Annotated in this window: 96 protein-coding genes, 9 tRNA genes and 1 other RNA gene (1 of these 106 running past the window's edge); 50 read left to right on the top strand and 56 right to left on the bottom strand. The window is 42.2% G+C overall.

Annotated elements, in window-relative coordinates; genetic code table 11:
- Positions 1–8, top strand: partial view of a DUF4374 domain-containing protein gene (locus ABEB05_RS11630; protein WP_265790330.1) — the 3' portion only. It extends 1,216 nt beyond the left edge of the window; 8 of the gene's 1,224 nt are visible here — the last part of the coding sequence; the start codon falls outside the window, past its left edge; it ends in the stop codon at positions 6–8.
- A gap of 6 nt (positions 9–14) precedes the next feature.
- On the top strand, positions 15–1,199 hold the full coding sequence (locus tag ABEB05_RS11625) for a PepSY-associated TM helix domain-containing protein (protein WP_265790328.1): 1,185 nt from the start codon (positions 15–17) through the stop codon (positions 1,197–1,199).
- Positions 1,200–1,838: 639 nt separating this feature from the next.
- Here the strand turns inward: ABEB05_RS11625 and ABEB05_RS11620 are convergent.
- A complete protein-coding gene (locus tag ABEB05_RS11620; protein ID WP_265790326.1) occupies positions 1,839–3,110 on the bottom strand; it encodes a collagen-like domain-containing protein in 1,272 nt (423 codons plus the stop codon).
- 90 nt (positions 3,111–3,200) lie between these two features.
- Between ABEB05_RS11620 and ABEB05_RS11615 the strand changes: the two genes are divergently transcribed.
- The 5 genes from ABEB05_RS11615 (at position 3,201) to ABEB05_RS11595 (ending at position 10,642) form a co-directional block, all read left to right on the top strand.
- Positions 3,201–3,326 (top strand): hypothetical protein, encoded by a 126-nt coding sequence (locus tag ABEB05_RS11615; RefSeq protein ID WP_265790324.1) that lies wholly within the window; start codon positions 3,201–3,203, stop codon positions 3,324–3,326.
- Between the two features lie 301 nt (positions 3,327–3,627).
- Positions 3,628–6,288: a PQQ-dependent sugar dehydrogenase gene (locus tag ABEB05_RS11610; RefSeq protein WP_265790323.1), complete on the top strand. Its 2,661-nt coding sequence runs from the start codon at positions 3,628–3,630 to the stop codon at positions 6,286–6,288.
- A gap of 422 nt (positions 6,289–6,710) precedes the next feature.
- Complete coding sequence (locus ABEB05_RS11605) at positions 6,711–7,283, top strand: CHRD domain-containing protein (RefSeq protein ID WP_265790321.1); 573 nt, start codon at positions 6,711–6,713, stop codon at positions 7,281–7,283.
- Between the two features lie 354 nt (positions 7,284–7,637).
- Positions 7,638–8,993: a M28 family metallopeptidase gene (locus tag ABEB05_RS11600; RefSeq protein ID WP_265790318.1), complete on the top strand. Its 1,356-nt coding sequence runs from the start codon at positions 7,638–7,640 to the stop codon at positions 8,991–8,993.
- 188 nt (positions 8,994–9,181) lie between these two features.
- Positions 9,182–10,642: a M20 family peptidase gene (locus ABEB05_RS11595; RefSeq protein WP_345694286.1), complete on the top strand. Its 1,461-nt coding sequence runs from the start codon at positions 9,182–9,184 to the stop codon at positions 10,640–10,642.
- Between the two features lie 67 nt (positions 10,643–10,709).
- On the opposite strand, the gene ABEB05_RS11590 is transcribed toward ABEB05_RS11595, so the two are convergent.
- Positions 10,710–11,909 (bottom strand): GAF domain-containing sensor histidine kinase, encoded by a 1,200-nt coding sequence (locus ABEB05_RS11590; protein WP_265790314.1) that lies wholly within the window; start codon positions 11,907–11,909, stop codon positions 10,710–10,712.
- 252 nt (positions 11,910–12,161) lie between these two features.
- Here ABEB05_RS11590 and ABEB05_RS11585 point away from each other — a divergent pair, with 252 nt between their 5' ends.
- Positions 12,162–14,153: a TonB-dependent receptor plug domain-containing protein gene (locus ABEB05_RS11585; protein WP_265790312.1), complete on the top strand. Its 1,992-nt coding sequence runs from the start codon at positions 12,162–12,164 to the stop codon at positions 14,151–14,153.
- Between the two features lie 240 nt (positions 14,154–14,393).
- On the opposite strand, the gene ABEB05_RS11580 is transcribed toward ABEB05_RS11585, so the two are convergent.
- Positions 14,394–14,936: a TlpA family protein disulfide reductase gene (locus ABEB05_RS11580; RefSeq protein ID WP_265790309.1), complete on the bottom strand. Its 543-nt coding sequence runs from the start codon at positions 14,934–14,936 to the stop codon at positions 14,394–14,396.
- Between the two features lie 101 nt (positions 14,937–15,037).
- Positions 15,038–15,931: an OmpA family protein gene (locus ABEB05_RS11575; protein WP_265790307.1), complete on the bottom strand. Its 894-nt coding sequence runs from the start codon at positions 15,929–15,931 to the stop codon at positions 15,038–15,040.
- A gap of 180 nt (positions 15,932–16,111) precedes the next feature.
- On the opposite strand from ABEB05_RS11575, the gene ABEB05_RS11570 reads away from it, so the two are divergent.
- Positions 16,112–16,185, top strand: a tRNA-Ala gene (locus ABEB05_RS11570).
- A 7-nt stretch (positions 16,186–16,192) separates the two neighbouring features.
- Positions 16,193–16,292, top strand: an RNA gene (ffs, locus tag ABEB05_RS11565) — signal recognition particle sRNA small type.
- A 24-nt stretch (positions 16,293–16,316) separates the two neighbouring features.
- Here ffs and ABEB05_RS11560 read toward each other — a convergent pair.
- Complete coding sequence (locus ABEB05_RS11560; RefSeq protein WP_265790305.1) at positions 16,317–17,276, bottom strand: YpdA family putative bacillithiol disulfide reductase; 960 nt, start codon at positions 17,274–17,276, stop codon at positions 16,317–16,319.
- Between the two features lie 271 nt (positions 17,277–17,547).
- Here ABEB05_RS11560 and ABEB05_RS11555 point away from each other — a divergent pair, with 271 nt between their 5' ends.
- A complete protein-coding gene (locus ABEB05_RS11555) occupies positions 17,548–18,090 on the top strand; it encodes an acyl-CoA thioesterase (protein WP_265790303.1) in 543 nt (180 codons plus the stop codon).
- Here ABEB05_RS11555 and ABEB05_RS11550 read toward each other — a convergent pair.
- The 4 genes from ABEB05_RS11550 to ABEB05_RS11535 form a co-directional block, all read right to left on the bottom strand.
- Positions 18,083–21,205 carry an efflux RND transporter permease subunit gene (locus tag ABEB05_RS11550; protein WP_265790301.1) on the bottom strand — a complete coding sequence of 1,041 codons (3,123 nt, stop codon included), beginning with the start codon at positions 21,203–21,205 and terminating at the stop codon, positions 18,083–18,085. The genes ABEB05_RS11555 and ABEB05_RS11550 overlap by 8 nt on opposite strands.
- A 46-nt stretch (positions 21,206–21,251) precedes the next feature.
- A complete protein-coding gene (locus tag ABEB05_RS11545) occupies positions 21,252–22,433 on the bottom strand; it encodes an efflux RND transporter periplasmic adaptor subunit (protein ID WP_265790300.1) in 1,182 nt (393 codons plus the stop codon).
- A 412-nt stretch (positions 22,434–22,845) separates the two neighbouring features.
- On the bottom strand, positions 22,846–23,334 hold the full coding sequence (locus ABEB05_RS11540; protein WP_265790297.1) for an OsmC family protein: 489 nt from the start codon (positions 23,332–23,334) through the stop codon (positions 22,846–22,848).
- A gap of 224 nt (positions 23,335–23,558) precedes the next feature.
- Complete coding sequence (locus ABEB05_RS11535) at positions 23,559–26,561, bottom strand: S8/S53 family peptidase (protein ID WP_265790295.1); 3,003 nt, start codon at positions 26,559–26,561, stop codon at positions 23,559–23,561.
- A 371-nt stretch (positions 26,562–26,932) separates the two neighbouring features.
- Between ABEB05_RS11535 and ABEB05_RS11530 the strand changes: the two genes are divergently transcribed.
- Positions 26,933–27,466: a hypothetical protein gene (locus ABEB05_RS11530; RefSeq protein WP_265790293.1), complete on the top strand. Its 534-nt coding sequence runs from the start codon at positions 26,933–26,935 to the stop codon at positions 27,464–27,466.
- Between the two features lie 3 nt (positions 27,467–27,469).
- Here the strand turns inward: ABEB05_RS11530 and ABEB05_RS11525 are convergent, their stop codons facing one another.
- The 4 genes from ABEB05_RS11525 to ABEB05_RS11510 all read right to left on the bottom strand — a co-directional run bounded on the left by ABEB05_RS11525 (position 27,470) and on the right by ABEB05_RS11510 (position 31,085).
- Entirely contained in the window at positions 27,470–27,907 is a 438-nt protein-coding gene (locus ABEB05_RS11525) for a hypothetical protein (RefSeq protein WP_265790290.1), read from the bottom strand.
- Positions 27,908–27,995: 88 nt separating this feature from the next.
- Positions 27,996–29,336, bottom strand: coding sequence for a murein hydrolase activator EnvC family protein (locus ABEB05_RS11520; protein ID WP_265790288.1), 1,341 nt, complete (start codon positions 29,334–29,336; stop codon positions 27,996–27,998).
- Positions 29,333–30,106 carry a hypothetical protein gene (locus ABEB05_RS11515; RefSeq protein ID WP_265790286.1) on the bottom strand — a complete coding sequence of 258 codons (774 nt, stop codon included), beginning with the start codon at positions 30,104–30,106 and terminating at the stop codon, positions 29,333–29,335. Before ABEB05_RS11515 ends, ABEB05_RS11520 begins: the two co-directional genes overlap by 4 nt.
- A gap of 235 nt (positions 30,107–30,341) precedes the next feature.
- On the bottom strand, positions 30,342–31,085 hold the full coding sequence (locus tag ABEB05_RS11510) for a helical backbone metal receptor (protein ID WP_265790283.1): 744 nt from the start codon (positions 31,083–31,085) through the stop codon (positions 30,342–30,344).
- 293 nt (positions 31,086–31,378) lie between these two features.
- Between ABEB05_RS11510 and ABEB05_RS11505 the strand changes: the two genes are divergently transcribed.
- Entirely contained in the window at positions 31,379–34,756 is a 3,378-nt protein-coding gene (locus tag ABEB05_RS11505; RefSeq protein WP_265790281.1) for a ThuA domain-containing protein, read from the top strand.
- Positions 34,757–34,976: 220 nt separating this feature from the next.
- Positions 34,977–36,179, top strand: coding sequence for an MFS transporter (locus ABEB05_RS11500; RefSeq protein WP_265790279.1), 1,203 nt, complete (start codon positions 34,977–34,979; stop codon positions 36,177–36,179).
- Positions 36,180–36,232: 53 nt separating this feature from the next.
- Here ABEB05_RS11500 and ABEB05_RS11495 read toward each other — a convergent pair whose 3' ends face one another.
- Positions 36,233–37,099 carry a fructosamine kinase family protein gene (locus ABEB05_RS11495; protein WP_265790278.1) on the bottom strand — a complete coding sequence of 289 codons (867 nt, stop codon included), beginning with the start codon at positions 37,097–37,099 and terminating at the stop codon, positions 36,233–36,235.
- Positions 37,096–37,626 carry a low molecular weight protein-tyrosine-phosphatase gene (locus tag ABEB05_RS11490; RefSeq protein ID WP_265790275.1) on the bottom strand — a complete coding sequence of 177 codons (531 nt, stop codon included), beginning with the start codon at positions 37,624–37,626 and terminating at the stop codon, positions 37,096–37,098. The genes ABEB05_RS11495 and ABEB05_RS11490 overlap by 4 nt, the downstream gene beginning before the upstream one ends.
- Before the next feature lie 297 nt (positions 37,627–37,923).
- Here ABEB05_RS11490 and ileS point away from each other — a divergent pair, with 297 nt between their 5' ends.
- The 4 genes from ileS to ABEB05_RS11470 all read left to right on the top strand — a co-directional run bounded on the left by ileS (position 37,924) and on the right by ABEB05_RS11470 (position 45,768).
- Positions 37,924–41,094, top strand: a complete 3,171-nt coding sequence (ileS, locus tag ABEB05_RS11485; protein ID WP_265790272.1) for an isoleucine--tRNA ligase — start codon at positions 37,924–37,926, stop codon at positions 41,092–41,094.
- A gap of 15 nt (positions 41,095–41,109) precedes the next feature.
- Positions 41,110–41,520: a TraR/DksA family transcriptional regulator gene (locus ABEB05_RS11480; protein ID WP_265790270.1), complete on the top strand. Its 411-nt coding sequence runs from the start codon at positions 41,110–41,112 to the stop codon at positions 41,518–41,520.
- Between the two features lie 26 nt (positions 41,521–41,546).
- On the top strand, positions 41,547–42,134 hold the full coding sequence (locus tag ABEB05_RS11475) for a signal peptidase II (protein ID WP_265790267.1): 588 nt from the start codon (positions 41,547–41,549) through the stop codon (positions 42,132–42,134).
- Positions 42,135–42,585: 451 nt separating this feature from the next.
- The gene (locus tag ABEB05_RS11470; protein WP_265790265.1) at positions 42,586–45,768 is read left to right on the top strand and encodes a PAS domain S-box protein; all 3,183 of its coding nucleotides are present in this window, start codon (positions 42,586–42,588) and stop codon (positions 45,766–45,768) included.
- Positions 45,769–45,847: 79 nt separating this feature from the next.
- Here the strand turns inward: ABEB05_RS11470 and msrA are convergent, their stop codons facing one another.
- Positions 45,848–46,414 (bottom strand): peptide-methionine (S)-S-oxide reductase MsrA, encoded by a 567-nt coding sequence (msrA, locus tag ABEB05_RS11465; RefSeq protein ID WP_265790263.1) that lies wholly within the window; start codon positions 46,412–46,414, stop codon positions 45,848–45,850.
- A 326-nt stretch (positions 46,415–46,740) separates the two neighbouring features.
- Between msrA and ABEB05_RS11460 the strand changes: the two genes are divergently transcribed.
- Together ABEB05_RS11460 and ABEB05_RS11455 are read left to right on the top strand one after the other, a co-directional pair.
- Complete coding sequence (locus tag ABEB05_RS11460) at positions 46,741–47,157, top strand: response regulator (RefSeq protein WP_265790261.1); 417 nt, start codon at positions 46,741–46,743, stop codon at positions 47,155–47,157.
- A 172-nt stretch (positions 47,158–47,329) separates the two neighbouring features.
- On the top strand, positions 47,330–48,331 hold the full coding sequence (locus ABEB05_RS11455; RefSeq protein WP_265790259.1) for a potassium channel beta subunit family protein: 1,002 nt from the start codon (positions 47,330–47,332) through the stop codon (positions 48,329–48,331).
- Positions 48,332–48,424: 93 nt separating this feature from the next.
- Here ABEB05_RS11455 and ABEB05_RS11450 read toward each other — a convergent pair whose 3' ends face one another.
- The gene (locus ABEB05_RS11450; protein ID WP_265790257.1) at positions 48,425–48,769 is read right to left on the bottom strand and encodes a tRNA-binding protein; all 345 of its coding nucleotides are present in this window, start codon (positions 48,767–48,769) and stop codon (positions 48,425–48,427) included.
- A 186-nt stretch (positions 48,770–48,955) separates the two neighbouring features.
- Here ABEB05_RS11450 and ABEB05_RS11445 point away from each other — a divergent pair, with 186 nt between their 5' ends.
- The gene (locus ABEB05_RS11445) at positions 48,956–49,456 is read left to right on the top strand and encodes a hypothetical protein (protein WP_265790255.1); all 501 of its coding nucleotides are present in this window, start codon (positions 48,956–48,958) and stop codon (positions 49,454–49,456) included.
- 163 nt (positions 49,457–49,619) lie between these two features.
- Here the strand turns inward: ABEB05_RS11445 and ABEB05_RS11440 are convergent, their stop codons facing one another.
- Together ABEB05_RS11440 and ABEB05_RS11435 are read right to left on the bottom strand one after the other, a co-directional pair.
- Positions 49,620–49,835 (bottom strand): cold-shock protein, encoded by a 216-nt coding sequence (locus ABEB05_RS11440; protein WP_265790253.1) that lies wholly within the window; start codon positions 49,833–49,835, stop codon positions 49,620–49,622.
- A gap of 153 nt (positions 49,836–49,988) precedes the next feature.
- Positions 49,989–51,068, bottom strand: a complete 1,080-nt coding sequence (locus tag ABEB05_RS11435) for a 3-oxoacyl-ACP synthase III family protein (RefSeq protein ID WP_265790251.1) — start codon at positions 51,066–51,068, stop codon at positions 49,989–49,991.
- Between the two features lie 173 nt (positions 51,069–51,241).
- Between ABEB05_RS11435 and ABEB05_RS11430 the strand changes: the two genes are divergently transcribed.
- From ABEB05_RS11430 to ABEB05_RS11395, 8 genes are all read left to right on the top strand, one after another.
- Positions 51,242–51,314, top strand: a tRNA-Ile gene (locus ABEB05_RS11430).
- 205 nt (positions 51,315–51,519) lie between these two features.
- Positions 51,520–52,575 carry a glycoside hydrolase family 43 protein gene (locus ABEB05_RS11425; RefSeq protein ID WP_265790248.1) on the top strand — a complete coding sequence of 352 codons (1,056 nt, stop codon included), beginning with the start codon at positions 51,520–51,522 and terminating at the stop codon, positions 52,573–52,575.
- Positions 52,576–52,648: 73 nt separating this feature from the next.
- On the top strand, positions 52,649–53,251 hold the full coding sequence (locus ABEB05_RS11420; RefSeq protein WP_265790245.1) for a CPBP family intramembrane glutamic endopeptidase: 603 nt from the start codon (positions 52,649–52,651) through the stop codon (positions 53,249–53,251).
- 163 nt (positions 53,252–53,414) lie between these two features.
- On the top strand, positions 53,415–55,388 hold the full coding sequence (locus ABEB05_RS11415; RefSeq protein WP_265790242.1) for a sodium-translocating pyrophosphatase: 1,974 nt from the start codon (positions 53,415–53,417) through the stop codon (positions 55,386–55,388).
- A 218-nt stretch (positions 55,389–55,606) separates the two neighbouring features.
- Positions 55,607–56,176, top strand: coding sequence for an RNA polymerase sigma-70 factor (locus ABEB05_RS11410; protein WP_265790239.1), 570 nt, complete (start codon positions 55,607–55,609; stop codon positions 56,174–56,176).
- Entirely contained in the window at positions 56,173–57,108 is a 936-nt protein-coding gene (locus ABEB05_RS11405; protein ID WP_265790237.1) for a FecR family protein, read from the top strand. Before ABEB05_RS11410 ends, ABEB05_RS11405 begins: the two co-directional genes overlap by 4 nt.
- A gap of 21 nt (positions 57,109–57,129) precedes the next feature.
- The gene (locus ABEB05_RS11400) at positions 57,130–59,925 is read left to right on the top strand and encodes a TonB-dependent receptor (RefSeq protein ID WP_265790235.1); all 2,796 of its coding nucleotides are present in this window, start codon (positions 57,130–57,132) and stop codon (positions 59,923–59,925) included.
- Between the two features lie 183 nt (positions 59,926–60,108).
- Positions 60,109–61,635, top strand: coding sequence for a hypothetical protein (locus tag ABEB05_RS11395; RefSeq protein ID WP_265790233.1), 1,527 nt, complete (start codon positions 60,109–60,111; stop codon positions 61,633–61,635).
- A 220-nt stretch (positions 61,636–61,855) separates the two neighbouring features.
- On the opposite strand, the gene ABEB05_RS11390 is transcribed toward ABEB05_RS11395, so the two are convergent.
- Together ABEB05_RS11390 and ABEB05_RS11385 are read right to left on the bottom strand one after the other, a co-directional pair.
- A complete protein-coding gene (locus ABEB05_RS11390) occupies positions 61,856–62,884 on the bottom strand; it encodes a hypothetical protein (RefSeq protein WP_265790231.1) in 1,029 nt (342 codons plus the stop codon).
- 138 nt (positions 62,885–63,022) lie between these two features.
- Entirely contained in the window at positions 63,023–63,895 is an 873-nt protein-coding gene (locus tag ABEB05_RS11385) for an alpha/beta hydrolase (protein ID WP_265790229.1), read from the bottom strand.
- A gap of 186 nt (positions 63,896–64,081) precedes the next feature.
- On the opposite strand from ABEB05_RS11385, the gene ABEB05_RS11380 reads away from it, so the two are divergent.
- Complete coding sequence (locus ABEB05_RS11380; protein WP_265790227.1) at positions 64,082–64,876, top strand: 3-keto-disaccharide hydrolase; 795 nt, start codon at positions 64,082–64,084, stop codon at positions 64,874–64,876.
- 98 nt (positions 64,877–64,974) lie between these two features.
- Here the strand turns inward: ABEB05_RS11380 and ABEB05_RS11375 are convergent.
- The 3 genes from ABEB05_RS11375 to ABEB05_RS11365 all read right to left on the bottom strand — a co-directional run bounded on the left by ABEB05_RS11375 (position 64,975) and on the right by ABEB05_RS11365 (position 66,824).
- Positions 64,975–65,044: transfer RNA gene (locus ABEB05_RS11375), tRNA-Cys, on the bottom strand.
- 188 nt (positions 65,045–65,232) lie between these two features.
- Positions 65,233–65,673, bottom strand: a complete 441-nt coding sequence (locus ABEB05_RS11370; protein ID WP_265790225.1) for an MgtC/SapB family protein — start codon at positions 65,671–65,673, stop codon at positions 65,233–65,235.
- Positions 65,674–65,741: 68 nt separating this feature from the next.
- A complete protein-coding gene (locus tag ABEB05_RS11365) occupies positions 65,742–66,824 on the bottom strand; it encodes a calcium/sodium antiporter (protein ID WP_265790222.1) in 1,083 nt (360 codons plus the stop codon).
- A 334-nt stretch (positions 66,825–67,158) separates the two neighbouring features.
- Here ABEB05_RS11365 and ABEB05_RS11360 point away from each other — a divergent pair, with 334 nt between their 5' ends.
- The 4 genes from ABEB05_RS11360 to ABEB05_RS11345 all read left to right on the top strand — a co-directional run bounded on the left by ABEB05_RS11360 (position 67,159) and on the right by ABEB05_RS11345 (position 71,182).
- On the top strand, positions 67,159–68,391 hold the full coding sequence (locus tag ABEB05_RS11360) for a site-specific integrase (RefSeq protein WP_265790219.1): 1,233 nt from the start codon (positions 67,159–67,161) through the stop codon (positions 68,389–68,391).
- 645 nt (positions 68,392–69,036) lie between these two features.
- A complete protein-coding gene (locus tag ABEB05_RS11355; RefSeq protein ID WP_265790217.1) occupies positions 69,037–69,885 on the top strand; it encodes a hypothetical protein in 849 nt (282 codons plus the stop codon).
- A 112-nt stretch (positions 69,886–69,997) separates the two neighbouring features.
- Complete coding sequence (locus ABEB05_RS11350) at positions 69,998–70,282, top strand: helix-turn-helix domain-containing protein (protein ID WP_265790215.1); 285 nt, start codon at positions 69,998–70,000, stop codon at positions 70,280–70,282.
- A gap of 15 nt (positions 70,283–70,297) precedes the next feature.
- Positions 70,298–71,182, top strand: coding sequence for a rolling circle replication-associated protein (locus tag ABEB05_RS11345; RefSeq protein WP_265790213.1), 885 nt, complete (start codon positions 70,298–70,300; stop codon positions 71,180–71,182).
- 256 nt (positions 71,183–71,438) lie between these two features.
- Here the strand turns inward: ABEB05_RS11345 and ABEB05_RS11340 are convergent, their stop codons facing one another.
- The 12 genes from ABEB05_RS11340 to ABEB05_RS11285 all read right to left on the bottom strand — a co-directional run bounded on the left by ABEB05_RS11340 (position 71,439) and on the right by ABEB05_RS11285 (position 79,562).
- The gene (locus ABEB05_RS11340) at positions 71,439–72,443 is read right to left on the bottom strand and encodes a ComEC/Rec2 family competence protein (protein WP_265790211.1); all 1,005 of its coding nucleotides are present in this window, start codon (positions 72,441–72,443) and stop codon (positions 71,439–71,441) included.
- A 3-nt stretch (positions 72,444–72,446) separates the two neighbouring features.
- Positions 72,447–72,926, bottom strand: a complete 480-nt coding sequence (locus tag ABEB05_RS11335) for a hypothetical protein (protein ID WP_265790209.1) — start codon at positions 72,924–72,926, stop codon at positions 72,447–72,449.
- Positions 72,923–73,642 carry a hypothetical protein gene (locus ABEB05_RS11330; RefSeq protein ID WP_265790207.1) on the bottom strand — a complete coding sequence of 240 codons (720 nt, stop codon included), beginning with the start codon at positions 73,640–73,642 and terminating at the stop codon, positions 72,923–72,925. Before ABEB05_RS11330 ends, ABEB05_RS11335 begins: the two co-directional genes overlap by 4 nt.
- 245 nt (positions 73,643–73,887) lie before the next feature.
- Positions 73,888–73,972 (bottom strand) — tRNA-Leu (locus ABEB05_RS11325).
- Between the two features lie 89 nt (positions 73,973–74,061).
- Positions 74,062–74,607 carry a tetratricopeptide repeat protein gene (locus ABEB05_RS11320; protein WP_265790206.1) on the bottom strand — a complete coding sequence of 182 codons (546 nt, stop codon included), beginning with the start codon at positions 74,605–74,607 and terminating at the stop codon, positions 74,062–74,064.
- A gap of 65 nt (positions 74,608–74,672) precedes the next feature.
- Positions 74,673–74,936: a hypothetical protein gene (locus ABEB05_RS11315; RefSeq protein ID WP_265790205.1), complete on the bottom strand. Its 264-nt coding sequence runs from the start codon at positions 74,934–74,936 to the stop codon at positions 74,673–74,675.
- A gap of 5 nt (positions 74,937–74,941) precedes the next feature.
- Positions 74,942–75,586 (bottom strand): deoxynucleoside kinase, encoded by a 645-nt coding sequence (locus tag ABEB05_RS11310; RefSeq protein ID WP_265790204.1) that lies wholly within the window; start codon positions 75,584–75,586, stop codon positions 74,942–74,944.
- Positions 75,587–75,588: 2 nt separating this feature from the next.
- Entirely contained in the window at positions 75,589–76,077 is a 489-nt protein-coding gene (gene folK, locus ABEB05_RS11305) for a 2-amino-4-hydroxy-6-hydroxymethyldihydropteridine diphosphokinase (RefSeq protein ID WP_265790202.1), read from the bottom strand.
- Positions 76,065–76,424, bottom strand: coding sequence for a dihydroneopterin aldolase (folB, locus tag ABEB05_RS11300; protein WP_265790200.1), 360 nt, complete (start codon positions 76,422–76,424; stop codon positions 76,065–76,067). The genes folK and folB overlap by 13 nt, the downstream gene beginning before the upstream one ends.
- A gap of 5 nt (positions 76,425–76,429) precedes the next feature.
- On the bottom strand, positions 76,430–77,881 hold the full coding sequence (gene dnaA, locus ABEB05_RS11295; RefSeq protein WP_265790198.1) for a chromosomal replication initiator protein DnaA: 1,452 nt from the start codon (positions 77,879–77,881) through the stop codon (positions 76,430–76,432).
- Positions 77,882–78,275: 394 nt separating this feature from the next.
- Positions 78,276–79,151 carry a peptide chain release factor N(5)-glutamine methyltransferase gene (prmC, locus tag ABEB05_RS11290; protein ID WP_265790196.1) on the bottom strand — a complete coding sequence of 292 codons (876 nt, stop codon included), beginning with the start codon at positions 79,149–79,151 and terminating at the stop codon, positions 78,276–78,278.
- Between the two features lie 18 nt (positions 79,152–79,169).
- Positions 79,170–79,562, bottom strand: coding sequence for a hypothetical protein (locus ABEB05_RS11285; RefSeq protein ID WP_265790195.1), 393 nt, complete (start codon positions 79,560–79,562; stop codon positions 79,170–79,172).
- A gap of 192 nt (positions 79,563–79,754) precedes the next feature.
- On the opposite strand from ABEB05_RS11285, the gene ABEB05_RS11280 reads away from it, so the two are divergent.
- From ABEB05_RS11280 to ABEB05_RS11260, 5 genes are all read left to right on the top strand, one after another.
- The gene (locus tag ABEB05_RS11280) at positions 79,755–80,588 is read left to right on the top strand and encodes a hypothetical protein (protein WP_265790193.1); all 834 of its coding nucleotides are present in this window, start codon (positions 79,755–79,757) and stop codon (positions 80,586–80,588) included.
- A 133-nt stretch (positions 80,589–80,721) separates the two neighbouring features.
- Positions 80,722–82,008, top strand: coding sequence for a phosphopyruvate hydratase (gene eno, locus ABEB05_RS11275; RefSeq protein ID WP_265790190.1), 1,287 nt, complete (start codon positions 80,722–80,724; stop codon positions 82,006–82,008).
- Between the two features lie 113 nt (positions 82,009–82,121).
- Positions 82,122–83,252 (top strand): DNA replication/repair protein RecF, encoded by a 1,131-nt coding sequence (recF, locus tag ABEB05_RS11270; RefSeq protein WP_265790189.1) that lies wholly within the window; start codon positions 82,122–82,124, stop codon positions 83,250–83,252.
- 16 nt (positions 83,253–83,268) lie between these two features.
- Positions 83,269–83,571 carry a DciA family protein gene (locus tag ABEB05_RS11265; RefSeq protein WP_265790188.1) on the top strand — a complete coding sequence of 101 codons (303 nt, stop codon included), beginning with the start codon at positions 83,269–83,271 and terminating at the stop codon, positions 83,569–83,571.
- Between the two features lie 46 nt (positions 83,572–83,617).
- Positions 83,618–84,619, top strand: a complete 1,002-nt coding sequence (locus ABEB05_RS11260; RefSeq protein ID WP_265790185.1) for a CdaR family protein — start codon at positions 83,618–83,620, stop codon at positions 84,617–84,619.
- A 64-nt stretch (positions 84,620–84,683) separates the two neighbouring features.
- Here the strand turns inward: ABEB05_RS11260 and ABEB05_RS11255 are convergent, their stop codons facing one another.
- The 9 genes from ABEB05_RS11255 to rplM all read right to left on the bottom strand — a co-directional run bounded on the left by ABEB05_RS11255 (position 84,684) and on the right by rplM (position 95,522).
- Entirely contained in the window at positions 84,684–85,937 is a 1,254-nt protein-coding gene (locus tag ABEB05_RS11255; protein ID WP_265790184.1) for a 4-hydroxy-3-methylbut-2-enyl diphosphate reductase, read from the bottom strand.
- 379 nt (positions 85,938–86,316) lie between these two features.
- Positions 86,317–87,507, bottom strand: coding sequence for a BspA family leucine-rich repeat surface protein (locus ABEB05_RS11250; protein WP_265790181.1), 1,191 nt, complete (start codon positions 87,505–87,507; stop codon positions 86,317–86,319).
- Positions 87,508–87,609: 102 nt separating this feature from the next.
- Complete coding sequence (gene smc, locus ABEB05_RS11245) at positions 87,610–91,131, bottom strand: chromosome segregation protein SMC (protein WP_265790179.1); 3,522 nt, start codon at positions 91,129–91,131, stop codon at positions 87,610–87,612.
- Positions 91,132–91,308: 177 nt separating this feature from the next.
- Complete coding sequence (gene frr, locus ABEB05_RS11240) at positions 91,309–91,878, bottom strand: ribosome recycling factor (protein ID WP_265790177.1); 570 nt, start codon at positions 91,876–91,878, stop codon at positions 91,309–91,311.
- Between the two features lie 64 nt (positions 91,879–91,942).
- Positions 91,943–92,668 carry a UMP kinase gene (gene pyrH / locus ABEB05_RS11235; RefSeq protein ID WP_265790175.1) on the bottom strand — a complete coding sequence of 242 codons (726 nt, stop codon included), beginning with the start codon at positions 92,666–92,668 and terminating at the stop codon, positions 91,943–91,945.
- A 130-nt stretch (positions 92,669–92,798) separates the two neighbouring features.
- Positions 92,799–93,632, bottom strand: coding sequence for a translation elongation factor Ts (tsf, locus tag ABEB05_RS11230; RefSeq protein ID WP_265790173.1), 834 nt, complete (start codon positions 93,630–93,632; stop codon positions 92,799–92,801).
- Between the two features lie 55 nt (positions 93,633–93,687).
- Positions 93,688–94,527 carry a 30S ribosomal protein S2 gene (gene rpsB, locus ABEB05_RS11225; protein ID WP_265790171.1) on the bottom strand — a complete coding sequence of 280 codons (840 nt, stop codon included), beginning with the start codon at positions 94,525–94,527 and terminating at the stop codon, positions 93,688–93,690.
- A gap of 158 nt (positions 94,528–94,685) precedes the next feature.
- On the bottom strand, positions 94,686–95,072 hold the full coding sequence (rpsI, locus tag ABEB05_RS11220; RefSeq protein WP_265790169.1) for a 30S ribosomal protein S9: 387 nt from the start codon (positions 95,070–95,072) through the stop codon (positions 94,686–94,688).
- A gap of 6 nt (positions 95,073–95,078) precedes the next feature.
- Positions 95,079–95,522 (bottom strand): 50S ribosomal protein L13, encoded by a 444-nt coding sequence (rplM, locus tag ABEB05_RS11215; RefSeq protein ID WP_265790168.1) that lies wholly within the window; start codon positions 95,520–95,522, stop codon positions 95,079–95,081.
- 360 nt (positions 95,523–95,882) lie between these two features.
- On the opposite strand from rplM, the gene acnA reads away from it, so the two are divergent.
- Together acnA and ABEB05_RS11205 are read left to right on the top strand one after the other, a co-directional pair.
- The gene (gene acnA, locus ABEB05_RS11210; protein WP_265790167.1) at positions 95,883–98,600 is read left to right on the top strand and encodes an aconitate hydratase AcnA; all 2,718 of its coding nucleotides are present in this window, start codon (positions 95,883–95,885) and stop codon (positions 98,598–98,600) included.
- A 197-nt stretch (positions 98,601–98,797) separates the two neighbouring features.
- Positions 98,798–99,961, top strand: coding sequence for a histidine kinase dimerization/phosphoacceptor domain -containing protein (locus tag ABEB05_RS11205; RefSeq protein WP_265790166.1), 1,164 nt, complete (start codon positions 98,798–98,800; stop codon positions 99,959–99,961).
- Positions 99,962–99,969: 8 nt separating this feature from the next.
- On the opposite strand, the gene ABEB05_RS11200 is transcribed toward ABEB05_RS11205, so the two are convergent.
- From ABEB05_RS11200 to ABEB05_RS11150, 11 genes are all read right to left on the bottom strand, one after another.
- Complete coding sequence (locus tag ABEB05_RS11200; RefSeq protein ID WP_265790165.1) at positions 99,970–101,136, bottom strand: FAD-dependent oxidoreductase; 1,167 nt, start codon at positions 101,134–101,136, stop codon at positions 99,970–99,972.
- Positions 101,129–101,824, bottom strand: coding sequence for a methyltransferase domain-containing protein (locus tag ABEB05_RS11195; protein ID WP_265790164.1), 696 nt, complete (start codon positions 101,822–101,824; stop codon positions 101,129–101,131). The genes ABEB05_RS11200 and ABEB05_RS11195 overlap by 8 nt, the downstream gene beginning before the upstream one ends.
- Before the next feature lie 6 nt (positions 101,825–101,830).
- Complete coding sequence (locus ABEB05_RS11190) at positions 101,831–102,934, bottom strand: type III polyketide synthase (RefSeq protein WP_265790163.1); 1,104 nt, start codon at positions 102,932–102,934, stop codon at positions 101,831–101,833.
- A 133-nt stretch (positions 102,935–103,067) separates the two neighbouring features.
- Entirely contained in the window at positions 103,068–104,420 is a 1,353-nt protein-coding gene (locus tag ABEB05_RS11185) for an MATE family efflux transporter (protein ID WP_265790161.1), read from the bottom strand.
- 93 nt (positions 104,421–104,513) lie between these two features.
- Positions 104,514–108,401, bottom strand: a complete 3,888-nt coding sequence (locus tag ABEB05_RS11180; protein ID WP_265790160.1) for a sensor histidine kinase — start codon at positions 108,399–108,401, stop codon at positions 104,514–104,516.
- A gap of 43 nt (positions 108,402–108,444) precedes the next feature.
- A complete protein-coding gene (locus ABEB05_RS11175) occupies positions 108,445–109,419 on the bottom strand; it encodes a 2-hydroxyacid dehydrogenase (RefSeq protein ID WP_265790158.1) in 975 nt (324 codons plus the stop codon).
- 2 nt (positions 109,420–109,421) lie between these two features.
- Positions 109,422–109,799, bottom strand: coding sequence for a hypothetical protein (locus tag ABEB05_RS11170; RefSeq protein ID WP_345694285.1), 378 nt, complete (start codon positions 109,797–109,799; stop codon positions 109,422–109,424).
- A gap of 46 nt (positions 109,800–109,845) precedes the next feature.
- Positions 109,846–110,253 (bottom strand): ribosome silencing factor, encoded by a 408-nt coding sequence (gene rsfS, locus ABEB05_RS11165; RefSeq protein WP_265790155.1) that lies wholly within the window; start codon positions 110,251–110,253, stop codon positions 109,846–109,848.
- Positions 110,254–110,259: 6 nt separating this feature from the next.
- The gene (locus ABEB05_RS11160) at positions 110,260–110,712 is read right to left on the bottom strand and encodes a LytR C-terminal domain-containing protein (RefSeq protein WP_265790154.1); all 453 of its coding nucleotides are present in this window, start codon (positions 110,710–110,712) and stop codon (positions 110,260–110,262) included.
- A 13-nt stretch (positions 110,713–110,725) separates the two neighbouring features.
- Entirely contained in the window at positions 110,726–111,250 is a 525-nt protein-coding gene (locus tag ABEB05_RS11155; RefSeq protein ID WP_265790152.1) for a hypothetical protein, read from the bottom strand.
- A gap of 252 nt (positions 111,251–111,502) precedes the next feature.
- Positions 111,503–111,590, bottom strand: a tRNA-Ser gene (locus ABEB05_RS11150).
- A gap of 108 nt (positions 111,591–111,698) precedes the next feature.
- Between ABEB05_RS11150 and queA the strand changes: the two genes are divergently transcribed.
- The 9 genes from queA to ABEB05_RS11105 form a co-directional block, all read left to right on the top strand.
- The gene (queA, locus tag ABEB05_RS11145) at positions 111,699–112,745 is read left to right on the top strand and encodes a tRNA preQ1(34) S-adenosylmethionine ribosyltransferase-isomerase QueA (RefSeq protein WP_265790150.1); all 1,047 of its coding nucleotides are present in this window, start codon (positions 111,699–111,701) and stop codon (positions 112,743–112,745) included.
- A 9-nt stretch (positions 112,746–112,754) separates the two neighbouring features.
- A complete protein-coding gene (ispD, locus tag ABEB05_RS11140; RefSeq protein WP_265790148.1) occupies positions 112,755–113,435 on the top strand; it encodes a 2-C-methyl-D-erythritol 4-phosphate cytidylyltransferase in 681 nt (226 codons plus the stop codon).
- 14 nt (positions 113,436–113,449) lie between these two features.
- Positions 113,450–113,935, top strand: a complete 486-nt coding sequence (ispF, locus tag ABEB05_RS11135) for a 2-C-methyl-D-erythritol 2,4-cyclodiphosphate synthase (protein ID WP_265790146.1) — start codon at positions 113,450–113,452, stop codon at positions 113,933–113,935.
- On the top strand, positions 113,928–114,548 hold the full coding sequence (locus tag ABEB05_RS11130) for a DedA family protein (protein WP_265790143.1): 621 nt from the start codon (positions 113,928–113,930) through the stop codon (positions 114,546–114,548). The genes ispF and ABEB05_RS11130 overlap by 8 nt, the downstream gene beginning before the upstream one ends.
- A gap of 160 nt (positions 114,549–114,708) precedes the next feature.
- Positions 114,709–114,780, top strand: a tRNA-Thr gene (locus ABEB05_RS11125).
- Positions 114,781–114,841: 61 nt separating this feature from the next.
- Positions 114,842–114,924 (top strand) — tRNA-Tyr (locus tag ABEB05_RS11120).
- 60 nt (positions 114,925–114,984) lie between these two features.
- Positions 114,985–115,057, top strand: a tRNA-Gly gene (locus ABEB05_RS11115).
- Positions 115,058–115,083: 26 nt separating this feature from the next.
- A tRNA-Thr gene (locus ABEB05_RS11110) sits at positions 115,084–115,155 on the top strand.
- A 61-nt stretch (positions 115,156–115,216) separates the two neighbouring features.
- The coding region (locus tag ABEB05_RS11105) for a GTP-binding protein (RefSeq protein WP_265790948.1) at positions 115,217–115,343 on the top strand (127 nt) is incomplete at its 3' end.

The following is a 115,343-nucleotide window of genomic DNA, read 5'->3' as shown; positions in this document are numbered from 1 at the left end:
TTAACTAGTAATTCATGTTCAGCTTAGGTAAACGACCTTTTAAGAAAATAGCTGGTAAGATTCACCTCTGGCTCGGTCTGCCGACTGGGCTGGTGGTGTTTATTGTGGCTCTTACGGGATGCCTGTATTGTTTTCAGGAGGAAATTAAGTCGCTGTATGATGATTACCAATATGTGCAAGCCCGGGAAGCATCTTTTATTCCACCCTCCGAGGCCCATGAAATCGCGGGCGAAGTGCTACCCGGCCGTCATGTACACAGCGTAATCTATGGAGATAAAAATGAAGCCCTTGAAGTCGTTTACTACGAAGCTGAACCTGAATTTTATCAAAAGGCCTACTTGAATCCTTTTACCGGGGGTTTAATTAAAGTTGTAGATCTGGAATCAGGTTTCTTTCACTTTATTCTGGAGGGACACATTCATCTTTGGATGGGAGAATTTGGTCGGCAACTCATTGGGTACAGCACGCTCATATTTTTAGTGATCCTTGTTACAGGACTCATTCTCTGGTGGCCGCGCAATAAAAAAGTTGCCCGAAAAAAAGTACGTTTCTCTTGGTCTGACCGAACACGGTGGAAACGAAAAAATTATGACTTACATAACATCCTGGGATTTTATGCTTCTCTCATTGCCCTGGTTGTTGCTATCACTGGACTTAGTATCGCTTTCAACTGGTTTTCTGAAGGGGTTCATACATTGACAGGAGGGGAAAAGCAGACTCAGTTTTCCTTGCCTCAGAACGTCAGTGATCAAGAAGAAAGGATTCAATCTGGCAAGCCCATTGATGTGATCTGGCAGCAAATGATGCAGGAATATCCGCAGGCACCAAGTGTGGAAATGCACTATCCGCCGACAGAGGACCATACGATTTATGCCTATGTGAAGTTTTCGGAGGGCACTTACTGGGATTCCGATTTTCGCTACTTTGATGCAAGGACTCTGGAAGAGATTGAGCCGGATCATATCTATGGCAAACTGGAGCAGGCCTCAATTGCTGATAATATACAGCGCATGAATTACGATATTCATGTTGGTGCTATTGGGGGTATCGCTGGCAAAATTATTGTGTTCTTAAGCAGTCTAATTGTGGGTAGTCTGCCAGTGACCGGTTTTATCATATGGTGGGGACGGCGTAAGAAGTCATCTGTACAACTAAAACGTAAGAACGTAAGAAATCCAGAGATGGATGCGGCTGCCTGAATTTAGCTTCTTCTTTTTTTAAGGCAGTATTAGGGTACCTTGAGCTTTTTGTTTTGATCGATAATAACAATAGGAGAAATATATCGACATTCTGAGGCAACCTTTTAGCATAAATCCCTGTATAGTCTAATAAGTATATGCTAGCTCTACTTTCTTGCTATGGTTCATATCCGATATGCAATGTGCAGTAGAAGGGTAACAGTGGATATAATAATACTAACTAACATTGTATTAAATCCACTTCTTAAGAGAAGGGAGTAATGGGCATGCTGGGACAGAGTATCATGCCGGCAATCGTAATTATCCCGCTGTTCAACCTCATTGCCGTTGCCGGTTCTGTTCTAATTCTGAAGAATATAGAGGAGCCCGCTCATATCGACTCCTAAATACCCATCCACAAATTATGGGCTTTCTCCTTTATTGATAAACAAACCGAAATAGATAAGTAAGTTTCACTACGGGGAGTTCTAATAGTTATATCCCGCTGTAAAGTTTAATAAGATGAGTATCGTTATAAAAAATGGGCTTTGCATTCTGGCAAAGCCCATTTTATCTCAATTACAGACCCGGATTGCTCACAGTCTAAAGAAATAATCAATCGGGATACAATTTATCGGTCCCGACATTTATACTATTTATCTACTTATTGTTAAAACCGTAATATTCGGCCACTTCATTATAATCCGAGATATCCAGATGCTCAGGAATGATATTATCTCCTTTCTGTTTGGGATTGTTCACGGTGTCATTGGCTTCAATGCGAACGATTTCGATGTTATCGTATTTTTCTCCAGTTCCGCTTTGTAAACGGATTCTAATGCTTATGCTAAAATAATGAAATGTACTGTATTGACTAGCTCCACCGTAGCCCCATCCCGGCAGATGATAGTAAATGTCAATATCATTAGGATCAACGTATTTTAAATACACTATCCAAGCACTTTCCTCTGGATTATTAACTTGCATACTAATGCTAAGGTCAGAATCAACCGAAAAATCATGCTCGGGGTGGATATATCGCGTTACGTTTGCATTGCCGTCAGCCCCTTTGATGTTAATAGGAGATCCCCAGCCGCTATCCGTTTTAGGACCGTACAACTCATAGTTAGCTTTATCCAGATAATAATCGCCTGTGGTTCCGAGGGAACTGCTCGGAGCGCCGCTGCCTGAATAGATCTGGCTGCCATCTTCCCCATCTTGGCCGTCTGCGCCCATCAGGTTGGTGGGACTGCCCCAGCCACTATCGGTTTTGGGCCCGTAGAAGTCGCCATTGGTATTATCAAAATAGAAGTCTCCGGTAGCCCCGACATCAGCTGAAGGAGCGCCGTTGCCCGCATGAATTACGCTACCGTCTTTGCCATCTTCACCATCCTGTCCGTCAGCCCCGTCGTGGCCATCTTCACCCATTAAATTAGTGGGATTTCCCCAGCCGTTCTCTGCTTTTGGACCATAGAAGTCGCCGGTATTCTTATCAAAATAAAAATCTCCGATGACTCCCATATCTGTTGAAGGGGCTCCTGTTCCTGAATGAATCTGGCTGCCGTCGTTACCATCCTGTCCATCAGCACCGTCTCGGCCGTCTTCACCCATAAGAACAATAGCTGGATTGCCCCAGCCGTCGGAGTCTTTGGGACCGTACAGCTCGCCGGTGTTAGAGTTAAGGTAGTAGTCACCGATATCTCCAATATTTTCATCAGGAGCTCCTTTGTCAGAATACATTTCGCTGCCGTCATCCCCGGCGGGGCCAACAGGACCTTGTGGACCCTGCTGTCCTTGCTCTCCCATGGGGCCCTGCGGACCTTCACAGCCCATGAGACCTAAACCAAAGATCAATAAGGCTAATAGCAGCATTAGTGAAAGGCGGCGAATTAGGTTTGGAGAATTGGTTTCTCTGTATGTGAACAAATTCATAGTATCTGTGTTTAATCCGGATTTTAATTTCAAGATGAATGAGATAACTAACCCCTTATCCTACACAGATATACGAAAGAGCAGGCAAAAATGGCTCAAAATTTCTCAACCGTTGGTGTGTTTTGGCTTATAGCAGGAAAAAACTGGGCATGGTGGGGAGCTGAGATAGTAAATACAATAGAATTTCAGAGAGAAAATGACGGTAAAAACCAGTAGAATCCGTTATTGGAAGTCTCTTATTAAATAGGCAGAAAAAGTTGCTGAGCGTTAAATTCAGCAGCCGATAATAAGGCTCCGATATTCAAAAACTCGACGACCGATACCGTCATTTGATCCCAAGGGTTAGGATTGTTAGTCCGAAGTTAAAAGAGCTTTCTTTCATTAACTATTCTTTATACTTTGTACGAAATTTTGAAGCTTTTTGAAAATAAAAGTAGTTCAAAAAATACGTTTGGTTATGACTAATTGTATTTCTTGTTATCCCAATCTTTTTAATAAATAACATTAAGCGATCATTATGCGCCGGATCCTTTTCCTAATATTTGCAGTAATATTTTTACAAAACTGTCAGCAAGATGCCTCTCTTTCCTGTACTCCAAAGCAAACAGCTGACACTTCGCTCGTTGCTCTTTCAGATTCACTGTCCAAACAGATGGAATGGCCCAATGACCTGGATATCATGGCCTTCTCAGGTCCGGAGATAACGCCAAGTCCCGCTGCCTTGGCAGTAAAAACGACCGGTGAGGTCTTCGTCGGGGTCGATATGCAAGGCTCGCTGGGCAAGGACCCCGGCAAGGGATCCATTCAGCGGCTGGTTGACTGCAATCAGGATGGCATCATGGATACGCATACAGAATTCACCAAGGTGAACAACCCTCGCGGTATTATTGCGATGGGGGATCGGGTATTTGTGCTGCATACTATTTTTTCGGAGGAGACCGGCAAGGCCTCGGGAATGGACCTGGTTGTATTTGAAGACAAGAATCAGGATGGGATCGCTGACGGCCCTGCCCAGCCGTTGATCGAAGATATCAGCAATCCTAACTACCTACGCAGCCGGGGCACCGATCATGCCACGAATGGGATCCGTATGGGAATTGACGGTTGGATCTATATTGCAGTGGGTGATTTCGGTTTTCATGAGGCTACCGATCGTGATGGCACTAAATTGACCATGCTGGGAGGCGGTGTTCTGAGGGTGCGCCCTGACGGCACCGAAATGGAAGTGTATACCCATGGGTTGCGCAATATCTATGATGTAGCTATTGACCCTTATATGAATATCTTTACACGGGGCAATACGAACGACGGCGGCGGTTGGAACGTTCGGTTCGCGCACCATGTGCAGAGTGGAGAGTATGGCTATCCCATGTTGTTCAAGCATTTCACGGAAGAGACGATTCCTGCTTTAGTTGATGTGGGGGGAGGATCCGGGACTGGTGCGCTGTATATGGATGACGACCGTTGGCCGGCCAAATACAACCACGTTCCTATGATGGCTGACTGGGGCCGCAGTTACCTGTATATGCATCACGTGAGCGCCGACCAGGGAAGCTTTACACAGGAGGCCGAAAAATTTATTGAACTTCCTCAGATTACCGACCTGGATGTTGATGGATCTGGAATTATGTACCTGTCAGCGTGGGACGGGGCGGGTTATTCGGGCGATTCCACCAAAGGTTTTACCGTGCGTGCAGTTCCGGAAGGGTTGAACCCCAAGCCATTTCCCAACTTGCAGGAAGCCTCCATCAGGGAGCTGGTCGAGCACCTGAAGTCCGGTAGTGCTAAAGTACGGTTGAATGCTCAGTATGAACTTTTGCAGCGGCCGGAAGATGAAGCGAGTGGGGCGGTATGGCAAATAGCGAAAGATAAGGGGCTTTCCACCGATGTTCGCGTGGCGGGAATTTTCACCTATGCACAGATTGCCGGCAAAGAGGGTATCGATAACTTGGTACAGTTGACGGGAAATGATGAAGTGAAAGAATTTGCATTGAGGGCACTGGCAGACCGAAAGCCATTGGTAGATGAGGTGCCCATTGAGCCCTTTTTGTCGGCTCTTGAAAGCTCTTCGGATCGTGTAAAGATAGCGGCTATTGTGGGGTTGGGCAGACTCGGACGTGAAGAGGCCGTTGATGAGCTGTTAAATATAGAGATTCCGTCCTCTTTTGAGGCTCCTGAGACCGGAACTGAAGGACCACATGCGACCCCTAATTCTGATATTATTCCACCCCATGTGGCCGTGAAAGCCTTGGTAGAGATTGGTGATACCGAAGGACTGTTGAATGCAGTCGAGCAGGAGCAAAACGAGCTGGCCCTATGGGCACTTCGATATGTTCATGAGCCAGTGGTCCCACAGACACTCATTGAGATATATAACAATAGTGAGGATCCGGGCTTTAAGAACCAGCTATTACATAACCTGGCACGTATTTATCACAAAGAAGCCCCTTATGACGGGTCTTGGTGGTGGAGTACACGTCCCGATACCCATGGCCCCTATTATAAAGCCGTGGATTGGCAATCGACGCCATTGATTCGCGATTTTTTAGTGAAGGAATGGCGAATACGTTCGGAAAATGAGAAACAACTTTTTGCCGAGATCAACAGTAAATATCGGTTGGGGATAGACCAATTTGGAGGTACCGAGGCCGATGCACCCAAAGAAGAAGCGCCGCGGGTAGATCTGGAAGAGATCAAGAATAAGGAAGGTCAGGTTGGCGAGGCATCAATTGAAGATGTAATGTTAGCTCTGGAGAAGCTCGACGGCGATATTGAACAGGGCAAGAAGTTATTTATTCAACAGGGATGCCAGGCGTGCCACACGATTAGCCAGGAAGGAGTACAAAAAGGCCCTTTCCTGGGGCAGATTGGTGGTATCATGAATCGCCAGCAGATTGCTGAATCAATCTTGAAGCCCAACGCTTCTATATCTCAGGGGTTTGCAACGGTACAAATTAGTACGGATGACAATAAAAGTTATACTGGTTTTGTGACTCGGGAAACAGCGGAGGAACTGGAGATTCGGGATATCGCCGGGCAGTCCACAACTATTAAAAAATCCAATATTGAAAGTCGCCGGGAGCTGGAGACCTCTATGATGCCTAGCGGGCTCGCCAATGCCTTGTCGTACGAGGAATTTACATCGCTGGTGGAATTTCTGTCGCAGCAGGTAGAATAGTGGTATAGTTTTTCATTTGATCTTTGGATAAGAAGTCTGGCTAACTCGGAAAAATGAGAGATACCCTTTATTGTACTGCTATAAGTTGGATAGAAAATGCTATTATCTTGTGAAAGCTCCCGGAGGCTAGCTGTTCGTAGTGTTTGAACATTCCGCCCACCCTCCCTCATCGCAGTAAATATAAACTAGGTCTTTTAACCGATATAAATAAAGAGAGTTTCTCTAAAAATAATTTCCCGAGGCAACCCTGCAGTACAAATCCCTGTATAGGCTAATGAATGACTGTGCTCATGTAACTTCCGGAGGTTAGTTTGCATCAGTAATAAGTAAATACCTCTATTCAAAATGATGCCAAAAGGGAAGGAGGTTAGGAGGTTGATGGGTGCATTTTATAACCTAAATTAAAAAATAAGAGGGATATTATGAAGAAAAAAAGAGGATGGTTTATAGGACTGTTTGCGATAGTATTTGTTGTTGGATACGCTTGTGCAGATCAGCCGCTTGATTCACCTAGCTCAGGACCTGAGCAAACGGCCAACCTGCAACAGATAGAGGGGAAGGCCCATGCATCGGCTAATCATGATCAACTGAATTTCCGCACTCATCTTCAAGGTAATAACGAAGTTCCTGCCGTTGAAACGAATGCCCAGGGACAGGCAACATTCAAGATGAGTAAGGATGGCAGCTCTATTAGCTATAAGCTGATAGTATCCAACATTGAAAATGTTCTGATGGCTCATATCCACAATGCTCCGGCCGGAGAGAATGGCGGAGTAGTAGTTTGGCTCTATCCCGCTTCGCCTCCGCCGGCACTGATCGAAGGACAATTCCAGGGCGTACTGGCAGAAGGGACTATCACGGCGGATAACCTTGTTGGATCACTGGCAGGTCAAACATTAGACGACTTGATAGAGGAAATAAAAGCTGGAAATACGTATGTCAACGTTCATACCACTCAAGTTCCATCCGGAGAAATCCGCGGACAGATTCATTAAGGTCAGAACCCCTTCAGTATACCTACTAGCTAAGGTTTAATAGTAAAAACAGGTGTTGTAACTTTGAAGATACCAGTCCGCTTTGCTGAGTAAGGAAGCGGACTGGTATTTATCAATTCAAATTAATTATTACCTTCTTCTGGTTATCCCGGTTGACCTCGGTTCAAACCTATACCATACTATTCAATTTATCTTTATTTCAGATAGATGGGATGGTTCCTATTTCCCGTATTTATAAATTTAATACGCATAATAAATCCTAATGCTTAAGTTATGGCGTATTAACATGTACCTGTGGAAGTGAGAATTTATTTATTGAAACAAGTTTTCTTTTAAATATAACTCGGTCATCCTATGAAACGTTTTTTACTGGTTCTTCTGATGCTTTTTGTTTTTGTCCATACTTCAGAAGCACAAGATCTTACTATTGATCCCCAAATGTATGAGATCATTGATTCCGTAAGTGCCGACCGATTGGAGTCAGATATTAAAACGCTGGCTAATTTTGGTACTCGTCATACGATGTCGGATACGACCTCCTCAACGCGTGGCATCGGTGCAGCACGTCGGTGGATTAAGCAGGAGTTCGAAGCAATTAGCGATGCTTGCGGAGGCTGCCTGGAGGTTCATGAACAGCGCACCCTGGTCGAAGCCGATCCGGACAGCCGCATTAATGAAGATACCTGGGTGGTTAACGTTTATGCTGTATTGAAAGGTAACACGCATCCCAATCGGTATGTGATTATGAGTGGCGATATCGACAGCCGCGCTTCCGATGTGATGAATGATACCATTGATGCTCCCGGAGCCAATGACAACGCTACCGGAATGGCTGGCGCAATTGAAGCAGCGCGCGTGCTCTCCGATTATGAGTTTGAGAATACTATAATTTTCGCCGGACTGTCGGGCGAAGAGCAGGGGCTCTACGGCGGACGTCATATGGCGGGGATGGCCAAAGAAGAAGGCTGGGAGATCATTGGCGTACTTAATAACGATATGATCGGAAATATACAGGGCATTGACGGAGTCATCGATAACCGGGAATTCCGTATTTTTTCTGAGCCATATTCTGCAAATGCCACTGAGCGCGAGCTACAACTGAAGCGCTTTTATGGGGGGGAGAATGATGGGAAATCTCGTCAGCTGGCCCGCTATATTTACGAAACCACCGAACTTTATATGCCACAGATGGATCCCATGCTGATTTATCGTCTGGATCGTTTTGGCCGGGGTGGCCACCATCGACCGTTTAACGAAGCTGGTTTTGCAGGCGTTCGCATCATGGAAGCCCATGAAAACTATACTCAGCAGCACCAGGATATTAGAACCGAGGATGGGATCGAATATGGTGATGTTATCGAGCACGTCAATTTTAATTATGCAAAAAAATTAACAGCCGTGAATGCAGTTGTCATGTCCTCGCTAGCGAAGGCACCACCCAAGCCCGAAAATGTAGAGATTGGTGGCGCGGTAGAGCCCTCAACCACGTTGCGCTGGGAAAAACCGGATAGTGATTTGATTAAGGGATACAAAATTTACTGGCGGCCAACCTCGGAACCACTTTGGGAAAGTCAGAGATATGTGGGTGACGTCAGTGAATTTACGCTCGAAAACATCGTTATTGACAACTACCTGTTTGGAGTTTCTGCAATCGGCAAAGACGGCCATGAAAGTGTAGTAGCCTATCCCTCGGGATTAATCCGGGATTAGTCCAATATTAATAAATCGACTGATTAAGTTTTGTACTTGGAAAAGGTAGATTTTAAATAACCAGATAAAAACTTATATACTAGACTAATTCTCAGATAATTCTTTAGGCCGTTTGTCCCGTTTGAACCAGGTATTTTAGGAAAAGTATATAGTTCCTTTTGAATAACTATAGATCAAAGTTGAATTCGATGAATCTGTATCACCAGTGTGTTTTTATTGCGTTTAGCTTGGTGGTATTTGCATGTGGACCCACTCAATCAATAAACCCACAACAAGACCAAACGACTTCTTTATATGAAATTGATGAAGAAAACGCAGTCCACCGGCTAAGCCGGGGAATAAAGCATCAAACAGTTTCCCTGGAAGACACGGCGGAAATTAACTTTGAGCCTTATGAAGAGTTCATTTCTTTTTTGGAGGAAAATTATCCGAATTTCCATCAAAAGACAGAACGCAAGCGTATTGGGGAATTCAGCTTGTTATTTAAGTGGGAGGGGAGTAATCCGAATCTTCAGCCGGCCCTGTTGATGGGGCATTATGATGTGGTTCCTTCGAGTGCAGATACCGATTCACTCTGGAGTTATGCTCCATTTGGAGGAGAGATCAGGGAAGGTTTTGTTTGGGGTCGGGGAGCACTGGATGACAAAAGCGGTATAATGTCCATCCTGGAAGCAGTAGAATATTTATCGGAACGCGATTTTCAGCCAGAGCGAACGTTTTACATAGCGCTTCACCACGATGAAGAAGTGGGCGGAGTACAAGGAGCACAACAAGTAGCTGCCTACTTGGAGGAGGAGGGAGTAGAGCTGAAATTTCTGGTGGATGAAGGCTTGCCTATAGCAGAAGAAATTCTTGAGGGAGTGGAGGTCCCGCTGGCTATGATCGGGGTTGCCGAAAAAGGGTCGGTTAACATTGAGCTTACCTACCGTCAGGATGGCGGCCATTCTTCGATGCCTCCCCGGTCTACCGTTATCGGGACGTTGAGCCGGGCCGTTAATCGTATTGAACGCCGGCCAATGAAAGCCCATTACAGCGGACTTATTCTAGAAACACTAGAACCGCTGATTCCCTACATGAGTTTTACGCAGCGACTGGCCTTTAATAATACTTGGCTATTCAGGGGACTGATAAAACGCAAGTTAAGCCGGAATATAGCTACCAATGCCGCCCTGCGTACGACTGCTGCCAAAACGATTTTTGAAGCGGGATTCAAAGAGAATGTGCTTCCAATCGAGGGACGTGTGATTATTAATTTCAGGGTGCATCCCAACGACACTATTGAAGATGTAAGGCGATATGTTCGTAATCGTATTGATAACGAGGATATCAATATTCGCGTGTTAGAGCGGGCCCGTAATCCGTCTCCGGTATCCAACACGCATGCGGCCCCATATCAAATGCTGAAACGTACCATTGAAGAGTCATTTGACCAGGCGCTGATTTCTCCCTCGTTGTTTGTAGCTGCCAGTGATTCGCGCCACTTTCATAATTTAACTTCTAATATCTATCGTTTTCGGCCCATTCGTGCTACACACGACGATCGTCCTCGCGTACATGGTATTGATGAACGAATCAGTATTGATAACTATATGGAGATGATTCAGTTCCAGATTCGCTTGATTAAAAATAGTGCAGGTAAAATGGAATAGGAAGTATGATATTTGTGTAATTTCAGATTCCAGTTAGGCTGGCTTTATTTTTTTCCGGTTATGTCGGTTACACAGGAAGCTGAACGACAAATATTGTCCCTTTACCTTCTTCCGAGTTTACCTGCATCTGTCCATTTGCTTTCTGGACCAGATGATGAACCAGCGATAGTCCAAAACCATATCCTTTTTCTCCCCCGGTACCTCCTTCAGAGGTTGCCGTTCCTTGCATAATTTCTTTTACTTTTTCCGGCGGCATCCCGATACCGGTATCTTCTACCTTGATATTCAGGTTATTCTTTTTATGTGCTTCCTTGGTTTCTTCAACCTTTATCTCCACATCAACGATATCGTCCTCTTCAGTGAATTTAATCGCGTTACTGATGAGATTTCCAACGATTTGAAGAAGCTCTTTTTTAGAAAAAAAAACGCTGTCGGTGTTTTTTGACGGTTTAATAGTTAAATTCACCCCTTTTGATTTTGCCTGGGGCTGATATAATTCCTTTAGTTTTTGGCAAAAGCCATCACAGTCGAATTTGTTTTCCCCGAGTTGACCTTTCTCATCTTCTTTCTCCATAATTTCTTCAACAAGTTCCAGCAGACTATGTCCCCCTTTTTTAATCATCTCAACGAGTTCTAGGATTTCATCAATCTGCTCGTTCTTAACCTCATCTTCAATAATTTCAGCAACACCGATGATGCCGGAAATCGGATTCCGGATGTCGTGGCTTACCTTCTTATTGGTTTTGTTGAGTTCCCCTATTTTATTTTCCAGGTCTTTAATCTTTTGTATAGCTTCAAGTCGCCTGACCACTTGTTTGCTGATCATTTCCAGCAGTTCCTTTTTTTCAGGTGAAAGATCTTTGGGATCTGAATCGAGTACGCATAAACTACCTATATTGGCTCCGTTAGAGGTTTTAAGGGGTACACCATAATAATAGCGCAGGAAGGGATCCTCAATTACATACGGTTGCTCTTTGAAACGTTCATCTTCACGTAAATCTTTGATTTCGAGAGGCTCCTCATCTAAGATCGTATATTGGCATACGGATTGTTCCCGAGGCTTTTGCTGCATGCCCGATTCACCCCCTGCTACGGTCCACTGAGTATAACTATCTATGAGATTTACCTCCGATGCTTCGGTACCTACAATTCGAGTAGCCAGTTCTGTCAGATCTTCAAGATTTTCTTCGAGGTTGCTGTAATCCAGATCCAGTTCTGCAAGTTCTATAAGACGCTCAAATTCATTCGATGGTTTAGGGGCTTCCATAGATAGAAGAATATCTGCAAATGAGTTTATTTATATAAGCCAACAAACAAGATAACTATAAAGAGAAGGGAATATTAATTTTAAATTATGATAGCTTTTTCAAATGAAGCTGTCTTACGTTCTCTTTTCTCTTAATGGAAACAATAATGATGGCAAAAACAGACTTTTGTAGAGGAATAAATTCCAATATCTTAATGCGGAATTAAATCATCCGTTATTCTACAGACTTGAAATTTATAATCATTATTTTCCATGGTTTTTCTTAAAGATTTTATCCTCCAAAACGGAACGATTACTAAAAAGAAATACTGGTCCACTTTATTGCTATTTCTCTTTTCTTTCTTTTTAGCAATGCCTGCGACCGCACAGGAGACCGAAACGCTCGACACGCTGGTGGTTTCAAAAGAGGTGGTAATTTCCTCAAGCAGGGTGCCTCAGACAGCAGCAGGATCGGGACGAAATATAACGATTGTGCCGGCTGAAATGATTGAAGATATGCCCGCCCATACGACCGATGAAGTTCTTCGTTATGTCTCAGGTATAGAAGTGCAGTCAAGGGGTGCATTTGGGACTCAATCAGATTTTAGCCTTCGCGGCAGTACTTTTTCACAGGTTTTGGTATTAATCGACGGCATGCGAATCAACGATCCTCTTACCGCACACTTTAATGCAAATATTCCTGTAGCACCGGCAGAAATAAAACGAATTGAGGTACTGCACGGTCCGGCAGCCGCCCAGTATGGCGCCGATGCCGTTGGTGGAGTGATCAATATTATTACGCATACATTTGGTGAGCGAGGTGGAGAGGAAACCACTGATGCCCATCTGAAAGCGGGTTATGGACAGAACGATTTGAAATTAGGTCGTGCCGGTTTTTTCCATCGGGATGAGGACTATCGTATAAGTGGGGGCGGCATGTGGCACAAAAGTCCGGGCCAGCAATTGACAGATGACTATAAGAATCGATTCAATATCGGAAATGCCTCGGTTTCCGGAGGTTTTAAACTGAGTGAAAACTGGGATTTAGCCATTCGAACCGGGTATGATTACCGGGATTTTAACGCCCGATATTTTTATACGGCTAGTCCTCTTGATGAGGCTACGGAAAGGGTAACGGCCTGGTGGAACCAAATGCGTCTTCAGCGGACATCAGAAAATAGCCTGACTACTCTAAAAGGGTCATTTAAGCGTAATACCGATCGTTTTGTTTTTAATCCTGATTTTCCGGCAAACGAGCATACCACAACACTTGGATCATTGCAGTTGAATCAGTATCGACAGTTATCTTCTCAATGGGATTGGACGTATGGCGTTCAATTCGACAATCGATTCATCAGGAGTACTGACCGGGGAGATCATAATAATTGGCATTATGCCGGGTTTTCAATGCTACAGTGGAAACCGACCAATCCTTTGACTTTCTCCGGAAGCCTCCGGCTGGATCATGATGAAAGTTATGGTACCGAAATAATGCCGCAGCTAAGCATGTCTTATCAGCGGGAACAATGGATTTTGCGGGCTTCCGGCGGGAGAAGCATGCGTGCCCCAAGCTTTACAGAGCGATTTATATCTACAAATTTAGAAGGGCCACTGACCGAAGGGCGAAATGTTGGCAATCCCTGGCTGAAGGCTGAGCGCTCGTGGTCAGGAGAAGCGGGTATTGATCTTTTTCCCATTCAAAATATGCGGATCTCTGCTACCGGATTTCTTCGGGAGTCATCAAAGCTTATTGACTATGTAATGAGGAGTTATAATGAGATTCGAAATAATGATAACCTCACGCCCGACGCAAGCTATCTGTATGCGGAAAATATCAACAGTGTACAAACCGGCGGCATAGAGACGGAAATGTCTGTAAGCAGTAAGCTCGGAAAGAGTTGGGTTTTAAACAGTACAGTAGGCTATTCCTTTACGGATTTCTTGAATGATCCAAATGTAGCCTCTAAGTATATATCAAACTACGCCCGTCATTTAGTGAATGGTGTTGTGGCCCTTAGACGGGGAAATTTTGAGGGGGCCATAACGGGACTTTGGAAGCAGCGCCAATCAGATAGTGCGGAAAGTATTAGCGCGTTTAAAAGTGCTGATTACAGCTTGTGGAATGCAAAGATTAGTTACCGGATTACAGAAAATTTTACGGTTGGAATTCAGGTTGATAATCTTTTTGATGCAGAATATCAGGATATTTTAGGAGCCCGAATGCCCGGGCGCTGGGCTTTGGCCAGCATAAGTTGGAATCTTTAATAACTATAAGGAGAGGTAGTGATTTATAGTTAAATAGAAGGAAGGCAATCGCTTAGTTAACATGAGCGTTATATAACATAACTTTTGTGTGTTTTAATCGCGCCATGTAGGGCGCGGCAGAGAGAAGAGATATTTGTTGAAAAGAGCATCCTTTAGAACAAAGTTCTCTCATTTTATCCAACATTGTCGGAATCCTGTCGAGACGGAACCGTTGGTTTAGGATTTGTTTAATTACAATAGTTAACGGTTTATAAGCTCTTGGAGGATTGGCTTAAGCTTGTATTTGGGAATCCTCCCGGGGGCTACATATTCAAGATTGCCTTTTTTATTAACGATAAAGGACATCGGGATCAGCCGAAAAGGTCCATAACCGTCGAACACAGAACCGTCGTCTACTACGATGGGATAGTTAATATCAAATTTTTCTTCAAACGGACGGACAGCCTCCCAGCCTTCTTCATCTACTGAAACTCCTACAAACTGTACCTCACCCTCCATTTCTTTTTGCAGTTCCATAAATTCCGGGATCTCTTTACGGCAGGGTCCACACCATGTGGCCCAAATATTGATGACAATAACTTTTCCTGCATATTCGGATAGCCTGAAGGTGGTTCCATCGGCTTGCTCCAAGGAGAAATCAGGAGCTTCCCGGTATTCGGTTGTCGTTGTATCAGAAGCAGGCTGAGCAAATGAAGGGCAGGTAAGTATAAGGCAAAAGATAATGGATAGGAACGATATTAAATAGCCTTTGTCGGGAACAGCTAATGTCAGACTGTTGAACATAATTATCACCTTAATTACTGGATTCCAGAAGATAATATTTAAAAAAAGAAAAGGCGATCCCGAAAAAGGATCGCCTTTTAAAATGTTTCACTTAAAATTAATCAGTTCGCTGGCTTGACGTCAAAAGGACTTTGGGGAATGGACTCTACCCTTCGGTTTTTACGGCATCCCTGACCCGGATCCTGATCCATGCAGGGGACCGGTGCTTTTCCAAGTCCGCGTATGGTAAGACGGCTTTCTGCCACTCCATTTTTGATGTAAAAGCGGGCAACTTCTTCAGCTCGCCGCTGACTCAGTCGAAGGTTATACTGGTCACCACCTACATGATCGGTGTAACCTACAATACGTATATGAAATTTACCGGCACTCATAATTGCCTTCACATTATCTCGGAGTATGCGTGCAGCAGCCTGGTCAATATTTGAGCGATCAAAATCAAAGTTCACAACACCAAGGTCGTCTTCACGAAGATAGGGTGGGTCTTTTGGATTATTAGGATCAGTTCCTAACTCGAGTTCCTGAGCGTCCGTAAAGCCATCGCCATCCGTATCCGCGTTGTTGGGATCGGTATTGTGTTCATGAATTTCATCGTAGTCACTGAGCCCGTCACCATCACTGTCTGTAGCGTTGGGATCAGTCCGGTACTCATTGACTTCTTCACCGTCGCTCAACCCGTCTCCATCGCTGTCTGCATTATTGGGATCCGTATTGTAGGAATTGACTTCTTCTCCATCGGAAAGCCCGTCTTCATCACTGTCGGCTACCAGCGGATCGGTATTATATTCATTGACTTCTTCGCCATCGGTCAGCCCGTCACCGTCCGTATCGGCATTTTCCGGATCAGTTCCCAGAGATTTTTCCCGGACGTCAGTCAATCCATCACCATCGGTATCGACGTTTTGTGTTGTCTGTTCACTTGTACTACAGCCGTATTGAACAGCAGAGCCGGCTACAAGCATAAATGAAATTAAAAATATATTGAGAGCTCTTTTCATAATAGTATCAGTAAAAATTTATAGTAATTAACAGGCAATAAATATGAGGTTGTAAAACTTTAAAGGCAAAAAATATTTTGTTTAAAAATATAAAAATTTTGGCAGTACGGGAAGCAAGGAAAACTGGTGATAAAGATTAGCATTAGTCCTTTAAACAGCTTATATTTGCAAACTCTTAATGGGGCTATAGCTCAGTTGGCTAGAGCGCTTGCATGGCATGCAAGAGGTCCGGGGTTCAAGTCCCCGTAGCTCCACATCCGGGGGTAGGCCCTGCGCAGCCAGCTCCCTCTGAACTCCGTCAGGACCGGAAGGTAGCAGCGGTAGGAGGTCGTAGCGGCGTGATGCAGGTTGCTTGCCCCCTCTTTTTTTTGTGCATATATTCGGTTTAGCCGGATGTTTTATCTTCGATATCACCGGCAATATGTTCAGCATGAACTCGCGTGTTTTCAATGAACAAGCTGCTGGTATCCATTCCGCCGCAAACAACTCCCGCTACATAAATGCCTTTTCGATTGGTCTCCAGTGTTTGTTCATTATATACTGGCATGCGTTTTTCATTATTGGTTAGCTCAATTCCAAAAGTCTTCATCATTTCAAAGTTGGGCTGATAACCGGTCATGGCTAAAACAAAGTCGTTGGAAATAGTTTTGGTTCCTTCTGGCGTTTCAAGTACAATCTCTTTGGGTCTGATCTCTTTGACTTCCGTATTGAAATAGCCGGTTATCTCATTGTTTTTAAGACGATTTTCAATGTCCGGTTTAACCCAGTATTTAACGGTTTCCTTGATTTGAGAGTCACGAACGGCCAGCGTAACGTTAGCATTGGCCCGGTAGGTTTCCAGCGCCACATCCACAGCCGAATTACCAGCCCCGATGACCAGTACATCCTGCCAGGCATAGGCATGGGCTTCATCGTAATAGTGCTTGACCTTGTCAAGCTCTTCACCGGGGATGTTCATCATCTTTGCAATATCATAGAATCCGGTGGCTACAACAACTTTAGAAGCATCGTATTCTCCCTGGTCGGTTTGAACGATAAACTCCTGATCTTCTCCGTCAACCGCTTTTACCTCTTCATAGAGGTGGATATCGAGATCATAGCTTTCGGCGGCGCGGCGGTAATATTCCAATGCTTCGCGCCGGGTGGGCTTGGGATTGTGTGAGATAAAGGGCACCCCGCCGATCTCCAGCCGTTCGGAGGTGGAGAAAAAAGTCATGTCCTTCGGATAATTATAAATACTGTTGACCAGACATCCGCGCTCAATAATTTTTGCCGAGATATCTCTTCGTTTAAGTTCAATGGCGGTTGCCAGTCCAATGGGACCCGCTCCAACAATAATAACCATAGTTACAGTGCTTCTAATTGTTTGCAGTTTAAATGATCGCTAAAAATATATGAATCAGGTGAATATTACATGAAGTGTAGATATACAAGTATTTTGTGGGATAAATAATTTCCGTTAATGTTTTTTATGGAAGCTTTTGAACCGAAGGTAGACGTTGTTGCATACAGTTCATCAACTCTTCCCGCCTGGAGAAGAACTTTACCGCCATAATTGATATTTTAACGATTCATAGCTCATAGCTTTTAATTTTTGATATATCCATATATAAATAATGACCAATCGATTTGAACAAACACCCCGTGTTGATACTGATTCTTCTAAAAAGACCGTTTCTGCCTCCCGGGCACGGATGAATGAGATGGTGATGCCTAACGATACAAATCCACTGGGTAACCTGATGGGTGGACGTCTGATGCAGTGGATGGATGTGTGTTCAGCCATATCTGCCCAGCGTCATTGCAATCGCAATGTTGTTACAGTGGCAGCTGACAGTATAGAGTTCAAGAATGCCATTAAGCTGGGAGAGTTGGTCGTTATTGAAGGAGAGGTTACACGAACCTTTAATTCTTCTATGGAGATAGCGATGGAAGCGTGGTCTGAAAACTTGCGTACCGGAGAGCGGAAGCTCTGTACTACCTCGTTTTATACATTTGTAGCAGTAGATGCTGACGGACAAACCGTGCCGGTGCCGGAAATTATTCCCGAGACAGATTTTGAGAAAGAACGGTATGAGCAGGCCCAAAAGCGTCGGGAGTTACGCCTTGAGATTTCACGTCAGAATAAGGATGCCCATCAGAAAGATAAATCTAAGTAGTAGGGGAAGTGGTAGAAACTTTCGACATGATATCTTCCAGTATCATGTAGAGACAGGGGACGATTACAAGAATGATAGATGTGGCGAAGATAATACCAAAGCCAAGGGATATAGCCATCGGAATCAGGTGATAAGCCTGGCTGGATGTTTCTAGAATGATAGGGGTAAGTCCGCCAAAAGTGGTTAAGGTGGTTAAGGCTATGGGTCTGAAGCGCCGTAGTCCTGCTTCGTGAATGGCGTCAAACGCGGATTGCTCCTTTCTTTTTTTATTGGCAAGATCGATCATAATCAGAGAATCATTCAATACTACTCCAGAAAGAGCAATAACCCCCATCAGGCTGACCAATGAGAGGTCATAGCCCAGCAGGATATGACCAATAACGGCACCGACAATGCCAAAAGGAATAGCGCCCATTACAATGAGAGGTTGAATATAGCTACTGAATGCAATGGCAAGAAGCGCATAAATCACAATCATAGCCAATGCAAAACTGCCCCATAAGGCTTGAGTAGATTCGCGCATTTCAGCCTGGCTTCCCTCAAAGCTCCAGGTAATTCCGGGAAAATCTTCTCTGAGTTGAGGCAATGTTTCCGTTTGTATGGATTCCAGCACGCGCCCTACGGCATTGGATGGTTCCGCATCCATGCTGACCGATACTACTCTTCGGCCATCCCTTCGGTTAATGCTGCTAAACGCTTCGCCCTCCTCAATGGTCACGACATCAAGTAAAGGGACCTCCATACCTGTTGGAGTTTGAATAACGAGTTCCTCGAGATGATAGAGATCTTTGCGCTGTTCCCTTGGCAGTTTGACACGCACCTCAATTTCATTAGTACCCCGAAGCTGGCGCATAGCAAGCGCTCCATAAAAAGCATTACGAATCTGTTGCCCCACCATGGATGGGGTCAGTCCGAGCTTTCGGCCTTCCGGAAGGAGTTTAAAATCAAACTGTGTTTTTCCGCGGTTGTAGTTGTCATTTACATCGCGGGTTGCATCGTAAGACTCGACTTCATTTAAAAACGACTGGCTTGCTTCCTCCAGCACGGCAATATTAGAATGACTTAGATCTACACTGATATCCGGAAGGTAGCCTGCAGGTCCCCGTTCAGCTTCAAACGTAATTTGGTCTACTCCTTCAATATTTCCGATTTCGTCTCGCCAGAGTTCTATGACCTCTTGGGCTGTCTTGTCCCGTTCGTTGGGAGGTTTCATTACAATTTCGACATCGATAAAACTCTGACCCCGTACGTTGGTTTTTATCCCGTCGGCTACGCGGTGCAGGTTGTGTTCGTCAAACATGCGATGGGTGGCGTCCGAAATTTCCCGGGCAACCTTAGCGGCTTGGTCAGGGGTGGTGCCTACAGGAAGGGATACTCCCGACTCAATTTCATCGGCTGCAACCTCAGGCATCATAACCATTCCCATGTGGTCGCTGTATCCATATCCTCCAACAACAATAAGCAGTGCAATAGCAGTGGTGAGCGTGATATATCGATAGCGAAGACAGAGGTCAAGAAAAGAACGGTAGTAGGTGTCAATAAAATGATTGAACCGCTGAGCAAACGCTTGTTGCCAGCGATGCACCCGCTGGCCAATTTTAAACTTGCTTTCTTCTTTAGAGCTATGAGCAAGGTGTGCCGGGAGAATAAAAAGAGCCTCCACCAAAGAAACGGCAAGGACTAATATGACGACAGCGGGCAGCGGCCACCAATATTTTCCGGTAGTACCAGGGATGAAAAGAAGAGGTACAAAGGCAATGATATTGGTCAGAATGGCAAATGTTACCGGTTTGCTCATATCCCGGGCGCCTTTTATGGCGGCCTCAATGAAGTTCAGACCTTGTTGCCGATACTCAAAGACATTTTCACCAACTACAATCGCATCATCAACTACAATACCAAGCACAACGAGAAAACCGAACATCGAAATCATATTAATACTCAGCCCAATCATAGGCAGGAAGAGCACTCCTCCCACGAAAGAGATTGTCATTCCCATCATGACCCAGAAAGCCAGCCGATACTCAAGGAAAAGTGCAAGAATAATGAGGACGATAAGAATGGCAATAACTCCGTTTTCGGTGAGCAGTGATAATCGATCCTCATAATCCTGGGCACTACTGCTGTCAATACGGTATTGCACGCCCGGGGGGAATCCACTTTTTGCTTCCTCCAGAATTGTCTGAACAGCAGAGGCTATATCAAGAGGAGATTGGTTGCCGATTCTATAAATCTGAAGATCAACAGTCGGTTGTTGATTAAATTCCCCGTGAAAACCCGTCTCTTCGAAGCCGTCGGTAATTTCTGCGAAATCAGCTAGTCGGACCGCCCCTCCTGAATCAGAAGAAAGAACTTCAATATTTCCGAATTCCTCGGCCCATTGTTTGCGTTCCTGCATCCGTAAAAGGATTTCGCCGGCATTGGTTTCTACGGCACCCGCAGGTACATCTTCACTCGACTGGGCAATCAGATCAGCAACGCCACCTAAAGTGAGACCATATTCCCGGAGCCTATTTCGGGGAATCTCTACATGAGTTACGTAATCTGGGACATTGCCAATTTCAACCTGGGTAATCTCCGGGTGGTTTAACAGCTGGTCGCGCATATTTTCCGCCAACTTTCGCAGCGTCCAGATATCAGTATCGCCATATAAACCGATAGTCATGACTTCCTGCTGGTTTGATTGCAGGCGTACTTCTGGTTCTTCGATATCGTCGGGAAAGGTCCGGATTCGGTTAACGGCCTGATCTATATCCTGAAATGTTTGCATACGGTCTGTGCCGGCAACCAGCTCAATCGTAACATCGCCCGACCCTTCATTGGCGGTGGAAGTTACCTCTTTGATTCCATCTACGCCTCTGATTGCTTCTTCAACCGGCCTTAATATTCCTTGTTCAACTTCGGCCGGCGCTGCACCGGGATAGGTAACACTTACTTCTACCACGTCCAGTTGATACTGGGGAAAAACCTCTTTTTGTATATTGAACATCGTCCAAATACCACCGGCCAAGAGAATAATCATCAAAAGATTGGCTGCGATGGGATTGCGAGCCATATAGGCAATGGCTCCGGTACGATCATTTTCGATATTGTTATCTTTTTCAGCGTTGCTCATTTAATTAGAGCTTCTAAATGTTTTGTTTCTATTCTGACATAGCTATCTATTCGGAAGAGGTAGAATCGGTGGCTTCCAGTCGTAGAGGAGCTCCCTCTGCTACAGTTGTGAGGTTGGTTGTCACCACTTGATCCTGTTTATTTAATCCGTTGGCAATATAGGCGTACTGTTCATCCCGGAATACAATATCCACATTTTTGATATGCAGCTGCTGATCCTCCATAATCCAGACTGTATCGTCTGTACGTATGAAATCTCTATTTAGCCGGATGACATTTGTCAGTTCTTCGCCTTGTAATGTGGCTTCTACAAAAGAACCGATCATTAGCTTGGGTAAATCAGCATTTTCAGTATGATAAGCTAATGGGTCAGGCACCGAGATAAGTACGCGGGCCAGCCGGGTTTGTTCTGCCAGGGCTCCCATCATTTTATCCAGGTGGCCCTCCCGGAATTCTCCTTCTTCCCAGGCTGTACGATTTCTTATCTTGACCTCTGATCCTTCTGACTCACTGGTTTCGGCAAAATTGAGCCAGCGAAGTTCGGAAACCGGAACAGTTGCTTCAACCCAATATTCATCCAGGCCTACCAAACGGCCCAGTTGTTCCCCGGCAGCAACCTGGGAGCCAACATTTACATTTCTACTAAGGATATGAGCATCAAAAGGAGCTCTGATTGTTGTTCGTTGCAACTCTGCTTCTGCCTGATCTACCGCAGCCTGGGCAGATTCCACGCTTGCCTTAACTGCATTAAGCTGTGGTTGCCGGAGAATACGGGCCTCATTTTCCTCAGTAAGAGTGTCACCAAATATTCGGTATTCACTTTGGGCGGCTTCCTGACGCCCCATTTCAAGGTTTAGGTCAGATTGGGCCTGACGCAACTCGCTTTTTCGTTGTTGCAAGGTATTTCTGTAATCAGTTGAATCGATTTGAAGCAGCACCTCTCCTTTTTCTACATATCCGCCGGGGGTAAAAGAAGGAGAGCGCTCAATAACTTCGCCATTTACACGGGGACTTAACATGATATCCTGAGCCGCTTCTACCGTACCCATGGCCTTGATTGTGGGACGAAAATTTCCCTGTTGAACAGAAGTAACATCCACAAGCATCGCCGTTTCCTGGGTGGCGCCCGTTTGGGTTGCGGTAGGCTCCGTAGAAAAAATAAGAGTAGTAAGAGCTAAACCAGCAATGAGAATGATAAAACAGATTAAAAGCGTTTTTTTCCAGTCCATGCGGTCGTGATCTTATTTAGCTGGATATTCTAATAAATTAAAGCTCTATGGCTTTTCTATTTCATATGTGAAAGAGAAAATGTTGACCTTTCCAATAAGAAATAGGTTTAATAACGTAAATAGTAAATCTATAGGAATTTTGAAGTTCCAGATTTATGATATGTTATCAAATGGTTCCCTTCATATTGATCTTGGAGCAAGAAATTAAAAGGTAATTGTAGATAAAATCGTTCAGTAAAGCCTATTATGTCCAAATGGTATATCTTGATTTATAAGACAAATCTGAATCCATAAATTGGTAATGGATTGTATTTTTAAACAGCTAAAGGAGTAATTAGTGTACAACTTAGATGGTTCACTTATTGCAACTCCTGCCACATCACGCTGTAGACAGGGAAATACATATTGCAAATTATTTCTCTGCTGTTACTTCCATTTTTGATTCTATCTTGACTTCCGTTTTAACAGAGTTTGCAATAAAACATTTTTTATGGGCCTGATGGTGCATGTCGTCGGTTTCTTTTTTAGTAGGAGCAGAATCAGGATCAGGATGATATGTCACATGTGGATACAGTTTTACTTCCGTGATGGCAAGTTTACCAATATCATTTTTCTCCATCCTTCCTGTGGCCTGATCTTCATATTTTTCGACTATAAATCCTCTTTTGGCTGCAATGGAGAGAAACCAAAGCATATGACAGCTGGATAGGGCAGCTACATAAGCCTCCTCAGGATCTACAGCAGAGGAATCGGACAAGGGTGTAGGAACAACCTGTGGGGAAGAAGATGCGCGTATGGTTTCTCCTCCATCAAAATGCCAGGTATGTGCTCTTTTATAGCGGTTATCGGTAAATTTTTGCCCCTCTCGTGACCAGGATATGGTAGCGGTATATTGTGACATGGAAATAGATTTAGGTATTTGTTGGATGTGATATTACAGTTTTGGTTATAAACGGAACTTATTTTTTAGAATGATGATATTTTAGCTATTAAATATTGGGATAGTAATCAGGTCGGCAAGGGTTATTGAGCGCAAGAATATTATCATTTCTTTATCTACAAAGAAGTTAGACTAACTGCGAGAATGGAAGCTCGTATTTATCCGGATCGTTAAACTATGTGAATTTATTTAATCAGGGTCATTGGGATAGTTTGAATACTGTTTTGTGTGTGTAGGCGTGCAAAGTAAACTCCACTGCTCAGGTTTTCTGCATCAAAGGTAATAAAGTGTGTGCCGGTTTCCAGCTCTGTATCGGTTAGCACCCGGACTTTGCGGCCAAGTACATCATAAATGGTAAGAGTAACTCTGGTTGTGTTTTCGAGATCAAAACGGATATTGGTCTCCGATTTGAATGGATTGGGATAATTCTGAAACAGGTTGATCGAAGTAGGAGTACTCTCCGCAACAGCCTCACCCGGGGGAGAGATCTCAAAAGGTTTTTGTTGTCGCCCTGCATTTATTTGGCTGCGCAGCTCCTCTGGGTTCTCACCAAAAGCATAAAGGAAACCTATTGTTACTTCCGCATTTGGACCAAGGGTATATGGTCCAGAAGCTACGACTGCGGAAGCATCCGTATTTTCAACACTCGTTTTGACTTTCTGCGCTTTGAGTGACCTGCTCTTTTCCTGGTCCGTGAAGCCATCGTAAAGACCGAAAGTTAAACTATCCTGTTCCCCTTCTATTGTATTGTCAATAGCGAGGATGCTGGAGATAGGTCCCAGGCTGGCTACAGAAGCCATCGGTTCATCACTATTTGGCGTTTCGTCAGAAAGATATAAAAGGCTGTCTGATGCCAGATATGTGGTGCTATTATTAGAGGATGTCCCTATATCCCAGTCGTTAAAAAGTCCCACATAAGTGTTCTTAAGGGGATGAAAAGAAGAGTTATTTTGGAGAGTGTATTTTAAAAATACCATATTGTGGAGTTGTGGATTGTCGTAGGCAAAAGTTTCCAGACGGATGGTGGCATCATGGGTAGTATCCGAGTTAATTTTAAAAGTAGTATGTCCATCTAGGTCAGAAATGGCATCCGTTCGCCTAGTAGTAAACAGGTCTATGGGATCAAAATCGCGGGAAAGCTGACCGTCTTCGGTGCGAACAGCATCATAGATTTTGTCATCAATTTCAATCATAAGTCCTCCCTCAAACAGCATATTATTGCCTTCTGTAAAACCATTGTCACTGGCTTTCAGGGGGATAAAACCAACACCTCCTGATCCGTTAATGGGTTGGGTAAATCCGATGGTCCCGTCTGCGGCCATTGATGTTTTAATCCGGTTAGTCGCAATAACTTCATACAGAAATTCATCGTACCGGATAATTCCAAAGTCCTCATAATTTCCACTTGCACTGCTAAAGTCCAGTCGCAGGGTAGGTGTCTCTCGAAGATCAAAGCTTTCTGTTATTGTTAGATCAAAGGTAACTTCCGTAGTATCGCCCGTGGAGAGGGAAGACAAGCTGAGGTTGGTCCCGGCAATTTCAATCCCCTGATTGGAGAGTGCCTGTAACTGGAGGTTTAAATTTGAGGCTGACCGGCCGTTATTAACCATTTGAATTTCTACTCTGCCCGGCTGATTGATCTGAAGTTTTTGATTCTCATTATTTAAGAAACGGGAAGATACAATTCGAAGACCCGGGTTATCAGTATTAAGTGCCTCGAAAGCCTCGATTTTACCCCGGCCTAGTTTATGGTTATAGTCGGTGCCATTGGCATTATCAACCGGAGTGGCAGAAGTTCGAATCTGTTGCCCGATGCGCTCGGCCGACCAGTCCGGATGAATGTGCTTAATAAGCGCTGCCAGTCCGCTAACCACCGGAGCGGCCATCGATGTCCCGCTTTTATTGACAAAGGCCCCATTGTTTCCGGTACTCCGGATACCGGAGCCGGTTGCAAATACATCCAGGTTATAGCCATAGTTGGAGTATTCGGCTGCCGAATTATTAGTGGTTATAGAACCCACGCCAACGACCTTGGAATATCCGGCAGGAAATCCTACTTGATCAAGACCGTCATTCCCCGAGGATGAGATAACTACCGATCCTAATTCAGTGACGTAGTCAATTAAATCCTGTTCCGCTTGCGAAGCCCCATCTCCGCCCCAGCTACAGTTAATAACATCGGCCCCTTGTTCTGCCGCATAAAGAATTCCCTGAAATCCAAAAGCTACTGAATTGGGATCTTCTGAGGTGCCCCCGGCCTTGACGGCCATGTAACTGCTTTGAAAGCTCGCTGCCGCTATGCCGAAGTCGTTGTCGGTTTCAGCGGCCGCAATACCTGCCACATGGGTACCGTGATCCGTCCCGTCAAAAATAGGATTATTATCGGGAGTTGCCTGGTTGATAGAACCGGAATCCCAGAAATCCCAGCCGAAAAGATCATCGATATAACCGTTATCATCGTTATCTGTGTTATCCATCAGGGGAGAATCTGGATGCAGAGCATCATCCAGCAGAATATCACCGTCATTGTTGTAATCATTTCCTTCCTCTCTCAGGTACTGCTTGATTTCAGATGAGGTAATAGTGCCGTCAGAATTTTGGTCAACTTGGGATTGCAGAGTGGAAGGAATTTCCTCCTGATTAACCCATAATTTGTCGTCAAGTTCCGGATGAGTATAATCCACGCCTCCATCAACAATGGCTATAACTATATTCGGATCACTGGTAGAGAGATCCCATGCCTCCTCGAACCGGTGGAACTCGATAAATTTTTCGAGTGTTGGGTCGTTTGGGGTAAAATGCAGGCGCCGAAGATACCGTGGTTCGGCATATTCCACACCCGGCATACGTTCTACCTTTGCGGCCATCTGGGCGGGATCGATGGAGCGGTTAAAGGTTATCTCATGGATGTTCAGCAAAGCCTCAGCCTTTTGGGTATTTTTTTTGTGTAGTTGCTGTCGTTGACCAGAAGTAAAAAGAGGTTCGAAATTTTGTGCCCCTGACAGGCGGAGAAATTGTTCCACTGCGTTTTTAGGATTGGTAGAAAGCTTGGCTTTGAGTTGAGCTATGCGTTGATCAGACTCGTATTTAATGATGAGTCGATCGGGGATCACTTCTGCTGATTGCCCAAGGACCATCAGCGGAAAGCAAAGTAAAATGGTGAATATGATTAATATCTTAAGACGCATAAAGAATATAGTATCAAAAAAACGATCCAATTAGAAAAGCAAGGACATTCAATGTTGTCAATAACTATAGGCAAATTAAATAAATTGTATAATTATGGAGTGTTTAAACCATATACTGAAAATAGTTTGTCAAATCCTTTCTCAACCTTACCTTACGGCTTAAAATTCATTGGCAAGATCTCTTTGTTCTGCACGTTGCAGATTATTGTGATCAAAAATATTTAAAATTAACGTATTTCTGTCCTCCTAATATGAAGAATATGAATGTGTTTTTTTCTCAGAAAAATTTAACAGGAATTCTTGTCCTAATCATCGTCCTCCTTGCTTCTACACCCGTATCTTTACTGGCTCAAACAGAAGGGGATTCTGGTATGAAATCTCTGCGTTCGGATGTGGGAATTAATGGTTTGACTGCAAATTTTCACGGTCTCAGTGATTTCGAATATTTAGGTAATGATACGCTTAACTATGATGGTAGCTCTGAACTCGAATTTGTATTTCGGGATGTCCGGATGATGACTCCCCAGTTAGGAGTGGGCTTTCAACTATTGACCAGTTTCTTTATCGATAACTCTGGTGATGAAACCAATTATGGCGTTGGCAGTTGGGGAATTGGCCCGGTTGTCAGGTATTATCCTTTTGAAAGCGATCGTTTCCAGCCATATGCTCAGGCTAACAGCATGTTCGGTAATAACCTGGCCGTAGGCAAACTGGCTAATACTGAGAGCGGTGGAAATGGATTTCGTGTACGGTTGGGTCTGCGTGGAGGTGTCGCTTATCGTCTTACAAATAATATCGGGCTGTTTATCGAAGGAGGACCTGATTGGGGAAGCGGCAGGCTTTTTAAAGCCGATGCGCGAACATACCAGCTTAACATCGGGATTGACCTATACCGCTTTAATTAGAGATTAATATGAGCGTAGTGAGTCGGGGACTTCTTCTCCCTCTTCGCGCAATTGTTGCAAATACTGTTCTCTTTTGACGGTTCCGCGCCTTATGCCAAAATAAGTACCCAGGAAAGCTGAAAATACAGCCGCAATTACAAATTCAAGTTGTGACTCACCGAGTCCGGTGTCTTTAGTAAAGACCCAGAACAACGTAGGAGCAATCGTTAAGATAGTTATCAGGTAACAGACCCAATCCAAACGTATTGCTTTTATCACAAAGCGCCGGCTAATACCGAAGTTGATGTTAAGGTAAACTAAGCCAAAACCCATTAGAAAGAGATATCCGGTGGTACCTTCGTTGCTTATATACTGAAGAAAGCTATTTGTAAGGAGGATAAGAGCCATCCCCAGCACCAAACTTGCGGAGATATATGCAAAAATACGCTGCCAATTGTTCATAAGAGTTCATCGTGTTGGAATTGAATACTAAGACTGAAAATATCAACAAAAGAAGGGGAACCCAATTGAAATATTGATATTAAGCTAACTATTTATCTCTGAGCCAATTTTCCGGATTGAGGTTATCATTATTCTCGCGTACTAAAAAGAAGAGTGATTCTCCATTTGTAGAGTCTTGGTCACCAGACAGGCCGATTTGATCTCCTTTCTGAAGAATAGCTCCGTCCCGGACCGATATTTCACTGAGATTGCCATAAGCCGTAATAAAGCGTCCATGTTTAACCAGTACCACATCACCGTATCCCGGAAAGGGCTGGATAGCTATGACATAGCCGGGATGGACTGCTTTTACCGGCTCTTGGGGATCGGTCACAATTTCAATACCGAGGTTGGGAGTAACGGTCCCGTAGACCGGATGCCGGCGGTTCCCAAAATGTTCGGAGATCGTACTGCTTTCCACAGGCCAGGGCAGGTTTCCTTTATTTTGTGCAAATTTTTGTTCTATTTCCCGGAGTTCTTCGTCATCCAGAAATTCCTCGCGTTCAACAGGGGCAGAATATCGGGCTACTTCCCGTGCACGCTCCAAGTCATCGTCGATATCTTCTGCTTCTGCAAGCTTTTCTTCACGTTCTGCCTCTTGCTGTCGAAGTCGTTCTACCTGGGCCTGCCGAATTTTTTCCTCTTCCTCAATAAGCGAGGTGAGTGTGTTATTTAAGCTTTCCTTTTGATCCTGTATTTCATTGAGTTCTTCCTGCAGTCGTTTTTTATCCTGCTGTAAAAGAGAGATGTTGCTTTCTTGTTGCTGCTTTTTTTGATCGAGCTGTTCTTTTTCTTCTTCTATTTCAGCAAGAAGCTGTTCATTTCTAGATTGAGCCTCTTTCAACCGTTCCCTTTCCTGTTTTAGTTGTTCTTCGGTTTCCCGTATTTCGTCTGCCTGGTTCTCACGAAAAGCGTTAAACTTCTGCAAGTAAAAAGCTCTGATGAGCATCTGGTTAATGGATGAAGAAGAAAATAAAAGAGCCAATTCCGAAGTTTGTCCATGTTTATAAATGTAGCTAAGCGTTCCCTTATAATCTTCAATTAGCTGGTCAAGCCTTTGCTGGGTGTCCTCAATAGATTTGTTAGTAATATTAATTTCTTCCTGAATTTGCGATTGCTCACGCTCCAAACGGTTTATCTTTTCATCCTGAAGGGCAATGAGTCGCTGTAAATTTTCAAATTGTTCGTAGAGCGAAGAATATTTCTCATTCGTTCTTTGCAGCCGCTGCTCATAAGTACTTATTTGTTCATTAAGTTCATTTATTTCTGCACGGGTATTCTTTTGCTTCTGGAGAATTTCCTCCCTTCGCTCTTGATAATCCTGTCCAGATGCAGTATTCCATGCCAAAAAGAAAGAACTAAATAATACTATGAGTCCTATTTTTTTCATTGATGATAGATACGGATATCGTCAGGTAGCTGAATGGTTAAAGAATCAATTCTGGAGTTAAGTTCCAGGTTGTTTAATTGCAAGGCTATTTTGGATTTCTGTTCTGCCCCAAAGATAGTAATTCTTCGGGGTAGCATATAGTCATTTATTTCTGTGTATCCCTCGTACTGTATTTTGGAGTATGGGAGCTCGGAGTCTTCCGGCTGGATTATCTCATTGATGTAATGTGATTCTTTATTTATAAAAACTTTTGTTCCGGTGGAAAGAAGAAGCTGAAAAGACTGGTCATTTTCCAAAACGTTTTGTACATCTTCTAGGTTTACAGTATAGTTGAGGATATCCAGAATATTTAGAGAAGCAAGTCTGTTGATATGATCCAGGTTTCCTCCCCGAACTGGAATCTTGCGAGCGTACTTATCCACTTTGTTATATACCAGAAGCGTATCCCCGTCGGTTAGAAGCTGTCCGCCTTGAATGCCAATACTATTGCGGACTGTAACAAGACTCTTGGCACGATTGCTGGCAAAAATAAGTGTGACTCGTTCTGTATTCCCGGGTTCGCTTACAATAGCACGTCCTTTGCCTTCCGCAGTTTTAAGTGTTTCGCTGTAACTAGGAAGTTGGTTTACAACTTGTTTGGCATCTTTTGTGGACGAATGATAGTCGGTTTCTGATAATTTTTGGGTACCTGTACAGCTAGCCAGAAATAAAAGTCCGCAACAAATAAAAATAAATAGACTCTTTTCTACCATGTGGGAATAAAAATTCATTCTGTAAATAACTTGCGAAAGTCTCTTTTGTAGCTTTTAAAGCATCTTTTTTGCTCAAAGCAAAGATAAGGATATAAATAATCTTGTATAAACTCGTTATCGTACCCCATCCTGTTATTTGTTCAACGTTTTATTCAATACAATTAGTGCACAGAAAAGATAATCCCCTTGAGAAAATTGTTATAAAAAACTTGTTTTTCGGAGTATGACAATAATTTTTTCCGGTATTATAGATTTAACTGATCGCTTTTCGCCATACATTTAGGCGTTCAAAGGCATGCTTCATATGCGAACCGTACCAGCTAAACCATTCCCCCTCTACTAGTAATACCCGGGCAGCGGGGCATGCCTCTTCTACTTGGCTGATATGCTTTTCTTTGAATGGGAAGGGTTCGCTACTCAGTAGAATTAAGTCGGGATTGTAGCTTTTTAGCTCTTGAAGGTCGAATTTGGGGTAACGGCTTTGATCATCGAAAACGTTTGGTAACTTCCAGTGTTCCAGCACGTCGTGGATGTAGGTATCGCCTCCTACGCTCATCCAGGGTTCTTTCCAAATAATATAGGCAGTACTGAGTTCAGGTTCATCCAGACATTCTGTCAATAATTCCTGGATATCACTGATTAAAGCTTTTGCCTTCTCTGCTACATCTAGTTTTTGTCCCAGTTCGTGGATCGTAATGAGCGCATCTTCAATAGTAGAAATATTCGTGACCTTTACTTCAAAATCATCCATAAGAGACTTCACATCCTGGGGACGGTTCTCCTCCTTGTTGGCGATGATCAGATCTGGGTTAGCCTCATGAATTTTATCCAGACGGGGATTTTTCGTGCCGCCGATTATTGGAATACTTTTAACCTTGTCTGCAGGATGAACGCAGAATCGGGTGCGGCCTACTATATGTTGTTTTAATCCCAAGTCAATGAGTAATTCGGTAAGGCTTGGTACCAAACTGACAATGCGCTGGTAGGGTGATGCCATAGAAATAGATAAATGGGAGCAATGATTACAATTATATATTGACCTTCCCCAATATATGGAATTACTACATTGATTTAGAATTAGCTTTGTTGACCATATAGAAAGCGGTATAATTAACTTATGCTTTGTGAAGCAAAAAAGTTTGCAAAAAACTTTCTAAAGAAGAAAAAATTTTGTAATAAGTGGGATTGTATAATCTAAGGTATTGATCAAAAAAAGACGAAATCATATAAATGAAACATTCCTTTTCTTTACTTCCGTGCTTTGTTCTATTGGTTACTTCATTCCTTATAATGTCTTGTTCACAGCGTTCAGGCCCGCCAAAAGTATTGGTTTTTAGTAAAACGGCCGGCTTTTACCATAATTCTATACCTGATGGAGTAGAAGCTATTCAAAAACTGGGAGAAGAAAACGGCTTTGAAGTCGATACAACAACCAGCGCTTCTATGTTTACCGAAGATACCTTAAAGCAGTACTCGTCCGTAGTATTTTTGAGTACTACCGGTGATGTTCTTAATAAATATCAGGAGGCTGATTTTGAACGCTATATCCAGGCCGGCGGAGGCTATGTGGGTATCCATGCCGCTGCTGATACAGAATATGAGTGGGGATGGTACGGACGAATGGTTGGCGGATACTTTTTGGATCATCCCGGTATAAATGATCCGCATCCGAATGTACAGGAGGGCACGCTGCACGTGGAAGACTCTACCCATGCATCAACGGAGTTTTTGCCGAACCCCTGGCAGCGAACGGACGAATGGTACAGCTACAAGGAATTCAATGATAAGGTTAATGTTCTTTTAACCATTGATGAAGACAGTTATGACGGCGGAGCTGATATGGGATACCATCCGATGGCATGGTATCACGAATATGACGGGGGTCGAGCATTTTATACGGGACTGGGTCATACCAAAGAGTCATTCACGGAAGATCTTTATTTGGATCATATTTTGGCAGGAATCGAATATGCGATTGGAGAAAATAATATGCTGGATTATGATGAGGTAACAACACACCGGGTTCCTGAAGCAAATCGGTTTTCTAAAACCCAGCTGGTTGGAGGGGAATTTTTTGAGCCGGTGGAAATGACTATTCTTCCAAATCTGGATGTATTGATTGCCCAGCGGCGTGGCGAAATACTATTGTACAGCAATCAGGATTCAACGCTGAGCGAAGTGGGCTATCTCGATGTGTACTGGAAAACTGATGAACCCAATGTAAATGCAGAAGAAGGATTACTCGGCATCAAGGCCGATCCCAACTTCGAAGAAAATAATTATGTATACGCTTTCTACAGTCCGGCCGATACGTCGGTGAATCGCCTGTCGCGCTTTGTATTTGATGGAGATACGCTTACCTCCGAAACAACTATATTAGAGTTTTATTCTCAAAGGGATATCTGTTGCCATACCGGTGGTTCCATCGCTTTTGACAGCGATGGGTTGCTTTATCTTTCGACCGGCGATAACTCTACTCCCTTTGACCAGCCTGATCAGCCATATACGCTGGATGGTTATGCGCCGCTAGATGAGCGGGAAGGATTTAAGCAATATAATGCCCTCCGTTCGTCTGGAAATGCAAATGATTTGCGCGGGAAAATTTTACGTATTCGAGTGAATGAGGATGGCAGCTATGATATTCCAGAAGGGAATTTATATCCCCCGGAAAAAGAAGGTACCCGTCCCGAAATCTATGTGCAGGGGAACCGAAATCCTTACCGAATATCCGTCGATCAGAAAACAGGTTACCTCTATTGGGGCGAAGTAGGTCCGGACGCCAGAAACGACAGTCTGGATACGAGAGGGCCTAAGGGCTATGATGAGATCAATCAGGCCAGAGAATCCGGATTTTTTGGCTGGCCGATGTTTATCGCTGATAACCAACCCTATCGACGATACGATTATGGAACCGGTGAATCTGGGGAAGCCTTTGATCCGGATAACCCCCGCAATTTATCTCGGTATAACACGGGTATAGAAGAGTTGCCTTCGCCCGAGCCGGCGTTTATCTGGTATCCTTATGATGAATCCGAGGAATTTCCTCAAGTAGGTACTGGTGGACGGAATGCAATGGCAGGACCCGTTTACTACACGGATATGTATCCGGAGGAAACTCGACTGCCTGAATATTTCGACGGTAAGCTGTTTATTTATGAATGGGTCCGTGGTTGGATTAAAGTAGTAACTATGCAGCCTAACGGAGATTATGATAAGATGGAATCTTTCATGGCAGAAACAGATTTTAGTGCTCCCATTGATATGGAAGTTGGTCCAGATGGCCGAATCTATATACTTGAATATGGCAGCGGCTGGTTTGCACAGAATGAAGATTCAGGCCTTTCACGAATCGATTTCAATGCCGGAAACCGTGTCCCGGTCATACAAAATATTTCCGTGAATAAAACTTCCGGCACATTACCGCTTGATGTTGTAGCTACTGTGGATGCCAGCGATCCCGAAGGGGATCCATTGAGTTATACCTGGAATTTCGGGGATGGGACAACCAGCGAAACGGACGAGCCCACAGTAGAACATACATACGAGGAAATAGGAGAGTATGATATCACGGTAGAAGTCAACGACGGGCAGGGTCATATGGAAACAAGCAGTCCCGTTTCGGTATATGCAGGTAATGAGGCACCTGAAGTTCATATAGAAGTTGAAGGAAACAGCACTTTTTACTTCCCCGGGCAGCCGGTTTCATATTCAATTCGCGTAGTGGATGAAGGCGACACATTGTCTTCGGATGCACTCTCAAATTTATTTGTGTCTGCAAATTATGTTGAAAGTGATGAGCTTACCGAAGCTTCTGAGGGCCATCAGGAAGCTACCGAAACGATGAGCGGCCGTAGCCTTATCGATTCCTATAACTGTCAGGCATGCCACTCGGTGGACTCAGAATCCATTGGTCCTTCTTATACAAGTGTTGCTGAGAGATACCAGGATTCAACAGATGTTGATTCTTATTTGATCGATAAGATCATTAATGGAAGTTCTGGTGTATGGGGAGACCGGGCAATGCCAGCTCACGGCAATCTCAGTGAAGCGGATGCTCAGCGAATTGTTTCCTGGATTATGTCATTGGCCGGTGAAGGGGAAGCTCAGGAGTCGCTACCCGCAGAAGGAGAGATCCAATCGACACTGGGTGAAGAACCTATCCTCAACGGCGTGTTGGTGCTTTCTGCCAGCTATACGGATGAAGGAAGTGCTGATACCAAGCCATTAACAGGCAATGCCAGTGTTTCATTGAGGAATAATAGCGTTGATTTAGGCACAGCTTCAGAATTGGAAGGTTACTCTTCTATGACTTTTGGAGGTAATTATTTATTAATAGCTCCTCAGGATGAAGGTTCCTTTAGCTTGGGAAATATTGATCTGAGTGGAATATCTTCTGTTCAGATGATGACAGTTACCCAGCAGGAAGTAGAAGAGGAATATCAATTTGAACTTCGACTGGGTGGTCCTGATGGTAAAAAAGTGGGTGAAGGCATTAGAAATAATGTTGGACAACAAACCGAGCAGGGTGTGTTTGTAAGTCCTTTAACCATTGTATTAGATGAAGAGGCGATAGGTGGATCCGGGGAGCTATATATCGTGAGTCGTCCCGTTGAAGAAGAAGCCTCCAGCCAAATTATTTTATCCGGAATTACTTTTCAAAACGAATAAAGGTAGTTTTTTCATGAATAACTGGCTGTACTGAGTTTTTAAAAATTTGGTACAGCCGGTTTATATCCGGATTGGTTTGTGTTACGGTTACTGCCGGTGAAAAGTAGTTAGGGAGCTGGCTTTTTTATTGCTAAAAGTTATGGCTCGATACCCTTATATTCAGTAATGATTTTTAAAGAATATATCTTTTCCTGGATTTACCTGACTGCTGTCCCAGCTAATGATCGACTCTAAAAAAGAGACGTTTTTTATTATTTTTTCACTTTGGCTCTTGGTATTTGCCGCCAGTAGCCAAATAATGATCATTGCCCCCATTCTACCCCGCATTAGCGAGCAGTTGGCCGTTTCCGAAGCTTTGTTAGGTACATTGGTAACTGCTTATGCTGTTATGGTCGGCCTGTGTGCTCTAATAACGGGACCCATATCCGATAAAATAGGTCGCCGCAAAATACTGCTTATTGGAACGGGCATGATGGCTGCGGCACTTTTGTTGCACGGCCTGATTACAAATTACCTGAGTTTCCTGATTGTACGAGGGCTGGCAGGTGCTGCTGGCGGTATCCTGAGTGGATCGTCGGTATCGTATGTGGGTGATTATTTCCCTTACCACCGGCGCGGTTGGGCAAATGGATGGATAATGAGCGGTATTGCTATGGGACAAATCCTGGGGATCCCCATAGGAACGGTACTTGCCGAATATATGGGATTTCGCGCTCCGTTTCTAGCTTTCGCGGGGCTCATGATTGTAACCTTTTTGCTAATTTGGCTAACGGTTCCCCAACCCGATGTGAAGCTGCAGAGAGCCAGAATTACGGCCTTGGGCGCAATACGAAAATATTTACTGATGCTGCAAAAACCTGCAATCCTAGCGGCAGCGGGCAGTTACTTTTTAATGTTTCTGAGTATTTCCGTTTATGTAATTTTTCTTCCGACCTGGCTGGAAACCACTTTCGCAGTATCCGGCAATGAGATTGCCACGCTCTTTTTTGCGGGAGGTATTGCCAATGTAATGACAGGCCCACAGGCCGGCAAGTTATCGGATAAATGGGGCCGAAAAAGTATTATAATATTTTCTTGTTTGGGGCTGGCTCTGGTCATGATATTTACTACGTTTTTGGTGCAGTCATTTTGGCTGGCCTATCCCCTGTTTTTTGTTACGATGATGCTGGTTGCAATGCGAATAAGTCCATTTCAAGCTCTAACAACTGAGTTAGTTTCAGCGGGTAAGCGGGGAACGTTGATGAGCTTACTGGTAGCGATTGGACAGGTTGGATATGGCCTTGGTGGTTCTATCGCCGGTCCGGCTTATGTATGGAAGGGATATTTCAGTAATACGTTAATCGGTGCCGTTATGATTTTTGGTATGGCTTTCCTGGTTTGGAGATACCTGCCCGAACCGGAATTAGAGGAAACAGGTAGTTAAACATTCATTTCATTTGTTGTATAGGATTGGCCCGGATAAATAGATCAAAATGTTTAAAAACGGCTGACAATTGTTTGGACCTGCCGGGCATAACTTCCTCCGAATAGATTGGTATGCACCAGCAGGGGATAAAGATTGTAGATATCCTTGCGATGTTTTAAACCCGACTGTAGGGGATATGCTTCCTTGTAGGCACGGTAGAAACACCTCGAAAACCCTCCAAAAAGATGCGTAAATGCCAGCTCTATTTCCCTATGACCGTAATAGACTGCTGGATCAAATATTGTAGCCCGACCTTGGTTATCATAAAAATAGTTGCCTCCCCACAGATCTCCATGCAGCAGGCTGGCCGGCTCCTCTGGAAATATATCAGGCAGCTGTTTGTACATAGCTTTGAAGTGGGCGATTGTTTCGGAACCGAGTTTATGAGCATCAGAAGCCATGCGTAGCTGTGGCTCCATGCGTTCGTTGATAAAAAAGTCGATCCACTCTTTGTGTTGTTGGTTTGATTGGGGTAATTTTCCAATATAGTTATTGTGGTTGAGCCCGTATTTTTTGGCCTGATGCTTATGTAGTGCGGCCAGCTGGCGACCAAAATCTTCCGCTGAATGGTCAATGGAACGCCCCTCTGAAATATATTCCATGGCCAGGTAGCCGGTATCATCCGTTGTCTTTCCCACGGCCAGGGTAGAAGGAATCCGTAACTTAGTGTCAGCTCCCGCCAGCAACTTAAGTCCCCGTTTTTCTTTAACAAACATATCGGGATCAGCCGAGGTATTCCATTTTAGGAAGCAGCTTGTACCGTCAGAGAGGGTGAGTTTGGCCGCTCGGTTGATACTTCCACCGGAAACTGAGTGAATATTATCAATTTGTGCGCCCAATTTTTGCCGTAATTGTTGTCTGATGGCGTCGGGAATCATGATTGCTGTATGTGTTCCTCCAGTTCATTCAAAAGTTCTTCACAACTTCTTTTAACGATCTGGAAAACGTTTTCAAAGCCGTCTATACCGCCCGCGTAGGGATCGGGGACCTGTCCGTCGCCGGGTTTAGAATCATAGTCACGCATGCGGCCAACCTTATCCTCATGCTTGTCGGAAGCTAAGCGCATAATATTTGCGTAATTGCTATCATCCATGGCAAGAATCAGATCGAAAGAATCGAGATCAGATGCACGAAACTGGCGTGCTTTGGAGTGCAAGGCAACCCCATGTTTTTTAGCTGTACGCTGACTATTACTGTTTGCGGATTCTCCTACATGGTAAGCTGAGGTCCCCGCCGAGTCAATTTCAAAAAAGTCAGAAAGACCTCGTTCATCCACCAGATACTGAAAAATGCCTTCAGCCGTGGGACTTCGGCAAATATTCCCCAAGCAAACAAAACATACTTTGTAGGGATTGTCTTTTGTTATTAGCTTTTCTATGGTTAAATCCATGGTATTTTCAGACATCAAGAGTTATTAAATATTCATACTTCGCAAAGAATAACGGAAAGCCCGTACATATTAAAGTTTTTAGCTCATAGATTTCATTTTCTAACTTGCAAATGGGTCAGTCAATGCTTTTAATAGTTCGCTACCGGAGAAAAAATGTTTTTCAGATATGAATTGATGGACTAAGACTTGTATCTTTGAGGCTAATTTAAAGTGATGAATATTTTATTTCTATATCAATAGCTGCGGGAAAGTGGGCAAAAAATGATATATTGTCTGCTTTCAAAATAGAAACTGAGCACGAACAATGTTTTTATGAGTAAACAGTTCGAAGAAGTTAAAAAGCTAAATTTTTCAAAATTAGAAGTAGAAACCCTCAAGTGGTGGAAAGAGCAGAATATTTTTGAGAAAAGTCTTTCTACCCGAAGCGAGGGTATCCCTTTTACTTTTTATGAAGGTCCGCCTACGGCTAATGGTAAGCCGGGCATCCATCACGTGATGGCCCGTACGGTCAAAGATATGTTTTGCCGCTATAAGACATTGAAAGGCTTCCGTGTAGAGCGAAAGGCCGGCTGGGATACTCATGGATTGCCCGTGGAAATTGAGGTAGAAAAGGAGTTGGATCTTGAAGGGCGTGCTCAGGTTGAAGAGTATGGAGTAGCCGAGTACAATGAGAAGTGCCGTAAGAGTGTTCTTAAATACAAGGATCTGTGGGACCGGTTAACGGAACGCATGGCCTACTGGGTAGATCTCGATGATCCTTATATAACTTTCGATAATGATTATATCGAATCGGTTTGGTGGGCTTTTAAGACCCTGTATGAAAAGGATCTCGTCTACCAGGGGTATAAAATTCAGTGGTATTCTCCTGGGAGCGGTACGGTTTTGTCCTCGCACGAAGTGAGTCTGGGATATGAGGAAACGCAGGATCCTTCTATCTTTGTGAAGTTTCAAGTGGGCATGGCACAAGATGTGTACTTTCTGGCTTGGACCACGACCCCATGGACAATTATTTCCAACATGGCGCTGGCGGTCAATCCCGTTTTGGATTATGCCAAGATTAAGTTATCCGAGGGAGACCGAACCGAGTATTATATTTTGGCCAAAGATTGTATTGAAGAGGTTATTGACCATGATTACGAGATTATAGAAGAATATAAAGGTAAAGAGCTTATTGGATGGACCTACGACCCGGTTTTTGACTATGCGCTGGAAGAGTTTGACCGTTCGGAGGCTTGGCGCGTAGTTCCTGCAGACTATGTAACGACTGAAGAAGGAACCGGAGTGGTTCACACCGCACCTGCTTTTGGTGCAGATGACTTTGAGACGGGAAAAAAGAATGATATCCCCATGTTTAATCCTATTGATGAGGATGGCCGGTTTACCGATCAGGTACCCCAGTTCGAAGGAGAGTGGTTTAAGGATGCCGATAAGGAAATTTCCAGGACTATTAAAGATAAGCATCTGATGTACAAGCACGAGACTTATGTACACAACTATCCCTTTGATTGGCGTAAAGGCACGCCCCTGATGTCTTATCCAGTAGAGTCGTGGTTTGTGGAAACCACTGAAGTCAAGGATAAGATGGTGAGCTCAAATAAAACCATTAACTGGAAACCCAAAAGTACGGGCGAAGGACGATTTGGAACATGGCTGGAAAATAATGTGGATTGGGCCGTTTCGCGGCAGCGTTACTGGGGATCACCTATCCCGATCTGGGTTAGCGATAAAAATCCTGATCATGTTGAGGTGATCGGCAGTATTGAGGAACTAAAAAAGAAAGCCGGTCTTTCAGACAGTAAGGTAATTGATCTGCATCGCCCGTATATTGATGAAATAACATGGGAAGGTCCTGATGGGGGTACGATGCGTCGAATTCCGGATCTGTTGGATGTTTGGTTTGATTCCGGATCCATGCCTTTTGCCCAATGGCACTATCCGTTTGAAAATAAAGACAAATTTGATAAGAACTTCCCCGCCGACTTTATTGCCGAGGGTGTTGATCAAACCCGCGGATGGTTCTATACGCTCCATGCCCTGGGAACGATGCTGTTTGATCAGCCTGCCTATAAGAATGTGGTAGCTAATGGCTTGGTACTCGATGAAGACGGCAATAAAATGAGTAAGTCCAAAGGCAATGCTGTTGAGCCTTTTGATGTGATTCAGCGCTATGGCGCCGATACGGTTCGCTGGTATATGATGAGTAATTCTTCTCCTTGGGAGAATTTGAAGTTTAGTGAAGATGGCTTGCAGGAAACACAGCGAAAATTCTTTAATACGATCGTCAATACGTATTCCTTTTTTGCGATGTATGCCAATATTGATGGGTTTACGTATTCTGGTACGCCTATTCCGGTCGGCGATCGTCTGGAAATGGATCGTTGGGTCATATCTCGTCTTAATACGACGGTAAAGCTGGTAGATGAATATCTTGATGAATATGAGCCAACAAAGGCGGCGCGGACAGTCGAAGACTTTGTGGAAGAGCTCAGTAATTGGTATGTACGGCGCAATCGGCGTCGTTTTTGGAAAAAAGGTAAAAGCCTGGACAAGACGGCCGCCTATCAGACGTTATATGAATGTTTGGTAGATTTGGCGAAACTGATCAGTCCCATTGCACCCTATTTAGGGGAATGGCTGTACCAGCGGCTAAATGAAGTTACCGGATATGATGAAGAATCAGTTCATATTTCTTTTTATCCGACCGTCGAAGAAACAGCTATTGATAAGCAGCTGGAACATCGCATGGATCTGGCGCGTCAAATATCATCGATGGTACTGAGTTTACGTAATAAAATTGAAATTAACGTACGACAGCCGCTGGAACGCATTATTCTTCCTATCGACGATGAAGATGAACGTCAGGCAGTGGAATCTGTCAAGGAGATAATATTGGATGAAGTTAACGTTAAAGGTATAGAATTTGTTGATGATGATTCCGGTATTGTGCATAAATCAGCGAAGCCCAACTATCCGAAATTGGGCAGCAAGCTGGGAAGTAAGATGAAGCCTGTTGCTGCTAAAGTTGATGCATTATCGGATGAGCAAATTACTGAATATGAAGAAACCGGATCTATAGAGCTGGATCTTGGTGATGATGGAATTGTTCAGTTGGGCAGTGATGCATTAATTATAAATCGAACGGGCTTAGAGGGCTGGTCTGTTGAGACCGAGAAAGGCCTAAGTGTAGCACTTGATACTGAGCTAAGCCCGGAACTTGTTCAGGAAGGACTGGCCCGGGAGTTTGTGAATCGTATTCAGAATATGCGTAAAGAAGCCGATTTTGATGTAGTCGATCGTATTGTCATTGGCTTTGAAGGCTCCGATCAGCTTGAAGATGCGGTTCAATCAATGAAAGATTATATCAAAAGTGAAACATTAGCTGAAGATATTGCATCCGAAGAACTTGATGTTTCCGATTTTGTAAAGACTTGGGAAATCGGTGAAGAGGAGTCCACTATTTCCATCCGGAGAAACCCTAAATAAGAAAGTGAGTCAATTATGGCATCTGAAAAAAAAGACACCAACGAAAATACAGAACGCGTATCTCCTTATTCTGATGAAGAGTTAGAATATTTCAGGGAGATTATTGAGAAAAAACGCCAAGAAGCAAAAAAGGAGCTAGAATCTCTGCAAAGTACCCTGCGCGACAGCATGGAAAATGCCAGCGACGAGTCGGCTTATTCATTCCATATGGCTGATGCAGGAACAGATGCTCAGGAGCGGGAAAAAACATATATGCTGTTTAACAGAACGAAAAAGTTCTTGCGTTATCTGGACAGGGCCCTGGAGCGTATCGATAACAAAACTTATGGAGTTTGCAAGGTTACCGGCGAGAAAATTGCTAAAGGACGTTTAGAAGCTGTTCCACATACTCAGTTAAGTATTGAAGCAAAGCTGAAGCGTAAATAAGTTACAAAGGTCTAAGTTTTTTCCGTTTGAATAATAAAAAAATAACAGCACTTGCTATCCCCGCTTTGTTGGTGGTGGTTTTGGACCAGCTGAGTAAGCATTGGATACGTCTTTCGCCGGAATGGCAAAACTGGGAACTTATACCGGGTTGGCTGGCCTTCCACTATACTCAAAATCCGGGTATGGCCCTTGGAATGCAATGGGCCTCCACTGAGGTTATAAGTGTTGTAGCTATTATCGCTACACTAAGTATCTTAGGTTATGTAATATATAATCGACATAATGCCAACAGGGGCTACCTCTTTTGTATGGGATTAATTTTAGGAGGGGCCTTCGGTAATATTATCGATCGACTGGTGATGGCTAAAATAGGTCAATACGGGGGCGTTTTAGAGGGGCACGTAGTGGACTTTATTCATTTCAATCTGGAGATCGGCGGATTTGCTGTTTTCCCCTATATATTTAATGTAGCTGATATTGCTATTAGTACGGCAATTATTTCAATGTTGGTTTTTCACCAAAAAGTTATGCCGGTAGAAGAAAGCAATAAAAAACTGGAAGGGGATGAATTTGAAGATGAAGCCTCATCGATCCAAGCCCCTTCAGATCTATAACTAGCTATCTCATTTTTCATACATCCAGAGATGGATGGAGTAATAGTTTGCTTTCTTACTGGTTCTTGATCCGGTTATGATAGCCTTCCTTTATTTATTAACCCCAAGAGTGAAGAATAACTTTTACATCATCCTAATGCTCGACCTCGTACCTGGGTTAACAAATTGTTATGCTACATCTGTGAAGTAGAATATGCGTTGCTGTCTGGCTTTAGCTTCTTGTGATTCTACTTCTATGCGCAGTATCTCCTCGCTTTCGTAATGAATTTTTTTCTAAAAGAAAGACACTTCATAGATTGAAAGGTTTCGCAGGGGTGTATTTTATACTCTGTTCAATAAAAAGAGCGTTTTTGAACAATTAATTTGCTTTTAATTAAATATTAATTTTTTTTAATAAAAGGCAAGAGGGGTAAAATAGTTTTAGATAACGGGTGGTAGCAGGGCATCAGTCATGAGTGATAATAGTCAGTTCACATTTTCTCAACAGATAGAGGAGTTCTTTAGCAGTGGAACAGTTATTTTATTTATCTGTGAAAGTACTTCGGAGTATCCTTTGCGCTCTATCAGTCATAATACAGAAGAAATCCTGGGATTTGAGCCTGAATACTTCTTAGATCGGGAGTATGGCTGGACCAATAGAATTCATCCGGACGATCGGGAAACCGTTTTTGAAAAATTCAGCAAAGTTATAAAGGAGGGAGGAAGTGCGATTAATGAGTATCGGTTTAAAAGAAGGGATAATACCTACATATGGTTACGTCAGGAGATAAAGCTGGTAAATAGCAAGAGCAAGAATGAAACGGTCATATATGGCTCTTCTTTTGAAATAACGGACCGGAAAAAAGCTGAAAAAGAGCTAAAAGAGAATAAAGAAGAATACCAGTCGGTTATTGAGCATATTAAAGATATAACTTATACGCTTGATGAAAAGGGGCAACTTGTATTTTTAAATCGGCAATGGTCAAATAATACAGGATATTCAGAAGACGTTTCCTACCAAAAACCGTTATGGGAATTTGTCCACGAAGAAGATCGTAAGCGGCTAAAGCTATTATTGAATGATTTGATTACAGGAAGAGAACAGGCATTTACAAAAAACTTTCGCTTCCTAAAGAAGGAAGGGGATACTTTTTGGTCTAAATGTTACGCCCGCCGTATTACTAATAATGAAGGGAAAATTATAGTTATTGGTACTATTATAGATGTTACTGAAGAGATTGCCCTTAAAGAGGAAAAAGAAAAGATTAACAAAGAATTAGAGAAACGGGTAGAGGAACGATCACTTGAGCTAGTTAAGGAGATAGAAAAGCGTAAAGAAGCTGAGCTCGAACTGCAAGAAAGATTAAAATACGAGCAGGCTATCTCAACATGTTCAGCCCTTTTATTGAAGAGTACAGATCCGTCTTCAGAAGTATTAAATAGAAGTTTGGAAGTCTTACGGGAAGTAACCGATACCGACCGAGTATATATTTATAAAAATATTGAGGAAGAAGGTAAACTCTATCTCGATCTTATTTCGGAGGTTACAAGTGAATCCGCACAGGAGGATATGCTGGATGAGGGGGCTCGGTTTAGTTATGAAGATGTTCCGTGGTGGCATAAACAGCTTTCTGACAATAAGGTTATTAATAAGAAAGTAAATGAACTTCCTGATAAGGAACGAAAGATTTTAGAGACCCAAAACGTAGAGTCGGTTTTAGTTATTCCGATAATAGTAAACGGGCAGTGGTATGGGTATATAGGTTTTGCGGATACTCATGACAAACGGAGATGGAAAGAAAGCGAAATCGGGCTTCTGAAAACAGCTTCCGATATTATTTCAGCTTACCAAAAGAGAAAATCAATAGAAGAATCATTAGTACAGCAACGGAATTATACAGAAACCATCTTAGATAGCCTCCCAAGCATTTATATATTAATGAATGATGATTTTGAGTTTGTACAGTGGAATAGAAATCTGGAAACCTATACTGGACTTAACAGTAAGGAGCTAAAGGAAAAGACAGCACTTGATCTCATTGCACCGGAGGATTATGAGGAGCTTAAACAGGCAACTCAGCGTATGATAGAGAGTCATCATACCGGCGTTGAATTACGTCTTAAAAATGAGTCAGGGGAATACGCACCCTATTTTTGGAGAGGATATTTTATCGATCTAAACAACCAAAAATATTTTTTGAGTGTCGGGGTAGATATAACAAAACAAAAAAACACACAGCAAGAGCTTATGGATGAAAAAAGATTAAATGAGGCGTTGATAGAGAGTCTGCCGGGTATTTTCTATATGTTGGATCGGGATGGCAATTATGTTCGATGGAACCGAAACTTCGTAAAACAACTGGGATATAGTCCTGAGGAAATCAGGACTATGACCCCGGCTGATTTTTATACAAAGAAAGAAGCAAAACGAATATTAAAGGCGGTAGAGGATGTTTATGCCGAAGGCGAACAGGAAATAGAAGCAAAAATAACAACTAAGGAGGGGAAAGAAGTACCTTATTATTTGACCGGTAAGTTATTTGTCCAGAATGACGAGGAATATCTGGTGGGAGTAGGACATGATATATCAGATCAGGTAGAGGCACGGAAAAAGCTAAAGAGGAGTGAAGAGTTATTCCGGAGTTTATTTTTAGAAGCCCCGGCCGCTATCGCTATGGTTGACCCCGAAAGTAGAGTACAGGGCATTAATAAAAGCTTCGAAAATTTATTTGGCTATTCGGAAGAGGAAGCTAAAGGGGAAAATATAAACAGCCTTATTGTTCCTGAGGAGAGTAAAGGGGAAGTTTCAAATATGTTTGAAAGTGGTAGCTTGAAAAATAACTTTCAACAGGAAGGTAAGCGACTGAATAAGAATGGAGATATTATTGATGTTTTTGTAGCGGGCATTCCTGTGCATGTGGATGGGGAACCTCTGGCAGGCTTTGGCATGTATATTGATATCACCGAACAGAAGAAATATGAGCAGGAGATCTATTCTTCCCTGAAGGAAAAGCATGTTTTGTTGCAGGAAATTCACCACCGGGTTAAAAATAATCTAGCCGTCATATCCGGGCTTCTGCAGCTACAGATATACGAAACGGATGACCCCAAGATCCGGGAAACGCTTAAAGAGAGTGAGGGGCGCATCCAGACGATGGCTCTTATACATGAAAAGCTATATAGCTCTAAGAGTCTTTCCAAAATTTCTTGTAAATCATATATTGGAGACTTGGCTGATACCCTAAAAGTTACGAACGATCTGGACAAGAATATCCAAATAGTAAAAGATATTGAAGATGATATTGAATTGAATATTAATTTAGCGGTCCCATTCGCACTTCTGGTAAATGAGGTAGTGACAAACTCTTTTAAACATGCTTTTAAAGAAAAAACGGATGGTAAAATTATCATTCAACTCCATCAGAAAGACGAGGTAGTACACGGGATGATCAGAGATAATGGTGTAGGACTTCCTGAAGGATTTGATATAGAAAAGAAAGAAAGCCTGGGGATGACTTTGATCAGAAATTTTATGCGGCAGTTAGAAGCCGACGGTGAGATGGGATCCGATAATGGAGCATATATTCGGTTTTCCTTTAAAAAAGAAGATGTCCATGGTTCATCAAGTTCAGGCTTACTAAATTCTGTGAGCTAATTTAGCAGGTATTTTACTGGCAGCCGTCCAAAATAGAAAAGTGATACTATTATGCTATTGCTATATAATCTTTAAGCTATTATTTATCCTTTAGCAGATGCGAGAATTCTTTTCTGAATTTCTTAAGTTTAGGGGCAATTACAACCGTGCAATAACCGGCATTGGGATTGTTTTCGTAATAGTTTTGGTGGTAATTCTCTGCTTTTGAATAGTTTTTGATGGGTTCAATCTCCGTTACAATGGGATCGGACCACAAGTCGGAAGCATCCGTTTTCTCCATGGATTTATGTGCTATTTGTTTTTGCTCCTCATTATGATAAAAAATGACGGATCTGTATTGGGGCCCGACATCTGCCCCCTGTCGATTTTTAGTTGTGGGGTTGTGTGTATGCCAAAAGACCTCCAACAACTGTTCGTATGTTACAACAGAGGGATCAAAAACAATACGAGTTACCTCCGCATGCTTGGTAGTACCAGACGAAACCTGCCGGTATGTTGGATCTTCAATTTCTCCTCCCGCATAGCCTGCTAAAACACTTTTAACACCCTTTACTTCTTCAAAAATAGCTTCAACACACCAAAAACAGCCCGCTCCAAAGGTTGCCTGTTCGGTGTTGGGCTGGTCGGACATATTATCTTGTTGCATTTCGGATAAGTTTTGTGCATTCAGGCTATATGCTGAGCAGATGAAAATAATGAAAAACAAAAATAATGTAAGCTTCCGCATATGGCTAAGGGATTAGTTATGAGAGTCTGTATATATAACAACAGTCAGGTGTTTTTTATTCCCTTTCATTCGGGATATTAAAATATTCTTATTAACTCGTTTTTACCGGATTAATTTTTAAATTATGGACGCAGAAGGGCAAAGAACACCTCTTTAGAACTAATTACACTAAAAATATTCGGATCTTTATTTCGCATGGGCTTGCAGGAGTACGGACAACCGAGATTGTTCTATTCGACCAATATATGGCTAAAAGTAAAAGTGAATCAGCGAGTTATACATCCCTGAATATCTTTATAGTGGACGACAGTGACTGGCATAATGTATTCCTGAGTAATCTTCTTGAACATAAAGGACATCGGGTTACCGTTTTTGATAATGGCTATATACTTTTAAGCCATCTTGAAAGGGTAAGGCCAGATCTAATAATATCTGATATTGAAATGCCCGCTATAAATGGATTAGAGCTTTATGAGAAAGTCAGGGAAAAAGAGAAAAAAGATAATATTCCGTTTTTATTCATTTCCTCACTTCAGGAGAAAGAAGCCTTAAAAAATATAGATAGCTTTCAATCCGGATTTTTTTTGAAAAAACCTCTGAAGGAGGATCTCTTATTACGAGCGATATCTGAAGCTTCTGTTAAATATTTGAGAAATAAATAGCAGTCAGTTACTTGTTAAAAATCTGCATATTTTAATAAGGGATAAGTTAAATTTTGGGAGCCTGTCGGGCATTAAAAAGAGTAAAAAAGAGAGATTATTTGAAACGAAAATATTCCGGAAATCCTTAGAATACCTTCACATATCTCAAATTAATAATAAATGAAAAGAGAATATGAAATATAGATTTCTTGGACGTTCCGGACTAAAAATTTCTGCACTTTCTTTTGGCTCGTGGGTAACTTTTGGTGATCAGATTGATGAGGATATTGCTTATAAATCTATGAAAGAAGCATACGATGCCGGTGTTAATTTCTTTGATAATGCCGAGGTCTATGCTGATGGAAAGTCGGAAGTGATGATGGGAAATATTATTCAAAAAGCCGGATGGAAACGATCAGATCTGGTACTTTCTACGAAGATTTTCTGGGGCGGAGAAGGTCCCAATGATCAGGGGTTATCCTTCAAACATATTAAAGAGGGAACGGAGGCCGCTTTAAAACGTCTTCAAACTGATTATGTGGATCTTATTTTTTGCCACCGTCCCGATAAGTTTACCCCGATAGAAGAAACTGTATGGGGAATGAATCAAATGATTAAGGAGGGCAAAGCACTTTATTGGGGTACCAGTGAATGGCCGGCCAACCAGATTCGACAGGCGTATGATATAGCCCGCCGTGAGCATCTGCGTCCCCCGCTGATGGATCAGCCGCAGTATAATATGTTCTGTCGTGAAAAGGTAGAACAGGAGTTCGCCCCCCTTTATGATGAAATTGGACTAGGGACAACTATTTGGAGTCCATTGGCCAGCGGCTTACTAACCGGGAAATACAATGACGGGATACCCAAAGGAAGCCGATTATCACTTGAAAAGTACGATTGGTTGCGGGAAAAGCTGCTTGAGACCGAAAGCGGCAGACAAAAATTGCAAAAGGTTGAGAGGCTGTCAAAAATAGCGGATAAAGCTAGTATTCCAATGCCACAATTTGCTTTAGCCTGGTGTCTGAAAAATCCAAATGTCAGTACGGTTATTACCGGGGCATCAAAGCCAGAACAGGTACGGCAAAATATGAAGGCTATAGAAGTGGTTGATAAACTGACGCCGGATATTATGAGCCAGATTGAAGAAGTATTGGATAATGAACCTGAAGAAGAGCCTAATTACCGCCGCAATTAACTAACGGAGGAGAGCCAATTTTTCGGCTTTCTTCTTTTTTATAATAGAGGTCTGTATACTTATTTTTACCAAAAAAGGAATAGCCTGCTATGCCTAAGCTAATTTTGTGCCGTTAGAAACGAATTTATCCGGTACTGCCAGTACCACCTCACCTTTATTCCGATAAAATCCCGTTATCAGGCATTCAGATCTAAAAGGACCGATCTGTTTCGTCGGAAAATTAACCACCCCTACCACCTGTTTACCTTTCAGTTCTTCTTTTGAATAGAGATCAGTAATTTGGGCACTGCTTTTAAGAATCCCAATCTCTTCTCCGAAGTCAACCCACAATCTATATGCGGGCTTATTGGCTTCAGGAAATGTCTTGGCTTGCATTATGGTGCCAACGCGTAAATCAACCTTCTTAAAGTCTTTCCAGCTAATAATATCGGTGTCCATTTTCTCTTTCCTAATATGATTATTACTTACTAAATAAGCTATTTAAAATGTAAAATATAAATACTAGTTACGATATTTCACCTATTTAATTAGAATAATGGTATAAATTTCTTATTCGCAAATTGCGAATCTTGATTTGTGATATAAGAATAGGTATACTCTTTTCTTATGAAAGAGCACAAAGGAATGCGACCCCAAGACATTGTTATACTACTGAAAATTATTGCCATGCGTGAACGCTCATGGTATAATAAAGATTTAGCCCGGGATCTGAATATCAGCGGTTCTGAGGTCAGTGAATCGCTGCACAGGTCTATGATAGCGGGTTTGATAAATAAAAAGAAAGAACAGGTATTTAAGAAAGATCTTATCGACTTTTTAGTGCATGGACTTAAATATGTTTTTCCTGTCAGGCCCGGAAGACTTGTAAGAGGTATGCCTACAGCTTATTCTGCCCCGGTTTTAAATAAAGAATTTGTTGTGGATGATCCCTATGTTTGGGCAGGCGGTGATAAGATTCAAAAAGGGGTAGCTATAAATCCGCTATATTCCACCGTACCAATGGCTTGCAAGAATGATGCTCTGCTTTATGATTTGCTAAGTTTGACGGATGCGTTACGCATCGGGGGAGGGGGAGAGCAGCTGATCAAAATTTTATCTAACAAAATATACGATACCATCGATTAATTCTATTCCGTGAGAAAAGGAGTATTTTGTCATTCAGCCGTATCTTTGTTCGTATCAAATATCCGAACTTTTCTATAAATATTTTATAAAAGAGTAGAACATAAAAAAGCCTGCTCCTTTTGAGAGAAGCAGGCTTAATATTTAATTGGATACAAAAATATATCTATTTGTAATCCAGGCTTCTTACGTTTGTAGCGCTTAAGCCTTTAGGAGTTTCTTCTACGTCGAATTCAACGGCTTCATCGTCCTCAAGCCCTTGATCGTATCCGAGATTTTCAACGTTATTTCTGTGGACGAAAACATCGTCGCTTCCGTCGTCAGGTTGGATGAATCCAAATCCTTTTTGTGTGTCAAAAAATTTAATCTTGCCTTGTGCCATGTCTTGTTTTGTCTTGTCTTTATGCACCTATGGCTTGGTCTTGTGAAAGGAGTTGGTTTTATACGCGTCTTTTCAAAAAATACACTCAGTAGGTGGGTAATTAATTATAACAAGCCAAGTTAATGTATATTAAACACAATTCCTATTATTATTTTACCCTTCTCTATAAACAACTGAATTAATATTCATGCCTGCACCAACGGAGGCAAAAACAAGAATATCTCCACCGGATATCGTATGATCTTCCATTTTATTCCTGCGCACTAAATCAAGCAGGGTGGGAATAGTTGCCACAGAGGAATTACCGAGCCATGAAATAGTCATGGGCATCATGTTATCGGGAGCTTCGGTAACATTATATAGCTTTAAAAGCCGTTTTAGGATGGCTTGATCCATTTTTTCATTAGCCTGATGGATCATGACTTTTGATACTTCCTCTATGTCAATATTAACCTTCTCAAGTGACCGCTTGACCACACCCGGCACATACTTCAGGGCATACTGATAGAGTTTATGTCCCTCCATTTTGAGATAAAGAGTATTATCGGCCTCTTCATTGAACGATTCATCCATGATGAGGTAATCGGCTTGGGGGTTCGTGTCTGAACGGGCTTCATGCGAGAGTATGCCCAATGGTTTTTCGCTTGATGTTGCTTCGAGAATAGCGGTCCCAGCTCCATCTGCATAAATCATGCTGTCTCGGTCGTGCGGATCACAAACCCGGGAAAGGGTCTCTGCTCCAATAACCATTATGCGTTGGGCATCTCCACTTTGAATATAATAATTAGCCTGTATGAGTCCCTGCACCCATCCGGGGCAGCCAAATGGAAGGTCATATGCAATACATCCGGGATTTTGAATTTCAAGTTTTTGCTTGACTCGAGCAGCTATAGAGGGAACCATATCAACCTTGGGATTATCAGCGCGGAGATCCCCAAAGTTATGGGCCACGATAATATAATCGAGTGATTCTTTATCTATGTCGGCATCTGTTAGAGCTTCTTGTGCAGACAGAAAAGCCATATCTGAAGTAAGGAGGTCGTCGGGTGCATACCGACGTTCCTTAATACCAGTAATAGCTTCAAACTTTTCAATAATTTCTTCGTTGCTTCGATCGTAGGGATTTCCGTTGGCATCCAGGAACGTCCGGTCTAAAAAATCCCTGTTGGATACAATATTGGGAGGGATATAGCTACCGGTTCCCGTAATTACAGCAAAGGATTGTTGTTCCATAGCTACTTAGTAGTAGAAAATTATTTAACTTTAATAATAAGAAAAAAGATAACCATTATGGATTATAAATAGAGCTTTTTATCAGTCGGTTATTTTCTCATGCAAAATGCTTGTAAGAGGAGATAAAAACCGTTAATTTAAGCGCCGCTTCAAATGCAGGCGTAAATACATCCGGGCCCGTAGCTCAGTGGTTAGAGCAGTCGACTCATAATCGATTGGCCGGGGGTTCAAGTCCCTCCGGGCCCACATTTTATTTCCCTCCTTTTATTCCCTGTAATTTTTTTGTTGTAAACGTCCATATCCCCTTTATTCTTAGTAAGCTAAAGATATTTTGGAATAAAGATTTATAATCGAAGTAATAAAATAGATTTTATCAAATTCTTTATAGGATATATGACGCTGTGATTGAAGAATACAAATTAATAAAACTACTCATTTTACAATTATTTTTATGAAAGTTATAGTAACATTACTGTTATTGATATCAGCTTTTACCGGGGGGGCATATGGGTCGACCACGTACTTTGAGGAGGATATTGATCCGTGTCTGTTAAGTAATCCTGTGGCGGATGGACAAGATCCCTGGATTACAAAGAAAGATGGCTATTATTACTATATCGAAACAAGGAATGGAGGACTGTATATATCAAAAAGTGAAAACCTTTCTGATATAAAAACAGACGAAAAATTAGTATGGGAATTGCCTGAAAGCGGCTGGAATAAAAGCAATTTGTGGGCCCCGGAATTGCATTTTATTCAAGGCAAGTGGTACATTTATTATACGGCGGGCAAGTCCGGGCCACCTTTTATACATCAACGCAGCGGTGTATTGGTGTCTGAAACTGATGATCCTATGGGAGGCTATATTGATAAAGGACAACTTTATACAGGAAATAATATCCAAACTAAAGAAAATAATATTTGGTCTATAGATTTAACCGTACTTGAGCATAATGGACAGCTCTACGGGATCTGGTCAGGATGGGAAGACAATCGGCAAACCGATAAAACTCCTCAACATCTCTATATAGCTAAAATGGATAATCCATGGACTATTAGTAGCAATCGCGTGAAAATATCATCGCCCGTAGAGCCTTGGGAAACGGGCAGTGAATTAGCTATCAATGAAGGAGCACAAGTATTGAAAAATGGGGATAATCTGTTCATTATTTATTCGGCCAGTGAGTCGTGGCTGCCAGCCTATAACTTGGGACAATTACGACTTATCGGCGAAGATCCCATGAATCCCGATAACTGGGAGAAAAAGGGCCCGGTATTTGAAGGAACAGAAGATGTACACGGGGTTGGTCACGCGAGTTTTACAACTTCACCTGACGGGACTGAACATTGGATTGCTTACCACACTAAAATAAGTCCGGATCCGGGATGGGAGCGTGTTATTCATCTCCAGCCATTTAGTTGGAGTCGTGATGGTTCTCCGAATTTTGGAGATCCAGTATCGGGCGGCATATCTATTCCCAAACCTTCCGGAGCTTGCAAGGAATAAATGTTATAAACTAGTCCTGTTAAGCATTTAAAGTATATCAGATCTATGATTATTAAGACCCAAAATTGTTCATATGGATGATGATTCAAGTCAAGATACCAAGTGGGAGGCATCGGGACGTATACCCAGCCGCGAATGGTTGATACTTTCATTGATGTCTTTTGCCGTGTATCTGGGGATATCATATCTGGTCTTCTACTTTTTCCATGATACCGGCCCGGTGAAAGCTTATGGTCATGGATTATCTGTTATTAACCAGCTGATAACAGGAATAGGCTCAGGAGTGATCGGATCCGCGATTATCTGGATTGCTATAAATCAAGCGGCGGTTTCGAAGGTGCTGGATGATTTTTATATCATCAAAATGGTCAGGCAAAGCCGCCTTACCTCTTTTGATTGCATGCAGCTTTCTTTTTTTGCCGGCGCGGGAGAGGAACTGTTGTTCCGCGGTGCTATTCAACCGCTCTTAGGGATATGGGTGACATCCGTGATTTTTGTGGGGCTTCATGGCTATTTCAAGTTTAAATCTCCGGGACATATTATTTTTGGGGGAATCATGTTTGGACTTAGTGCTGGGCTGGGGTATCTCTTTGAATATGCCGGATTAATTGCAGCAATGAGTGCACATGCCACCTACGATGTAATCATGCTGAAATTGATTTCGTATGAGAAGTAGCTGGGTAGCTTAGGTTCATCGCATATAGCTATTCAAAGAAACCATAGCCCACAGATCTGAAAGCCAGAAAACTTCTTTTTGCAAATCTTAGATTTATTATATTACGCGCCCTATCAGAAATGACCATAAATAAAAAATAGAAGTTTAATTAACTAAAAAGAATATGACGACCATTATTGTAAGTGCGGGTTTGACGATCGTAGCGTTGATCGCATGTCTTGCCATCTACATTTCTGTTAATAACGCTGATCCCGGAAATGAAAGAATGCAAAAAATTGCTGGCGATATCAGTGAGGGTGCGATGGCATTTATAGGCCGTGAATACCGTACGTTGGCAGTTTTTGCGCTCATTATTGTAGTGCTGTTATGGATCTTTGTAGGAGCGTGGACGGCCGTCTGCTATGCAATTGGAGCCACTTTTAGTGCTTCGGCCGGGTTTATTGGAATGCGTGCAGCAACCAAAGGCAATGTGCGTACAGCAGCAGCGGCAGGAAATAGCCTCGCTGATGCTTTAAAGATTGCTTTTCGAAGCGGTGCCGTAATGGGACTCGCAGTCGTTGGTCTTGGACTTCTGGGGCTTACCTCTTTATTGTATATTGGAACAGGTACTATCGGGTTGGAGTCAATTATATTATCACTTTTTGGATTTAGTTTTGGTGCTTCTACTATCGCACTTTTTAGTCGTGTAGGTGGTGGAATTTATACCAAAGCTGCTGATGTGGGTGCTGATATCGTAGGGAAAGTAGAGCAAGGCATCCCCGAAGATGATCCCCGGAATCCTGCTACCATTGCAGATAATGTGGGTGATAATGTAGGCGACATCGCAGGTATGGGTGCTGATCTTTATAGTAGTTATGTAGGTAGTATGATTGCAGCTATGGCGCTCGGATTGGCGCTAACGGAGGCACATATCTATTTCCCTATTGCATTAGGTGCGCTTGGGATTGTAGCTTCTCTTGCAGGCATGTTTATCGTACGGGCGAATGATGAGGAAACTCTTCAAAAAGTATTGCGCTACAGTTTTCTTTTTGCTGCATTTGTGGTGCTGGTGGGTTCCTGGTTCTTGTCTGACGCCTATTTCGGTAGTGCTACCATGTTCTGGGTGGTCTTTACCGGATTAGCGGCAGGAGTTATCATAGAACTCTCTACAGAATACTATACCAGCAGTCATTTTAATCCGGTCAAGCGTTTGGCTGAAGCCTCGGAAACAGGGGCTGCTACTAATATTATTGAGGGGCTTGGTTTGGGATTTATGTCAACAGCCATACCAATGCTTGTGATTATTGCGGTAGCATTCGTGAGTTATGTGCTTGCTGACTTCTATGGAATTGCAATTTCAGCCGTTGCCATGCTGTCAACTTTGGGCATTAGCCTTGCTATTGATGCCTACGGACCGGTGGCCGACAATGCAGGGGGGATTGCCGAAATGTCATCTCTTCCGGATGAGGTTCGTGAGCGTACCGATGCCCTGGACGCTGCCGGGAATATGACGGCTGCCATTGGAAAAGGTTTTGCGATCGGGAGTGCCGGGTTAACCGCTCTGGCGTTCTTTAGTGCATTTTCAACGCGGGCAGGACTTGATGCCATTAGCCTTTTGAATATTGAGGTGTTGACCGGCGTGTTCTTAGGCGTGCTGATGCCTTTTATCTTTACCAGCCTGACAATGACGGCTGTGAGCCGTGCCGCTTTTGATATGATTGAAGAGGTACGCCGCCAGTTTAAGGCGATGCCGGGAATCTTGAAAGGAGAAACCGAGCCGGACTATCGCCGTTGTGTGGATATCAGCACTATCGGTGCTCTAAAGCAGATGATAGTACCTGGATTCTTGATTATCATTCCACCTATTATTGTGGGACTGGTACTTGGTACTGAAGCTCTTGGTGGGATGATTATCGGAGCACTCGGTACGGCTATGTTGCTGGGTATCGCCCTCAGTAACGCAGGCGGCGCCTGGGATAATGCCAAAAAGTTTATTGAGACCGGAGAGCACGGAGGTAAAGGTTCAGAGGCGCATGCCGCTTCTGTAATCGGGGATACGGTTGGCGATCCTGCCAAAGATACCAGCGGTCCCTCGCTCAATATTCTTATTAAGTTGATGAGTATTGTAGCCCTGACACTGCTCCCGCTTTTCCTCTGATAACTTATTATTTGTCGAACGAAAGATAAAAGGCCTGTTCATCACGGACAGGCCTTTTTGTTTAGGAGGCTTTAAGATAAGTGGAATGACTTATTGTGCCTATCCATGAGCTGTTAGATCGATATTATCTTCCTCACTTTTTTCGAAACATTAATAAAAAAGTTTTTTTACACTAGTTATACTATTCTTCTGATGTGTATTATTAACACAGCGAATACATGGATACACCGACGAAAAAGCAAATACGTACTTGGGGAAAACAGATTTTGGCGTCGGACCGAGGGGCTTTTGATCGTCTGTTTCGGTCCATGTACCCTAGGCTTGTCCGTTTTGCCCGTCGGTACCACAGCCGGAAAGCTATAGCTGATGATATTGTACAGGATGTCTTTGTAAGCCTGTGGGAGAAAAGAGAATATATCGATCCCAATCAGTCCCTGAAGGCTTATCTATATACCATGGTTCGCAATAAATCGCTGAATCATATCCGGGACTATTCAGATGAGAAAGTAGGTCTGGAGGACGAGCGATTGCTAAAAACAACAGACCCTTCTCATCCTGACGGAGATAATGGTCAGCTAAAAAAACACATGAATGAGTGGATAAAAGATCTGCCGGACCGGCAGCGCGAGGCCTTTGAACTCAGTCGGTTTGAGGGACTGGATCATGATGAAATAGCCGGTGTTATGGATGTGTCGTCCAGCACCGTGAATAATCATATTGTAGCGGCTCTGAGTACGTTACGAGATCGTTATGAGGAGTATAAGCAAAATAAGACAGATGAATTATGATGAAAGATAGTACACAATATAATAGAAATAGTGATATCCCAGATCCTGAATACTTTTTTAAGCAGTTTGAGGAAGAGGAACGTAAAACAATAGAAAGGGTTTGGGATGTGAGTGAAGCAATCCATGAAGATGAAGTTCTGCCAACAGATGAAGAAGTGGAACAGGCACTTTCTGCAGTACATCGCCGTATAGATGATAAACATTTTTTTATAGGGCAATGGAAATGGTTTGCGGCAGCAGCCTTAGTTTTGATTGTTTTTGGAGCCGGTCTTTTTTTGATACCCCAGACAGAGCGCGCTCCTTATGGTGAAACAGCAAAGGTTGTACTTTCAGATGGTACGGAAGTCGAGCTGAACAGCGGAAGTGAAGTTCAATATAACCTGCTCTATGGCTGGACAAACCGGAATTTGCAATTAAAAGGGGAGGCTTTTTTTGATGTTCAACAGGGTGATCAGCCATTTATAGTATATGCTAATAAATCGGCGGTAGAGGTGACAGGCACGCAATTTAATATACGAGCCTGGGGAGAGGCTTCATCCGGCGAAACAGAGGTAACGGTGACAGAAGGAAGTGTCCGTTTTTATCCTTCCGAGTATCCTGGCAGATCAGTGATCCTGACACAAGACCAACAGAGCCGTTGGTCAGTAAATATAGAACAGCCTACAGCCCCGAAAACCGCTCAGGCAGACCGTATTTTGGCTTGGCGCGACCGGAAGCTGGCCTTTGATCAGCAGCCACTGTCCGTAATTTTTAAAGAACTGGAACGTCGATTTGATGTAGATATCGAGTTTAAGGATTTAAATATGGCTAATGATACGCTTTCTGCATTCTATGCCACTCCCGAAGGAGCGGAGTCCATTATAAAAGATATCTGCAGGGTTAAGGGACTACGATATGCTGAAACGGCCAATGGATATCGTATATTTAAGTAATTTTGAAAGCCGTTATCTGCTATGCCTGCATTAGCACCAAGAAAGATAATCCGTTACTTTTTTATATGGACAAGTCTGCTTTTTGGGTTGTTGTGCAGCTCTGTAACCCTGCAGGCACAACCTCAGGAGGATTCCTATTCTTTTTCTTTTAGGGGGGAACCTCTGACGAATGTACTGGAAGAAATTGCCTCCCGGACCGAAACCGATATGGTTTATGATCCCGCTATCGTAGAGGGTATTAGCGTTTATACCCGTATAGAAGAGAAGAGCGTGGCAGAAATACTGCAGGATGTGCTGGAAGCTACCTCCCTGGATTTTGTGACTCTTTCTTCCGGTACTATCGTTATCGTAAAAAATGTGAGCGATGATCCTTCCTACGGTACGCTTAGCGGGAAAATTGTGGATCGTTCAACCGGGGAGCCTTTGCCCGGAGCTACCGTTATGCTGGCGGATGCTTCAGGGGGAACAAATACGGGAAATAGTGGACGGTTTGTACTCAGTGATCTTGTTTCCGGGACTTATCATATCGTTTTTAGTTATGTTGGATATGAGGCGGTCTACAAGACAATAGAAATTCAACCGGATGAGCATAGAAGAGAAGAAATTTCACTGCAGCGCAAGCCTGTGGACTTTAAACCGGTAGTCGTCAAGGAACATCTTCCTCAGCTCCCGCAGGGCAATAACGGCAAGGGAGAAATTATTGATTCGGACAGCGAGTGGGAAACAGCCGGCCCCATGAAGGATGCAATTCAAAGTCTGTCGCTCTTTTCGGGGGTACAGTATGGTATTCCTATGACGGATCTCCACCTGCAGGGCGGCCGACAGGGCGACCATCGTATTCTTCTGGATGGCGTCCCGGTATACAATCCCTATAGCTTCGGACAGATGTTTAGTGCTTTTAGTCCCTATGCCATCAGTAAAATAGAGCTCCATAAATCGGGCTATGGTCCATCGGAAGGCAGCCAAATTGCGGGACTCATAGACTTGAGCCACGATATGGGAGGAGGGGATAATTATTCGGGCCAGATACAGGGAGATCCATTAAGCCTGAATGTGCGGGGCGATATAAACTTTACCGGCGATAACGATTCATCTTCATTTAAAGTAATGGCGGCCGGACGTTCAAACTACTGGAAGATATACCAGGAACCCAACCTGGCGCAAACTCTTCAGCAGTGGGATGAGCTGGATCCGATTATGACCAATATTCTGCTTGATTCTGAAAATGACGCTTCCTTGTACGAACCCCGGGAACACACTTCAAATGTACGATTTTATGATATCCATTTGGCATCTGAATACGAAATTGATGACTATAAAACGCTTTCTTCCTCTTTTTACTTCGGGGAAAATGACGTAAGTACTGAGCTTTTGAGGGAGGCTCCGGCTCTGGAGGAAATGCCGAGGTACCTTTATGCACGTGATCAATACCAGTGGGATAACTTTATGGGACAGGTCAGTTATAGCCAGTTTATCTCGCCCCGCCTCAACCTGGAGTCACAGCTGAGTTTTAGTGAAAATACGTTTCGTCACCATTACCAGCTGGGTACCAGTAATAATCCGGTGATTCCCGGAGGGGTATTGGGAACTACATCAGATATGGCTTTTGCAAACTTTCAGGAAGCTTCAGCTCAAAATCGTGTACCTAACCAGCGGAATGAAAATAATATCAGCCACTTTATTTTTCGTACGGATGGCACCTATAGTTTTAGTCCGAATATAAAGGCAGATGCGGGTGTGCAAGTGGATTATGTGCAGTCAGAGGTGAACTTGACCGACCTGTTTTATCTGCCTACCATTTCCGATCAGCGTACGTTGCTTTTGAGTAGCTATCTGGATGGAACATGGAGAACCGGAGAGTACTGGAAACTCTCCCTGGGCAGTCGTTTTACCTATGTAGATGCTATTGATCGTCTGCATACGGAGCCCCGGGCCAGCGTACAATTTGATCGCCCTGATTCTGATATCGGCTATTGGTCGGTACGCTTTTCCGGCGGATATTACCGCCAATTTATCAATCAATTTGAAATTACCAATCCGGGTCCCACTTCGCTGGTACCTTCATTTAAAGTTTGGTCCCATGGTAAAATTTCGCAGACACCCGAAGCCTGGCACTTGGGTAGTTCCTTTTACTATGAGCCAGCCGAAAATACTACTTTCAATATAGAAGCTTTTTATAAATGGCAGCCGACTACCTATACGGTTTCTTATCAAAACTTGTTGAGGGATATGGCTGTTGACCGGACTTCTGCCAATGCTTTCGCAGAGACCACGCAGATGGAAAATGCCGGTTTCTCTTTTCGGTTGGACCAAGCCGTCTTTGATTCCAAAGCAAAGCTGATGCTGGGATATGATTATAATTTCAATCGTATTAATCTGGATAGTCAGTTTGGGCGTTCAATACCCGCATCGTGGCACGAGCCGCACCGGTTTCAGCTGAGGGGATTATGGCATCTGTGGCCGGAGCTCTCGGTTGTTGCAAAGTGGCAAAGTGTTTTGGGTAGAAGTTGGGGATTTCGTCAGGCCTACTACCACTTTTTATTTTATGAGGGCAACCAGCAGTTAGGTGATTTTTCTTTTGCTCATCCAGAGGATGATCGTCTTGATCCTTATCACCAACTTGATCTTTCCTTTGTTTATAAGCCCTCTCTCTCTTTTATGGATGCGGAACTGCGCCTTGATCTTATTAACGTACTAAATCGCCGTAACACTATTGACTGGAGTTTATATCCTGTTGGAGATACGGATGATTATGAAATCCATAAGCGTACTATGCCCGGCTTTAATCCCTCCCTTAGTTTGCAGGTAAATTTCTAAAAAAATGGTCCAGAGAGTAGTTATTCCCGAATAATGGGGTGTATAAATAATGGACGCACGTTCTGTTAGCGTACTGATATAAGCCGGAGGGACGCCATGTCGGGATGTGGTTTTGTATCCACATCCCGGCTACTTACTTAATACTCTGCCGGGGTAACTTTTTTATTATAGGTCTTTGTACAAATGTTTGATAAAAAAACTTACAGGATTGATTCAAATATAGGATTTCATAACTTATTCTTAATAATAATTGCAGCAGTTGTGCCTTTGTTGATGCTTTGGCCTGTGGATGCACGGGCACAGCTTATTAAACTCAAGACGGCTCCCGTTGCTACAGGCGATCAGTTTTTGGTACAGCCTTCGGTAAATGTTGGCATGGGCGGTCTTTCTATCGCTTTGGATGATACGTTGGCGGATTCATTTGTGAATCCGGCTAAAGCTGGTCGGCTTGGAGGTACCCGGGTTTATATGAACCCGGCGTTTTATAAGGTCACCGATGGAAATGGTGCGGTTAAAACGCTTTCTGTGGGAGGGTTGACTTCCGGCAACCATTGGTTCGGTGGAGTGGGGATAGCCATTCAGGAGATGAGTCGTCCCCATACAAGCAGTAATCGCCTGAGAGACCAATCCACAAACAATAATTATTTTTGGATGCAGGCCGGACGAGCTTTAAATAAATCTCAAACACTGGGAGCACGTTTGCACTGGGCCGGACTTGGGGCCATGAGTGGGGTAGATATGCTCTATCCTCGCAGCCGCCGTATTGATCAGGATGGATATATGATGGATCTTCGGCTGGGACTGGATGGAGAAACGGGCACCGGTGCACGCTATGAAGCGCTGGCATTATTTACCCGTACAGATATGACGCACGAAGTTATCTATTCCTATTCGCGCAATAACGGCTGTATGATTGAACCCTGGATGTGTAACTCTATCATGATACCTGAACTACAGCCCTCCAATGTTGAAGAGAATATGGATAAGACCAATACCTGGGGGCTGCATTTTGGTTACGATCAGCCGGTACAGGAGAGTAACTGGAATTGGGGGAGCATTCTAACGCTCAACTATAAAACTCATCCGAAGATACCCAACTATGAACTGATGAATATACCGCGTGATCCCGGCAATACCTGGTCTTTTAATGCTGGTTTAGGAGCATCTAATACTTCGGATGATAATGTGACTTTCGGTATAGATTTTATCATAGAACCAATATGGAGTAATACCTGGGTAGAGGCTCAAAATGATATCTGGAATCAGGAGGAAACGGAAGTATTGGTCCGAAAGGGGGAAAAGACCATTGAAAATGATTTCGAGTTTATTAATTCAGTGATCAAAACGGGAGTAGGATGGCAGGGAACCCACGCCCTGCTCGAGGCCGGTATCTTGGCAAAAACCTATCGATACGATCTTAAACAGAAGGACTATGTGGAAGATACCTACCGGGAACAAGAGGAAAGCTGGACAGAATGGACTTTTAGCCTGGCAGCCGGGGCTATTTTCAGGGATATAACCATCCAATATACCACGTTGATTACGACCGGCACAGGTCAGCCGGGAACGGCCAGTACGGGCGGTTGGACTATGAATGCAGCCAATGCCTTTAGCATGGGCGGAGAATTTATTTTTGCACCTGATGGAGAACTGGCCCTGGAAAGCGCTAAAGTGTTTACCCACCAGCTGACCGTAACTTTGCCACTTTGATTATTTAGAGTACAATAGAAAAAATTATGTAACCAATATGGTTCAGTAGTGGTAATTTTTTAGGTGGGTTGTTATTTTAGCAGGAAATTTTATTGAAAGAGAAGTAAGATTTTAGTCTGGATGGGTAGCATGCAAGGATATTTATTTAGCCTTAAGTAAATGGAGGCTGTCTTTTTTACTTTCTATAAACAACCTCCATTATCCATCATATAACTATTTATTAATTTCCGCCGCGGCCATTTCCTCTGCTGCGATTTCCTCTTCTGTTACCACCATCACCGCCTCGACTCCTTTTCTTTCCTTTGGAAACCGCTTTCTTTTGGCTCCCACGGTTATTGCTGCGGGAGCGTACTGATTTTTGCGGGCGCTTATTATTTCCTCTTTTAATCGCTTGCTTTTTGCTGGCCCTGTTGGATCGCTGCGGTTGATGCTGTGCATTTCTGCTGCGTGTTCTAATCTGTGGAGCAGGCGATGCTTTACGTTTACTGTGGGAGTTGTTCTTAATATTTCGGTTCTGACTGCGAGATTGAACCGTATTCATGTTACCATACCTACTTCCTTTTTGGTCTGTACGTCGAACTTTCTGCATGGCGCGATTCTTATCTATTTTTGATACATGCTGTATTTCGCCGCTTCGATAGGAGTTACGGCCTTTCTTTTGGGTATATCGTTTATGCATTCTGTGAGCATCTTTTCGGAGATGGTTAATCCTTTTGTGGTATCGTCGTTCAATGCGGGCGTGATATCTCTTGACCTTCATACGGTTACGGTATTTTTTTACCCGTGGATGCACATGGTAGGTCCAGCGGTCAGGTAATCGGTGCCGGGGAGCCTGGATAAAGGCAAAGGTGAGTCCATCCAGCCAAATTTGAACAGAATAATAGGGCGAATGATAGTCATTGTAGGAGAAATGGTGATTACGCATGTATCTATGGCCCCTTAACCGGATTAAAAGGGTCCGGTCGCGATAGCCGTCACGATAGCCTGCTTCATACATATCAATATCATAAACCATATCATAGAAGCGATAATCGAGATAGTAGGCGTCATTAACACCATCCATGTAGCCTTTGAGATAGGCCGATTGATGGGATCGTTGGTAGTAACTGTGTTGCGTACTCAAATTAAGCTGAAAGTTGATAAACGGCTTAAATGACTGGTAGCTCACCTCTATATATGTAGACTGAGCGGCTACTGGCACGCTGAAAAATCCTATAAGTAAGACAGTGGTAACTATTTTTTTAAACATAACGGCCTCCTGCTTGGGGTGTTTGTTAAAATCACTGCTTCTTTATAGCAATTATAGCAAGGAGGCAAAACCGCATATTGATGTTAATCTATTAGAGCCGAAAATACCTTTAGGAAGGTGTGAGGGTAAGTGAGTTGTTTACTTTGGCGAGATGGATGAGAGATTATTTCGGAAAATTCGGTTATGAAATTTGCGAAGCGCTATGAGCGCTTTTTTCTGATCTATGGTATTATGACTTCCCCCGAGGGTTATCAGATTGTCGTTCTCTGCGGCAGCTGCAAGTGCCTTTGCATGGGAGAATGGAATGATGTTGTCGTTTCGGCTGTGGAGCATTAGCCATGGAAGGGAAAGCGACTTCGCCCGAGCGAGGTTATTGAATCTATTTTGCATTAAAAGAAAGGTCGGTATCCAGGGATAGATATCCTGGGCAACATCCGGTAGAGAGGTAAAGGCTCCCTCTGTAATAAGACCAGCGGGCTGAACACGGGAGGCGAGATGGGTAGCTACACCAGAACCCAGCGACCATCCATAGAGCACTATTTGGTTTGGATTTACGCTGAGCTTCTGGGTCAGGTATCTCCATCCTGCCTTGCCATCTGCAAAGACTCCTTCTTCGGAGGGAGTAAGTTCGGAAGATATGCCATAGCCTCTGTACTCTACGGCCAAGACATTAAATCCCGCCTCTCTCAATAGTTGATATCGCTGGACACAGGGAGAAGAACCGACCAGCAAACCATTGCCGTGGAAGAAAATAGCCCAAGGCCTTGTTTCAGATTTTTCCAGGTGGCTTTCTAATAGAAATACGGGCTTCCCATCATCAGCTTGCACGCGAAGGGTATCCCATGGAATATCAGCGGTGGGAGAAGGAACCTGCTGTCCTTGCTCTCCCAGAGATGCACCGCTAAAAACCATTGAACTTTCATTAAGAAGTAAAAATGCCGTTGAGGCAATATACGCAAGGATTATAAATCCGGCTGTAATTAGCGTATATCGGAATAGTTTGTTGATCATGATAATAGACTTTGGATATATTGGTCCGATAATTCTTTTTAAAAATATGGAGTTTCATTTTCTGTAAACCTGTAGAATGGTTTGCCGGATCAATATTAAGTTGGATAATAACGAGATTATCGCTTTGAATTTCATATTTTATGTCAACCTAATAAAAATTTATTAATCAGCTACTCTGTAATGAAAATGGAAAAGATATATCACATTTTAGCATTGATCATTAGTGTGGGGCTTATCTCCTGTGGTTCAAATAGCCAAATCACAGAGAACGGGGATTGGCAGTCACTCTTTAATGGAAAGGATCTTAACGATTGGATTGTTAAGATTCACCATCATGAAGTGGGGGATAATTATGCCAACACGTTTCGGGTTACAGATGATGGAGCTATACAGGTAAATTATGATGGTTACGATGAGTTTAATGGGCGATATGGGCATCTGTTCTATAAAGAACCTTTTTCTTCTTATCATCTTAAGTTTGAATACCGGTTTACCGATCAATGGCTCAAAGATGCCCCCAATTATACCTATCGGAACAGTGGAGTTATGTTTCATTCCCAGGATCCCCATACCATTCTGAAAGAGCAGGATTGGCCTATTTCCGTAGAGTACCAGATGCTGGCAGCCGAAGAGGAGGGTGAAGCCCGGCCAACGGGCAATATGTGTTCTCCCGGAACAGAAGTGTTTTATGAAGGAGAAATGGATCCGCGGCATTGCATCAATTCATCATCTGATACCTATCAATGGAATCAGTGGGTTCGTGCAGAGCTTATTGTATATGGTGATTCCCTGGTTATCCATAAAGTAAACGGGGAAAAAGTGCTGGAATATACAAATCCGCAGATAGGAGGCGGAGTAGCAAATGGTTATGATCCGGATATTAAGGTTGATGGGAAAGCTCTAACAGAAGGTTATATAGGACTCCAGGCTGAAGGGCAAGGCGTGGAGTTTAAAAACATCAAAATCAAGCAACTCAATTAGAGTAGGACTACTGATTTTGAGTGATATAAGACTTGGTCCGGTGACACCATGCTATATAATATTACTGGATAATATGTTTGCAGGATGTATATAGATAGAGGCGATGGGTGGATTCGAACCACCGTAAGGAGCGTTGCAAGCTCCCACCTTCCAGTCGGTCACATCGCCTTATGAGTCGGTTTCGATCAGTTATTACTGTTAATAACTGATCCGTTTAATTCAGCAAAACCTATAAAATTTCTAATCGTCTTAAATGCTGGTCAAATATATAGCTTTTTTATGCCGAAATTCAAGAGTATCAGCTTATCATTTGTTTTAGAAAATATTTATTAATTTCGGTTAATTTAACCAATTTACTAATCCTTGTCATTTGTTGATCCCGGCCGTTTTCTGCTGTAGTGAGCCATTCGGGGGATAACAGCAGAAACAATAGTGGCAATTATTCCGATAATATGATATCCGAAACCAAATGCCATACCTACTGCTCCCGCAAACCATATGCTCGCGGCGGTAGTGAGGTTTCTTACCGTTGATCCTTCTTTGAGAATAAGTCCTGCTCCTAAGAATCCAATACCCGTTACAACCTGTGCGGCAATTCTGGATTGGGAGGAGGGGTCTACCCTCATTGATAAAAAGGTAAAAAGCATAGCCCCGGTAATTACAAGGCTGTGGGTGCTAATCCCCGCGTCCTTACCTCTGGATTCTCTTTCCGTTCCTATGATGAAACCCGCCGCAAGGGAAAGGACCAAATCTATTATAAATACGAGTTCATAGCCTGACAAGACTTCCTGCATCATATATATTTGATTTCAGAAATTGATGTTAAAGTTTTCATGCTTCCTACATATGGCGTATTGAATTACGTTCAGGGAACTTGGTTATTTTTCCGCAATTGCTGTACAACAATGGTAATGATAGTAAACAAAGTAATCGGAATTACGAAGTATAGCATGACGGTACTAAACAAAGATAAAGTGGCATGGTGAGTTGCGGCTAAAACAAGATATAGGGTATAAGCCATATAGTAACCCAGAAATAGCCCTCCTTCCCACCGACTGATAATACCCCCAGTAAAAAATATGGGAAGGCTGGCTAGTGCCACCGCAATCATGATTGGCAGGTCAAATCCGATAACTGCATTTGAAACTTCAATTCCTGTCGGTGCAATAATACTGGTCAATCCGAGTACAGCCATAATATTAAAAATATTGCTTCCCACAATATTTCCGACTGCAATATCTCGTTCGCCTCGGACAGCGGCAATAATTGAAGTCACTACTTCAGGTAAAGAGGTACCGGCTGAAACAATGGTCAATCCAATGATCAACTCGTTTACTCCTAAGAACTGGGCAAAAGTAACGGCACTATCAACGAGCCAGCGTGATCCTATAACTAACAGCAGGAGTCCCCCGAGTACTAATCCAATATTTATTGTCCAGTTACTTTGTATTTGTCCATCAACTTCCGATATCTCGCGGGCTTTTTCAGCAGCAGTATCAGCATTTTCCTTTTGTCCCTGGTAAAATAAGTAAACAAGATACGCAACAAGGCCGATAACCAGTATAAGTCCGTTAGTTCGGCTGATATTGTGATCCAGTGAAAAGAGCAGAACCATGGCGGAAAGTCCAATCATCAGGGGTACGTCAAGACGTATTAGTTGTTGGGATACACGCAGAGGTATAATCAGTGCCGACAGGCCGAGAATGAAGAGGATGTTGAAAATATTACTTCCGATGATATTGCCAACTGCAATATCTGCCTGAGCTGACAGGGCAGATTTTATACTTACCGCCAATTCCGGTGCGCTGGTACCAAAGGCTACAACCGTCAGTCCGACAATCAATGGAGGTATTCCCATTCTTTGGGCAATTTGGGATGCCCCTCTAACTAATATTTCGGCCCCGATAATTAAAAAGACTAATCCAAATACAAATAAGAATATGGTCATTGGAATGTAATGTTGAAAGGTCTATAAAATAAGAGTTGTTTCACGGGTCTAAAAGGGATGAAGTTTGAATCGTAAATGAAAAATAAAATGGGAGAAATAAATATTCACAAGTAAATAAAAAACCCTTGCAAGCCAAAGACTTACAAGGGTTTAGGTGCCCTGGACTGGACTTAAATAATGTTTTTTCATTCTTTCGTCCTAAGAATATTCCTCCATTATATCCCGTAAGAGGCATTTTTGTATTTTCGTGCTTGCCCTTTGTGAATAAAAATTCGATAATTGTTTGTACCAATGTTTGTACCTATTTGTTTAACTCCAATTAGTGCCCGAAAATATGAGTCTTACTATCAACCTTGTTTTGTTCAAGCGAAAAAAGAAGAAAAACGGTGAAATTCCCATTTATTTGCGAATTACTGAAAATCGTAAATCCCGGTATAAAAGTACAGGTATTTCAGTTTTACCTAAGCACTGGAATAAGGAACGCCAAAGAATAAGGGGTACTCATACGAGATCAAAAGTATTAAACGATCAACTGGAATATGAATTATTACAGGCTGAAAAAAAGAAGTCTAAACTTAAACTTACTGAAAAATTAAGTGCTGACAACCTTAAAAATCATATCTCGGATGATAAATACAATAGCTTCATAAATTGTGCTGAGCGATATCTGGAAGAGTTAGATGAAGAGGATAGATATTGGGAGCATAAGCGGTTTAAGGTATTACTCGGTCAATTAAAAGATTTTATGGGAAACAAAAGCCGAGCAATTACAAAAGTTGATGCTGAATTGATCGAAAAATTCCAGAATTATCTATTAACTGAACCAAAAAACAAAGAGGGAAAAAAGGTAGGGAATAGTCCTAACACGGTAAGAAGAAAGCTAAGGACATTAAAAGGAATGTTTAACAGTCTTTTAAAAGCTAAGAAAATAAAGCATGATCCTTTTTTGATGGTTAATAAGGTAAAGGAAGAACCAGTAGAAAAAACAAAGCTTTCTTTAGCTCAAATTAAAGCAATAGAAAAACTTGATTTGGAAAAGGAATCTCAGTTATGGCATAGCCGGAATTATTTTATGTTCAGCTTTTATAATGCCGGTATTCGATTTGGTGATATGTGTACATTAAAATGGAAAAACTTAGTTGATGGCCGGTTAGTATATAAGATGCGAAAAACAGGGAGTCAGAAAAGTATTAAGCAGTATGATCAAATGGATAAAATTTTAAGCTATTATCGCTCGGATGATTCAAAACAAAACGATTATATTTTTCCCATTTTAGACAAGAAAATTAGTAATTCTGCAGCACTCCAAAGAAGTATTAGCAGTAAGAATGTAATCGTTAACCGAGACCTAAAAAAAATAGCCGGGTTAGCAGAAATAGAAGCGAATATTAGTTTCCACGTATCAAGACATTCATTCAGCCAGTATGCATTAGAACAGGGATTAGGTTTATATGAAATTTCGAAAGCGTTAGGCCATAGCAAACTTAAAACAACTGAACGGTATTTGAAGTCATTTGATGAAGAGCTTTTAGATGAGGGTATGGATAAGCTTTTTAATAATGGGTAGCAGACAAGAGTTAGTTAACGTTTTAGTATTGTAAATTCATGGTTCAATTGAAATTGAGTTAGGAATAAACTTTTCCGTTCTCAAAAACCTTTAAAAGTATTTTTGGTGAAAGCTTCTCAATAAGTGACGGATAGTATTGAAAATCCGTGTCTAAATAAATCTGACCGATAGAAAAGCGTCTGATTGTTGTTTAGGCAATTCTGACCGGAAAAAACCGAGTGCATTTACTTCTGACTCGGTAAAATGGATAAAATGAAACGGGAGGCGGTTCTCTAAATAGAAACACTTAAGCACGGCTTTAAATAAAGTTGACCGAGAAAAAGCTTTATTGATAAGGAGTATATCACTTTTTCTACTTGGAAAGCTCGGTCAGTTTTATTTGAACCCGGAAGATCCGAGTGCGTTTACTTTTGACTCGGTAAAAGGATAAAATGAAACGGGAAGTGATTTTCTAAATAGAAATGCTTTAGCCCGGCTTTAAATAAAATTGACCGGGAAAATGCTTTATTGATAAGGAGTATATCACTTATAACTACTTGGGAAACTCGGTCAGTTTTGTTTGAGCCCGGAAAAATTAAGTAATATTACACCAAAATAACACGGTAAAAGCCGGTCAAAATAAGATTAATCCAAAAGAGAATCATAGTGGAATACGATCAATCTCTTCAATTTCAAGGACAAAAATATCATTTTAAAACGTGGTATGAACAGTTTGCTAATAAGTATGAAGAATTGGCTGAAAAAGATGGAGTTTTGAAAGCTTTTTCTTCCCTTTCTCAGATGAGAATCGAAATTGATAATAAGCTTGATTCATTAAAAGATGAATTAGAGCTATTTTCTCAAATGATTAGTGACATTCTGCAACCAGATTTTGAAATAGACTCCAAAACAAATATAGATGCTCTTTACAGCGAGATCTCAATTGCATCTAAATTAACCTTTTCTAAATATACTATTGGTGATTTTAATATTGGTGCAATGGATAGGGAAAGACTCCAGGAAAAATTAAAAGAGTATTTAAAAGTTACAGATCAGAAAAGTAATAAAGGGTTATTGTATCAAGTGCCATTAGCTTATAAAAAACGGTATATAGCTGATAAGTTATATCACCAAATGAAAGCGATTAATTATTTAATAGAAAAACTAATATCAGAAGATTATCCAAAAAGCGTTCCGAAACTTGAGATTAATAAAGGGGAGCTAGAAGCTTTCTTATTGGATAAGAAAGAGACCAGAGGTACAAATACACCTGAAGAGTTTTTTAGAGATATTTATACAATCTTGTTGGAAATAAATAGAAAAGACAAAAAGGATTCAGAGTTATTTAGAAAAGATGGGTCATTAATAATTAAGAGAGCCACCGAATACGCTTTGGAACAAGAAGATTATTTTGAAAAATGGGGTAAAGATGAGGAAAATGAAGATAAAGGTTTCGTTTTCGAGTGGCATGAGAAAAAATTCAAAGAAATTTATGAAGCTTTATTTAAGAACTGACACGGAAAATGAACAGTTAATGTTTCTTTTGAAGAGTTAACCCTTCTTAAATATTCAATTCCTTTTTCACTTTTTGGTGCGTTAATCAACTGTAACTAATAACGCATCAATTATGGAAACCTACATCACTTCCAAAGAAGAACTGAATGAAACAGTACAAGCTGCCGTAAAAAAATTACTGGAGAAAGAGCTTCCTTCTCTTTTACGAAAGGCCAAAAGAAAAGAATGGATTAATACCAATGAGCTCATGGAGCTTACGGGTTGGTCTAGGCGCACTATTCAATATCTGAGGGATAAAAACAAGATCCCATTTAGTCAGGAAAAGCATCGAATTCTTTACCCGACTGAGGGAATAGAGGAGTATTTGCGTAGTAATTTGATAGAACCTAAAGAGTAATCTGAGGGTTCTATTATGCATAATCGAGATTATCGGTATTTAGCGGACGCTGAAATTACGCTTATTGGTAATAGCTGTATTATCAAAGAGAATATTAGTGGTCTTTCTGGAAAGGAAAAAACACAGCTTAAATTTTACAGACACCATTGCGGTAAGCACCATCATTTTAAGCCCAAAAATCCACCAACTAGAGAAGCTGGTGATATTACAGATTTTTCTAGGAAGTCAAAATTACGGTTACTGAAAAAGACAAATCGTGTTGATCACGAAAATAAGAGCAATCCCTTTTTTATTACTCTTACTTATCCTGAAAAGTATCCTGAGAAAAGAGAAGAGTATAAGAGGGATTTGGATACCTATTTTAAAAGGTTAAAAAGAGCTTTTGGAAATCTTGAATATTTGTGGAGGCTTGAAGCCCAAAAAAGGGGAGCTCCCCATTATCATTTGTTGATCTATTTTGAAAATGAAATAAATATCGAGGTATTAAAAAAATGGACATCTCGAAATTGGTTCGAAGTAGTTCAACGGAATTGGGATATCAAAGATCTTAAACATTTAAAAGCTGGTACTAATTGTAAAAGGATTAAAGAGTATCGACAGGTTGTTTATTATGTTTCAAAATATATGGCTAAAGAGGATGAGGAAAGGCTAAAAAATCAAGGGAGATATTGGGGAGTTTCAACAGGTTGGGAAGATTTTATAGCTTCTGATAAGCTAGAAGGGAAAGAGCTCATTTGGTTTAGGAGACTTCTCAGCCGTTATCTTAAACGGAAGAATAAGTATATGTCAGACAAGGTAGCCAAAGGCGGTAGCATCGAAATTTGGGCACCTAAAAAGTTTATTATAAAAGCTTTTCTATGGAGTAAGCTATACTGTGAAGAGAATTCCCCAATTTCTTAAGGATAACTATATCTAATTCATTTTACAGTCAATAGTAATAAAGGAGTGTGTCGAGAGATGCACTCCTTTTCTTTTTGGTGCACAGTCCGGAAAAGGAGGGAACATGAAGGATTTTGACCGAAATTTTATACAGCTTATGAATGGTTGGTTAGGGCTATAATTGGAAGGAATGGCTTACCTGGGCTTGTTTATAGTCCCATAACTCACTGTATAAAGTTGTTTGTAGAGGTTATTACAATGAAATTCTTATACATCATTAGTTAGGTTTTGCGAGGCCATTCGTAATGTTAAACACTAAATCTTGAGAGTTAACTTTATTTCTTTGTTCTTGAGAGTCATAGATACCAATATTCATAAGAAGTCGATCTGGTATGTTGTCGTTATCTAATGATTCATTTTTTAATCCTCCGACTCTATTTGTCGCAAATACTTCATAACTATAATCCTGAAATTTTTTTATTACTTTTTTATTAGGGTGATTATAGGAGTTTTTACCTACTGAAAACGCTACTTTAGGTTCTCTCTTTTTTAGTTTTCTCCAAAATTCGCTTGAGTGGTTCTTTAGAGACCCATGGTGTGGGGCTTGACATAGTATAAGATTGGATGCTAGTTTATCATTCTCGTGCTCATGTCCAACTCTTTTGATAGCAGATTGTTCTGCATCAGATGTAAGTAACACTAACCAGTCATCACCTTTTAATTTTAAAATAGTTGAAAGCCAATTACCGAAAGGTTGTGAATCCTGATTTTCCTCTGAGGCTGAAAATTTTTTATTCGCAAAAAATTCTAACTCATCTGTTGAAGGTGATAAAGTTTCTAAGGTAATTTCGTCATTCAAGTGTAATATTTTTGTATCGCTATCAAGATATGTCAGATGTTTAATTATGTTTTTATTCCATCTAAATTCTTTAACCTTTGCTAAAAGTTTACCAAGTTCATTCAAGGACCTAGGAGATTTCAATGCGGATTTTAAATAAACAACATCTTGATAACAGGTTAATAAGAATCTTTCTATTGTGATTTTATTGGATTCGCAATAATCAAGTAACTCACGGAAACCTGAAAAATGATCATAATGGGGATGGCTCAGTATCATAAAACTGATACTACTCGTATTCGAGGTTTTGATGTGATCTAGAACAGGATTAAATGATGAGTCTTTCTTGCAATCTACAATACCAATTTTCTTTTCTTCTTTTTGATCCTGCCACTCTAAGATAATTGAATCCCCTTGACCAACATTTTTAAAAATAATCCTCATACACTATTGGGGTTCATCAATTTCAAAATCGTTTAATGAGTCCCAAACTTGATTTGCTTCAAAAGCCTCTCGATTAATGTTTAAGCCTTTACCATCATAAACGTCGTATCTCATTGAACCTGCCTTAAAACTTATTTTGACTCTAAGGTATTTATCAGTTTCAAGATTTTGGACGTGTTTCAAAAGCTCTTTGGGAAAAACCTTTTCTTTAAAAATTTGGTTTTCTTCGTCCATTAAGCAATTAACAAAGATTACTTCATCCTCAATTGCATTTATAACTCCATCAATAAATAATTGGTCATCCCATTTTTCATTTATAAACGTACTTTTAAAAAATGTTTTTGAAAAAAAACTATCCTGATCATCCAAAACATTTTTTTCAACCTTAGAAGTAGGATAATTTTCTGAATCAAAATTATCATCTTCAGGTGTTTCTTGAGTTTTGTTACCTATTTTTTTTGTATTTATTTCAGATCTACTCATAATTTTTCAGTCTCTTGCTTGAACTTTTGAAAGATATTATTCATTTCTTCTATTAATACAGTAGTTTTATCGAAATTAATAAAAGCAGTTTCTTCGAAAAATTTTAGCTGCATAATTAATCCATTCATTTTCTTAAGTTTTGTATCCTCCTCCATATTGAATGGCAATAAGTCATGTTTGTCAATATCATTCTGACAGTTATAGGGACCAAACTTTTGAGTTACATCTACTCCATCTTTGTTGTATTCAACAATAATTGCTGAATCTTTGTTATCACCATCGAAGTGAACATTTGCTGAATCACTTAGATAGTGACTAGTAAATTTTTCAACTAGTTCTTCAAAATGTTCATTTTCGACTAATTTTACACCGTTAGCGACTATTAAATAGTTTGTAATTTTGCCAAATGACTGCAGGGAGGAAATCTGATCAAAAATTTCAAAGAATATTTTATTAAGTGCCGATTGGTTCTTTTTTAAATTGTTTATCTCACCTTCATACACAAAGACCATTCTATCCCACCGACAATCAATACTATAACCATCTTCCTCAAATAATAATTTGATGTATTCATTTCTTGTTCCCTGACCATGTATTTGCATTCCAGAAGCAAATTTGAGGTAGGGCGATAAAATGCTTTTATAATGGCTCTCAAAATCCAATATATATGTATATCGGATTTCAAATTGAAATTTGGCAACTAAAAAATTATCCATTGTTTGGGAGTAAAGTTAGTTTTCAGCGCTTTTAATAAATAGTCATAACACAAAAACATAACTATAAATAATATTATCCTACAGTTTGAAAATAATGAATCAATACTACTCTTCGAGCAAAACACCTATTACAATAATCTATAAAATATTAATAAAATTGGATTGACAAAGAATATTTTGTTTGTACTAATATTTGTACCTGAAAAAATAAACCCTTGCAAGCCATAGACTTACAAGGGTTTCGGTGCCCTGGACTGGAGTCGAACCAGCACTCCCAAAATGGGAACTGACCCCTCAAGCCAGCGCGTCTACCAATTCCGCCACCAGGGCAGGGGTTATTTTTCGAAGGCTTCAAATATAGGACTTTTTCACCTAAACTTGAAAGTATAAATAGTTAAAAAAGTTTCGTTACTCGCTGATTATATTTCAGCAAGCTGCTCTTTGACATATTCATTTTCCGGGTCCATCTTTTTTGCCTGCTCGTAATAAGTGCGGGCTTTGGCACTTTGTCCGGCGCGCTGCATCAGATCTCCCATTAAAATCCAGTTTTCAACATCTTTTGGATTCTTTTTAATGCGATCCAAAAGATAGTTGATAGCATCATTACCTTGATCACTCATAATCATATAGAGTACCAGGTTTCGATGGGCGGCAGGGGAATCATCCAGATCTATTGCTTTATCGAAATCCTCTTTTGCGTTTTCCAGGTTTTCTAATTGCAGGTGGGCGAAACCACGCAGATTATAAAAACCACTTTTTTCTTCATCGCGTTTAATGGCTTTATCCAGTGCTTCAATGCTTTTCTCCCACTGGTTGAGCTTCTGAAAAACCATACCTTCCAGATGATAACCGTCGGATGTTTCTGGCTCCATTTTTTGGAGTTGATGTGAAATATCGAGTGCATGATCATAATCTCCTTCATGGAGGAGGGATAATCCTTCTTCTAACTGATCTTCAAAATTCATGTGATGTAGCCACTTTCGAAGTTAAATTTTATTAAGTTCTCTCAAAGATAAGCAAAGTTCTGACGTTATTCAGACCTTTTGGAGGAAGAACTGTCTTCATCTGTAATATCTTCAAACTCTGCTTCCTCAATTTCTTCGAACCTATCGGATTTTTGGTTTGGATTCCGATTCTGTTGGTCGCGTTGGTTTTGCTGAAATTGACGAAACGTCCGGTAAAAAAAGCTCGAGCTTTTCTTCGAGTTGTTGGCAGACTTCGGGGATAAAAAAAGTCGACTGATGATCTTGATAAGCAGATACATCAGCACTAAAAATAAGAGAGTGCGTATCATTACAATTAATCAGGAATAATATGAATGTGCGTGTTGCTACGAATTGGTTGATTAAAAATCTGTTCGTCTATATAATCTAAGTGTTTTTTGTTATTTACAAAATCAACTTCTGTAGTGTTAATGATCATCAGGGGTGATTTATTGTAGTGGTAGAAAAAGTGATTATATGCTTCACTTAGTTCTTCAAGATAAGAGCGCGAAATATGTCGTTCATAGTCGCGGTCGCGCTGACGAATATTATGCATTAAACGGTCAACGGAAGATTGCAGGTAGATCACCAGGTCAGGTTTGGCAGAAATTCCGGTCATGATGTCAAAAATGGAATCATAGAGTGCTAGCTCATCGTCTCCTAAATTAAGCCGGGCAAAGATACGGTCCTTTTCGAAGATATAGTCCGAAATAATCATCTGCTGGAACAAATCCTTGCTCAACATATCCTGTTGTTGTTGAAATCGGCTTGCCAGGAAGGCCATCTGGGTCGGGAAAGCGTATCGCTCACGGTCTTCATAAAATTTGGGTAGAAATGGATTGTCTTTAAACTGTTCAAGTACCAGACGGGCATTATGTCGCTCGGAGAGCAACTTTGCCAGGGAGGTTTTACCTACTCCGATCACGCCTTCTATTGCGATAAAATCAAATTGGTTTTCCATAGCTACCAACGCAGGTCTGTTTTCTCTATTCTCATCTCCGGTGCACGGGCTATAAGCTGTTTGATTAATGCACCGGTTTGGGGATCTTTCCAATCCGGGAGTATTTCTTCTAGTGGTTTTAGTACAAACAGTCGCCGGTGATATTCCGGATGGGGAATGATAAGGCTATCCGATTGAATCACCAAGTCGTCATAGGTGATTATATCTAAATCAATAGTGCGGGCACTCCATCGCGGCTGGCGGGAGGTACGTCCATGCCCGGCTTCAAACTCCTTAAATTTTTTGATAAGTTCTGCAGGTTTTACAGAAGTGGTAATAAGAACTGTCGAGTTATAGAAGTCACGTTTTGAAGGGCCTACAGGTTCTGTAATATAGATAGAAGAAGAGACTATTGCTGCCTGAGATAGCTCAGTAAGAAATGCTTTAGCATCGGACAGATGCTCTCTTCGATCACCTATATTGGAGCCTAGTGCTACGACTACCTCTGCCATGACATGCTGATTTCTGAGTAATCTGTTTCTGTACCAACCGGTGGATGCAGTTTTCGAACGGCTACCTTAAGTTGTTCAATCTGAGGGAAACGGTTAAAAAGCTGATCTCCAATCTCTTTAGTGAGTGATTCAATTAGTTTTCGGGAGGGTCCTTTTATAATATCGCGCACTATAGCTATTGCCTGTTGATAATCAATCGTATCTTCCAACTGATCACTTTCAGCTGCTTTTTGAAAATCAGCAGTAAAGATAAGATCTACTTCGAAATCATTCCCATTTTTCCGCTCTTTCTCATAGAATCCGTGTTTCCCTTTTATTCGAATATTTTTAAGGGTTAGGGTATCCATGGATGCTAAAGAGTGGCCATTTCAATCTTCTGGTATAGCTCATCAACCATACGCTTGTGTTTGGCTGTGGTTTGCATCCGTTCTTCGACCGTTGAAATAGCATGAATGACCGTTGAGTGATCACGTCCCCCGAAATGGAGTCCAATCGTTTTAAGGCTGGAGTCTGTAAACTGTTTGGATAGATACATCGCAATCTGTCGGGCTTCCACAATTTCCTGCTTCCGGGTTTTTTCTCGCACCTTATTGGTATCAATGCCAAAGTAATCGCATACATAATCCTGGATCTGTTCAATAGAGACCGTAGTATGCGATTCCTTAATCATATCCCTGAGTACCTGTTTTGCCATTTGGGGCTCAATTTCGTCTACGTGCTGTAGAGAAGCAAATGCGAGGAGCTTAATAATAGCACCCTCAAGATCCCGAACATTTGATTTGAAATTATGGGCTATAAACTCCAGCACATCATGGGAAAGCTCAATACCGTTATCGTTGGCCTTTCGTTCAAGGATCGCGTAACGAGTTTCATATTCCGGAATCTGTAAATCGGCGCTAAGTCCCCAGCTAAATCGTGAAATCAATCGTTCTTCAATATCTGGAATCTCCCGGGGTGCCCGGTCGCTGCTTAAAACAATCTGTTTCCCATCCTGATGCAAAGCATTGAAAATATGGAAAAACTCTTCTTGTGTTTTTTCCTTTCCGCTAAAGAATTGGATGTCATCTACAATTAAAAGATCAATTTGGCGGTAGAACATCGTAAATTCGCTGGCCCGGTTATTGCGGATAGCCTGAACAAATTCATTGGTAAAGCTCTCGGAAGAAATATAGAGTACAGCTAGCTCATTGCCATATTCTTGTTTGGCTTTATTTCCAATACTTTGAATAAGGTGCGTTTTACCTAATCCTGTCCCCCCATAAATGAAAAAAGGATTAAAGGAGTTACTTCCCGGATTTTCCGCTATAGCCATTGCAGCTGAACGGGCTAACCGATTACAATCACCTTCGATATATCGGTCAAAAACATAATTGCTATTAAGATTCGGATCTATTTTTGTTTTGCGAATGCCTGGTATTACAAAAGGATTTTCAATTTTGCCGGGACTGTATTCCCCATAACCATCCATATCCTGACCTTGATTATTATCCGGTGGCATTGGTCGTTGGGGCAGACGTACAGACCTGTTGTCTGCTTCATCCTCCGACTTTTCAAGCACAACGGAATATTCTAACTTTCCGTCTTCCCCAAGAACTTTAGCCAATGTTGAGCGCAACATACCATAATAATGCTCTTCAAGCCATTCGTACCAAAATTGGCTGGGCACCTGAATGGTAAGTGTATTATTTTCAAGTTTAACGGGCTCAATAGGTTCAAACCATGACTTATACTTTTGGTAGCTAATATTGTCCTTAATAATTTCCAGGCACTGCTTCCATGCAGCATCGGCAGAAAGAGTACTCAACGTCCCAAAACCTCCTAAATGATTAATGTTTGCTGTACAAATGTGCCCCGCAGTTATCCACACATCTTAAGTGCTGTCACTAATTAGGGTGAAACGAAGATGGTAATTTAACAGGCAGATGTCAAAAAAATATTTCACAATAAACCAAAAGTTATCCACATTGCTCTAAACAGTATAATCCGTTGGCACTCAACCGATTAACATTTTTTTAGCTTTTCTATCAAATAATGCTTGACAGTACATAATAGTACGCTAACAATGATTTTACCTTTATGTAACACTAAAATAGTCTCTGTGAAAAAGTTTTCAACAAGTTATCCACATGTGATTGTGAATTTTTTTGCTCGTTTTAAAATACTTGGAAAGCCTTAAGAAATGCTGACTAATTAGGGAATTATTCGGGATGAACAATCAGGAAACGCTCCTTTTTATCATAGTCTTTCAGGAGGGTAGTATTCCAGCTATTACGGTGAAAAAGTTGCTGGATATTCTTGGCAAAGTGTTCATGGAGTTCAAGGTAGAGTTTGCCATTATCAGATAGATTTTTTTGGGCAAATTCCAGGATACTACCATACATCAGATCCATGTCCTCTGTAAAGAGTGCTTCGCTCGGTTCGAACTGGTATACTTGGGGTTCCAGCGTTGTCTTTTCGTCCGGCGTTATATAAGGAGGATTAGAAACAATGACATCAAATTGAGCATTGACGGGAATGGATTTCGGCTTAAGTATATTGCCTTTTTTAAAAGAGATGTCAACTTCATTTTGCTGAGCATTTTGGCGGGCTGTTTGGAGAGCTTTCTCTGAAATATCTATTCCCCAAAGGTCCCAGTCCGGGTGTTCCATTTTTAAGGCGATGGGAATACAGCCCGACCCGGTGCCAATGTCAAGTACATTTAGCGATTCTTTATGGCTTTGACTGCTGGAGTGTCGGTCTAGTATGATCTCAACCAGCTGTTCGGTTTCAATACGAGGGATAAGTACACTTGGATCCACAGAAATACGCGCATTCATAAAATCAGTGAACCCGATAATGTATTGAAGAGGTTCATGCTGTGCACGCCGTTTAACCATCGGTCGGAGCTTCTCCAGCTCTCCGGGTGACAGTGGACGGTCATACTTTAGATAGAGATCCAGGCGTTTAATATCGAGGGTTTCAGCCAACAACCACTCAATACTGTGTCTGGGATCAGGAATATCTTTTTCTTTAAAATATTCCGTAGCCCATTCCAGCATAGAGAGAACGGTCCATTCCTTAACCTTTTTGCTCATAGAGAGGGATTACGGTAATTAGGACTCCTCTTCTTCAGTCTCCTGGTCTTTTTCTTGTTGAACAGTCAGACCGAATCGTTTGGCAAAATCGAGGATGAAATCCGTCACTTCGTTATCGATAGTACGTTTTTCCTCATCAAGCGAACTACCCCGAAATCCCATACGGCCGCCGGTTTTTTTAAGGATAAACCGATTTTGTTTGCCGGTAAATTCAATAATACAGGTAAGGGTTACACTTGCATTAATTTGTTTTTCGTACTCTTCAAAAACAACTACGTGAACTTCATCATCGTGATCAGATGAATCGTACTTGTATGTATACTTGGGCTCAATATTACTGGATAGTTGGGTCGGCATCCGTCGCAGGGTATCGGCCGGCCCGAAAACGAGATACTTGCTTACTGAACTCATATTTTTTAGACTTCAATTTAGTGAGTTACTTAAACAGCCTGAATAAACGCCTTTCTGAATCCATAGTCAAATATACTTGCAAATAAATATGAAATTATTTAAGCAAAATTTAAATATTACGTATATTATTAACATACTATAGTTCTGAATTCAGGAAGGCCATAGAGAGCCTTTAAAATTGAAGCAGTTTTTATGAAGAAGAATAAGAGAAGTCATTGCATTGGAGCGGTTTTACTACTGTTCGTTTTGGGTATAACTGTTAATACTGCACAGGCACAACTTGAAGAGCCGGATGTGATAGAGAAATCTGAACCAAAGACCCCTCTGAGTGAGGGCTATCATAATGACATCGGCTTCGATGTGGTATTAAATAATTTTGGATTTGGAATTGGAGGACATTATAGCCGGGTCTTGGGTGATTATACAGAATTGACTTTCCAGACCGCTATTACTGGTATCAGAGATGTAAGTGAGCAAAATTTTCAAAACTTTTTTACCGGTAACCAAATTATACCCAATAGATATAAGCGGGCATTTGGTTTTCCGTTCCTCCTTGGAATGGAGCAGCGGATCTTTGCCCGACAGATTGAAGATAGCTTTCGCCTTTTTGTGGGGGGGGCTGTAGGACCTGCCATGGCGTTTACCTATCCCTATATCAATGACGCAGATGGAAGTGGATTCCGAACGTATGTGGTACGGAGTGGATTTTTAAGGCCGACAGAAAGAGTCAATGATTTTTTTACGGGATGGAGTGAGGGCGAATCCCATTGGGGGTATAGCGGAGAATTAAAAATAGGCGCTGATATTGGCAGTTCTTTCGGAACTCGAACCACGGTAGAGTTCGGTTATTTCTTCTACTATTTTAGTGAAGGTTTGCAGCTTATGGAACCTTACAGACCCTATGGATATGATGAGAACGGAAATCCTGTCATATTTAATGCCGAGGGTGAACAGCGACCGCATTTTGATGCTCAAAAATATTTCGGGACGCCCCAGATCAAATTTACTTTTGGAAGCATGTGGTAGCCCCGAATGCTGGAAGACAGATACCAGCCATTCAATATTTGTCATCCAGAATCAAATAACGTTTTCTTCTTTATCCATAGATAAAATCCTTGTACATTTCGACACAATTTCACTGAAATTAATATAGCAGAGTATGAGTTTAATAGACGAAATTATAGGACGTCAGATTATTGACTCTCGTGGTAATCCCACCGTAGAGGTAGATGTAGTATTAACCAATGGAGTTATGGGAAGGGCTGCGGTACCTTCAGGGGCTTCTACTGGTGAACACGAGGCGGTAGAGTTACGGGATAGCGAGTCAGATCATTATTTGGGCAAAGGTGTGACGCAAGCTGTGAATAATGTAAATACCGTTATTGCAAACGAACTTAGAGGACTGGAAGTATTTAACCAGGTTGAGCTTGATCAAACACTCTTAGAGGTTGACGGAACAGAAAATAAGAGAAACCTGGGTGCCAATGCGATTCTGGGAGTTTCACTTGCAGCGGCAAAAGCGGCCGCCAATGCGCTTAATATTCCCTTGTGGCGATATATTGGCGGTGTAAATGCCAAGGTATTGCCTCTTCCAATGATGAATATAATCAACGGCGGCTCGCACGCTGATAACAATGTGGATCTTCAGGAATTTATGATTATGCCAAGTGGCGCGGCTTCTTTTTCTGAGGCTGTGCGCATGGGAGCCGAGATCTTCCATCATTTAAAGAGCGTACTTTCTTCAAAAAAATATAGTACGGCGGTTGGCGATGAAGGAGGTTTTGCACCAGATCTGGATTCCAATGAAGAAGCTGTAGAAGTGATCTTGAAAGCTATTGAAAAGGCTGGATATATACCCGGCGAGGAAGTGGTTATTGCGTTGGACCCCGCCACGGCTGAATTTTATAACGCAGATAAAGAAGTTTACGAGTTCCGCTGGAGTGATGGGAGTGAGCGAACTAATGACGATATGGTTGAGTTCTGGAGTAGCTGGGTCGAGAAGTATCCGATTGTTTCTATAGAAGATGCACTTGATGAAAATGACTGGAACGGCTGGAAGAAACTGACCGATGCCGTCGGCGATGAAGTACAGTTGGTAGGAGATGATCTTTTTGTAACCAATACTGAACGGTTGGCCAAAGGTATTCAGCAGGGAGTGGCAAATTCAATTCTCATTAAAGTGAACCAAATTGGTACGCTTACCGAAACGCTGGATGCCATTGAAATGGCACACAAGAATGATTATACAGTCGTTATCTCACACCGTTCGGGTGAAACTGAAGACACGACAATTGCCGATTTGGCCGTAGCAACCAATGCCGGTCAGATTAAAACGGGATCCATGAGTCGTACCGATCGTATTGCCAAATATAACCAGTTGTTGCGTATCGAGGAGCAACTGGGAGAAAATGGTATATTCCTGGGTAGCGACGCCTTCGGATTTTAAGGAAAATAATAGCCTTTGCGGATGAAACGATCTGTATTAGAAAGTCTGTTTCATCCGCATAATGCTTTCTATCCTTTAATTACACAATGTAGCGTTTTATGTCATAATTCTGCATGCGTATCTCCAATATAAGACTTCAAAACTTTCGGAATCATACCGACACGCAGGTTGAGTGGGGAGCGCACATGAATGTGATTATAGGTCAGAACGGCGCGGGGAAAACTAATCTTATTGATGCCATTCATTACCTGTGCATGAGTCGCAGCTTTGTAGCCAATAGTGATCGCTATGTTGTAAATTATGATGCACCTTATTTTATGATTAAGGGGCATTTTGAAGGGAACATCCGTTCCAGTTTTGATGTAAGCTGTTCCTATTCCCGCGGTGAAGGTAAAAAGATTTTTGTTAATGAAAGTCCACTGGATAGGCTGTCTGATCTTATTGGGATGGTACCAGTGGTGGTTCTTTCACCAGGTGATAAAAAACTAACCAGCGAAGGCCCCAAACAGCGGCGTTCTTTTATTGATTCTTTTATCAGCCAAATATCCCCGCGTTATTTACAGGATTTAATGGATTTCCGAAAGGTCCGGAAACAACGAAATAAATTACTTCAGGAATTTCGTGGACGACGCGAGGTTTTAGAGGCATATCTGGAACCATGGAATGTACAGCTTGTAGAGTATGGATCGCGTATTGTAGCAAAAAGAACGGAAGTACTGGATCAATTTCAGGATTTTCTAGCGCGGGAATACGAGGTTATTTCGGGGATGCGGCACAAACCACATTTAGAATATCAGACTTTTTGCGAACCCTCTAAGAAAGCAGAGACTATAGAGGAGCGCTATACGGCTAAACTGGAAGACGAGATAGACCATGAAATAGAGCGCGAGTTGACACTTGTGGGCCCACATCGCGATGAAATCGTATTTTATCTCGATGATTTTGAACTGCGTAAATATGGCTCTCAGGGGCAGCATCGTTTATTTGCTCTTTCTTTAAAACTTGCGCAGCTTTTGTATTTTTCAGAGGAATTGGATGACCTGCCGCTTTTTCTGTTGGACGATGTGTTTGGCGATTTGGATGCCCAGCGCACGGAAGTGCTGCTGAATGCGCTTATTGAACATGCAGGACAAACATTTGTAACAGCTGCCAATCCTATTCCTTTTAATGATTATATTACTTTTGATGGAGAAAAGAATCGGAAGTTTGAAGTAACCGAAGGCGAGGTTAGCAGACTGCAATAAAGATTATTATATATTAATGGCACGATATAGATCAAATACTCCTAAATCTCTTAAAGATGCGCTTACGGATTTTCTTGAAGACTATCCGCACCGTAAGCGGTTGAAGCGCGGTATGATTCTATCAATTTGGGAAGAAACGGTGGGAAAACGTATTGCCGATGAAACTGAAAATATTCATTTTGAACACGGAAATTTGGTCGTGCACGTTAAAAATCCTGCCTGGCGGCAAGAGATTCATATGAAGCGGTTTAGTATCGCTAAAAAGTTGAATGAAAAAGTAGACGAAAAAATCATTAAAGAAATCGTAGTTCGGTCATAGCCTTACAAAGAAACGATCTGGCTGAGCTAGAGAATAGTTTTACATAATGGAATTACCTGTAGAAGAATATAAGGAGAAGCTGACGGCATTCTGGGAGAATATAATCCGGAAGTCGGATGAGGGAGAAATGGCCGAGATGGGAAGGGAGCGAATCGCCGTTTTTGTCGTATCACTTATTCTTGCTATTTGCCTTTGGTTTATGGTAAACCTGAGCATGGATTATAATTTAAATATTGATTTGCCTATTGAGGCCGTTTCAATGCCTGAAGGCCAGGCATTGGCCGAAGAGTTGCCCCGGTCTGCAACTGTGAGTCTGTCGGGCGAAGGCTGGAAACTTATTAGTGTTTATAATAATCCTCCTGCTGTAGAAATTAATGTGAATGAATCTGAAGTAAATCTCTATGAACAGGTCCAACAACAGCTAAATCTACTTTCCAATATCAGTGTGCAGAAGGTTCAGCCAATCGTACTGACGCTCGACTTGGAGCCCCGGGTTTCAAAAAAAGTACCTGTTCAGCCGGTCATTGATGTGTCTTTTGATAATCAATTTGGTTTTAAAGAAACTCCTTCTGTTGAACCCGATAGCATAACTATCAGCGGAGCAGAATCAGTAATGGGAGAGATCAATTCTTGGCCGACAGATACCCTTCGCGTTGAAAATATGTCCAATAATTTTACACAACAGGTGTCCCTGAAAAATAGCAGATTAATTAGCTTATCTCATAGTGAAGTACAACTTTATGGAGAGATCGTTCAATTTACCGAGGGGGAAAGTAAAGTCGATTTGGATACACGGAATTTCCCTTCTGGTCGCAGCATTAGTTATAGTCCCTCAACGATTACGGTAAAGTATCGGGTTCCTATTGATGAATATGCAAACGTCCAGGATAATGAGCTATTTGAAGCCTATCTTACCTATCAACAAATTCTGGAAGATTCGACCGGATATATAAGACCCAATGTAGAACAAGTTTCAGACAATGAGTATGTGCGAATACGTTCCTTCCAACCGGAAGAAGTGGCCTATTTTATGGTGCTGGATGACTGAGAATGGTTATTAGATAAAACAAACACTTCATCAAGATGCTAAATGGTCATCTGCTAAGCTAAGCTTACGCTACTTCTTCGAGCTGTTCTTCAAAAGGCTTGATTACTTCTTCTACTGTTTGTTCCGTGTCAAAATAGGAGAGAATTTTTAAAATAACTTCATCAACCAATACATCAGGACAAGAAGCACCGGAAGTGACTCCAATTTTTAACGGCTGTCCATTGGATCTAGGTAACCAGTTCTCGGTTTGTTTCATCTCTTTGTCCCATTGGTTGAAGTGACGGATACGTTCTGGACCGTCAATTTCTTCGGCATCGCGTACATGATAAGTCGGGAATGCGTGTTCTAATATTTCAACCAAGTGCATGGTATTGGATGAGTTATAACCTCCAACAACTATGGAAAGATCGACATCGGTATCGGCCAATGCCAAGGTCGCAGACTGGTTTTCGTTAGTAGCATAACATAGTGTATCGGAGGTATCTGCAAAGTGATCGAGAATATCCGCCTCGCCAAATTGTTCAATGGCGGCCTCTTTTAGAATATGCATGACCTCTTCCGTTTCGGTAGCCAGCATCGTGGTCTGATTAATAACACCGAATTGTTTCATGTCTGTATAAGGATCAAATCCATCCGTGCTTTTATGACCGAAATATTTTTCAAAATCTGATTTGGGGCGATCGCGCGTCAGGATATCTGCCAGAATTTGTGCCTCTTCTGTATTGAGCAATACAACGCAGGGGGAGTGGTTAGCACTATGCGAAAAAGTGGCACGGGTTTCTTCATGGCGGTGTTTGCCGTGAATAACCAACGAGTATCCCTTTTTTCCCAACTGTTTGCCCCGGTTCCAAACCTTTTTGACAAAGGGACAGGTAGTATTAAACTGGTACGGGTCAATCCCCTGATTTTTTAATTTTTGCTGCATCTCAAGCGTAGTTCCAAAAGCGGGAACAATAACAATATCATCTTCATCCAGTGATTCGATGGGAATGATTTCTGTACCGTCTGTTTCAAAAAGGAACTGAACGCCCCGTGCCTGCAGATCTTCATTCACAGTAGGATTATGAATCATTTCGCTGAGCAGATAAATATCTTTGTCCGGGTACTGCTCTACCGTTTCATAAGCAATATCGATGGCATTTTCTACGCCATAACAGAAACCAAAATGGCGGGGAATATAAAATTGTACGGATCCGAAGTCGAGCACCGTAGGAGCCAGATCCTTTTTACGGGGATCTACAATTTTATTGGCCTCCTTGACTTTACGGATAATCGGAGACTGATAAATATCAGGTATATTAAACTTTTTACGACCCATGAATTGGTTCAGCGTTATTGGTTATTTGTTACGATAGAATGCTACTCCCGAGGATAAGGCTCAGGGTTAAAAAGTGTCATGCTATGAAACACAAAACTTGTATGTTAATAATATAAGAAGCTAAGCGCGAAACATCATGCAAATGTAGCCCGGGATTTAACCCGAGTTATACGTACTTAAGTTCACTCTGAAATTGCTTTTTCTTATTTATCAGTTGAAGTAAATGTAGAAATCGGGAAAGTACTACATGGTAAGTCAGCCTTCCTGTCTTTGCCGAATGGCCTCTGTAGAATATTATACATAAAAGATAGGTAGCGATTGGAGAAGGATATATAAATAACTGCTAGATGATAGGTAAAGGTCTCTTAACGAAAAGCTATTACGGGCAGGTGCCCCAGACCGGTTCATTTTCTGTAAGCAGTGCACTCTCATCAGAAAATTTTTCAGGCCTGGTAGTTATGTTGGAGACGCACCAATCGGTGAGGTCCTGGTTAAATTCAGAAGCTGTATGGAACATTGATCTCATATTGGTGACACTGCTGACATCCCAGTTGCTAAGATCCTGGTTAAAAGAAGAGGCACTTGAAAACATAATAGCCATATTAGTGACACTACTGACGTCCCAGCTGCCAATATCCTGGTTGAAAGAATCGGCGCTGAAAAACATTGCCCTCAAATTTGTGACACTACTGACATCCCAGTCCCCAATGTCATGGTTGAAGGAATTCGCTTCATGAAACATGCCGCTCATATCGGTTACGTTACTAACATTCCAGTTGCCGATGTCCTGGTTGAAGTGGTCTAAAAACTGAAACATCCCGCTCATATCCGTCACATTACTGACGTCCCATTCTGTAATATCATGTTTGAAGTTCCTGGCATGAGCAAACATCTCACTCATATCTGTGACACTGCTGAGATCCCACTTACCTATAGGCTGATTAAATTTCTTGGCATTATAAAACATCTCGCTCATGTCCGTTACGCCACTGACGTCCCAACCCTCAATTTCATCGTTGAATACACTGGCATTTTCAAACATAGCCTCCATATCAGTGGCGCTGCTGACATCCCATTTGCAAACGTGCTGATCAAAGGAAAAAGCTCGATGAAACAGGGAGCTCATGTCAGTAACATTACTGACATCCCATTCTCCGATAGGCTGATTAAACTCTAAGGCATTATAAAACATGCGGTTCATGTTCGTGACACTGCTGACATCCCAGCTGTCGATATTTTCATTGAAGGATGAGGCATCTTCAAACAGGCTGCTCATATCCGTGATGCCGCTGGTGCAGGTGGTGGCGGCGTTCTCCGGGGTGATCTGATCCCGAGTTCGCTTGGTATAGGTAACGCCGTCAACGGTGCCCTGCTCGCCGACCTCGGCCTCACTGCAGATCACGGTGACCCCGTTCTCGGCCAGGTAGAAGGTCTCGTTTTCGATAACTGTCTGACTGGACTGGGCGGTTTCGCCCGACTGACCGAATTGGTCGGATTGTTTCGTTAGTTCAGAACAACCAGTAAAAGTTAATATTATTGTTGTAAGTAGAATAAATATATTCCCTTTCATAACCTCGCCTGCAAATTTATTTTTAATTATTAATGAAAGGAGGGCAATAATCTGCCTCTTTAAATACGTACTGGAAATGAGAATTGATTGTTCCCAGCTTTTCTAAGCCTCTGCTACTTCATCTAGCTTGACGCCTACCAGTCGGCTTATTCCCGTCTCGGGCATTGTCACGCCGTACATCATTTCAGCTTTACTCATCGTCTTTTTGTTATGAGTAATGATAATGAACTGCGTGTCTTCACTAAAACGCTTTATCATAGCCGAAAACCGCTCGATATTGGCGTCGTCAAGGGGGGCGTCGACCTCATCCAGTACGCAGAAAGGCGAAGGCTTTACAAGGTAAATAGCGAAGAGCAGCGCAATGGCAGTAAGCGTCTTTTCCCCTCCGGATAATTGGTTGATGGAGGAGGGGCGTTTGCCTTTGGGATTGGCTTTTATCTTGATTTGAGCTTCCAGTGGATCTTCTGCTTCTTCATCAATAAGCAAATCGCAATAATCATCTTCATTAAAGAGTGTATGGAAAACTTTTTGAAAATTGACCCGTATTTTTTCAAAGGTATTATTAAACCGTTTGGTAGCTGTTTGGTTAATCCTATCGATCGTTTCCCGCAGCTCTTCAGCGGCTTGGTTTAAATCACCTACCTGTTCTTCATAAAAATCCAGACGCTCTTTTTCCTCCTCATATTCTTCTATAGCCAAAGGATTCACTTCACCGATCTTATTGAGTTTCTGCTTTAGCCAACCAATCCGTTTTTTGGCTTCCTCAGGCTCAGTATCCTCTGGCAATTTCTCCTCAACCTGGTCCATCAGTATTCCATACGTTTCCCAGATATGATCGGAGAGGTTCTCGATTTGCATTTCAAACTTTTCCTTGGCCATTGCCAGGTGATGTACCAGCTCCATATTTACTTCTTTGCGCCGGCGGACTTCCTTCAATTCTTTTTCAATTTCATTAATTCGTCCCCGCTGCTTGCCAGAAGCTTCTTCGGCCTGTTCAAGTGTTTTATCAGCCTCCCGTTTTTTCTCTTTTAAGGTCTCCAGCTGCTCTTCAAGCTGTTCGATAGAAGAACTGTATTTTTTGATACGTTTTTTAGCTTCTTCATTTTTTTCCGAACGCATCTCCAACCGTTTTTTCAGGTTTTTAATCCCTTCCTGAGCCCTTCGTATATCGCGCTCATGATTTTCAACCTTGTTTTTAAGGTCCTGATGCTTCAGTTGAGCATCGTTGTACCGGCTTTGTGCAATGGAGCGTTCTTCTTCCAGTTCTTCAAGAGTTTCTTTCTTTACTTGTTGCTGTTTGTGCAGCTGCTTGATCTTTTGCTGGAGTTCTTTCTGTTGCGGTTGCAACTGATCCAGATCTTCTTGAGCAGCATCCTCATTCTCAATGATCGTCTCCCGTCGATTCTTTAATTCACGGATATTTTTTTCATAGATCTGAATTTTAGACTCAAAGCTATTGATTTCGTTTTCAATAGTTCTGGCACGCTGCTCTTTTTCTTTGAGCTGTTCCTCAATCTTATTTAGGTCAATGCTCTGATATTTTTCTTTAAGCTCTTCAAGCCTTGCATTTGATTCTTCAATCTCAGAAGTAATGCTATCTCTTTTAGCAGTAAGTTTGGAAATCTTGTCTTCCAGTCCCACGCGGATGCCGGCGTTTTTGTCCTTGCTTCCGCTCTGTAAAAATTGCTGACTGGTGATCACTTCACCACCCAGGGTAACGCCCGTATTTCTACTGCCTGAAATTTGTTTGTAAGCTTCCTCAACTGAATCAACAAGCAGGACATTACCCAGTAATAATTCTTTTAATGTATCAAATTTGTCATCTGTTTTTACGACCTTTGCCAAAGAATTTGTTTCTGTTCCATAAGAATCGGAAAGTTGGTCGAGGGGTATGAATGTAGCCTGACCTTTGTCCTGCTCTTTAAGGATAGAGGCCGCTTCCCGAGCATCCTCAAGCGATTGAACGACCAGATAGTTCAGGGTTTTTCCAAGAACCGCTTCAAGGGCAACGGCGTGTTCCTCATCCGTAGAAAATAGGTTTGATACTACCTCTATGAGCTCAAAGTTGTCGCTCTGTTCTTCCAGCAGAAAGCGAACACTGGTAGGAAAGGCTTCATTAGAATCGGCAATATTCTGTAGGAGGGATATTTCTGATTCAACTGAATCCAGACTGCTTTTTTGACGGCGTATCTGATCCTTCAGCTCATCCTGCTGTTGGCTTAAATCTTCACGCCGTTGACGGGCTTTCAACAGCTCTTCTTGTTGTTGGTCTCGTTCCTTAATTGCGCCTTCCAATTTTTTGGCCTGGAGCTTCTTTTCCCCGCGGAAGTTAGCGATTTCATCTTCCAGATCCTCGATCTCTTCCCGGATACGGATCAGGTCTCCCTCGGCATTTTCAAGCTTAGACTCAATTTTAATTCGTTTAGTTTGCAGATCGTTGAGCGACTGATTGGTTTGTGTAAACTCCTTCTCTAGTTTGTTCAACTCTTCGCGTTCCGTGGAATACTGCCGCTGTATTTCACGGTACTGCTCCTTAGCATCGCTGAGATTTTTTTCAGCTTTTTGCAGATCAGTGTCAAAGGAATCTAATTTACGTTTGTTACTTTGGAAGGCCTCCCGCAAGTCTTCCAAGTCTTCTTCACTCTGTTCGATATCCTTGTCATATTGTTCAATGACACTTCTTTCATTACTTATTTTTTCCCGGGTAATCTCTAGCTTGGTTTCCGTATCCCGGATTTTTGAATGAAGCTGGCTAACGCGGCGCTGTGCTTCGGCCTGCTTTCGCTCTTTTTCACTTAATGCTTCGCGGGCAGATTCTTCTTCCTGCTCTAGTTTTTTAGTCTTCGAAACAATTTCTTTCTTTTCCTTATCCGCATTGTCAATACGTTCTTTTAGCGGTTCCAGCTCTTCCTGTACTTTGGTATACTCATGCTTATTTAGGGCCTTGTCTAGCTGTTCCAGCTCCTTTTTGTATTTTTTAGCTTTGTGAGCCTTTTCAGCCTGCTTCTCAAGAGATTTTGTCTTTTTTCGGACTTCAGAGAGAATGTCTTCAACCCGCTGGAGATCCTTTTGGGTATCATCCAGTTTTCGGAAGGTTTTTTTGCGCTTTTCTTTATAGCGGGTGATACCAGCGGCTTCTTCAAAGAGTTTACGCCGGTCGTTATTTTTGTCATTCAGGATTTCTTCTACCATTTTCAACTCAATGACAGAATAGGCATCCGAACTCATGCCTGTATCCATGAAGAGCTCTGTAATATCCTTCAGACGGCACGTCGTCCCATTGATAAGGTACTCGCTCTCCCCGGAGCGATACAGCCGTCGTGAGATCGTAACTTCGTTATATTCGGTAGGGAGGAGACCCTTGTTATTAACCAGCGTCAGCGATACCTCAGCCATTCCCAAGGCGTTTTTTTGAGCCGTACCGTTAAAAATAACGCTAGACATGCTGGAGGAGCGCAAGAGGGTAGGACGCTGTTCTCCCAATACCCAGCGCATCGCATCCACAATATTGGATTTTCCGCACCCGTTGGGTCCTACAATAGCGGTAATTCCCTTGTCAAAAGAGACACTTGTTTTATAGGCAAAACTTTTAAAACCCTGAAGTTCCAGTTCAGATATATACATTCGATATCAACTAAGAATGACAAGTAACAAACTAAAGGCAACAGTTATATCTATAACGGTTTAAATACTACCCAAATTTATTGTCGTAGCCGTTATTAGATTATAAATAGTGAATATACTACTATTGCTAGCGTGTAGTATAAAAAGATGAAATTAGAGTAAATTGCATATACTAAACTAAACAGTCATTATTTCTTCTTTCTTCTTTTCCAGAAGTTTGTCTACTGTTTCTGTGTGCTTGTCTGTTATGGATTGAATCTCTTCTTCCGACTCAAATTTGGAATCTTCAGGCAATGATTCTTTTTCAACCTTCTTTTTTATTTCGTCATTGGCATCGCGGCGGGTATTGCGAATCGAAATGCGGGTATCTTCGGCAATATCCTTCACGCGCTTAACCAATTCTTTACGACGCTCTTCTGATAATATTGGAAGCGGGATACGGATAATATTTCCATCGTTATTGGGATTGAGTCCAAGACCAGCAGACATAATAGCCTTCTCTATATCTTCCATGGCAGATTTATCAAAAGGTTGTACCGTTAGTAACCGTGCCTCCGGTGCACTAACATTGGCCAGCTGGTTTAGAGGAGTTTTCGACCCATAATAATCTACTTTGACCCCGTCGAGCAAAGCAGGCTGGGCTTTTCCGGCACGAATACGGGATAGTTCTTTTTTATAATAGGAAACTGCCTCTTTCATTTGTTTGTCGGCATCGTCGATAATGGATTGTAACACTGGTGGTATCATAATACGTCAGCTCTTTTTAGTAATTAAGTTACTTGTATTAATATCAAAAATGAATTTAAGAAATCTATGAATCTTCCCAAACCACCGTTGACCCGACGCCTTCTTCACCATTTAAAACTTTTGAAAGGTTCCCTACAATATTCATGTTGAAGACAATAATTGGGGTCTCATTCTCCCGACAAAGTGTAAATGCAGTTAAGTCCATTATGGAAAGCCTTTTTTCAAGGACTTCTTCACCCGTGATGGTGGGAAATTTTTCGGCATCGGGATTTTTTTCAGGATCGGAATCGAAGATACCGTCAACACGGGTACCTTTAAGTATGACATCAGCTTCAATTTCGATAGCGCGGAGCGAAGCAGCTGTATCTGTCGTAAAATAGGGGTTGCCGGTTCCTGCTCCAAAGATAACAACCCGCCCTTTTTCGAGGTGACGAATAGCTCTTCGTCGGATATAGGGTTCAGCCACTTCTTCCATCCGGATCGCTGACATAAGACGGGTATGTACGCCTTTGCGCTCCAGGGCATCTTGCAGGGCCATACTATTAATCATTGTAGCCAGCATACCCATATAGTCTCCCTGAACTCGGTCCATACCTTCCGTAGCTCCTTTAACGCCTCGAAAAATATTGCCGCCTCCAACTACAACCGACACTTCATACCCTTCGGCATGGGCTGCTTTAATCTCATTTGCATATTGCGTTAAGATATCACCGTCAATTCCATGTCCCTGTTCTCCTAACAGTGCTTCTCCACTTATTTTAAGTAAAATGCGCTGATAATCTTTTCCCACTGTTTTATGATCCTGTTTTATATATTCTGTGTTTCGATGTGATATATCCTTTAATCAATCAAAGCTTATAATCTCTTAAGCATAAAAAAAAGGCTACCAAATTGGTAGCCTTTTTTGAGAGTCGATATGTTTACGATTCTTCGCCAAGCTGAAGCCGGTGAAATGATTTCACCAACGGGATCCCGTTTTCTTCGAGGTAAGCTTTAACAGTCTTGCTGTTGTCTTTAACAAATTTCTGTTCCAGTAAGACACGTTCCTCGTAAAATCGCCGAAGTTTTCCCTGGGCAGCTTTTTCGGCAATCTCTTCAGATTTACCTTCATTGAGCAGTTGTTCTTTGGCAATATCAAGTTCTTGCTCAACAACAGAGCTATCCACTCCGTCTCTATTTACCGCAAGGGGATTCATAGCCGCAACCTGCATGGCTATGTCACGACCGATATCTTCATTATCAATTTCACCCTCAAATTCCACTAAAACGCCCAGTTGATTGCCGGGATGGATATAAGAAATATATTGGCCTTCAGATTCAGTGTAGATAACACGATTAATTTTAATTTTTTCACCAATCTTCCCAACCATGTCTTTGAGGTGATCAGCTACTGAAAGTCCGTCAATCTCCAGCTCCAGAAGTTCATCAACAGAGTCGACCTCATTTTCAAAAGCGAGATTCAGGAACTGCTCGGCTCGATTCTGGAAATCTTCGTTACGAGCTACAAAGTCAGTTTCACAATTTATTTCAAGGGCAGAAGCCTTGCTACCGTCATCGCTGAGACGCGTTACGATAAGGCCCTGATTAGCTTCGCGATCGGCACGTTTTTCGGAAAGCTTTTGTCCTTTTTTACGAAGGATTTCAATTGCTTTGTCAAAATCTCCATCTGCATCTTGAAGGGCCTTTTTGCAATCCATCATGCCAGCCCCGGTTTGTTCACGTAGTTCTTTGACCTCCTTGGCAGAAATGCTCATGTTCAGTTACGCTTTTATTAATTTGTAATTAAAGTTTATATATAATAGATGCCGACTATTCTTCTTCGTCTGATGCGGCTTCTTCTTTTTTATCCTTGCGGCGGGAACGTCGTTTGCCTGTAGCTTTTTTCTTTACTTTAACTTCTTCTTCAGCTTTTTTGGCATTTTCCGCAGCTTCTTCAAGCAGTTCTTCTTCATTCTGTGCTTCTCGGGCAGCATTCCCCTCAATAATAGCATCGGCTATAGCAGAGGCGACCAATTGAATAGTCCGTGCCGAATCGTCGTTGCAGGGTATAATGTAATCCGGGATATCAGGATCACTATTGGTATCAACCATAGCAATAATCGGGATATTAAGCTTAACCGCTTCATTTACGGCAATATCCTCTTTAATTGTATCTACGACAAAGACAGCGCCGGGTAAGTGACCCATATTGGCGATGCCCCCAAGCGTTTGCTCCAGCTTTTCCTGTTCCCGCTCAAGCATAAGTGCTTCTTTCTTGGTAAGCTCCTCAAAAGTCCCGTCTTCACTCATACGGTCAATCTCTTCCATCCGGGAAATGCTCTTTTTAACCGTGGAAAAATTGGTGAGCATGCCTCCCAGCCAGCGGTGCGTAATAAAAGGCATACCGCATCGGATAGCTTCAGTTTTAACTATATCCTGTGCTTGCTTTTTAGTTCCTACAAAAAGGATCGTCTTTCCAGAGCGTGAAAGCCTGGTAACTTGATCCAGCGCTTCCTGGAAAAATTTCTGTGTTTTTTTAAGATCGATGATGTGAATCCCGTTTCGCTCCATGAAGATATATTCCTTCATTTTGGGATTCCATCGGCGGGTAAGGTGTCCAAAATGGGCACCGGATTTCAATAAGGTATCTAGATCAGGTGTAGTGGGCATAATTTGATATGAATTTGTGTTTGAGTTAGTCCTCTACGCAGGTCGTACCCGGCGCTAATCCGCACGTTGGCGGACACTCGGCGCACTGAGTCGCTGCGTATGTGTGATATTAAAGAGTGTTACGTTGGTAAGAAGAAAGTTGTGCGTGTTGCAGTAGGTTAACGCTTGGAGAACTGGAATTTCTTGCGAGCACCAGGCTGTCCGTACTTTTTACGCTCGACCATGCGGTCATCACGAGTAAGAAGATCATGGGCTTTTAACACGTCATGCCATTCTTCGTTGTGATCGTCAAGGGCTCGTGCTAATGCGTGCTGTATAGCACCGGACTGTCCGGTAATACCGCCGCCACGCACTGTTACCTTGATGTCAAATTGTCCTTCCGATTCGGTTACATCAAGTGGAAGTGAGGCAACATTCTGGTGTGCCTTGGTGCAAAAGTAATCCTCCAACGATCGCTTGTTTACGACAAATTCTCCTGAACCCGGCTGTATGTACAACCGCGCAGTAGAAGTCTTTCTTCTTCCGATGAAATTTTTCTGTGCCATGCGTAATTAAAGCTCGATTTTTTCAGGTTGTTGTGCTTCTTGTTCATGAACGGGACCAGCATATATCCGAAGATTTGTCATCAATTTGCTAGACAATTTATTCTTCGGTAGCATTCCTTTTACTGCATTCTTAATAAGGAATGTAGGATCATGATCCATCATATCCTCAGCGGAAGTGAATCGTTCTCCTCCAGGATAACCGGTATATCGAAAATATTCTTTTTGTTGTAGCTTATTGCCGGTCAATTCAACTTTAGCGGCATTGATAACTACAACATTATCACCAGTATCCATATGCGGAGAAAATTCGGGCTTGTGCTTGCCTCGCAAGTAAGTTGCTACCTTGGTGGCAACGCGTCCGAGAGAATGCCCCTCGGCATCAACAAGAACCCATTTCTTATCAATATCACTCGCTTTAGGAGAGTAGGTCTTGTAACTATTAGTATCCACGGTTAAAACTTGTTTAGAAATTGCTTTTGTATGAAGTTTCGCAAAATAGGCTTATTTGAATCCATTTGCAACGAGAAAATTTTAAATAAAACTTATACTGTCAATATGTTGGTCAGTAACAAAAAGTTTTTCTTCAATAAGGATCACTAATAGAATTAGTTGAACTCATATTTACATAAATTGATTACTTCCAAGGGAGACTTTAGATCCCCTCTCTCTTATTTATAAATAGTTTAATAGAAAATTATCTTAAATAAACAATTCACCAAGATATTCTGGAATAAAAATGTTAATTTTTCAAGAGCAAAAATCAACCATTTTAGAATAAAATAACGGATTAATCTAAATACCTCAGAACCGATGAGCACCACAAATAAATTTCAGGATACCAAAAAAACTTTTGATACCGGTTCCGGCAAAGCCCAGCTATATAGCTTGAAGAAGCTGGAAGATCACGGATACGAAAACATCAGCAAATTACCATTTTCCATTCGGATTTTGTTGGAGTCGGTACTTCGCGAACACGATGATTTTGTCATTACAGACAAAGATGTTGAACTGTTGGCTAATTATAATGCTAAAAATCCGGAAGGGGAGATCCCATATAAACCGTCACGGGTAGTACTGCAGGACTTTACGGGCGTACCCGCTGTTGTTGATTTGGCTGCACTCCGATCGGCCATGGATCGCATGGGGGGTAATCCACAGTCTATAAATCCGCAGGTGCCCGTCGATTTGGTAATTGACCATTCGGTTCAGGTAGATACCTTTGGTGAAGAGTATGCCTTTATGCATAACGTGGAAAAGGAATTTGAGCGTAATCGCGAGCGTTATGAGTTTTTAAAATGGGGACAGAAAGCGTTTGATAATTTCCGGGTGGTACCTCCGGGTCGTGGAATTGTACACCAGGTGAATCTAGAGTACCTCGCACAGGGGGTCTTTACCCGTACCGAGGAAGATGGCTCAACCGTCGTATTCCCCGATACTTTGGTAGGAACCGATTCGCATACTACTATGATTAACGGTCTGGGTATCCTGGGCTGGGGCGTAGGTGGAATCGAAGCCGAAGCTGCTATGCTTGGTCAGCCTATCCATATGCTTGTGCCGGAAGTAGTAGGAATGAAATTAACCGGTGAGCTGCGCGAAGGTATTACGGCTACGGATTTAACATTAACGGTTACCCAGATGTTACGACGTCATGGAGTGGTCGGTAAGTTTGTTGAATTTTATGGAGAAGGACTCCAAAATATGAGTCTTCCGGATCGCGCAACTATTGCTAATATGTCGCCCGAGTACGGGGCTACCATGGGTTTCTTCCCAATGGACAGTGAAGCCATGCGATACATGCGCCGTACCGGTCGCGATGAGCAGCACGTCGAACTTATTGAGAATTATATGCGTGCTCAGGGATTGTTCCATACGCCTGATTCACCGGAACCGGAATATTCGGATACGCTGGAGCTTGATCTGGGCGATGTGGAAACGTCTCTGGCCGGGCCGAAGCTTCCGCATGATCGGATTACGTTGCCAAATATGAAGAAAACTTTTGAAAGTAGCCTTACCAGTGATGATCCTACGATGGGTTTCAATCTGGAGCAGAAGCAACTGGCTAATAAGGGAACGTTTAAAAATGGACAGGAAATAGAGATGACGCACGGAGATGTGGTTATTGCTGCTATTACATCCTGTACAAATACTTCAAATCCAAGCGTAATGCTGGGTGCTGGAATTGTAGCGAAGAAGGCACTTGAAAAAGGTCTTCAGGTTCCGCCTTATGTGAAGACTTCTTTGGCTCCGGGTTCCCGCGTTGTTACAGATTACCTTGAAGAAGCAGGGCTGACGGATTATATGGATCAGCTGGGTTTTAACCTGGTTGGCTACGGATGCACTACCTGCATCGGTAATTCGGGTCCATTGCCGCCGGCAGTGGAATCAGCTGTCAAAGAAGGTGATTTGATTGTAGCTGGGGTGCTTTCCGGAAACCGGAACTTTGAAGGGCGTATTCATCCCTATGTAAAAGCAAATTATCTGGCATCTCCACCCCTAGTGGTCGCCTATGCTCTGGCTGGTACCGTGGATATTGATTTAGAGCACGAGCCTATTGGTCAGGATAAGAATGGTAATGATGTATACCTCAAAGATATTTGGCCGACCTCCGAAGAAATCGCGGAACATCTGGATAGTGCTATCCGTCCTGAACTTTTTGAGAAGCAGTATGGCGACATCTTTAAATCTGAAGAGTGGGATGCAATTCCTGTTGGAGGCGGAGAGCTTTATGAATGGAAAGATGAGTCTACCTATATTCAGGAGCCTCCTTTCTTTGTAGGCATGGGAGAAGATCCGGATCCCATCACTCCTATTAAGGGAGCTCGGGCACTTGTCAAGGTAGGGGATTCTATTACGACTGACCATATTTCTCCGGCTGGAAATATTGGCATTGACACTCCGGCGGGACAATATCTGATTGAAAATGGAGTGGAACCGGCTGCCTTCAATTCCTACGGTTCGCGCCGGGGAAATGATCGGGTTATGACACGGGGAACCTTCGCGAATGTTCGGTTTAAGAATCAGTTAGCCCCGGGTACTGAGGGAGGATATACAAAATACTTCCCTGACGATGAGATTACCACTATTTATGATGCAGCCATGCGTTATAAAGAAGATGATACTCCCCTTATCGCGCTTGCAGGAGACCAGTATGGTACGGGTTCATCCCGCGACTGGGCAGCCAAAGGCACCATCCTGTTAGGAGTTGAAGCTGTAATTGCCACTTCCTACGAGCGTATCCACCGATCAAATCTGGTAGGAATGGGTGTTCTGCCGCTTCAGTTTAAAGAGGCTGAATCTGCAGATACGTTAGGACTGGATGGTTCTGAAGTATTCAGTATAGATGTGTCAGATGATCTGCAGCCACGTGATGTGGTGCCGGTAGAAGCGAAAAAAGATAATGGGGAAACTATTTCTTTTGAAGCTGTATGCCGCATCGATACACCGGTAGAGATTGATTACTATCGCAATGGAGGGATACTCCATTATGTATTGCGTGATTATCACAGAGCTGAAAAGGAACATGGCTAAGGGATCATTAATAATATAGATAATTCACTCTTTCTAAAGCCCGGCTTTTTTGGCCGGGCTTTTTTTATCATCCCTTTTGGTTATAAGTTTTTAATATTGTGAAATTCCCTTTTAGTTTTTCTGAAAAAGTGTTAAGTACCTCACAATCGAGAGATGAAAAATAGGAAATAGAGAAAAAACTGTGAGGGGAAACAGTTATGTTTAAACTAGATGAGCAAGGGGAAATTGTAACCCTACCTGACCTGAAATCGGCAGATAGGATGCAGTTCTTGCAAAAAAGCATGGATAAAATCGGTCGAAGTGAAAGCCTTTCGGCCATTATAAATGAGGGAATTCGCGCTTCTAAATTAATTTTGGATGCGGATGTGGGAAACCTGCTTTTAATTAATCCGCAGACAGGAGAGCTGATTGAGACCACCTATACGGATGGGTATTCAATAAATGAAGGGTGGCCCTATCCTACGCAGAGGGCTATTGCCGAATGGGTTTTAGAGAACAAACGTACCTATTATACCAATAACTTATATGGTAGTTTGGAGTTAAATGGGAGTAACAACGTTTCCGATTCTTTCCATAATATAGCTGCCCTCCCTTTATTGATTGGCGATCGGTCGGTAGGAGTATTATTGCTTGCAAATAACAGGGAAAGTGGACCTTTTATTGATGAGGCTATCAATTCACTTGAAATTCTTGCTCGTTTTTTGGCTCAGGGTATAGATTCGAAAAGGGAGTATGAAAATTTGTATAACCGACTGAAAGAGCAAAAGGTGTTGATGACAGAAATCCACCACCGCTTAAAAAACAACCTTTCTACGATCACCTCGCTAATTGAAATGGATTTGCCAAAAATAGAGGATGAGCTTGCTATTGAGGCTCTACAAAATACCTGTTCACGTATAAAATCGATTACCCAGGTACATAGTTTGCTTTACCAGATAGGAGCTACAGGGAAGATTGAGCTGGGAACTTATTTTAAAAAATTATCCCAGCAGATAAACAATACTTTAGCTGGTAAAAAAGAAGAAATTTTTATTAATGTTGATGCGGATCCGATTGTGATAGGTTCTGAGCGGGCAATGAATTGCGGACTTATTTTAAATGAGCTTATCCTCAATGCCTATAAACATGCCTTTACGTCAATGGAGGGTGGAAGAATAAATGTTCGGGTTAGAGAAAATGGGGAGGGCATTATCAAGATTGTAGTATCGGATAATGGTAAAGGAATTGGAGACAATTTCAAAGTAAATAGAGGAGAGTCGATGGGAGGTTGGGTTGTCAAAGCCCTGGCTGATCGGTTAGATGGGACTATTGAATTTGAGAATAATGGCGGAACACGCTGTGTTTTAAAATTTGCGCGATAATAGAGTAGTTATATAATCCAACGCTGGATTCCACGCATCGTAAATAGCCGGGCCATCAGAGAGGAGAATGGGGTATTAAGCATGATTTTTACTACTCCATTTCTAATTTTAGGATATTGTGTTTTTCTGCCCAGCCACATATTAAATTCACTTCGGTTAATGGCGTTCTGCATTGCTTTTATGCGTCTATTTTCAAAGGCCTCTAATTTTGTATCAGCCGGTTGTTGATACAAGATTATTTGTTCCAGGCATTTGCTTAGATCCCAGGCGCCCAGCCAACCTAAATTCATGCCCTGCCCACCGATTGGACTAACTATATGAGCGGCATCTCCCGCTAAAAGAATTTCTTTTTTAAACATGGATTGTGCATGTCGTTTTTCAACACCAAAACTGCTTAGCATAAAGTGGTCAGTAGGGGAAAGGGAGTGGTCTATCCGCAGTGAGACAGCCCGTTCAATAACTCGCCGATGATTTGATGATTGGTATTGCTCTGTTTTTACAACCCAACGGCGCCGGTTTTCAGGAAGAGGGAAAGACTCTATGAGTCCTTCTTTACAAAGAAATATAGCGGCGTCATTTCCAAAAGTGGTATTTTCCGTAAAATCACCCATTACATAGGTATCTGGATAAGATTTCCCTTTAAATGATACGCCCATGTTCTTACGAACAATACTCTCCTTTCCATCACATCCGACCAGGAAGTTTGCTCTTACCGTTTTGTATTGCCCATCTTTTTTATATATAATCTCTAGGTAATTATGCTCTTTGGAAAAGTCGAGGACTGAAGCTTTACGGACCAACGTGTTGGTATTAAGTTGATTCAAATGATGCTCAAGAATTTCTTCCGTCTTGTTTTGGGGCAGGGAAAGCACATAATTGAAGGGCTTCGGACATTTCTCGAAAGAAAGTGATCCAATTTTCTTACTATTCGCGAACGCATGTCCCTGCCTGATTTTTATGCCTTTTTCTATGAATAATTTGTGAATTCCTAAAGATTTAAAGATTTCGAGAGAGGGAGGGTGAATGCCCAATGCCCGGGGGTGATTGTTTGGTGTTGATTGTTTCTCAAGAATTCGACACTTTATGCCTGCTTGTTCGAGGCAGATCCCTAAAAAAAGTCCAACGGGTCCGCCACCGACAATTACTACAGGATATGTAGAAACGGAGTTATTCATGGTAGTAATTTAGCAAAAGCCGATAGGGAAAAAGTTTATTCACCTTCCAACCCGGAGGGATCACGTCTCGGAGTTCTTCATAGGTATAACTTCTTTTGATAGAGGTAAGTCCATCCTGCACAATATATGAATTTTGAAAAAAAGGCCGGGCAAACATGTTGAACAGCATGTAGCCAATATCGCTGCGTCGAATATCATTAAAAAGAACCCCATATCGGCTTAATTGTCGAGCTTTGGATAGGATATTATGCAGTTTCTCTGAAGGAATATGATGAAGGAGGTGGTTAGAAATCACAAAATCATATTGATTGCCGTTTTTTATCAGATCAGATGGTGAACACTGGATAAATGTAATGTTATCAGGAACTTGTAGCTGATGTACATAGTTGAGAGCCCGCTCGTCAGTATCTATAGCGGTAATATGAATATTTAGCTGATCTTCACCAGCCCACTTTGCCAGCTTTAGGGGAATGTCTCCACCTCCAAATCCGATATCCAAAATATGTCCTTGCGGCTTAGTCTGAAGATAGGGCCGAAGTTCTTTTCGATAGACTCTCTTCCACTGCGCAATAAGGGTGTTTATTTTACGGAACTGTTTATAGGTATTGTAAAGGGTTATCTGATCACAATTAGGGTTATCCATCAATTCCTGGCTTTCGCTGTTGCGAGATGAAAGAAAATAAGGCATTCGTGTTCAGCTCGTTATTTTTGTTATCAGGGCACTTTCAATGGTTAGTCCCGGACCAAAAGCCATGGCAAGAATTTTAGAGCGGTTTATTTTCTCAGGATCAGCGAGTAACTCGGCAAGCACGAACAGAATGGTGGCACTGCTCATATTCCCGTAGTTGGCCAATATTTTACGTGAATATTTAAGCTGCTTTTCCTGTAGATTAAACTCCTCTTCTATCTTGTCGAGGATCGCCCGGCCACCCGGATGGATGGCCCAGTCGTAAATATCATTACGGTTGATTTTAAAGTCTTCAAAAAGTGGTTGAGTGGCATCTCGGAGATTAGATCTGATCAGTTCAGGTACATAGCTCGATAATACCATATCAAATCCCGTATCGCCAATGGTCCAGGCCATATCCTGCTCTGTTTCACGGGCCGTAGCAGTTGAAAACTGATTCAGTTGGAAGCATTTGTTATTTGGTTTTCTGCCCGTGATAATTATCCCGGCTGCACCGTCGGCAAAGACGGAGGCAGAAATAAGCTGGTCGGTGGTTTCAGAAGATTGAAGATGGAGAGAGCAAAGTTCCAGGCAGACGACAAGAACCGTGGCATCCGACTGAGATTGACAAAATGACTGAGCCATTTTCATAGCCGGAAATGCGGCGAAACAACCCATGAATCCCAAATGATACCGTTCGGTAGAGGGCGGAAGCCCTAATTGTTTAATGATTTCAAAACCCGGTTCGGGAGCAAAGAAGCCCGTGCATGAAACGGTAATAATATGAGTGATATCTGATTTACTGATCGTAGTATTTTGATTGATTGTTTTACGGGCAGTTTCAACAAAAAGCGGTTTGGCTTTTTTAATATAAAGATCGTTACGAATACCGGTAGAAGGGGATGAGAAAGAACCATCTTCCTGAAAGAAGACAGGGGGCTTCCCCTTGGTATTAAAATCATTAATTATGGTGTGACGTTTATCAATCCCTGATTTGGAATAGATTCTGTGGATAATTTTTTGGGAAGCATCACGAGTTGCAACATACTTTTTCATCTTCTCCCGTAAAAAGCTCTGGGGATAGGATTGCTCGGGCACAACGGTTGCGATATTGTGAATATAGGCCGCCATCTATTGAACTATTATTTAATGAGACGATGCTTAGGTATACATATACCTGAAGTTGCCGCAAAACATTCCAAAATCCTAATCTCTTTTGGAATAGGAACTCAGAGAAGGATAGGAGAGTAAGTTTTTTAGAAAATTACCGCTGTGTGGTGAGCTTGTAAAATCGAACATTATGAAGGATAGCTGCTATAGTCAGCCCGGCGATAAGTCCCATCCAAAGACCCTGCGGACCTATATTCCTGCCAATGCCAAGATAGTAGCCCAGAGGAAGACCAACCATCCAGTATGCGATAAAATTAACGACCATGGGAATTTTAGTATCCTTAAGCCCACGGAGGGCGCCATAGCTGCTCACTTGAAGTCCATCGGATATTTGAAATATAGCGGCCATATAGAGGAGGCTGATAGCCACTTCCTGTACGGCAGAATCCTGGGTATACATTCCAGCAATGAGGTCCGGGAAAAGGTACATGAGGGTGGCGGTAATACACATGAAAAAGGTTGCCAGGAAAATACCAATATAGCCGCGTCGCCGCGCTTCATACATTGTCCCTTTGCCGATGGCATTTCCCACCCGCGTGGTAATCGCTGTTGAAAGTCCAAAGGGCACCATAAATGTCATGGCCGCAAAGTTGATAGCGACTTGGTGCCCTGCTACCGCGATCGTGCTGAGAGAGCCCATCAGCAGGCTTACTAAGGCAAACATGCTGACTTCCATCGTGGAACTGAGTCCGATCGGCACCCCTACCCGCAGGAGTTCCCTGAGATGGGGCCAGTCCGGCATTCGGAAAGAGGAAAAGATATCAAACCGCTCGTACGGCTTGTAATTCATGGTAAAAGTGAGCATACCCAGGAACATCACGAGTCCCACTACCGACGAGGCGTAGCCACAGCCCCGTGCCCCCAGCTCGGGGAAGCCCAGCTTGCCATACATGAAAACATAGTTTCCAATAACATTGACAAAAACACCCAACAGGGCGAAATACATGCCCGGGCGGGTAGCCGATAATCCCTCATTAAAGAAGCGAAGGGCCATATAGCCGCAGACGGCAAAGACCCCCCATGAAATAGCGTTGAGGTATCCCTGGGCAACTGGGATGATGGCGGGGGTGACATCCAGGAAGTGCATGACGAACTCCAGGTTACGAATCAGGAAAAAGATCGGAATGGACAGGAACAGGCTGAGCCAAAGCGCCTGACGCGCATTGATACCGATATCCTTGAAATTCCGTGCCCCCACTAATTGGGCGACGACAGGAGTGACGGCCATTAGGATGCCGGCCGCCAGCATCATAAAGGGTACAAAAACGGCTCCACCCACCGCCACGGCTGCAAGGTCTTGGGCAGAGAGATTACCTGCCATAACGGTGTCTACGAAGTTCATCGACATTTGCAGGAGCTGCGCGATGATAACCGGAAGTCCGATTTTGAGCGTCAGTCCAGCTTCCCTGCGGAGGTTATATTTCTCTGTTTTTAGAAATGAGAGCACAGCTTCAATTGTATATAAATATAATAATATTTGTGGAAGCGCTAATGGTACAAAAACTGTGGAGGAAAAGATAGGGGATCGGGGGTAGAAAAATCAGGAATCTACTTGAGGCAGTTTAATGACAAAAGTAGTGCCTTCTCCTTCTACAGAAGCAAATGTAATGCTCCCACCATGTGCTTCAATAATTTTTTTACAAATTGCCAATCCAAGTCCTGTACCACCGGATTTAGTGGAAAAGCTGGGTACGAAGATATTACTCCTGTTCTCTTCGGGGATTCCGCTGCCATTGTCTTCGATTTCAACAAAAGCGTTTTGTTGACTTCTATAAAGCGAAATGGAAATTTTGCCTTTATTATTTCCAATGGACTCGTAAGCATTTTTAACGATATTGATAAAGACACGTTTTAGATCATCTGCAATACCATTCACCAAAACTACTTCTTCAGGAGCATCAAAAGAAAGACTGATTTGTTGGTCATGCTGGTAAAGCTGAACAACAGACTCCAGAATTGAAGTTAAATTGACGGAAGTAAAATCTTTTTCGATAGGTTGAGAAAATTTCGAAAAATCAGAAGCGATATTGCTTAGGGATTGAATCTGTTCAATAAGATTAGCCGTGATTTTTTGAATGTGAGCCTTAAGTTCCTCTCCCTCATATTTCCCCGTCTTTAGCTGTCGTTCCAAGTGTTGAACGTTTAGCTTCATGGGCGTAAGTGGATTTTTTATTTCGTGGGCTACCTGCTGAGCCATTTCTTTCCATGCCGCTTCTCTCTCGGCCTTGGCGAGTTCTTTTTGTAGCTTTCGGAGCCTGCGAACCATCTCATTGTAAGCTTTCGCCAGATTACCGATTTCATCCTGACTCGTAACCGGAATAGTCGTATCCAAATTACCACCTGATATTTTATTAAGGCCGCGTTGTATATAGGTTAGAGAACGCGTCAAGGATTTTGAAATGAAGGCAGAACCCAGTATAAATAGGCCGAACACCAAGATATAAACTAAAATAAGGTAGCTTATGGTTTCCAATAGTTGCTGATCATATTTAGGCGATTCCAGAAAGGTTGGGATGGCAAGAATTCCCATTGTTTCATTTTCATCATCCAGAATAGAACGGTAGCCAATAAGTAAAGGTTGTCCCGCCAAATTAACGGAAGAATAAGCCTCCCTTTTTTGCTGGACTGAAATTTGATGATAAATATCATAGGGTAGGATATCGGGAAGTAAGTGTTGCTGATATATTTGGGGTGTTGTAGTTTCAGCTACGCTGTGGTCCGTATATAAAGTAGCATCCACATTCCACGGGGTCGTAAGAGATTCGAGCGAAGATGAGGGGCTGCGACTAAAATTGTTGTCCATAAGCTGGCTGGATTGAATAGACTCCGCAAGCCGCTCAAGCTTCTCAAATAATTCCTGTCGAACAATTTCTTGGTTCTGCTTTTTGATAGCATAATGTGAAGTCGCAATTAAGAATCCTAGAAAGATTAGAGTGGCCAGTAAGAAACTATCGAGGATACGATCCTGAAAGCGCTTATTTTCTCCCAGCAACGAAGTTTGATGCTTATTAATAAGCTGAGTAATAAAAGTAATTAGGCAACCTACAATGAGTAGGGTAAAGCTGAAACGGAAAAGAGAGAATAGAATAAGTCGATATTCCGGCAGGGCAGAACTGGTTTTAATGGATACAGTATCTGATTCTTTCCACAACAATGTGCGATAGGTGTTTTCATTAGCCTGATCGTAATAATAAATAAGTGAATCGCTTTCGAGAGCTTTCTGCTCTTCCTCATTTAGTTGCTGGTACTTAGGGAAATATCCTGTAAAACCCTGGTCGGTAGCACTCACTAACTGAGCATTCTCGTATTTCTGCATCAAGAAGTTATTATTCCAGTCCTCATACGTTAATGAAGCCATTACTGCGCGAATTGGCTTATTAAATTGAGGGCGCTCTTTATAAACAGAGCATAAAATCCAGGCTATCGGTTGGTACTCGGAAGATCCAAAAACGGGTATCCAACCCCTGTAAAAAGTCCGGTAATCCTGTTGGTTTATGAGCTGTGGCTGTTGAATAATTGGCTGGATGCTGGATCTGGTAATCTGTTGTATTTCTGTAGTTATTTTTAGTCGAGGGATGTTGAAGTAATTTATCCAGTTTGGTGAATTTAGATTGGTGGAATAGTTTGCAATAAGCTCTTCAGAGCTGCTAACCAGCTGTAGGTCAAACGAATAGGTGTTCCATTCCGATTCCAGGAAATCACGAATGTTTTGGGTGAACCGAGATTGTATTGATGATTGATTATTAAGGATATCTTCGTTGGAAATAGTTTGAAACTCTTTCTCAAGATTCACTAAAAGCTGACGGGTTAACTCCCTAGCCTGGGGATCTTCTTCCTGCGCATAATTTTGGGCTGTTTGTAAAAGTTCTTCGTCGATATGTATGAGATAAGATTGGTAAAACATGGGTACCCCCAAGGTTGCAATAAATATGCTCCCCATAACAATGTTACGCAGCGGAGAGAGGGACGATATCCCTGGAATGTTCTGAGCGTGGCCAATTGCAATAAATAGAATAATAGCAAAGGCCGCTATACTTGAATAGAGAATCCAATTGAGGGCGGGGAAATTGAGGACTAAAAGTTGGGTTAGTAAAAGACCAATAATAAAAGCTATTACAACAATGGTTGCTGATAACCGGATGTGATTTAGAGTAGAGCGAAAAAGAAGGAGATTAAGGGAAGATAAAAGAATTCCCAATGACAAAAGTGTTAGCCCAACTATAAGATAGATAATAACCGTGTTCCATTCTGGTAATATGCGTAGGTCTAATAGCGGGATGCCGGAAGAAACAATATTGTTATAGGTCCAATTGAGAACAAGCGGTATACTAAGGCCATTAATAGCTCCCACAAAGGTGGCTAAACCAATAGAAGCAAGATAGGAGTTGGCTTTTATCTTCCTGTTGAAGAATGGTAGTTTTCGGGCAATAGCGATTGAAGCAAGTAGGGCAAAGAATACCTGTGTAAATATATAGGCCAGCTGTTCTGCAGTTTTAGCCCATGCTTCATTCGCAGGTTCAACAAGCATCTGGGTCCAGATTGATATAATATCAGTATAAGCTAATACAAACCAGCCGGCACTAATAAAAAAGAGTTGTAGAAGAAGTCCGGTAAGCCAACTAACTTTATCAACGGCTTTGAAGAAGACAATGACGAAGACTGCAAAACTGAATAGGGCGAAAAGAGATCGCCAGAAACTGTTTCCTTCATTCCATTCTTCTTTTTTTTGCAGAAGATCCTCCTCAGAAGCATAAACAACACCAATAGAGTCTCTCTCAATGTTGTTTAATTTTTGGGTTTGGGTTACACTATCAGGTGGAGAACTAAAAATGCTAAAGTTTACTGGATAATCAATCGAAGATTCTGAATGGAGGATATTAAATTCAGTAGCGGAGCCAATAGCTAATGGATTGGTCTGTTCTATGCGATAACTGGTGAACATCTGATACCAGATGACATCATCATTTCTTTGCACATTAAAAGGGACATAGGCCTCCCAGTAAGTAGTATTGTTTTCCTTTGAGAGTGTTATTTGGGGTTCGAGGGGATCTTCTAAAGAATTGTCATTTCGGTTGGGCGGAGCAAATCCTTTCCAGACGATAGGTTGGTCATTCTGGTACAAAGATATTCCCCAAAAATCGGAATATGAATCCAGATGCGTGTAAATATTTTGAGGCGAATGTTCTTGCAGCAGTAATGATTGAAGGGTGGAAGCCAACTGCTCAGATCGATTTAGCAATTGCTGTTGCTTATTCTCAAAAAACTGAGCCGATTCCGTGAGTCTTTGTTCTACGATTTGTTGATGGTTAGCGTCTGATGGCTTGATACTATAACGCCATCCCTCGAGAGCAAGAAGTAGTAATAAAAGAGTTAAAATTGCCCATCCTAAAAGACGGTAAAGCCGGGATAGATCCAGAGATGTCTTCATAAAACTAAGGTCGATTCATCAGGTATTTGAATATGAATCGAATTTAAGGTTGAATCAAGTTAGGAATTTTATTTGGGTCTTGTCCCTCAAGAATCCCGATAATAGCCTCAGCAGCCAACATGCCTATCGCTTCTCGTGTTTCTTGACTGGCACTAGCGATGTGAGGGGTCAACAGGCAATTAGGTGCTGCCAGGAGACGGGGATGCACATTGGGCTCTTCTTCAAATACATCCAGGGCAGCTCCCCCGATGGTCCCATCATGCAGGGCCTCAGCAAGAGCTTTTTCATCAACGACGGGACCGCGAGAAGTATTAACCAATATTGCTTTTTCTCCCAATAAAGAAAGAACCTCTTTATCCACAAGATGTTTGGTTTCATCAGTGAGCGGACAGTGAAGAGTAAGAATATCGGCTTCTTCGGCTAATCTTTCTATATCAGCCCGGTAAGAGGCATCAAAGGTATTTTCTGTCTCTGGCGCCAATCGGCTTCGGTTATGGTAAATAATATCCATACCAAATGCTTTGGCCCTTTGAGCTACAGCCTGACCAATTCTGCCCATCCCCACAATACCGAGTGTACTTCTCTGGAGTTCTTTGCCTAAAAAACCGAGTGGTTCCCATCCATCAAATTTACCATCGAGGAGATAGCGCTGTGCTTCAAATAGCCTTCTGCTTACTGCTAATATAAGTCCGATCGTAAATTCGGCACAGGAGTCAGTCAGAACATCGGGAGTGTTTGCTACATAAATATTTTCTTTATGGGCAGCATCAACATCAATATTATTGTACCCTACAGCATGGTTGGCAACGATTTGTAGGCGTTCTCCTGCCTTTAAGACCTCGCTAGTGATTGGGTTGGAAAGCATGGGCAGTATGGCGTGGTATTGAGGGATATCGCGAATAAGGGCTTCCTCTGAATTATAATCGCCACGCTGGCCAACATCCACAGAGAAGTGGGCCTTGAGCTTATTGATAACAGAATCGACAATGGGTTCAGTAACCAGTACTTTTTTAGGCATCGCTATATCGAATATTTTTTTCCGTTAATGAGAATATCAGAATAGTGAATAATTTGGGAATTACTTAATTCCTGATAAATATAAGAGAAGGGGACGAGTGCTTGGGTGCACATTTTGTCAGTGTGCCGCCAAGCAGTAACTTGTAAGTGAAGGGAATTATCTTTTGTCTCTTGATGAGATACGGTCCGGAGATGCGTACAGCCATCGGCGAGTTTGCCGGAAATTAAAAGTGCGTTTTCTTTTTCAATGGTAATTTGCTTCAGCGAATCAATATATACTTTCCCTTCCTGATGTGGTGTATCCTCGGGCTGTTGCAGTTCTGTTAAATTGGGATAAGAATCAGTTAATTTGGGATCTGAAGAAGCGCACCCAAAGATCATAAAAAATCCAATAGTTAACAATAAGCCCGATATCGAAAAATGAGGATTATTCTTCAATTCTTTGAACCGGGGCATCATTCCACATGCGTTCGAGAGCATAATACTCACGCAATTCCTTTTTAAAGATATGTACAACGACATTTACATAATCCAGAATAACCCATCGCCGGCTTTCGCGTCCTTCTTCTTTCCAGGCTTTTTCGCCCAGATTTTCGTGCGTCTCCTTATTAATATTATCAGCAATGGCTTTGATTTGAACATCCGTACTGGCATGGCAAACGATAAACTTATCTGCCAGCGTAGTTAGTTTGTGAACATCCAGTACAATAATGTCTTCTGCTTTTCGGTCGAGCATTGCTTCTGTTATGACTTCAATCAGCTTTTCGGAATCGGCTGTTTTGGCGTCATTGACGCTGGTAAATTGTTGTTCTTTTTTAGAAGAGGTGTTGGTCATATAAAATTAGTTGAGTGTTAAAGATTTATAATCAGATCCTATAACAACGGTCGCATCGAGATAGTAATCTTCTGATGCTTCTACAATAACATTTTGAGGTTCAACGCCGAGAACATCAGCAATTTTCAGTGCGTTACCTTTATTAATGGTCCGTGCTATTATAACCGTATTGGTCATATCAAAGTTCTTGAAATTTCCTGTTTCTACTACATCAAATCCATTTTTGCGAAGTGTAGAAGTAAAGGTATTGGCTACACCGGGAACTCCACAGCCATTTAGCACTTCAAGCTGAATAATATCTCCAATTAGATTGGTGTTTATCTCATTACGTTGGTTTTCTATCCGGGGATAAACAATACGGGTAAAAAGACCAAAAACAAGCAGTACTAAAAGTAGGCTAAGAAATCCAATGGCAGCATTTAGAACAAACGAACTGGATTCTCTGCTATCTGAGCTCATGCCTTAGGCTGGACTAGTCGAAAATAAAATGGCCGGAGTTCAGAGAGTGACGAGATCGCGGGCCCATGCCCCAGGGACTGTAGCCATAGTCTTGAGGTAACTGCTGAAAATGAATGCTGATATTACTGTTCTCATTAATTTGATAATTCAGCTCAGCATTACGAATAAGCAACTGGGTATCCATCCCGTTGTTATTTGACATAAAATTGTTGTTCCCGAATGGGGAGTGCAAGAGCGATAAGTCAACCCGACCAGTGAGATCTTCTGAAAAGAAGAAGCGCATGGTATTCGTATAAGCATTCATGTTTTGCATTTGTCCTCCAAAACTTGAGAACATCATGGAATAGGAATGATCCATCTGCATATTAAACAGATTTCCCAGATTAGCGTCCTTACTGGGATTTTGTTTTATAACCGAACCCGTGAGTGCGGAAGAGCGATTAACATCCTCACGAAGCTGGGCTTCTGCTACTGAAGACATCCCAATGAATAAAAGAACAAATGTACTTATAAAGGTGAAGATCCAAGTCTTTTTCATAATCATTGATAGTTACCCGGTAGTATTATACAAAAGCGTATATAACGCCTGTGAAACTAATTTAAGTATAATAAAGTAAAGTTCTACAATAAAGAGTGTTATTCCGAATATTTTTTAGGAAACAGCTGCCATAAGTTTTCTTCAGAAAAAATAACGGAAATAAAACTGATTAATTATGGTTTGATATTAAGTAGTTTTTTTTGGAAAAAAGTATTTACTCAAACGCCAATATACGCTATTTATAAAAAGTTGCGGAGGTGGAGGGATTCGAACCCCCGGAATCGAAAAACGATTCAACGGTTTTCGAGACCGCCCCATTCGACCGCTCTGGCACACCTCCGTCATAAATTCGAACTTGTTCAGCGGATGAAAATAGGGTATATTTGAAAGCTTTGAATCCAATAAAAATACGGTTTAATAAAACCAAATAAAAGGCTGTAGTTCGATAATGAAACTAACCGATTTTAAGTTTGACACCGACGATTTTAACGTTCCCGAAGAGCCGGTTGAACCACGTGATGCTGCAAAGTTAATGGTTTTGGATCGGGAGGATGAAAGTATTAAGCACGAAAAATTCTCGGATATTCATAAGTATTTAAATGAAGGTGATGTACTAATATATAATAATACCAAGGTGTTTCCGGCGCGCCTAAAAGGGAAAAAAGAAAAAACGGATGCCGATATTGAGGTATTCCTGTTGCGTGAACTGGTTCCCGAAAATATGCTATGGGATGTACTCGTTGAACCTGCTCGTAAAATACGTATCGGCAATAAACTTTATTTTGGTCCCGACCTGATGGCAGAGGTTATTGATAACACGACCTCGAGGGGACGTACTATCCGATTCCTCTATGAAGGTACCAATGAAGAGCTCTATAAGTTATTGGATGATATTGGGGAAATGCCCCTTCCACCCTATATCGATCGCGAACCCAGAGAGGAAGATAAGGAACAATACCAGACGATCTTTGCTAAAGAGCGTGGTTCAGTAGCTGCCCCTTTTGCTGCGATGCATTTCACACAAGACCTGGTTGAAAAACTGAAAGATAAAGGAGTAAAAATGCTGCCTATCACCCTTCATATCGGCTGGGGTACGTTCCGTCCGGTAGAAGTGGAAGATTTGACAAAGCATCGTATGGATTCTGAAAATTATAATATTTCCAAAGAAACCTCCGATGCGATCAATAAGGCATTGAAGAGCAAGGATAATAAGGTAGTGGGATGCGGCACCACTTCCGTTCGAACTATCGAAACAAGTATTACGGCAAGTGGTATTTCCAAGCCGGGGACCGGCTGGACCGATAAGTTTATTTATCCTCCCTATGATTTTAAAATTACGGAGGGAGTTATTACGAACTTCCATCGTCCGGAATCTACCATGTTAATGCTCGGAGCTGCTTTCGGTGGATATGATTTCCTCATGGAAGCCTATGAAGAAGCGCAGGAAGAGGATTATCGTTTTTTCGGCTTCGGTGACTCAATCTTGATTCTCTAAGTTTGTCCGGTGGTAACGAAAACTCTTGTAATACCTGCAGCGGGCTCCGGTAAGCGGATGCAAAAGGAAGTTCCAAAGCCTTATTTGGAGTTAAAGGGTATTTCTATATTGGAGCGGACGATACATCGATTTTTGGGACTTGAAGGATTAAAGCAGGTGGTGGTCGTTACTTCAAAAGATTATATAGAGTTGACCCGGGAGGTGCTTGGATCGCTGCTTCCAGATACAATACAGGGCGATGTCGTGGAGGGTGGAGAAGAGCGACAGCATTCTATTAGTAATGCCTTATCACGAATAATCGCGACTGACCTTGTGATAGTCCATGATGCGGTCCGTCCCTTTGTTAAGAAGGAGCATATTGAGGCTTGTTGCGAGGCTGCATTCGAGGTGGGTGCAGCAGTGCTTGGCATTCCTGCCACAGATACAATTAAGTATGTTACTAAAGATCATTATGTTGAGAACACCCCTCCGCGAACAGCAATGTGGCAAACCCAGACGCCACAAGTATTTCAAAGAGAAGTCTTAATTAAAGCTTATAAACAAGCGAGACAAGATAAATTTCTTGGCACGGATGATTCAACGCTTGTTGAAAGAATGGGTCAAAAAGTTAAAATAGTAGAGGGAGATCGGATGAATATGAAAATAACTTATCCACAGGATTTCGAAACGGCCAAACTAATGATCGACTAGAATAGGATGTAGTTATGAGAATTGGGTATGGTTATGACGTACATAGGCTTAGTGAGGGACGCCCGTTAATATTGGGAGGGGTGGAAGTGCCTTTTTCAAAGGGTTTGGTGGGATATTCAGATGCTGATGTACTTCTTCATGCGATCTGTGATGCCTTGCTGGGGGCATGTGCGCTCGGCGATATTGGTCAACATTTCCCGGATACGAATCCTGATTTTAAAGACATTGACAGCAGGATATTATTAAGAAGAGTCCACCAACTGGTAAAGGATGAAGGATGGAAGATTGCAAATGTTGATGCAACGGTCGTGGCTGAGGAGCCTAAGCTTGCTCCTTTTATCCGGTCAATACGCGAATGTATTGCAGAAGATTTGCAAGTGAAGTTTGATCAAATTTCGGTCAAGGCTACTACCTCTGAAGGAAAGGGGTTTGAGGGGCGCAAGGAAGGTATCTCTAGCCGGGCTGTTGTACTTCTAATCAAGAACGAGCATCATGATTGAGCAGTTTACGCAAGAGATGGTGCAGTTCATTGAAGTTTTGCCGCCGTTAAGCATCTATCTCGTTTTTTTTGTAGTTGCTTATATTGAGAATGTAGTGCCCCCCATTCCCGGTGACGTGCTTGTCGCTTTTGGTGGATACTTAGCGGCTGAATCTGTAATAGGTCTGGTGCCGGTTTTATTGTTAACAACCATTGCTTCGGTAATTGGTTTCATGACAATGTATTGGATTGGTTATAAATGGGGAGGAGTTGTAGAACGAAAACAGAAGGGCGTAAGATTTCTGCGTTTTATTCCGGTTGAATACCTTCATAAAGTTAGAAGCTGGATGGAAAAGTGGGGATTAGGTGTGGTTTTGGCCAATCGATTTTTAGCGGGAACTCGTTCAGTTATTTCTCTTGCTGCCGGACTTGGTAATACCCCTATTAGCAAAACGATACTATGTTCGGGCGTCAGTTCCATTTTATGGAATGGAATTTTGTTGGCTTTTGGGTGGATCGTGCACGAGAATTGGCGGCTTATTGGTGAATATCTTTCTGTGTATGGTAAAATCATCCTGACAGGAATTGGAGTATACATCATTATAAGGATTGGAATCTATTATTATAAGAGATAAGGGCTGATTTTATTTGTATTCAAACTTAAAGCCTAATAGAGATATTTTTATTAAATCAATGTTGACAAAAATAAAAACTGTGCTTAGCTTTCGAGTCTTTCGACTGGAGGGGATTCTAAGCTCAAATGCTTGGGTTGCTCTCAAGGTCGGTACCCGATAAGCCAACGTAGCTCAGGGGTAGAGCAGCTGTCTTGTAAACAGCCGGTCGTCGGTTCGAATCCGGCCGTTGGCTCATAAGAAAATCGGGTGTAAGAGATGCCATTTTTTGGCACTGTTTTTATTGTTGTATTCCTGGGGGGATACCAAAGTGGCCAACTGGGGCAGACTGTAAATCTGTTGGCGCAAGCCTTCGTAGGTTCGAATCCTGCTCCCCCCACTAAAGTAAACATCGCCGGATTTGGTTAGGGGTTTGCTTTTGATTTCTATATAGGTCTAAGCGGGCGTAACTCAATTGGTAGAGTGTCACCCTTCCAAGGTGAATGTTGCCGGTTCGACTCCGGTCGCCCGCTCATCCCAACGGGATTCGCATCCTCAAGCCGTTATAGCTCAGGGGTAGAGCACTTCCATGGTAAGGAAGGGGTCGTCGGTTCAAATCCGACTAACGGCTCACGAAGCGCTGCGAAGTCAAATGATGTTATGTTAAACATTTAACTGTAAACACTGTAATCATGGCAAAAGAGACATACCAGCGGAATAAGCCGCATGTAAACATAGGAACGATAGGTCACGTAGACCACGGGAAGACGACCCTGACGGCCGCGATCACGACGGTGATGGCCAAGCACTACGGGGGCG

The organism is Fodinibius salicampi, from assembly GCF_039545095.1.
Taxonomy (GTDB): Bacteria; Bacteroidota; Rhodothermia; order Balneolales; family Balneolaceae; genus Fodinibius; species Fodinibius salicampi.
This window is presented reverse-complemented; position numbering and strand designations above follow the sequence as displayed.

Coding starts and splice junctions, on each gene's coding strand:
- ABEB05_RS11625 (WP_265790328.1), top strand. CDS start 15: ATGTTCAGCTTAGGTAAACGACCTTTTAAGAAAATAGCTGGTAAGATT.
- ABEB05_RS11620 (WP_265790326.1), bottom strand. CDS start 3,110: ATGAATTTGTTCACATACAGAGAAACCAATTCTCCAAACCTAATTCGC.
- ABEB05_RS11615 (WP_265790324.1), top strand. CDS start 3,201: ATGGCTCAAAATTTCTCAACCGTTGGTGTGTTTTGGCTTATAGCAGGA.
- ABEB05_RS11610 (WP_265790323.1), top strand. CDS start 3,628: ATGCGCCGGATCCTTTTCCTAATATTTGCAGTAATATTTTTACAAAAC.
- ABEB05_RS11605 (WP_265790321.1), top strand. CDS start 6,711: ATGAAGAAAAAAAGAGGATGGTTTATAGGACTGTTTGCGATAGTATTT.
- ABEB05_RS11600 (WP_265790318.1), top strand. CDS start 7,638: ATGAAACGTTTTTTACTGGTTCTTCTGATGCTTTTTGTTTTTGTCCAT.
- ABEB05_RS11595 (WP_345694286.1), top strand. CDS start 9,182: ATGAATCTGTATCACCAGTGTGTTTTTATTGCGTTTAGCTTGGTGGTA.
- ABEB05_RS11590 (WP_265790314.1), bottom strand. CDS start 11,909: ATGGAAGCCCCTAAACCATCGAATGAATTTGAGCGTCTTATAGAACTT.
- ABEB05_RS11585 (WP_265790312.1), top strand. CDS start 12,162: ATGGTTTTTCTTAAAGATTTTATCCTCCAAAACGGAACGATTACTAAA.
- ABEB05_RS11580 (WP_265790309.1), bottom strand. CDS start 14,936: ATGTTCAACAGTCTGACATTAGCTGTTCCCGACAAAGGCTATTTAATA.
- ABEB05_RS11575 (WP_265790307.1), bottom strand. CDS start 15,931: ATGAAAAGAGCTCTCAATATATTTTTAATTTCATTTATGCTTGTAGCC.
- ABEB05_RS11560 (WP_265790305.1), bottom strand. CDS start 17,276: ATGGTTATTATTGTTGGAGCGGGTCCCATTGGACTGGCAACCGCCATT.
- ABEB05_RS11555 (WP_265790303.1), top strand. CDS start 17,548: ATGACCAATCGATTTGAACAAACACCCCGTGTTGATACTGATTCTTCT.
- ABEB05_RS11550 (WP_265790301.1), bottom strand. CDS start 21,205: ATGAGCAACGCTGAAAAAGATAACAATATCGAAAATGATCGTACCGGA.
- ABEB05_RS11545 (WP_265790300.1), bottom strand. CDS start 22,433: ATGGACTGGAAAAAAACGCTTTTAATCTGTTTTATCATTCTCATTGCT.
- ABEB05_RS11540 (WP_265790297.1), bottom strand. CDS start 23,334: ATGTCACAATATACCGCTACCATATCCTGGTCACGAGAGGGGCAAAAA.
- ABEB05_RS11535 (WP_265790295.1), bottom strand. CDS start 26,561: ATGCGTCTTAAGATATTAATCATATTCACCATTTTACTTTGCTTTCCG.
- ABEB05_RS11530 (WP_265790293.1), top strand. CDS start 26,933: ATGAAATCTCTGCGTTCGGATGTGGGAATTAATGGTTTGACTGCAAAT.
- ABEB05_RS11525 (WP_265790290.1), bottom strand. CDS start 27,907: ATGAACAATTGGCAGCGTATTTTTGCATATATCTCCGCAAGTTTGGTG.
- ABEB05_RS11520 (WP_265790288.1), bottom strand. CDS start 29,336: ATGAAAAAAATAGGACTCATAGTATTATTTAGTTCTTTCTTTTTGGCA.
- ABEB05_RS11515 (WP_265790286.1), bottom strand. CDS start 30,106: ATGAATTTTTATTCCCACATGGTAGAAAAGAGTCTATTTATTTTTATT.
- ABEB05_RS11510 (WP_265790283.1), bottom strand. CDS start 31,085: ATGGCATCACCCTACCAGCGCATTGTCAGTTTGGTACCAAGCCTTACC.
- ABEB05_RS11505 (WP_265790281.1), top strand. CDS start 31,379: ATGTCTTGTTCACAGCGTTCAGGCCCGCCAAAAGTATTGGTTTTTAGT.
- ABEB05_RS11500 (WP_265790279.1), top strand. CDS start 34,977: ATGATCGACTCTAAAAAAGAGACGTTTTTTATTATTTTTTCACTTTGG.
- ABEB05_RS11495 (WP_265790278.1), bottom strand. CDS start 37,099: ATGATTCCCGACGCCATCAGACAACAATTACGGCAAAAATTGGGCGCA.
- ABEB05_RS11490 (WP_265790275.1), bottom strand. CDS start 37,626: ATGTCTGAAAATACCATGGATTTAACCATAGAAAAGCTAATAACAAAA.
- ileS (WP_265790272.1), top strand. CDS start 37,924: ATGAGTAAACAGTTCGAAGAAGTTAAAAAGCTAAATTTTTCAAAATTA.
- ABEB05_RS11480 (WP_265790270.1), top strand. CDS start 41,110: ATGGCATCTGAAAAAAAAGACACCAACGAAAATACAGAACGCGTATCT.
- ABEB05_RS11470 (WP_265790265.1), top strand. CDS start 42,586: ATGAGTGATAATAGTCAGTTCACATTTTCTCAACAGATAGAGGAGTTC.
- msrA (WP_265790263.1), bottom strand. CDS start 46,414: ATGCAACAAGATAATATGTCCGACCAGCCCAACACCGAACAGGCAACC.
- ABEB05_RS11460 (WP_265790261.1), top strand. CDS start 46,741: ATGGCTAAAAGTAAAAGTGAATCAGCGAGTTATACATCCCTGAATATC.
- ABEB05_RS11455 (WP_265790259.1), top strand. CDS start 47,330: ATGAAATATAGATTTCTTGGACGTTCCGGACTAAAAATTTCTGCACTT.
- ABEB05_RS11450 (WP_265790257.1), bottom strand. CDS start 48,769: ATGGACACCGATATTATTAGCTGGAAAGACTTTAAGAAGGTTGATTTA.
- ABEB05_RS11445 (WP_265790255.1), top strand. CDS start 48,956: ATGCGACCCCAAGACATTGTTATACTACTGAAAATTATTGCCATGCGT.
- ABEB05_RS11440 (WP_265790253.1), bottom strand. CDS start 49,835: ATGGCACAAGGCAAGATTAAATTTTTTGACACACAAAAAGGATTTGGA.
- ABEB05_RS11435 (WP_265790251.1), bottom strand. CDS start 51,068: ATGGAACAACAATCCTTTGCTGTAATTACGGGAACCGGTAGCTATATC.
- ABEB05_RS11425 (WP_265790248.1), top strand. CDS start 51,520: ATGAAAGTTATAGTAACATTACTGTTATTGATATCAGCTTTTACCGGG.
- ABEB05_RS11420 (WP_265790245.1), top strand. CDS start 52,649: ATGGATGATGATTCAAGTCAAGATACCAAGTGGGAGGCATCGGGACGT.
- ABEB05_RS11415 (WP_265790242.1), top strand. CDS start 53,415: ATGACGACCATTATTGTAAGTGCGGGTTTGACGATCGTAGCGTTGATC.
- ABEB05_RS11410 (WP_265790239.1), top strand. CDS start 55,607: ATGGATACACCGACGAAAAAGCAAATACGTACTTGGGGAAAACAGATT.
- ABEB05_RS11405 (WP_265790237.1), top strand. CDS start 56,173: ATGATGAAAGATAGTACACAATATAATAGAAATAGTGATATCCCAGAT.
- ABEB05_RS11400 (WP_265790235.1), top strand. CDS start 57,130: ATGCCTGCATTAGCACCAAGAAAGATAATCCGTTACTTTTTTATATGG.
- ABEB05_RS11395 (WP_265790233.1), top strand. CDS start 60,109: ATGTTTGATAAAAAAACTTACAGGATTGATTCAAATATAGGATTTCAT.
- ABEB05_RS11390 (WP_265790231.1), bottom strand. CDS start 62,884: ATGTTTAAAAAAATAGTTACCACTGTCTTACTTATAGGATTTTTCAGC.
- ABEB05_RS11385 (WP_265790229.1), bottom strand. CDS start 63,895: ATGATCAACAAACTATTCCGATATACGCTAATTACAGCCGGATTTATA.
- ABEB05_RS11380 (WP_265790227.1), top strand. CDS start 64,082: ATGGAAAAGATATATCACATTTTAGCATTGATCATTAGTGTGGGGCTT.
- ABEB05_RS11370 (WP_265790225.1), bottom strand. CDS start 65,673: ATGATGCAGGAAGTCTTGTCAGGCTATGAACTCGTATTTATAATAGAT.
- ABEB05_RS11365 (WP_265790222.1), bottom strand. CDS start 66,824: ATGACCATATTCTTATTTGTATTTGGATTAGTCTTTTTAATTATCGGG.
- ABEB05_RS11360 (WP_265790219.1), top strand. CDS start 67,159: ATGAGTCTTACTATCAACCTTGTTTTGTTCAAGCGAAAAAAGAAGAAA.
- ABEB05_RS11350 (WP_265790215.1), top strand. CDS start 69,998: ATGGAAACCTACATCACTTCCAAAGAAGAACTGAATGAAACAGTACAA.
- ABEB05_RS11345 (WP_265790213.1), top strand. CDS start 70,298: ATGCATAATCGAGATTATCGGTATTTAGCGGACGCTGAAATTACGCTT.
- ABEB05_RS11340 (WP_265790211.1), bottom strand. CDS start 72,443: ATGAGGATTATTTTTAAAAATGTTGGTCAAGGGGATTCAATTATCTTA.
- ABEB05_RS11335 (WP_265790209.1), bottom strand. CDS start 72,926: ATGAGTAGATCTGAAATAAATACAAAAAAAATAGGTAACAAAACTCAA.
- ABEB05_RS11330 (WP_265790207.1), bottom strand. CDS start 73,642: ATGGATAATTTTTTAGTTGCCAAATTTCAATTTGAAATCCGATATACA.
- ABEB05_RS11320 (WP_265790206.1), bottom strand. CDS start 74,607: ATGAATTTTGAAGATCAGTTAGAAGAAGGATTATCCCTCCTCCATGAA.
- ABEB05_RS11315 (WP_265790205.1), bottom strand. CDS start 74,936: ATGATACGCACTCTCTTATTTTTAGTGCTGATGTATCTGCTTATCAAG.
- ABEB05_RS11310 (WP_265790204.1), bottom strand. CDS start 75,586: ATGGAAAACCAATTTGATTTTATCGCAATAGAAGGCGTGATCGGAGTA.
- folK (WP_265790202.1), bottom strand. CDS start 76,077: ATGGCAGAGGTAGTCGTAGCACTAGGCTCCAATATAGGTGATCGAAGA.
- folB (WP_265790200.1), bottom strand. CDS start 76,424: ATGGATACCCTAACCCTTAAAAATATTCGAATAAAAGGGAAACACGGA.
- prmC (WP_265790196.1), bottom strand. CDS start 79,151: ATGAGCAAAAAGGTTAAGGAATGGACCGTTCTCTCTATGCTGGAATGG.
- ABEB05_RS11285 (WP_265790195.1), bottom strand. CDS start 79,562: ATGAGTTCAGTAAGCAAGTATCTCGTTTTCGGGCCGGCCGATACCCTG.
- ABEB05_RS11280 (WP_265790193.1), top strand. CDS start 79,755: ATGAAGAAGAATAAGAGAAGTCATTGCATTGGAGCGGTTTTACTACTG.
- eno (WP_265790190.1), top strand. CDS start 80,722: ATGAGTTTAATAGACGAAATTATAGGACGTCAGATTATTGACTCTCGT.
- recF (WP_265790189.1), top strand. CDS start 82,122: ATGCGTATCTCCAATATAAGACTTCAAAACTTTCGGAATCATACCGAC.
- ABEB05_RS11265 (WP_265790188.1), top strand. CDS start 83,269: ATGGCACGATATAGATCAAATACTCCTAAATCTCTTAAAGATGCGCTT.
- ABEB05_RS11260 (WP_265790185.1), top strand. CDS start 83,618: ATGGAATTACCTGTAGAAGAATATAAGGAGAAGCTGACGGCATTCTGG.
- ABEB05_RS11255 (WP_265790184.1), bottom strand. CDS start 85,937: ATGGGTCGTAAAAAGTTTAATATACCTGATATTTATCAGTCTCCGATT.
- ABEB05_RS11250 (WP_265790181.1), bottom strand. CDS start 87,507: ATGAAAGGGAATATATTTATTCTACTTACAACAATAATATTAACTTTT.
- smc (WP_265790179.1), bottom strand. CDS start 91,131: ATGTATATATCTGAACTGGAACTTCAGGGTTTTAAAAGTTTTGCCTAT.
- frr (WP_265790177.1), bottom strand. CDS start 91,878: ATGATACCACCAGTGTTACAATCCATTATCGACGATGCCGACAAACAA.
- tsf (WP_265790173.1), bottom strand. CDS start 93,632: ATGAGCATTTCTGCCAAGGAGGTCAAAGAACTACGTGAACAAACCGGG.
- rpsB (WP_265790171.1), bottom strand. CDS start 94,527: ATGCCCACTACACCTGATCTAGATACCTTATTGAAATCCGGTGCCCAT.
- rpsI (WP_265790169.1), bottom strand. CDS start 95,072: ATGGCACAGAAAAATTTCATCGGAAGAAGAAAGACTTCTACTGCGCGG.
- acnA (WP_265790167.1), top strand. CDS start 95,883: ATGAGCACCACAAATAAATTTCAGGATACCAAAAAAACTTTTGATACC.
- ABEB05_RS11205 (WP_265790166.1), top strand. CDS start 98,798: ATGTTTAAACTAGATGAGCAAGGGGAAATTGTAACCCTACCTGACCTG.
- ABEB05_RS11200 (WP_265790165.1), bottom strand. CDS start 101,136: ATGAATAACTCCGTTTCTACATATCCTGTAGTAATTGTCGGTGGCGGA.
- ABEB05_RS11195 (WP_265790164.1), bottom strand. CDS start 101,824: ATGCCTTATTTTCTTTCATCTCGCAACAGCGAAAGCCAGGAATTGATG.
- ABEB05_RS11190 (WP_265790163.1), bottom strand. CDS start 102,934: ATGGCGGCCTATATTCACAATATCGCAACCGTTGTGCCCGAGCAATCC.
- ABEB05_RS11180 (WP_265790160.1), bottom strand. CDS start 108,401: ATGAAGACATCTCTGGATCTATCCCGGCTTTACCGTCTTTTAGGATGG.
- ABEB05_RS11175 (WP_265790158.1), bottom strand. CDS start 109,419: ATGCCTAAAAAAGTACTGGTTACTGAACCCATTGTCGATTCTGTTATC.
- ABEB05_RS11170 (WP_345694285.1), bottom strand. CDS start 109,799: ATGATCTTTGGGTGCGCTTCTTCAGATCCCAAATTAACTGATTCTTAT.
- rsfS (WP_265790155.1), bottom strand. CDS start 110,253: ATGACCAACACCTCTTCTAAAAAAGAACAACAATTTACCAGCGTCAAT.
- ABEB05_RS11160 (WP_265790154.1), bottom strand. CDS start 110,712: ATGAGCTCAGATAGCAGAGAATCCAGTTCGTTTGTTCTAAATGCTGCC.
- ABEB05_RS11155 (WP_265790152.1), bottom strand. CDS start 111,250: ATGAAAAAGACTTGGATCTTCACCTTTATAAGTACATTTGTTCTTTTA.
- queA (WP_265790150.1), top strand. CDS start 111,699: ATGAAACTAACCGATTTTAAGTTTGACACCGACGATTTTAACGTTCCC.
- ispF (WP_265790146.1), top strand. CDS start 113,450: ATGAGAATTGGGTATGGTTATGACGTACATAGGCTTAGTGAGGGACGC.
- ABEB05_RS11130 (WP_265790143.1), top strand. CDS start 113,928: ATGATTGAGCAGTTTACGCAAGAGATGGTGCAGTTCATTGAAGTTTTG.